Origin of the sequence: Rhodanobacter sp. MP7CTX1 (assembly GCF_014205795.1) — a bacterium.
Lineage (GTDB): Bacteria > Pseudomonadota > Gammaproteobacteria > Xanthomonadales > Rhodanobacteraceae > Rhodanobacter.
In genome coordinates this window covers 113,156-226,658 of the sequence record NZ_JACHCN010000003.1, presented here as the reverse complement: position 1 = coordinate 226,658, position 113,503 = coordinate 113,156, and the positions used below count along the sequence as shown (strand labels likewise).

The 113,503-nt window shown below is 62.0% G+C and carries 109 protein-coding genes, 4 tRNA genes and 1 other RNA gene (2 of these 114 cut by a window edge); 35 read left to right on the top strand and 79 right to left on the bottom strand.

All coding sequences use genetic code 11. The features are described 5' to 3' along the window. The 3 genes from HDE77_RS05880 to pilH all read left to right on the top strand — a co-directional run. Positions 1 to 294, top strand: the 3' end of a protein-coding gene (locus HDE77_RS05880) for a TIGR00730 family Rossman fold protein (protein ID WP_184416224.1). 303 nt of this gene lie to the left of the window's left edge; the window shows 294 of its 597 coding nt (coding positions 304–597); its start codon lies beyond the left edge, outside the window; it ends in the stop codon at positions 292 to 294. Between the two features lie 131 nt (positions 295 to 425). After that, positions 426 to 1,424: an acryloyl-CoA reductase gene (locus tag HDE77_RS05875; protein WP_184416223.1), complete on the top strand. Its 999-nt coding sequence runs from the start codon at positions 426 to 428 to the stop codon at positions 1,422 to 1,424. Between the two features lie 69 nt (positions 1,425 to 1,493). Further along, positions 1,494 to 1,859: a twitching motility response regulator PilH gene (gene pilH / locus HDE77_RS05870; RefSeq protein WP_184416222.1), complete on the top strand. Its 366-nt coding sequence runs from the start codon at positions 1,494 to 1,496 to the stop codon at positions 1,857 to 1,859. Positions 1,860 to 1,955: 96 nt separating this feature from the next. Here pilH and HDE77_RS05865 read toward each other — a convergent pair whose 3' ends face one another. Together HDE77_RS05865 and HDE77_RS05860 are read right to left on the bottom strand one after the other, a co-directional pair. Next, on the bottom strand, positions 1,956 to 2,858 hold the full coding sequence (locus tag HDE77_RS05865) for a DnaJ C-terminal domain-containing protein (protein WP_184416221.1): 903 nt from the start codon (positions 2,856 to 2,858) through the stop codon (positions 1,956 to 1,958). Positions 2,859 to 2,934: 76 nt separating this feature from the next. Continuing rightward, positions 2,935 to 3,387, bottom strand: a complete 453-nt coding sequence (locus HDE77_RS05860) for an Hsp20/alpha crystallin family protein (protein ID WP_184416220.1) — start codon at positions 3,385 to 3,387, stop codon at positions 2,935 to 2,937. A gap of 138 nt (positions 3,388 to 3,525) precedes the next feature. Here HDE77_RS05860 and HDE77_RS05855 point away from each other — a divergent pair, with 138 nt between their 5' ends. From HDE77_RS05855 to HDE77_RS05845, 3 genes are all read left to right on the top strand, one after another. Further along, on the top strand, positions 3,526 to 4,008 hold the full coding sequence (locus HDE77_RS05855) for a peroxiredoxin (protein ID WP_184416219.1): 483 nt from the start codon (positions 3,526 to 3,528) through the stop codon (positions 4,006 to 4,008). A 230-nt stretch (positions 4,009 to 4,238) separates the two neighbouring features. Beyond that, positions 4,239 to 5,045, top strand: a complete 807-nt coding sequence (locus HDE77_RS05850) for a hypothetical protein (RefSeq protein ID WP_184416218.1) — start codon at positions 4,239 to 4,241, stop codon at positions 5,043 to 5,045. A gap of 251 nt (positions 5,046 to 5,296) precedes the next feature. Then, positions 5,297 to 5,737 carry a hypothetical protein gene (locus HDE77_RS05845; protein ID WP_184416217.1) on the top strand — a complete coding sequence of 147 codons (441 nt, stop codon included), beginning with the start codon at positions 5,297 to 5,299 and terminating at the stop codon, positions 5,735 to 5,737. 210 nt (positions 5,738 to 5,947) lie between these two features. Here HDE77_RS05845 and HDE77_RS05840 read toward each other — a convergent pair whose 3' ends face one another. The 5 genes from HDE77_RS05840 to HDE77_RS05820 all read right to left on the bottom strand — a co-directional run bounded on the left by HDE77_RS05840 (position 5,948) and on the right by HDE77_RS05820 (position 9,580). Continuing rightward, positions 5,948 to 6,427 (bottom strand): VOC family protein, encoded by a 480-nt coding sequence (locus HDE77_RS05840; protein ID WP_184416216.1) that lies wholly within the window; start codon positions 6,425 to 6,427, stop codon positions 5,948 to 5,950. Between the two features lie 161 nt (positions 6,428 to 6,588). After that, positions 6,589 to 7,356 carry a class I SAM-dependent methyltransferase gene (locus HDE77_RS05835; protein WP_184416215.1) on the bottom strand — a complete coding sequence of 256 codons (768 nt, stop codon included), beginning with the start codon at positions 7,354 to 7,356 and terminating at the stop codon, positions 6,589 to 6,591. Between the two features lie 12 nt (positions 7,357 to 7,368). After that, positions 7,369 to 7,962: a hypothetical protein gene (locus tag HDE77_RS05830; protein WP_184416354.1), complete on the bottom strand. Its 594-nt coding sequence runs from the start codon at positions 7,960 to 7,962 to the stop codon at positions 7,369 to 7,371. Between the two features lie 14 nt (positions 7,963 to 7,976). Further along, complete coding sequence (locus tag HDE77_RS05825; protein ID WP_184416214.1) at positions 7,977 to 9,044, bottom strand: transporter; 1,068 nt, start codon at positions 9,042 to 9,044, stop codon at positions 7,977 to 7,979. Continuing rightward, a complete protein-coding gene (locus tag HDE77_RS05820; RefSeq protein WP_184416213.1) occupies positions 9,041 to 9,580 on the bottom strand; it encodes a hypothetical protein in 540 nt (179 codons plus the stop codon). The genes HDE77_RS05825 and HDE77_RS05820 overlap by 4 nt, the downstream gene beginning before the upstream one ends. 225 nt (positions 9,581 to 9,805) lie before the next feature. Here HDE77_RS05820 and HDE77_RS05815 point away from each other — a divergent pair, with 225 nt between their 5' ends. From HDE77_RS05815 to HDE77_RS05805, 3 genes are all read left to right on the top strand, one after another. Then, entirely contained in the window at positions 9,806 to 11,284 is a 1,479-nt protein-coding gene (locus HDE77_RS05815; protein WP_184416212.1) for a PLP-dependent aminotransferase family protein, read from the top strand. Positions 11,285 to 11,410: 126 nt separating this feature from the next. Next, positions 11,411 to 12,055 carry a hypothetical protein gene (locus tag HDE77_RS05810; protein ID WP_221444137.1) on the top strand — a complete coding sequence of 215 codons (645 nt, stop codon included), beginning with the start codon at positions 11,411 to 11,413 and terminating at the stop codon, positions 12,053 to 12,055. Positions 12,056 to 12,341: 286 nt separating this feature from the next. Continuing rightward, complete coding sequence (locus HDE77_RS05805; RefSeq protein ID WP_184416211.1) at positions 12,342 to 12,803, top strand: hypothetical protein; 462 nt, start codon at positions 12,342 to 12,344, stop codon at positions 12,801 to 12,803. Positions 12,804 to 12,919: 116 nt separating this feature from the next. Here HDE77_RS05805 and HDE77_RS05800 read toward each other — a convergent pair whose 3' ends face one another. Continuing rightward, positions 12,920 to 13,561: an HD domain-containing protein gene (locus tag HDE77_RS05800; RefSeq protein ID WP_184416210.1), complete on the bottom strand. Its 642-nt coding sequence runs from the start codon at positions 13,559 to 13,561 to the stop codon at positions 12,920 to 12,922. A 161-nt stretch (positions 13,562 to 13,722) separates the two neighbouring features. Here HDE77_RS05800 and HDE77_RS05795 point away from each other — a divergent pair, with 161 nt between their 5' ends. Continuing rightward, positions 13,723 to 14,694, top strand: coding sequence for a GlxA family transcriptional regulator (locus HDE77_RS05795; protein WP_184416209.1), 972 nt, complete (start codon positions 13,723 to 13,725; stop codon positions 14,692 to 14,694). Between the two features lie 127 nt (positions 14,695 to 14,821). Here HDE77_RS05795 and HDE77_RS05790 read toward each other — a convergent pair whose 3' ends face one another. From HDE77_RS05790 to HDE77_RS05580, 43 genes are all read right to left on the bottom strand, one after another. Then, positions 14,822 to 15,325, bottom strand: a complete 504-nt coding sequence (locus HDE77_RS05790; protein WP_184416208.1) for a PepSY domain-containing protein — start codon at positions 15,323 to 15,325, stop codon at positions 14,822 to 14,824. Positions 15,326 to 15,790: 465 nt separating this feature from the next. After that, positions 15,791 to 18,406 carry a DNA gyrase subunit A gene (gene gyrA / locus HDE77_RS05785; protein WP_184416207.1) on the bottom strand — a complete coding sequence of 872 codons (2,616 nt, stop codon included), beginning with the start codon at positions 18,404 to 18,406 and terminating at the stop codon, positions 15,791 to 15,793. 359 nt (positions 18,407 to 18,765) lie between these two features. Next, positions 18,766 to 19,779 carry an S-methyl-5-thioribose-1-phosphate isomerase gene (gene mtnA / locus HDE77_RS05780; protein ID WP_184416206.1) on the bottom strand — a complete coding sequence of 338 codons (1,014 nt, stop codon included), beginning with the start codon at positions 19,777 to 19,779 and terminating at the stop codon, positions 18,766 to 18,768. A 60-nt stretch (positions 19,780 to 19,839) separates the two neighbouring features. Further along, on the bottom strand, positions 19,840 to 20,025 hold the full coding sequence (locus HDE77_RS05775; protein ID WP_184416205.1) for a PspC domain-containing protein: 186 nt from the start codon (positions 20,023 to 20,025) through the stop codon (positions 19,840 to 19,842). A gap of 27 nt (positions 20,026 to 20,052) precedes the next feature. After that, entirely contained in the window at positions 20,053 to 21,120 is a 1,068-nt protein-coding gene (gene phaC, locus HDE77_RS05770) for a class III poly(R)-hydroxyalkanoic acid synthase subunit PhaC (RefSeq protein WP_184416204.1), read from the bottom strand. A 12-nt stretch (positions 21,121 to 21,132) separates the two neighbouring features. Continuing rightward, positions 21,133 to 22,302 (bottom strand): poly(R)-hydroxyalkanoic acid synthase subunit PhaE, encoded by a 1,170-nt coding sequence (locus tag HDE77_RS05765; RefSeq protein ID WP_255482560.1) that lies wholly within the window; start codon positions 22,300 to 22,302, stop codon positions 21,133 to 21,135. Positions 22,303 to 22,468: 166 nt separating this feature from the next. Beyond that, positions 22,469 to 24,574 carry a polyribonucleotide nucleotidyltransferase gene (gene pnp / locus HDE77_RS05760; protein WP_184416203.1) on the bottom strand — a complete coding sequence of 702 codons (2,106 nt, stop codon included), beginning with the start codon at positions 24,572 to 24,574 and terminating at the stop codon, positions 22,469 to 22,471. Positions 24,575 to 24,599: 25 nt separating this feature from the next. Beyond that, the gene (gene rpsO, locus HDE77_RS05755; protein ID WP_077518183.1) at positions 24,600 to 24,869 is read right to left on the bottom strand and encodes a 30S ribosomal protein S15; all 270 of its coding nucleotides are present in this window, start codon (positions 24,867 to 24,869) and stop codon (positions 24,600 to 24,602) included. Positions 24,870 to 25,031: 162 nt separating this feature from the next. After that, positions 25,032 to 25,958, bottom strand: coding sequence for a tRNA pseudouridine(55) synthase TruB (truB, locus tag HDE77_RS05750; RefSeq protein ID WP_184416202.1), 927 nt, complete (start codon positions 25,956 to 25,958; stop codon positions 25,032 to 25,034). 28 nt (positions 25,959 to 25,986) lie between these two features. Next, complete coding sequence (gene rbfA / locus HDE77_RS05745) at positions 25,987 to 26,394, bottom strand: 30S ribosome-binding factor RbfA (protein WP_184416201.1); 408 nt, start codon at positions 26,392 to 26,394, stop codon at positions 25,987 to 25,989. Between the two features lie 98 nt (positions 26,395 to 26,492). Next, on the bottom strand, positions 26,493 to 29,339 hold the full coding sequence (gene infB / locus HDE77_RS05740) for a translation initiation factor IF-2 (protein ID WP_184416200.1): 2,847 nt from the start codon (positions 29,337 to 29,339) through the stop codon (positions 26,493 to 26,495). A 134-nt stretch (positions 29,340 to 29,473) separates the two neighbouring features. Next, on the bottom strand, positions 29,474 to 30,979 hold the full coding sequence (gene nusA / locus HDE77_RS05735; RefSeq protein WP_184416199.1) for a transcription termination factor NusA: 1,506 nt from the start codon (positions 30,977 to 30,979) through the stop codon (positions 29,474 to 29,476). A 48-nt stretch (positions 30,980 to 31,027) separates the two neighbouring features. Next, on the bottom strand, positions 31,028 to 31,591 hold the full coding sequence (gene rimP, locus HDE77_RS05730; RefSeq protein WP_184416198.1) for a ribosome maturation factor RimP: 564 nt from the start codon (positions 31,589 to 31,591) through the stop codon (positions 31,028 to 31,030). A gap of 199 nt (positions 31,592 to 31,790) precedes the next feature. Then, a tRNA-Met gene (locus HDE77_RS05725) sits at positions 31,791 to 31,867 on the bottom strand. A 111-nt stretch (positions 31,868 to 31,978) separates the two neighbouring features. Further along, on the bottom strand, positions 31,979 to 33,433 hold the full coding sequence (gene nuoN / locus HDE77_RS05720; RefSeq protein WP_184416197.1) for an NADH-quinone oxidoreductase subunit NuoN: 1,455 nt from the start codon (positions 33,431 to 33,433) through the stop codon (positions 31,979 to 31,981). A gap of 12 nt (positions 33,434 to 33,445) precedes the next feature. Beyond that, positions 33,446 to 34,954 carry an NADH-quinone oxidoreductase subunit M gene (locus tag HDE77_RS05715; RefSeq protein ID WP_184416196.1) on the bottom strand — a complete coding sequence of 503 codons (1,509 nt, stop codon included), beginning with the start codon at positions 34,952 to 34,954 and terminating at the stop codon, positions 33,446 to 33,448. A gap of 15 nt (positions 34,955 to 34,969) precedes the next feature. Continuing rightward, a complete protein-coding gene (gene nuoL, locus HDE77_RS05710; protein ID WP_184416195.1) occupies positions 34,970 to 37,033 on the bottom strand; it encodes an NADH-quinone oxidoreductase subunit L in 2,064 nt (687 codons plus the stop codon). A 4-nt stretch (positions 37,034 to 37,037) separates the two neighbouring features. Further along, on the bottom strand, positions 37,038 to 37,343 hold the full coding sequence (gene nuoK / locus HDE77_RS05705) for an NADH-quinone oxidoreductase subunit NuoK (protein ID WP_158755285.1): 306 nt from the start codon (positions 37,341 to 37,343) through the stop codon (positions 37,038 to 37,040). After that, positions 37,340 to 37,990, bottom strand: a complete 651-nt coding sequence (locus HDE77_RS05700) for an NADH-quinone oxidoreductase subunit J (RefSeq protein ID WP_184416194.1) — start codon at positions 37,988 to 37,990, stop codon at positions 37,340 to 37,342. The genes nuoK and HDE77_RS05700 overlap by 4 nt, the downstream gene beginning before the upstream one ends. A gap of 7 nt (positions 37,991 to 37,997) precedes the next feature. Next, positions 37,998 to 38,489 carry an NADH-quinone oxidoreductase subunit NuoI gene (nuoI, locus tag HDE77_RS05695; RefSeq protein ID WP_184416193.1) on the bottom strand — a complete coding sequence of 164 codons (492 nt, stop codon included), beginning with the start codon at positions 38,487 to 38,489 and terminating at the stop codon, positions 37,998 to 38,000. A gap of 8 nt (positions 38,490 to 38,497) precedes the next feature. Continuing rightward, positions 38,498 to 39,550, bottom strand: a complete 1,053-nt coding sequence (gene nuoH / locus HDE77_RS05690) for an NADH-quinone oxidoreductase subunit NuoH (protein WP_184416192.1) — start codon at positions 39,548 to 39,550, stop codon at positions 38,498 to 38,500. 5 nt (positions 39,551 to 39,555) lie between these two features. Further along, on the bottom strand, positions 39,556 to 41,883 hold the full coding sequence (gene nuoG, locus HDE77_RS05685) for an NADH-quinone oxidoreductase subunit NuoG (RefSeq protein WP_184416191.1): 2,328 nt from the start codon (positions 41,881 to 41,883) through the stop codon (positions 39,556 to 39,558). Then, positions 41,880 to 43,205: an NADH-quinone oxidoreductase subunit NuoF gene (gene nuoF / locus HDE77_RS05680; protein WP_184416190.1), complete on the bottom strand. Its 1,326-nt coding sequence runs from the start codon at positions 43,203 to 43,205 to the stop codon at positions 41,880 to 41,882. The genes nuoG and nuoF overlap by 4 nt, the downstream gene beginning before the upstream one ends. 2 nt (positions 43,206 to 43,207) lie before the next feature. Further along, on the bottom strand, positions 43,208 to 43,735 hold the full coding sequence (gene nuoE / locus HDE77_RS05675; RefSeq protein WP_184416189.1) for an NADH-quinone oxidoreductase subunit NuoE: 528 nt from the start codon (positions 43,733 to 43,735) through the stop codon (positions 43,208 to 43,210). 19 nt (positions 43,736 to 43,754) lie between these two features. Then, positions 43,755 to 45,008 (bottom strand): NADH-quinone oxidoreductase subunit D, encoded by a 1,254-nt coding sequence (locus tag HDE77_RS05670; protein WP_184416188.1) that lies wholly within the window; start codon positions 45,006 to 45,008, stop codon positions 43,755 to 43,757. A gap of 2 nt (positions 45,009 to 45,010) precedes the next feature. Beyond that, positions 45,011 to 45,739 carry an NADH-quinone oxidoreductase subunit C gene (locus tag HDE77_RS05665; RefSeq protein ID WP_184416187.1) on the bottom strand — a complete coding sequence of 243 codons (729 nt, stop codon included), beginning with the start codon at positions 45,737 to 45,739 and terminating at the stop codon, positions 45,011 to 45,013. A gap of 9 nt (positions 45,740 to 45,748) precedes the next feature. Beyond that, the gene (locus HDE77_RS05660; protein ID WP_184416186.1) at positions 45,749 to 46,306 is read right to left on the bottom strand and encodes an NADH-quinone oxidoreductase subunit B; all 558 of its coding nucleotides are present in this window, start codon (positions 46,304 to 46,306) and stop codon (positions 45,749 to 45,751) included. Further along, entirely contained in the window at positions 46,297 to 46,653 is a 357-nt protein-coding gene (gene ndhC, locus HDE77_RS05655) for an NADH-quinone oxidoreductase subunit A (RefSeq protein ID WP_184416185.1), read from the bottom strand. Before ndhC ends, HDE77_RS05660 begins: the two co-directional genes overlap by 10 nt. Positions 46,654 to 46,930: 277 nt before the next feature. Continuing rightward, entirely contained in the window at positions 46,931 to 47,284 is a 354-nt protein-coding gene (locus HDE77_RS05650) for a PilZ domain-containing protein (protein WP_184416184.1), read from the bottom strand. Positions 47,285 to 47,466: 182 nt separating this feature from the next. After that, the gene (locus HDE77_RS05645) at positions 47,467 to 50,322 is read right to left on the bottom strand and encodes an EAL domain-containing protein (RefSeq protein ID WP_184416183.1); all 2,856 of its coding nucleotides are present in this window, start codon (positions 50,320 to 50,322) and stop codon (positions 47,467 to 47,469) included. Between the two features lie 230 nt (positions 50,323 to 50,552). After that, on the bottom strand, positions 50,553 to 51,506 hold the full coding sequence (locus HDE77_RS05640; protein ID WP_184416182.1) for a PIG-L family deacetylase: 954 nt from the start codon (positions 51,504 to 51,506) through the stop codon (positions 50,553 to 50,555). Then, entirely contained in the window at positions 51,506 to 52,441 is a 936-nt protein-coding gene (holB, locus tag HDE77_RS05635; protein WP_184416181.1) for a DNA polymerase III subunit delta', read from the bottom strand. The genes HDE77_RS05640 and holB overlap by 1 nt, the downstream gene beginning before the upstream one ends. Then, positions 52,438 to 53,094, bottom strand: a complete 657-nt coding sequence (gene tmk / locus HDE77_RS05630) for a dTMP kinase (protein ID WP_221444136.1) — start codon at positions 53,092 to 53,094, stop codon at positions 52,438 to 52,440. Before tmk ends, holB begins: the two co-directional genes overlap by 4 nt. Then, positions 53,091 to 54,125 (bottom strand): endolytic transglycosylase MltG, encoded by a 1,035-nt coding sequence (gene mltG, locus HDE77_RS05625; protein ID WP_184416180.1) that lies wholly within the window; start codon positions 54,123 to 54,125, stop codon positions 53,091 to 53,093. Before mltG ends, tmk begins: the two co-directional genes overlap by 4 nt. After that, positions 54,122 to 54,949 (bottom strand): aminodeoxychorismate lyase, encoded by an 828-nt coding sequence (gene pabC, locus HDE77_RS05620; protein ID WP_184416179.1) that lies wholly within the window; start codon positions 54,947 to 54,949, stop codon positions 54,122 to 54,124. The genes mltG and pabC overlap by 4 nt, the downstream gene beginning before the upstream one ends. Continuing rightward, positions 54,949 to 56,292: an aminodeoxychorismate synthase component I gene (locus tag HDE77_RS05615; RefSeq protein WP_343206065.1), complete on the bottom strand. Its 1,344-nt coding sequence runs from the start codon at positions 56,290 to 56,292 to the stop codon at positions 54,949 to 54,951. The genes pabC and HDE77_RS05615 overlap by 1 nt, the downstream gene beginning before the upstream one ends. Positions 56,293 to 56,315: 23 nt before the next feature. Next, positions 56,316 to 57,554 (bottom strand): beta-ketoacyl-ACP synthase II, encoded by a 1,239-nt coding sequence (fabF, locus tag HDE77_RS05610; protein WP_184416177.1) that lies wholly within the window; start codon positions 57,552 to 57,554, stop codon positions 56,316 to 56,318. Positions 57,555 to 57,799: 245 nt separating this feature from the next. Beyond that, positions 57,800 to 58,039 carry an acyl carrier protein gene (gene acpP, locus HDE77_RS05605; protein ID WP_007805185.1) on the bottom strand — a complete coding sequence of 80 codons (240 nt, stop codon included), beginning with the start codon at positions 58,037 to 58,039 and terminating at the stop codon, positions 57,800 to 57,802. A gap of 228 nt (positions 58,040 to 58,267) precedes the next feature. Beyond that, complete coding sequence (gene fabG, locus HDE77_RS05600; RefSeq protein ID WP_184416176.1) at positions 58,268 to 59,011, bottom strand: 3-oxoacyl-ACP reductase FabG; 744 nt, start codon at positions 59,009 to 59,011, stop codon at positions 58,268 to 58,270. Positions 59,012 to 59,062: 51 nt separating this feature from the next. Further along, entirely contained in the window at positions 59,063 to 60,010 is a 948-nt protein-coding gene (gene fabD / locus HDE77_RS05595) for an ACP S-malonyltransferase (RefSeq protein WP_184416175.1), read from the bottom strand. 154 nt (positions 60,011 to 60,164) lie between these two features. Next, entirely contained in the window at positions 60,165 to 61,139 is a 975-nt protein-coding gene (locus HDE77_RS05590) for a beta-ketoacyl-ACP synthase III (protein WP_184416174.1), read from the bottom strand. A gap of 170 nt (positions 61,140 to 61,309) precedes the next feature. Continuing rightward, positions 61,310 to 61,504 (bottom strand): 50S ribosomal protein L32, encoded by a 195-nt coding sequence (gene rpmF, locus HDE77_RS05585; protein ID WP_077441856.1) that lies wholly within the window; start codon positions 61,502 to 61,504, stop codon positions 61,310 to 61,312. Between the two features lie 70 nt (positions 61,505 to 61,574). Beyond that, positions 61,575 to 62,054, bottom strand: a complete 480-nt coding sequence (locus tag HDE77_RS05580) for a YceD family protein (protein ID WP_184416173.1) — start codon at positions 62,052 to 62,054, stop codon at positions 61,575 to 61,577. A gap of 184 nt (positions 62,055 to 62,238) precedes the next feature. Between HDE77_RS05580 and HDE77_RS05575 the strand changes: the two genes are divergently transcribed. The 6 genes from HDE77_RS05575 to HDE77_RS05550 all read left to right on the top strand — a co-directional run bounded on the left by HDE77_RS05575 (position 62,239) and on the right by HDE77_RS05550 (position 68,030). Beyond that, positions 62,239 to 62,694 (top strand): hypothetical protein, encoded by a 456-nt coding sequence (locus HDE77_RS05575; protein WP_184416172.1) that lies wholly within the window; start codon positions 62,239 to 62,241, stop codon positions 62,692 to 62,694. Then, positions 62,691 to 63,305: a Maf family nucleotide pyrophosphatase gene (locus tag HDE77_RS05570; RefSeq protein ID WP_184416171.1), complete on the top strand. Its 615-nt coding sequence runs from the start codon at positions 62,691 to 62,693 to the stop codon at positions 63,303 to 63,305. The genes HDE77_RS05575 and HDE77_RS05570 overlap by 4 nt, the downstream gene beginning before the upstream one ends. Positions 63,306 to 63,498: 193 nt before the next feature. After that, positions 63,499 to 64,440 carry a MoxR family ATPase gene (locus HDE77_RS05565; protein WP_184416170.1) on the top strand — a complete coding sequence of 314 codons (942 nt, stop codon included), beginning with the start codon at positions 63,499 to 63,501 and terminating at the stop codon, positions 64,438 to 64,440. After that, a complete protein-coding gene (locus HDE77_RS05560; protein WP_184416169.1) occupies positions 64,440 to 65,393 on the top strand; it encodes a DUF58 domain-containing protein in 954 nt (317 codons plus the stop codon). Before HDE77_RS05565 ends, HDE77_RS05560 begins: the two co-directional genes overlap by 1 nt. Beyond that, positions 65,390 to 67,369: a DUF3488 and transglutaminase-like domain-containing protein gene (locus HDE77_RS05555; protein ID WP_184416168.1), complete on the top strand. Its 1,980-nt coding sequence runs from the start codon at positions 65,390 to 65,392 to the stop codon at positions 67,367 to 67,369. Before HDE77_RS05560 ends, HDE77_RS05555 begins: the two co-directional genes overlap by 4 nt. Positions 67,370 to 67,418: 49 nt before the next feature. Then, a complete protein-coding gene (locus HDE77_RS05550) occupies positions 67,419 to 68,030 on the top strand; it encodes a Slp family lipoprotein (RefSeq protein ID WP_184416167.1) in 612 nt (203 codons plus the stop codon). Between the two features lie 72 nt (positions 68,031 to 68,102). On the opposite strand, the gene HDE77_RS05545 is transcribed toward HDE77_RS05550, so the two are convergent. The 9 genes from HDE77_RS05545 to HDE77_RS05505 all read right to left on the bottom strand — a co-directional run bounded on the left by HDE77_RS05545 (position 68,103) and on the right by HDE77_RS05505 (position 73,274). Continuing rightward, the gene (locus tag HDE77_RS05545; protein WP_184416166.1) at positions 68,103 to 68,447 is read right to left on the bottom strand and encodes a histidine triad nucleotide-binding protein; all 345 of its coding nucleotides are present in this window, start codon (positions 68,445 to 68,447) and stop codon (positions 68,103 to 68,105) included. 18 nt (positions 68,448 to 68,465) lie between these two features. Continuing rightward, positions 68,466 to 69,059, bottom strand: a complete 594-nt coding sequence (gene recR / locus HDE77_RS05540; protein ID WP_184416165.1) for a recombination mediator RecR — start codon at positions 69,057 to 69,059, stop codon at positions 68,466 to 68,468. A 15-nt stretch (positions 69,060 to 69,074) separates the two neighbouring features. After that, entirely contained in the window at positions 69,075 to 69,398 is a 324-nt protein-coding gene (locus HDE77_RS05535) for a YbaB/EbfC family nucleoid-associated protein (protein WP_184416164.1), read from the bottom strand. Further along, complete coding sequence (gene dnaX / locus HDE77_RS05530; protein ID WP_184416163.1) at positions 69,395 to 71,110, bottom strand: DNA polymerase III subunit gamma/tau; 1,716 nt, start codon at positions 71,108 to 71,110, stop codon at positions 69,395 to 69,397. The genes HDE77_RS05535 and dnaX overlap by 4 nt, the downstream gene beginning before the upstream one ends. Before the next feature lie 137 nt (positions 71,111 to 71,247). Beyond that, positions 71,248 to 71,344, bottom strand: an RNA gene (gene ffs / locus HDE77_RS05525) — signal recognition particle sRNA small type. Positions 71,345 to 71,413: 69 nt separating this feature from the next. Continuing rightward, positions 71,414 to 71,503 (bottom strand) — tRNA-Ser (locus tag HDE77_RS05520). A gap of 71 nt (positions 71,504 to 71,574) precedes the next feature. Then, positions 71,575 to 71,699: transfer RNA gene (locus tag HDE77_RS05515), tRNA-Ser, on the bottom strand. Positions 71,700 to 71,793: 94 nt separating this feature from the next. After that, entirely contained in the window at positions 71,794 to 72,552 is a 759-nt protein-coding gene (locus tag HDE77_RS05510) for an MBL fold metallo-hydrolase (RefSeq protein WP_184416162.1), read from the bottom strand. Beyond that, positions 72,549 to 73,274, bottom strand: coding sequence for a 3-deoxy-D-manno-octulosonic acid kinase (locus HDE77_RS05505; RefSeq protein WP_184416161.1), 726 nt, complete (start codon positions 73,272 to 73,274; stop codon positions 72,549 to 72,551). The genes HDE77_RS05510 and HDE77_RS05505 overlap by 4 nt, the downstream gene beginning before the upstream one ends. 64 nt (positions 73,275 to 73,338) lie before the next feature. Between HDE77_RS05505 and HDE77_RS05500 the strand changes: the two genes are divergently transcribed. Continuing rightward, positions 73,339 to 74,379 (top strand): glycosyltransferase family 9 protein, encoded by a 1,041-nt coding sequence (locus HDE77_RS05500; RefSeq protein WP_184416160.1) that lies wholly within the window; start codon positions 73,339 to 73,341, stop codon positions 74,377 to 74,379. Between the two features lie 111 nt (positions 74,380 to 74,490). Here HDE77_RS05500 and HDE77_RS05495 read toward each other — a convergent pair whose 3' ends face one another. The 3 genes from HDE77_RS05495 to hisS form a co-directional block, all read right to left on the bottom strand. Then, a complete protein-coding gene (locus HDE77_RS05495; protein WP_184416159.1) occupies positions 74,491 to 74,889 on the bottom strand; it encodes a DUF6165 family protein in 399 nt (132 codons plus the stop codon). Positions 74,890 to 74,919: 30 nt separating this feature from the next. Continuing rightward, positions 74,920 to 76,827: an aromatic amino acid ammonia-lyase gene (locus HDE77_RS05490; RefSeq protein WP_184416158.1), complete on the bottom strand. Its 1,908-nt coding sequence runs from the start codon at positions 76,825 to 76,827 to the stop codon at positions 74,920 to 74,922. A 150-nt stretch (positions 76,828 to 76,977) separates the two neighbouring features. After that, positions 76,978 to 78,351 (bottom strand): histidine--tRNA ligase, encoded by a 1,374-nt coding sequence (gene hisS / locus HDE77_RS05485; RefSeq protein WP_184416157.1) that lies wholly within the window; start codon positions 78,349 to 78,351, stop codon positions 76,978 to 76,980. Positions 78,352 to 78,516: 165 nt separating this feature from the next. Here hisS and HDE77_RS05480 point away from each other — a divergent pair. Continuing rightward, positions 78,517 to 78,593: transfer RNA gene (locus HDE77_RS05480), tRNA-Pro, on the top strand. A 110-nt stretch (positions 78,594 to 78,703) separates the two neighbouring features. Here HDE77_RS05480 and HDE77_RS05475 read toward each other — a convergent pair. From HDE77_RS05475 to HDE77_RS05440, 8 genes are all read right to left on the bottom strand, one after another. Then, on the bottom strand, positions 78,704 to 79,525 hold the full coding sequence (locus HDE77_RS05475; RefSeq protein ID WP_184416156.1) for a ferritin-like domain-containing protein: 822 nt from the start codon (positions 79,523 to 79,525) through the stop codon (positions 78,704 to 78,706). A gap of 111 nt (positions 79,526 to 79,636) precedes the next feature. Next, complete coding sequence (gene purF, locus HDE77_RS05470; protein WP_184416155.1) at positions 79,637 to 81,112, bottom strand: amidophosphoribosyltransferase; 1,476 nt, start codon at positions 81,110 to 81,112, stop codon at positions 79,637 to 79,639. A 61-nt stretch (positions 81,113 to 81,173) separates the two neighbouring features. After that, positions 81,174 to 81,794, bottom strand: a complete 621-nt coding sequence (locus HDE77_RS05465) for a CvpA family protein (protein WP_184416154.1) — start codon at positions 81,792 to 81,794, stop codon at positions 81,174 to 81,176. Positions 81,795 to 81,867: 73 nt separating this feature from the next. After that, on the bottom strand, positions 81,868 to 82,902 hold the full coding sequence (locus HDE77_RS05460; RefSeq protein ID WP_184416153.1) for an SPOR domain-containing protein: 1,035 nt from the start codon (positions 82,900 to 82,902) through the stop codon (positions 81,868 to 81,870). Positions 82,903 to 83,002: 100 nt separating this feature from the next. Next, positions 83,003 to 84,298, bottom strand: a complete 1,296-nt coding sequence (gene folC, locus HDE77_RS05455; RefSeq protein ID WP_184416152.1) for a bifunctional tetrahydrofolate synthase/dihydrofolate synthase — start codon at positions 84,296 to 84,298, stop codon at positions 83,003 to 83,005. Between the two features lie 118 nt (positions 84,299 to 84,416). Continuing rightward, entirely contained in the window at positions 84,417 to 84,581 is a 165-nt protein-coding gene (locus HDE77_RS05450; protein WP_184416151.1) for a hypothetical protein, read from the bottom strand. A 96-nt stretch (positions 84,582 to 84,677) separates the two neighbouring features. Further along, a complete protein-coding gene (locus tag HDE77_RS05445) occupies positions 84,678 to 86,999 on the bottom strand; it encodes a heavy metal translocating P-type ATPase (RefSeq protein ID WP_255482568.1) in 2,322 nt (773 codons plus the stop codon). A gap of 95 nt (positions 87,000 to 87,094) precedes the next feature. Then, entirely contained in the window at positions 87,095 to 87,520 is a 426-nt protein-coding gene (locus HDE77_RS05440) for a heavy metal-responsive transcriptional regulator (RefSeq protein WP_184416351.1), read from the bottom strand. Positions 87,521 to 88,002: 482 nt separating this feature from the next. Between HDE77_RS05440 and HDE77_RS20420 the strand changes: the two genes are divergently transcribed. After that, complete coding sequence (locus HDE77_RS20420; protein ID WP_255482559.1) at positions 88,003 to 88,896, top strand: transglycosylase SLT domain-containing protein; 894 nt, start codon at positions 88,003 to 88,005, stop codon at positions 88,894 to 88,896. 28 nt (positions 88,897 to 88,924) lie between these two features. Here the strand turns inward: HDE77_RS20420 and HDE77_RS05430 are convergent, their stop codons facing one another. Then, positions 88,925 to 89,374, bottom strand: a complete 450-nt coding sequence (locus tag HDE77_RS05430) for a DUF2501 domain-containing protein (RefSeq protein ID WP_221444135.1) — start codon at positions 89,372 to 89,374, stop codon at positions 88,925 to 88,927. Positions 89,375 to 89,442: 68 nt separating this feature from the next. Further along, positions 89,443 to 90,978 (bottom strand): MDR family MFS transporter, encoded by a 1,536-nt coding sequence (locus HDE77_RS05425; protein WP_184416148.1) that lies wholly within the window; start codon positions 90,976 to 90,978, stop codon positions 89,443 to 89,445. A 96-nt stretch (positions 90,979 to 91,074) separates the two neighbouring features. On the opposite strand from HDE77_RS05425, the gene HDE77_RS05420 reads away from it, so the two are divergent. The 6 genes from HDE77_RS05420 (at position 91,075) to HDE77_RS05395 (ending at position 95,512) form a co-directional block, all read left to right on the top strand. Beyond that, entirely contained in the window at positions 91,075 to 91,797 is a 723-nt protein-coding gene (locus HDE77_RS05420) for a TetR/AcrR family transcriptional regulator (protein ID WP_184416147.1), read from the top strand. A gap of 224 nt (positions 91,798 to 92,021) precedes the next feature. Continuing rightward, entirely contained in the window at positions 92,022 to 92,789 is a 768-nt protein-coding gene (locus HDE77_RS05415; protein ID WP_184416146.1) for a DoxX family membrane protein, read from the top strand. 71 nt (positions 92,790 to 92,860) lie between these two features. Continuing rightward, the gene (locus tag HDE77_RS05410; protein ID WP_221444134.1) at positions 92,861 to 93,430 is read left to right on the top strand and encodes a hypothetical protein; all 570 of its coding nucleotides are present in this window, start codon (positions 92,861 to 92,863) and stop codon (positions 93,428 to 93,430) included. Positions 93,431 to 93,582: 152 nt separating this feature from the next. Continuing rightward, the gene (locus HDE77_RS05405) at positions 93,583 to 94,155 is read left to right on the top strand and encodes a cytochrome b (RefSeq protein WP_184416145.1); all 573 of its coding nucleotides are present in this window, start codon (positions 93,583 to 93,585) and stop codon (positions 94,153 to 94,155) included. A 48-nt stretch (positions 94,156 to 94,203) separates the two neighbouring features. Next, on the top strand, positions 94,204 to 94,758 hold the full coding sequence (locus tag HDE77_RS05400) for a sigma-70 family RNA polymerase sigma factor (protein ID WP_184416144.1): 555 nt from the start codon (positions 94,204 to 94,206) through the stop codon (positions 94,756 to 94,758). Further along, positions 94,748 to 95,512: a zf-HC2 domain-containing protein gene (locus HDE77_RS05395; RefSeq protein WP_184416143.1), complete on the top strand. Its 765-nt coding sequence runs from the start codon at positions 94,748 to 94,750 to the stop codon at positions 95,510 to 95,512. Before HDE77_RS05400 ends, HDE77_RS05395 begins: the two co-directional genes overlap by 11 nt. A 26-nt stretch (positions 95,513 to 95,538) precedes the next feature. Here the strand turns inward: HDE77_RS05395 and HDE77_RS05390 are convergent, their stop codons facing one another. Beyond that, positions 95,539 to 97,380: an ABC transporter ATP-binding protein gene (locus HDE77_RS05390; RefSeq protein ID WP_184416348.1), complete on the bottom strand. Its 1,842-nt coding sequence runs from the start codon at positions 97,378 to 97,380 to the stop codon at positions 95,539 to 95,541. A 249-nt stretch (positions 97,381 to 97,629) separates the two neighbouring features. Here HDE77_RS05390 and HDE77_RS05385 point away from each other — a divergent pair, with 249 nt between their 5' ends. From HDE77_RS05385 to HDE77_RS05375, 3 genes are all read left to right on the top strand, one after another. Continuing rightward, a complete protein-coding gene (locus tag HDE77_RS05385; RefSeq protein ID WP_184416142.1) occupies positions 97,630 to 100,038 on the top strand; it encodes a DUF3772 domain-containing protein in 2,409 nt (802 codons plus the stop codon). A gap of 77 nt (positions 100,039 to 100,115) precedes the next feature. Then, positions 100,116 to 100,931 (top strand): helix-turn-helix domain-containing protein, encoded by an 816-nt coding sequence (locus HDE77_RS05380; protein ID WP_184416141.1) that lies wholly within the window; start codon positions 100,116 to 100,118, stop codon positions 100,929 to 100,931. Positions 100,932 to 101,021: 90 nt separating this feature from the next. Then, complete coding sequence (locus HDE77_RS05375; RefSeq protein ID WP_184416140.1) at positions 101,022 to 101,447, top strand: VOC family protein; 426 nt, start codon at positions 101,022 to 101,024, stop codon at positions 101,445 to 101,447. 92 nt (positions 101,448 to 101,539) lie between these two features. Here the strand turns inward: HDE77_RS05375 and HDE77_RS05370 are convergent, their stop codons facing one another. The 3 genes from HDE77_RS05370 to HDE77_RS05360 all read right to left on the bottom strand — a co-directional run bounded on the left by HDE77_RS05370 (position 101,540) and on the right by HDE77_RS05360 (position 105,746). Then, on the bottom strand, positions 101,540 to 102,046 hold the full coding sequence (locus HDE77_RS05370) for a DUF3761 domain-containing protein (protein WP_184416139.1): 507 nt from the start codon (positions 102,044 to 102,046) through the stop codon (positions 101,540 to 101,542). A gap of 295 nt (positions 102,047 to 102,341) precedes the next feature. After that, positions 102,342 to 103,991: an alpha/beta hydrolase-fold protein gene (locus HDE77_RS05365; RefSeq protein WP_184416138.1), complete on the bottom strand. Its 1,650-nt coding sequence runs from the start codon at positions 103,989 to 103,991 to the stop codon at positions 102,342 to 102,344. Between the two features lie 105 nt (positions 103,992 to 104,096). Then, positions 104,097 to 105,746, bottom strand: coding sequence for a serine hydrolase (locus HDE77_RS05360; RefSeq protein ID WP_184416137.1), 1,650 nt, complete (start codon positions 105,744 to 105,746; stop codon positions 104,097 to 104,099). A gap of 193 nt (positions 105,747 to 105,939) precedes the next feature. Between HDE77_RS05360 and HDE77_RS05355 the strand changes: the two genes are divergently transcribed. Further along, positions 105,940 to 106,791 (top strand): DUF72 domain-containing protein, encoded by an 852-nt coding sequence (locus HDE77_RS05355; RefSeq protein WP_184416347.1) that lies wholly within the window; start codon positions 105,940 to 105,942, stop codon positions 106,789 to 106,791. Positions 106,792 to 106,833: 42 nt separating this feature from the next. On the opposite strand, the gene HDE77_RS05350 is transcribed toward HDE77_RS05355, so the two are convergent. Beyond that, positions 106,834 to 107,202 carry a VOC family protein gene (locus HDE77_RS05350; RefSeq protein WP_184416136.1) on the bottom strand — a complete coding sequence of 123 codons (369 nt, stop codon included), beginning with the start codon at positions 107,200 to 107,202 and terminating at the stop codon, positions 106,834 to 106,836. Between the two features lie 128 nt (positions 107,203 to 107,330). Here HDE77_RS05350 and HDE77_RS05345 point away from each other — a divergent pair, with 128 nt between their 5' ends. Genes HDE77_RS05345 through HDE77_RS05335 form a run of 3 tightly spaced genes read left to right on the top strand, consistent with a single transcriptional unit; the run spans position 107,331 to position 108,449 of the window. Continuing rightward, positions 107,331 to 107,723 (top strand): ribonuclease domain-containing protein, encoded by a 393-nt coding sequence (locus HDE77_RS05345; protein ID WP_184416135.1) that lies wholly within the window; start codon positions 107,331 to 107,333, stop codon positions 107,721 to 107,723. Beyond that, positions 107,720 to 108,163 (top strand): barstar family protein, encoded by a 444-nt coding sequence (locus tag HDE77_RS05340; protein ID WP_184416134.1) that lies wholly within the window; start codon positions 107,720 to 107,722, stop codon positions 108,161 to 108,163. The genes HDE77_RS05345 and HDE77_RS05340 overlap by 4 nt, the downstream gene beginning before the upstream one ends. Positions 108,164 to 108,203: 40 nt before the next feature. After that, the gene (locus HDE77_RS05335; RefSeq protein WP_184416133.1) at positions 108,204 to 108,449 is read left to right on the top strand and encodes an RNA-binding S4 domain-containing protein; all 246 of its coding nucleotides are present in this window, start codon (positions 108,204 to 108,206) and stop codon (positions 108,447 to 108,449) included. A 29-nt stretch (positions 108,450 to 108,478) separates the two neighbouring features. Here HDE77_RS05335 and HDE77_RS05330 read toward each other — a convergent pair whose 3' ends face one another. Continuing rightward, entirely contained in the window at positions 108,479 to 109,315 is an 837-nt protein-coding gene (locus HDE77_RS05330) for an arylamine N-acetyltransferase (protein WP_184416132.1), read from the bottom strand. A gap of 237 nt (positions 109,316 to 109,552) precedes the next feature. On the opposite strand from HDE77_RS05330, the gene msrA reads away from it, so the two are divergent. The 3 genes from msrA to parE all read left to right on the top strand — a co-directional run. Continuing rightward, on the top strand, positions 109,553 to 110,260 hold the full coding sequence (gene msrA, locus HDE77_RS05325) for a peptide-methionine (S)-S-oxide reductase MsrA (RefSeq protein ID WP_184416131.1): 708 nt from the start codon (positions 109,553 to 109,555) through the stop codon (positions 110,258 to 110,260). A gap of 348 nt (positions 110,261 to 110,608) precedes the next feature. Next, a complete protein-coding gene (locus HDE77_RS05320; protein ID WP_184416130.1) occupies positions 110,609 to 112,486 on the top strand; it encodes an ABC transporter ATP-binding protein in 1,878 nt (625 codons plus the stop codon). Positions 112,487 to 112,562: 76 nt separating this feature from the next. Further along, positions 112,563 to 113,503: the 5' portion of a DNA topoisomerase IV subunit B gene (gene parE / locus HDE77_RS05315; protein ID WP_184416129.1), read on the top strand. Its footprint extends 949 nt past the window's final position; the window shows 941 of its 1,890 coding nt (coding positions 1–941); its start codon is at positions 112,563 to 112,565; the stop codon falls past the right edge of the window.

Genomic DNA, 113,503 nt, shown 5'->3' with positions numbered 1-113,503 from the left:
GACGCGTTCGTCGCCCTGCCCGGTGGCTTTGGCACCATGGACGAGATGTTCGAGATGCTGACCTGGGCGCAGCTGGGGCTGCATCGCTATCCCTGCGCCTTCCTCGATGTGCGCGGCTACTACAGTCAGCTGCGTGGCATGGTCGATCACATGGCGGGCGAAGGCTTCGTGCGCCAGACGCAGCGCGACAGCGTATGGTTTGGTGAAGACATGGCGCAGCTGTTCGAGTGGATGCGGGATTATCAGGGCGACAAGGTCGCGCACTGGATCGACGAGAGTAGCGTCCAGGCCTGAGAGGCTGTCAGGCAGTGCTCCCTCCCCTGGAACAGGGGAGGGTTGGGGTGGGGTCGCTCTTGACCACAACGTCAAAGGCCCCTCCCCAACAGGGTCCAAGCTGCAGCACGTTTCCATTCGGAGGATTCGACATGAACGAGTTTCAAGCGTTTCGCATTCACAACGACGACGCCGGTTACCGCAGCGGAATGGAGTCGATCAGTGTCGATGCGCTGTCGACCGGCGAAGTGCTGATCAAGACGGCGTATTCATCCGTCAACTTCAAGGACGCGCTTGCCGGTACCGGCAAGGGCAAGATCCTGCGAAAGTATCCGCTGAACGGCGGTATCGACGTGGCCGGTCATGTTGTTGCCTCCGCTGACCCGGCGTTCAAGGAAGGCGACGCCGTGCTGTGCACTGGCTCGGGCCTGTCCGAGACACGCGACGGCGGCTACGGCGAGTACGCGCGGCTGGAAGCGCGCTGGACCATACCCTTGCCATCCGGCCTGAGTCTGCGCGAGAGCATGATCCTCGGGACCGCCGGCTTCACCGCCGCGCTGGGCCTGTTGCGCATGCAGGACAACCGGCAGACCCCTGCCCTGGGTCCGCTCGCGGTAACCGGCGCCAGTGGCGGCGTGGGGATGCTGGCGATCGACATCTTCAGCCGCGCCGGTTACGAGGTGCATGCGATCAGCGGCAAGGCCGATCATTTCGATTTTCTGCGCGGTCTCGGCGCCAGCCAATGCATCGACCGCCACCAGCTCGCCTTCAGCGGCAAGCCGATGGACTCGACGCGTTTCGGCGGTGCGCTGGATAGCGTGGGCGGCGCGATGCTCGCCGGCCTGCTGCCGTTGATCGCGCCCTACGGCAATGTAGCGATCTGCGGCAATGCCGGCGGCATCGCGTTCGACAGTACCGTCATGCCGTTCATCATCCGCGGCGCCAGCCTGCTTGGCATTGCCACGGCCGGCACCGCCCGCGACATCCGCGATGAAGTCTGGCGGCGTTTGGCCAGCGACTGGAAACCGCAACATCTTGAGCGCATTGCCACGCGCGAAGTCACACTGGCTGAGCTGCCCGACGTATTCGTGCGTATGCTGGCCGGCGACTCGTTCGGCCGCACGATAGTACGCATCGATAGCACGCTTTGACAAAACCGTGCTTGGAAGTACCGCCGCCACCGCTTAGAATCAACAAAACTCGCTGGGGAATATCCACTTATGGCACGCATCCTGATCGTCGACGATTCGCCGTCCCAACTGCTGGGCATCAAGCGGATCGTCGAAAAACTCGGGCATGAGACCCTCTCTGCCGAAGATGGTGCCGCCGGTGTCGAGGTGGCGAAGCTGGAAAAGCCCGACCTGATCCTGATGGATGTCGTGATGCCGAACCTCAACGGGTTTCAGGCCACGCGCACGATCAGCAAGAATCCGGACACCGCACATATCCCGATCATCCTGGTGACCACCAAGGATCAGGAAACCGACAAGGTCTGGGGCATGCGCCAGGGTGCCAAGGCCTATGTGACGAAGCCGATCAAGGAAGAAGAACTGGTCAAGGCGTTGCAGGAGTTTCTGCCGGGCTGATCCCGCGGCAGTCCGCATTCACGAAGACGGCGCCCATGGGCGCCGTCTTCGTTTGTGGTGTTTCATACGCGGACGTCATTCACACGCCGGCATCGATCACCGGCGCGGATCATAGTCAGCGAATTCATCACGCAACGACTCGTAAGCGGCGCGCTGAGTGTCGCTCTCCGCCACCGGCGCGCGAATCGACAGCTCCACCAGCTGGTCACCCGGATGCGCGCCCGGCATGCCGCGGCCTTTCAGGCGCAGCTTGCGGCCCGATTGCGAACCGGCCGGTATGCGCAGATCCACCGTGCCAGCCAGTGTCGGCACCGGAACGGTAGCACCGAGCGCTGCCTCCCACGGCGAGATCGGCAGCACGTGCACCACGTTGCGGCCGTCCAGACGGAAGCGCGCATCGTCGCGAACGCCCACTTCCAGCAACAGGTCGCCATTCGGTCCACCGGACATGCCCGGATGCCCCTGCCCGGACAGACGAATCACCTGCCCGGGCTTGATGCCGGCCGGAATCTTTACCTGCAGCACACGTTCGGCGCTTGACGAGTCTTGCATTGAGAGACGGGTCTGGCCGCCATCGAACGCGGTCTGCAGGTCAATCTGTACCTGCGCCTGGATGTCGTGTCCACGTCGTGGACGCGGATGCCCGCCGCGCTGGCCACCACCCGCACCCCGGCCAAACAGACTCTCGAAGAAATCGCTGAAATCCCCGTCGCCGTCGCCACCGAAACCCTGCTCCTGCCCATGCCACCCCGGTGGTGGGCGGAACTGCTCACCCTGTCGATAGCCACCGGCGCGCACCTGATCGTAGGATCGGCGCTTCTCGGCGTCCTTGAGCACTTCGTTGGCCTCGTTGATGGCCTTGAATTTCTCTTCCGCACCCGAGTCTTTATTCTTATCAGGGTGGTACTTGCGCGCCAACTTGCGATAGGCCGATTTGATCTCGGCCTCGGTCGCATCAGGCTTTACGCCAAGAATGTCGTAATAGTCTTTGAATTCCACTGCCACCACTCCCCAACACACGCAAACCCGCGGCGGATGATTATCCGCCGCGGGGAGTCCTGCAACCTACCTCGGCTCAGTGGCCGCTGTTGATGGTAATGCGTCGCGGCGCTTCCAGCGCTTTCTTCGGTATCACGATTTCCAGCACACCGAGCTTGCCATGGGCCGTAATGCCTTCGGCATCAGCGCTGTCCGGCAATGTAAAGCGGCGGTGGAATGCACCACGTGAGCGTTCCACCCGGGTGAACTTGCCATCCTGGCCGCTGTGGCCGGCATCGCGTTCACCCTTGAGGGTAAGCACACCCTTGTCCATGCTTACCTCGATCTGCGCCGGATCCACGCCCGGGATATCGGCAAGGATCACGAAACGCTGCTCATCCTCACGGATGTCCACCCGCGGTGCCCATTGGCTGGTCACGGCGCCGGAGGCATCGCTCTCCTGCGGCTGCAGGAATCGATCGAATGCCTGCCGGACTTCCTCGGGCAAATGGTTGCTGCTGTTCCAGATGGAATGACGACCCATATGCATCTTGCTGTCTCCTAGAATGGATTGCGGTGCAATCACCGCCTGTGACAGAAAATAGGTGCGCCCGCGGACGATTCAAGGCGACAGACACGATCTGGCGGCTTAGCATGTTCAGATTCCCCCACCCGAGTGCCACTCTGAATGACCATCCAGCCCGGCAGCATGATTCCCGACACCTCCATTCAAGTCGTCGGCGGCGAAGCACAAGCCCGCCACACCGGTGAGCTGTTCGCCGGGAAAAAAGTGGTGCTGTTCGGCGTACCCGGCGCATTCACGCCGACCTGCTCGAACAAACATCTGCCCGGCTACGTTCAGCACAATGCCGAGTTCAATGAACGCGGCATCACGGTGATGTGCCTGGCCGTCAACGATGCCTACGTCATGCAAGCATGGGCCGCCTCCCAGCACGTCCCCGCCGACCTGCTCATGCTCGCCGACGGCAACGCAAGCTTCACCCGCGCACTGGGCCTGGAACTCGACGGCACTCCCTTCGGCATGGGTCAGCGCACACGTCGGTTCGCGCTATACGCCGAAGACGGCATCGTGCACCAACTGCACCTCGAAGCGCCCGGCGAGTTTCGCGTTTCGAGTGCGGAAGCCATGCTGGCATCGATCGGTCACTAAGGCTTCTCTGAGAACTGTCGTCATTCCTGCGGCCATCAACAGCCGCAGGGCTGGTTAAGCCGGGGGCTTTTCAACAGTGAAGCTGGGCATCCCGTGACTTCATTCTTTTGAAAGACACTGAATTCACCTCGCTGCCCATGCCCCGCACACGGGACGATTAGCCTTTCGCACAGTAGATTCTCGTCCGATGCGTCATGTGCAACACTCCTGCTGCTTAAGCAGTCGTCAGTGTGTTGCACCGATCGGCTGAAATCGCCACCCAAAGCGGAAGTTTCCAGCAATCGAATTTGTGGGGCCAGCATCAGGCTCTGGAAGTCGGGGGAGCAATGTTCGTTGCCGTGAGAACAAGAACAGCGATGAGCTCTTTATTACTTGCATGCTCGCTTATGGCGGTGTGTGAAGCGGCGGTTGCCGGTGATCCGGAACTATTCCGCGTGAAGAAATTTGACGCAGCTATGATTGCGGAAGCGGTGAATCACTATGTGGCTGTCGGCGAAGAAAGGACTAAAGCAGAGCTTGAGGCTTTGTCTCCCAACGATTTATTTAGCCCGGAGATGAAGGCTGGAATGTTGAGCAATGAGGAACTTGCTCACAGAGTAAGTTGGATGTGCATAATTCTTTGGCCGGCAAAAATTGGGTCTTCGCAGCGGCCTCCAGGTTACGGAGGGCTCGCGTACGTCGAGGATCGCTTTGATCGCAAACGAGACTGGCCATTGTTTCCCGTGGTCAATGCCGGCGCGTCGTATTTCGTCTTGAGTGACAGCTACATCCTTGGGGGAATGGCGGAATCCCCCCGTCACTATCTCCAAGCCTGCGAAGCAATGGGCACATTCCGAACGGGTACCGTGCAAGTTCCGACGCGCAAGCAAGCAGAACATGATCTGCTAGAGCTACGTAGTTCACCAACATGGACGGCCGCCTGGAGCAAGTCACTCGTTGGAGAAAAGGGCAACTCGGAGCTTGTAGTCTGGTACTTCTTGCGGCAACAGGCAGATCGAATTAGTGGCCAGAAGGTTAGTTCGGAGAAGTCATATTGACTTAGGGTGATGTTCGCTCCCGACCGAGGCTGTGTGAAAACGCAAATGCGCGCTTGAGGCCGATCAAGATTTGCTCAAATTAGGGCGCGCAGATTCAATTCTGAGGCTCTGACGTTCGGTAGGTTGTCCAGAATTCGCGTAGGAGGCACATGCTTCAGGGCAGCTCCGCGTTTTCACACAGCCAGGACCCGAAGCTAACGTTTCGTCGGCGCACACAATCCCTGGAATTCGTTAGATTGGGGGAGATTGAGATGCACGGTTTGTGGTTGTTTGTCTTTGCTTTTCAGGCGGCCGCCGCCGCGCCAATTCCACACGGAGGTGTGTCGAAGGTTGGTGCGGCTCCAGTGGAACTCACTTCTAGCGTCGAACAGCTCTCAGTCGATGCATCAATGGGCGATGCGGTAGCTGCTTCGCTACTAAGTGATTACTTTCGCTACGAGAAAAACTACGATGCAAGATGGAAATATTGGGCGTTAATTGCGGCTGAAAATGGGTACCCAGCATCGCAATTCGACGAATACAACATCTTACGTGTCAGCAATGATCCGACCTCTCAACGGCGAGCTTATTATTGGCTTAAGAGATCCGCGCTTGCGGGCTACGATGGCGCAGTTGTCGAGCTGAGGCGCTGCTTTCCACACGATAACTTTGAACATCATACCGACGGCTGCCTTGGCCCAGAGGCCGACTAAGTAGTCACCTTGCGCCGATGTTCGATGCCCCTTTGTCACTGCCTCGGGAACAGCAAGGGCATCTAACTTCGGCTTCTGGCCGCAAGCAGTCCTTGCGCGGCAGACGGTCAAGCGGCAACCTCGGGATATCCTCCACTACCGACCCTCAGCGGTCGTTACTGGGCACCACAGACAAGCGCTCGCGGCCACGAAGGCTAGCGTCCGGGGGCTCTAGCCTCGCCGAGCGGCCTCGATCGCAGCGATGTCGATCTTCTTCATTCCCATCATGGCTTCGAAGGCGCGCTTGGCTGCCGCTGGATCAGGATCGCTGATCGCGGCCACCAGGGCGCGTGGCGTGATCTGCCATGACAGCCCCCACTTGTCCTTGCACCAGCCGCATTGGCTTTCCTGGCCGCCGTTTCCAACGATCGCGTTCCACAAGCGGTCGGTTTCGGCCTGGTCGTCGGTCGCCACCTGAAACGAGAAAGCCTCGCTGTGTTTGAATGCAGAGCCCCCATTCAAGCCGAGACAAGGGATGCCCATCACGGTGAACTCGACCGTCAGGACATCGCCCTGCTTGCCTGCGGGATAGTCACCGGGCGCGCGATGGACGACTTTCACCGTGCTGTCAGGGAACGTTTCAGCGTAGAACGTTGCAGCGTCCGACGCGGTGCCGTCGTACCAGAGACAAATCGTGTTCTTGCTGATCATGTCGGCTCTCCCGAATCTGAGCGGATACACGCAAAGGCGGCCTGGGCAGCCGGACTAGTCTGGCTGCCATGCATACCATGGGGCGCGTGTATGCACGATCACGCCACGGTACTGATCGATTGAGGTCGCATCCAATGGCTATCTCAATCGGCTCATGCACGCTATTGCATCGGCTTGCGGAATTTCTCGATGAATTTGTCGGTTTTGCCTTTGATCGATTTATCGAAAATCGGCAGCGAGTGATTGTCATCCGGGTTGCGCAGGATGTCGCTGTCGCCGACAAGTTCGAAGCCGGCTGCGGTGACTTCCATCTTTGCTGCAGCGGGATCGATGCGATGCAGCGTATTGGTGTCCGAGATACCGCTACCTGGAGTGGCGGCATGGTCCAGCACAAGGAAGATACCGCCGGGCTTCAGCGCGTCAAAGATGGATTTGTCGATGCGCGCCATGTTCGCTGGATCCATGAAGGGATCGTGCAGGTCATGGTAGTTCTGGGACGTCCAAACCATGTCGACGCGCTCGGGAATGGCAATGGCTGCCACCGGCTGAACCAGGATCACGACGTTTGCATAGCCGCGCTTGCCAGCAAAGGTTTTCAGGCTCTGAAGCCGCTTCGGTGCAACCTTGTCCATCTCGGCGGGCTGGAGTGCATACACCACTCCCTTGGGACCAACGATCTTGCTGAAGATGCGTGTGTAGTATCCAGACCCCGGCATCAGGTCGACGACCTTGTCGCCCGGCTTGATGCCGGCGAAAGCCAGAACTTCGGCTGGCTTGCGATTTGCGTCCTGCGCCTTGTCTTCGGGCGGTCGACCGGCGTCGGCGACGGCTGCCGTGATGTATGCCGGTATCTCTGAGGCGGCTTGCACCGGCATGCTGGCCCCGGCGGCGAAAACAACGGCAACGACAAACAGACTGTTGAGCTTCATCAGGAAAACCTCCTATGGAACACGAGTATCTGTGGCTAGCCAGTTTACTTCCCAGGTCTTGCCCCCGTCGTCCGAGAATGCCTGTTCAAAATGACACGAATTCGAGGTGATATCCGAAATCACAAAGCGGACCAGGATGGCCCGGCCATTGAGTGTTTCCCGGTCGAAGAACTCACCGCGTCCGTTTTTGAACTCGCCGATCGTGGGTACGCCGATCGTACCACTGGCGCTACTGGTCACGTTGAGGCTCCATTGGCGGGCTTGCGGGTCATACAGGCGCAAGGATAGAAGTTCGAGGTGGCCGGCGCTGCCATCGACCTCAAGCTCCACCAGATTGGCGCGGCCATTCCACACCTTGCGCACGACGGTCGTGCCTTCGTACGTGACCCAGGTCGTGGAGCCGGTCAAGGGATGCACCAGACGCGAGACGTGCGTTTTCCAGGCACCTGTGTGGAAGTCGAAATCGTGCTGCCCGTCGCGCTGCGCGGGGCTACCCTGAGCACTTGTATTTGTCGCCTCCGAGCCCGGGTGTGCTAATCCCTGCCGTGCTTGCAGCACAAGCATCAGGCTGCAAATGAGGAGACAATTGGTAATAGGTCTGAGCATGTTGATCACCGTTCTCAATACACGATGTTGAGTGCCACGGCCGGAGTGACTGTGGTCACCGTGTTGTGTCCGCCCACGATCACGCGGGTGCCGAAAAGAACGCCCACGTTGGAATTCCAGTTGTATTCGATCGCCGGCGCGAAGCCGAACGCTACGCTGGAACCGGAGTTCAGCCGCACACTCGACGGATACGGCAGGCCGCTGGAATCCGACATGTCGATTCCGGTCACCGAAGTGTTGCGGTCGTGGCTATAGGTCAGATCGAGGGCCAGCACCCAGTTCTGCGTCACGCTGTACTCCCACGATGCATCAGCGGAAAACGCGCTGCCGGGCTTGGCATTCCCGCGAAACCCGGCATCGGTACCGTAGACACTGACGCCGTTCACGCTCGCATGGCTGGAAAACGCCTGCTCTATATCGAAGCGCATGCGCAGGATGCGGCCGTTCGACAGCCAGAAATATGTTTGGCTGTTGAGCTGCAACGTCGTGGTGTAGGCACCGCTGCCGAAGCCGTCGGTCGGCCGGTCGCCCAGCCGATCGTATCGCCCGGTGGGGAACGTTTCCTGGATCTCGAAGGAGGTCGTCGGAACCCAGCTGCCTTCGTGAAACTGGGTAAGTTGATACTGCGCCAGCAGGGTGAAATCGCCCAGCCCGATGCCTGAGCTGCTTTTGCCACCGCTCACCGTGTTGTAGCCCACGACGGGAATCATTCCAACGGTCAGCCGATTCGCGAGTCCGTAGAGTACGTAGGCGCGCGAACCGTAGCTGTTCGAATGCGCAGAGGCCACATCGTAGATATACGGCTCGATCAGAAAATGCCCGGGCGGCAATGTGCCAGCCGAGTTCGCCAGCATGGGCCCTGTCCACCAGGCATCGTCCTGCGACTGGCGCAAGGTCAGGGAGGCTGGCGTCTGTACCTCGGCGTCGCTGGAAATTCCGCCAGCCGGATCCGTTCCAGCCAGGACCTCTGAAGTTTGTGCCGCTGCCGAAAGAGGCTGCGCGAGATAGCCGAGCACGCACCACAGAAACAAGATCCCTGTGCGGCGAAGCGCAGACATCGCGCCGCGCCGATTCGCCTTCATTGACTCTCCCTTGTCAGCGTTGCAACGAAGTTGGGCTCCCAGGTCTTGCCGCCGTCATCGGAGAATGCCTGTTCAAAGCGGTGCGAGTTCGGCGTGATATCCGACCAGACGCCCCGAGCCAGGATGGTCCTGCCGTTGAAAGTTTCCTGATCGAAAAGCTCGCCCCTGCCCTGCTTGAATTCGCCGATCGAAGGTTGCTCCAGGGTGCCGTCGTCGCTGCTGGCAAAAGTCTGGCTCCACTGGTGCGACTGGGGGTTGTAGAGAAACAGGGTCATGCCTTCGAAGTGACCGGTTGGGCCATCGGCCTCGATCTCCTCCAGGTTGGCGCGACCGCCCCACACATTGCGAACGACAACGGTGCCATTGAGTTCGACCCACGTGTTGGAGCCCGTCAGCGGATGCAGCAGGCGCCGGATATGCGTCTTCCAGCTGCCGTGGGCGAAGTCGAAATCATGCTGGCCATCGCGCCCCCCGGCGACGGTGGCATTCCCGTTGCCCTGTGTTGTTTGCGCGGCCTGCGGACTTTGAGTCGGCATGACTTGGGTCGCTCCGCTGGGGCTTGTCTGTCCGGAAGCGTGGCCTGGCCAGAACACAAAGCCCATGGTGCAAAACGCGCAGTAAGCGCAGATTTTCCTGAACGCCGCCATTGGATGGTCCTCCCGCTGATGTAAGGTCAGTGCGGGAGAAAATAAGCCACGTAGTGGTTTACCAAAATAGCCACTTTGCTACGATGTGATATAGCCACTTCAGGGTTGACCGGCATGCAACGCATCTCCGCCAGCTTCCTGCCGCCGATCGCGCTGGACGTGAAAAGCGAGACGCCGATGTACCACCAGTTGTCCGACTGGTTTCGACGGGCAATCCTCGATGGGCAATTGCGGCCTGGGCAACGGGTACCGTCATCCAGGAACCTGGCTACCGAGCTGAAGATATCCCGCGTGCCGGTGCTGAGCGCCTACGAGCAGCTGTATGCCGAAGGCTACCTGGAGACCTTCGTTGGCGCCGGCACCTGCGTTGCCCGATCGATACCCGACGAGACATTGAAACCGGCAAACACGAAGTCGCGCAGTGCCCCGTCGGAAACCGCGGGTCAGCCGGCGCCGCGTCGAACCTCGCGGCGTGCGGCGTTGATGCACGCCCCCGCACAATCGTGGTTGAACAACCTGGGGGCATTTCGCGTCGGCGTTCCGGCGCTCGACCATTTTCCTGCCGGGGTGTGGTCGAAACTGGTGAATCGGCATTCGCGGCAGCCACGGGACACCATGGTCTATGGCGATCCGATGGGTTACCTGCCATTTCGCGAAGCCATCGCCGAATACCTGGGCGCGGTTCGCGCCGTCCGCTGCGACGCTTCGCAGATACTGGTGACGACGGGATCCCAACAGGGCCTGCAGATTGCCGCCCACGTTCTACTGGATCCCAAGGAACGGGTGTGGATGGAGGAGCCCGGCTATCCTGGAGCGCACCAGGCATTCACGACGGCCGGCGCGCAAATGATCCCGGTTCCGGTAGATCAGGAAGGCCTGGATGTGCCGTGGGGAATCCGCCGCGGCCGCGCCGCGCATGCGGTTTACGTCACACCGTCACACCAATTCCCACTGGGCACGACGCTGAGCGCCACGCGGCGCATGCAACTACTGAGCTGGGCCGTGCACAACGGCGCCTGGATCATCGAGGACGACTACGACAGCGAATACCGATTCGGTGGCCGACCGATTGCGTCCCTGCAGGGATTGGATACCGACGCGAGGGTCATCTATGTGGGGACCTTCAGCAAGGTCATGTTTCCCTCTTTGCGCCTGGGGTACGTGGTTGTTCCCAAAGACCTGGTGCCGGCCTTTTCCGCCGTCCGGGATGCGGCCGATACGTTTTCCTCCACGCTGTATCAGGTAGTCATGACTGACTTCATCCGCGAGGGACACTTTGCACGGCACATCCGTCGAATGCGTGTGCTGTACATGGAGCGGCGAGCGACGCTGGTGGAGGCCATCGCCAATCAGATGGGAGATCGGCTCGAGGTGATTGGCGCTGAAGCAGGCATGCAACTGGTGGCGCTTCTCCCTCATGGTGTTGACGATGAAGCGGTGGCGAGAAAGGCCGCCAAGGTGGGTGTGTCTGCCAGGCCCTTGTCCCGCTGCTATTTGAATCCGCCAGCCAGGGGCGGCCTGATTCTCGGCTACGGCGGGGCCAACACAGACGAAATTCGCGAGGGCATCCGCAAACTCAAGACCTGTTTCTGAGAAGCCGTGGCGATCGACCTGAAAGTGGCTATATCGCATCGCATCAAAGTGGCTATTTCGGTAAACCACTAGCTGGCTTAGCTTCTCCCGCACGTGACCTTCCATCCCACGATCGGAGACTGTTCAATGGCTCGTACATTGAAAGAGACGTCCAAATGGACTTTGCGCAAAGTCCTCGTGCTCTCGTTGGCAGCTTGCGCTGCGGGTAACGCGGTCGCGGCGCAAGCCGCGGACACGTCAGCAACGTCCTTGCCCCCGGGCTATACGACCATGCGCACAGGCACGGTGCACGACTTTGAATACTTCACCGGCGGATGGACGATAAAACAGCATCGCCTGAAGAAGCGTGGCGTGGGCAGCAACGAATGGGAGGATTTTCCCGCGACACTCTGCATGTCGCCCTATCTCGGCGGCATGATCACCGTGGACGAACTCTACGTGCCAACCAAAGGATGGGCCGGCCTGACCTTGCGTACATTCAATCTGGCGAAACACCAGTGGTCGATCTACTGGATAAGCAGTGACGATGGCGAGTTGGATACACCGGTGCTGGGCGGCTTCGACGGCAATCAGGGTGAGTTCTACGGTGAAGATCAGGACAATGGCCGCCCTGTGAAAGTCCGATTCAAGTGGAACAAGCTCGACCACGACCATGCTCGCTGGGAGCAGGCATTTTCGTACGACAACCACGCGTGGGAAACCAATTGGACGGCCGACTTCATACGCGCCGACACAACAGCGGTCTGCGTGGCTGGTCGTCCGAAACGTTGACCCCATAGGGAAAATCAATTTGCCCTGACCCGCTGCTGCTGCAGCGGCGGCTTGATTCATTCGTGGAATATCTCTCTCGTCGATAGCAGACATTGCGCTGCATCGCCCTGCTGACCGCTGCTGGCGTCCCCTGCCGGACCACGCGGACCTCCCGATCGCTTTTCAGCACTCTTCACCTACGCACAGGGCGATGTCGTGCGACACAAACCCGTGGGCGACGTGGTACCCCGCTTGCGAAGGCGTATCCTCCCTGTTCCCCCGTATCAGGTTCCCCATGCCAATGCAGATGTCCTTTCCCCAGGCAGGCTTCCTGAATTATCTGGAGCTCATCAGCGAATCCAATCAGCCGATCGCAAGCGCTTCACTGTCCCCGCTGCTTGCCCGCATTCTTCTGACTTCCGGGGGAACTGGGGAACCCACGAAAGCCACCGGCAACCTGATCCATCTGCTAAAAGCCCAGAAGGCCACGCTGCAGGCTGCATTCGACACGGCACTGGCCGCCGACGAGCTGCGTCGCTATCAGAAGTACGCCAAGCCCGGCCAACCCTCGCCTCATATTGTCCAGCTTCGACAAAAGCAGGCCGCCGCTCGACAGGCATCAAGCCAGTCGAAGCAAGCATTGATCAAGGCCGCTGCTGCGTTCGTTCGGGATGCCGGCATCGAGGTTCCGGAACGTGTGGCGCTTGAGCTGTACATCACCCGCTGGATCGATATCAACGTGCCGAAGGGCTTTGCTCCCGCGACATAGCAAGGGCCATCCCTGGCGTGCGTTTCACTGGACGAGTCGAGCAGAACCCGCTGGATCACGACAGCTTCTGCGATCACGCTCAACTGAAGCGGATACTTTGGCTTTCCCCAAGCTGCTCAGCCTGGCCACGCCGAGTTCTGGATGACGCTGCAGAAATTGGTTCGGTGGAAATGCGGATCCTTCAGCGCCATCACGTCCGACTTCACGTTGCCAAATGTCGTGTCTGGCTTGTGCTTGATGCCCTGGTAGAACGCCTCGACGATGTCCTCTTTGAACTGCGGGCTACGCGGATGAGCGTCCACCACGAGCTGCCGGTCTGCATCGGACACCGTTGCGAAACCGAGCCCTAGCACATCCATCTCGACACCAGCCGTGACCAGCGCAACCTCGGCCTTCTTGTGTTGGGGAATGCCGGGAGTCGTATGCAGTGCGATGGCATCCCAGACGATATCGATCGACGCTTCGGCGATTCCGTGACGCCGCAGAAAGTCGCGCGATGCGTTGGCTCCGTCGACTTCAAAACGCTCGGTGGCGCTGCTGTAGGCTGGCATCAGACCCATGTCGTGAAACATCGCGCCGATGTAGAGCAGCTCTGGATCGAACGCCAGCTCTCGCTTCTTTCCGCTAAGCGCACCAAATAGAAACACGCGCCGGGAATGGTGATACAGCAGTGCCGTTTCGGTATCACGAACCAGTTCAGTGGCTTGTCGTGCCAGCTGGCTATCAGGGATCTGGATGCCGGCAATAGTCGTGCTCATGTACGGATACCTCCAAGGGGTCGGGCGCTGGCGTTTGACGCAATGCCTCGCTCAGTGGGTTCATTGGAGTACGATTCGCAGATGGCAGTAATAAGACACTAGTATCAATTACTGCCAACTTGTCGCCAATCAAGACACCTTACGTGCAAACCCGAAATGTCATGACCAAGACCATTGCGCTATTGGCATGCCCCGGCGTGCAGATGCTGGATGTTTCCGGCCCACTGGACGTGTTCGCCGAAGGCAACCGACAGTGCGGCCGTGCTGACGCTTACCGGTGCAAGGTGATCGCGGCCTCGTCGCGCGCCATCGAGAGTTCGTCCGGCGTGCGCATTGTCCCGGATGGCACTATTCGCGACGAACTGGAGTCTTTCGATACGGTGCTGGTCGCTGGCGCGCCACACATCACCGATGCTCCCACCCAGGTGACCATGCTTGCATGGCTCTATCGCGCGGCACTTTCGGCACGACGTTACGGATCGATATGCAGTGGGGCGTGGATGCTTGCCGCAACCGGCCTGCTGGATGGCCGAAGAGTTACCACGCACTGGAACATAGCGGCGCAGCTGCAACAAAACTTCCCCGATGTGATTGTCGAGCCGGACGCGTTTTACGTCAGGGATGGACCTGTATGTACATCGGCCGGGGTCACTTCTGGCATGGACCTCGCGCTGGTCCTGGTCGAAGAAGATCTCGGACAAACAGTCGCAAAGGCCGTGGCGGATCAGTTAGTGATGTTCTTCAAGCGGCCCGGCGGGCAGCTTCAATTCAGTCGTCAAGGTAATACTCAACCGGGCGGTCGTCTGGTGCTGCAGGAACTACAACGCTGGGTAACGGCGCATCCAGAGGCAGATCATTCCGTCGCCGCGCTCGCCGCACGCACGGGACTCAGTCCGCGCCACTTCGCGCGCGTATTTCAAAAGGAGATTGGCATGACTCCCGCCGATTTCGTCGAGGTGGCGCGTGTGGAGTCGGCGCGTCGCATGCTTGAGCAAGGGCAAGATCCACCCAAGCGCGTGGCATCGTTGTCTGGCTACGCCGACGTGAACGGCCTGCGCCGCGCTTTCGTCCGCCGCATGGGCATGACGCCAGCGAGCTACCGCAAGCTTCATCGCAGTGGCAATGAAGGATAGAAGCGGAACGGCCGAACTTCAGCGTTGAGCGTCTGTTATCAGCGTTCACCGCTGATGCAAAAAAGCCCGATGCGATCATCGCATCGGGCTCCTCTTTGACCTTCGCGAACTCCGCGAACGTAATGAATCAATCGCGCGATTTGGCTACCACGCTGCCATCGTCGGGATCGACCAGCAGATCGACGTCATCGCCATGCGGAGTCTTGGCTTCGGCGGCCCACAGACCTTCGTCGAACTTCACGTCCTTGACGTTCTGGTAGCCCGCAGTAACCAGCTTGGCGCTGATCTCGTCCTTGCTGAGTTTGGAAGGTGCATCGGCTGCGTACACCTTTCCGTTGACCGGTCCGACTGCGAGTTTCACCCACTGTTTGTTGCCGCCGCGAGCCTTGCTGCGCCACACACCATCCTTGAACTCCAGGTCCTTCACTTCCTTGTAGCCGGCGTTGCCGATCGCGGTTTTGACGGCATCCTCGGTCGACCCGCCAGTCGGCGGTTGCGCCGCCCACGTGGTTACCGTGGTGGTGTGACGCGCGGTACTGGTCGTCGACTGCGAGGCCGCAGGCATGTCCTGCGCGAGGGCGGCGCCGCAAACAGACAGTCCAATCAACAGGGGAAGCATGCGCTTGATCATGGAGAACTCCTTGGGTGTTGAAACGAATCGGCGTCGCCGCTTGCGCAGGCGTCGTTCAAACCGGTGTGAATCGGCGCCTAAGATTGGGCGCCGATCCCTACACTCCGATAAAACCACTATGTTCAGGACGGCAACGTGAAAACGTTCGTAGCCTGTAGCCATCTGCATTGATTCCGGCAAAGCTGCGCGTGAAATCAGGAAGTTACTGATTGCGCTTGCGTGCACTTTCGCGTTGTCTTCACGCTATCGTTCTTGTTGCGGGAAATGAATGGCACGACAGTTGTTGAAGCACGCGGATTCAAATCTCCGCGACCATCCGCTCCATGTCGCGGGCATTCTTCATTTTTCAAAGTAGCCCTACGTTCCCGCACAGATATTCTGCGCGGTCGATTCGACGACACGTGCAACGCTGAAACGAAAAACCCCCGGCATGACCGGGGGTTTTCTTTCAGCACAACACCAAGCTTATTCTTCGGTAGCCGCTGGCTCGATCGTATCTGTGCCTTCGCCATCGGTTGGCATCGGCACATCGACGATGGCAGCCTCGTCGCCGTTGTCTTCTTCCGCATCCAGCCGCATCACGCTGACCAGCGTTTCGTCGGCAGGCAGACGGATCAGGGTGACGCCCTGGGTGTTGCGGCTGAGCTGCGAGACCTCGGCAACCCGGGTACGCACCAGCGTGCCCTGGTTGGAGATCAGCATCAGCTCGTGTGCCTCAGTGACCTGGGCCGCTGCCACCAGTGCGCCATTGCGCTCGGAGCACTGGATGCCGATCACGCCCTGGGTGCCACGTCCCTTCTTCGGGAACTCGGCCAGCTCGGTGCGTTTGCCGTAACCGCGCGCTGTGGCTGTCAGGATGTCACCTTCGGCCGCCACGATCAGCGATACCACGTTCACGCCTTCAGCAAGCCGCATGCCACGCACGCCGCCGGCGGTACGGCCCATCGAACGCACGGTGTTCTCGTCGAAGCGATTGACCTTGCCGTTGGACGCGAACAGCAGGATGTCGCTGTTGCCGTCGGTGAGTGCGACATTGACCAGCGCATCGCCCTCGTCCAGCTTGATGGCGATCTTGCCCTTCTGCAGCTGGAACGCGAATTCGGTCAGCGGGGTCTTCTTCACCGTACCCTGGCGGGTAGCGAAGAACACGAAGCGATCTTCGGTGTACTCGCGCACCGGCAATACCGCCTGCACTTTCTCGCCCTCACCCAGCGCGAGCAAGTTGACAATCGGCTTGCCACGCGCGCCAGGGCCCGCATCCGGCATCTGGTAGACCTTCAACCAATAGACGCGACCCGTGCTGGTGAACGTGAGCAAGGTGTCGTGCGTGTTGACGACCCACAGCTGCACGACGAAATCCTCGTCCTTCAGGGTCGATGCCGAACGGCCCTTGCCGCCGCGTTTCTGCGAACGATAGGTGCTGGCCGGCTGACGCTTGATGTAACCGGTGTGCGATAGCGTGACCACCACGTCTTCCGGCGCGATCAGGTCAAGCACGTTGAGATCTTCCTGCGAATGCTGGATCTCGGTGCGACGTGCATCGCCGAACTCGGCCTTGACTGCCTCGAGCTCGCCGCGGATCACTTCGAGCAGGCGCCCCGGATTTTCCAGGATATCGATCAGGCCACGGATCGTTTCCAGGATCTGCCGGTATTCGTCGGAAAGCTTTTCCTGCTCCAGCCCGGTCAGGCGTTGCAGACGCATCGCCAGGATTTCCAGCGCCTGCGCTTCGGACAACTGATAGCCGTCTTCTTTCAGGCCATCGCGCGGATCCATCTCCTCGGGCCGCGACGCATGCGCGCCGGTGGCCGAGAGCAACGAGCGCACCAAGCCTGCTTCCCAGCGCCGTGAAACCATGCGCTCGCGCGCTTCGGCCGGTGATGGCGAGGTCTTGATCAGCTCGATCATCTCGTCGATGTTGGCCAGCGCGACGGTCAAGCCTTCAAGGATATGCGCGCGGGCACGTGCCTTGCGCAGCTCGAAAATCGTGCGCCGGGTAACCACTTCGCGACGGTGGCGGATGAAAGCCTCGAGGATGTCCTTGAGGTTCAACAGGCGCGGCTGGCCGTCCAGCAATGCCACCATGTTGATGCCGAACGTGACCTGCAGCTGGGTCTGCTGGAACAGGTTGTTCAGCACCACGTCACCCATCGAGTCACGACGGATCTCGATGACGACGCGCATGCCGTCCTTGTCGGACTCATCGCGCAGCTCGCTGATGCCCTCGAGTTTCTTTTCCTTGACCAGCTCGGCGATCTTCTCGATCAGCCGCGCCTTGTTCACCTGGTACGGCAGCTCGTGAATGATGATCGTCTCGCGACCATTCGCCTCGGTCTCAACCTCGGCCTTCGCGCGCACCAGGATGCGACCACGACCGGTGCGATACGCCTCGATGATGCCGGACGAACCGTTGATGATGCCGTAGGTCGGGAAATCCGGACCCGGGATGTACTGCATCAAGTCGTCGATGCTGAGCGTCGGCTCGTCGATCAACGCGATCGTCGCGGCGATCACCTCGTTGAGATTGTGCGGCGGGATATTGGTGGCCATGCCGACCGCAATACCGGCCGAACCGTTGACCAGCAGATTCGGCACGCGCGCCGGCAACACCAGCGGCTCGTGCTCGCTCTCATCGTAGTTAGGACCGAAGTCGACGGTCTCCTTGTCGATGTCGGCGAGCAGTTCGTGGGTGAGGCGCGACATGCGCACCTCGGTGTATCGCATCGCGGCGGCGTTGTCGCCATCCACCGAGCCGAAGTTGCCCTGGCCATCGACCAGCAGATAGCGCAACGAGAACGGTTGCGCCATGCGCACGATCGCGTCGTATACCGACTGATCGCCATGCGGATGGTATTTACCGATCACGTCACCGACCACGCGGGCCGATTTCTTGTACGGTTTGTTCCAGACGTTGCCCAGTTCGTTCATCGCGAACAACACGCGACGATGCACGGGTTTCAGACCATCACGAACATCCGGGAGAGCGCGGCCCACGATCACGCTCATGGCGTAGTCGAGATAGCTCTGGCGCATCTCATCTTCGATGTTGACGCGAATGATTTCTTTGGCGAGTTCTGCCATGAATCGGCTTCCCTGATAACGAAAAAAAGGACGCTGGCGCCGCGCCTCCAGCGCATGCGCAAGCGACCCGAAATCAACCCGCTGAGTGTAACACGTATGACACCAAAGCGACAGGATTTAGTTGTTTTTAATCAGTAACTTACGGTGGCGTTTTGGAGTGACTGAAAAGCCCTCCGCGCACTGTCTAAAATTTGATCAGCTCGGGTATCGCCGAAGCGGCTGGCGCTGTCATCACCGGCCAGCGATGCAAAGCCGCAAGGTTCATCTGCGATAGCGCGCAACCCCCTCGCGAGCGCCGAGTCGAAGCTCAGCAGCCGCCGACGCCAGCCGTCGCAAGCAGCATCAATCGCGGGACAGCTTCACCATCCGAACATCGCCTGCATCGCGATACTATTTGGCCGTTCGATCACGCCACGTTCGGTCACGATCGCGTCGATCAGTTCGGCGGGCGTCACATCGAACACCGGGTTCCATGCCTGCGCCCCTTCAACCACTGTGCGCTGGCCAGCCGTGCTGAGCAGCTCGGTGGGATCCCGCAACTCGATCTCGATTTCCTCACCGGTGCCGGTGGCCATGTCGACGGTGGAGGACGGCGCTACCACCATGAATTTGACACCGTGGTATTTCGCGCTGATCGCCAGCTGGTACGTACCGATCTTGTTCGCCGTATCGCCATTCGCGGCGATGCGATCGGCGCCAACGATCACCCACTGCACGGCACCGGATTTCATCAGATGCGCGGCGGCAGAATCAGCAATCAGCTGTGCCGGAATGCCATCACGCACCAGCTCCCACATGGTCAGCCGTGCACCCTGTTGCCATGGTCGCGTTTCGCCGGCATAGACCCGGGCGATCTGGCCCATGGCCACGCCAGCACGTATCACGCCCAGCGCCGTGCCATAACCCGCGGTGGCCAGCGAACCGGTATTGCAGTGGGTGAGCACACCGGCATGCGCGGAAATCAGCGACGCACCCAGCTCACCCATCTTTCGGTTGGCCGCCAGATCTTCGTCCTGGATGGCTTGGGCTTCGCGTACCAGCGCGTCAGCATCAGCACCGGCTGCGATGCGTCGTTTCATGCGGTCCAGCGCCCACATCAGGTTCACCGCAGTGGGTCGCGCCGCACGCAGCGTGAGCAGCACCTCGTCGAGCGATTCGCCCTGCTTCGCCGCCAGCGCTACACCCCACGCCGCAGCGATGCCGATCGCCGGAGCGCCGCGCACGACCAGGTCCTTGATCGCCTGGGTAATCTGGTCTGCGTTGCGGCAATCGATCCAGCGTTCCTCTCGCGGCAGCAGGCGCTGATCGAGTAATCGCAGATGGTCGCCCTGCCATTGCACGGCGCGGATGCGGTCGTAACGGTCGTAATCCATGTATGTCTTTGCTACTCAGTTAAACGAATGCGATCTGATCGGCCCATGAAACAGGTTTGCTCACGGCGCTTCGGGCATGACCAGCCACATGATCAGATAAAGCAGGATGCCCGATCCACCCAGCAGGGTCAGCAAGACCCAGGCAACCCGCACCAGGGTCGGATCCCAGCCAAAATATTCAGCGATGCCTGCACAGACGCCAGCCAGCGTCCGGTCATTGCGCGAACGATACAGACGTTTTTCCATAAGCCAGTGATCTCCGCGGGAAGGATGTCAGTCTCTCGCACTCAGCCATTGATGGATAGCCGGGGGCACCTCGCGCTGTGCGCGGCCGGACACGTAGATGCCGATGTGGCCACCCTTGAATGCGAGCTGGGTGTAGTCGGTGGTGCCGACATGCCGGCCCAGTACGCGTGAGGCATCCGGCGGCACCAGATGATCCTGCTCGGCGAAGATGTTCAGCACCGGCTGCGTCACCATGCCCAGGTCCACCGGTTTGCCGCCGATCTCGAGCGTGCCCTTGATCAGCTTGTTGCCCTGGTAGAAATCCTTGATGAACTGGCGGAACGCCTCACCGGCCTGGTCCGGCGAATCGAAGATCCAGCGCTCCATGCGCAGAAAATTCTCCAGCTCGGTCGGGTTGTCGAGGATGTCGACCATGCCGATGTACTTCTGCTGGTTCAGTCGCATCGGCTTCAACGTGAGGTAGACATAGTTCATCAGGCCAGCGGGAATGTTGCCCATGACGTCGACAAACTGATCCACATTCAGATTTCGGCACCAGTGCGACAGCATGTTGTCCGGCGTGTGGAAATCCACCGGCGTGACCATGGTGATCAGGTTCCTGACCTTGTCCGCATGCAGCGCGGTGTAGCACAGCGAGAACGCGCCGCCCTGGCAGATACCCAGCAGGTTGATCGCGTCCAGCCCGTGGCGATTGCGCACGACGTCGACGCAGCGATCGAGATAGCCATTGATGTAGTCGTCCAGCGTCAGCCAGCGATCGGCACCATCGGGATAGCCCCAGTCGATCAGATAGACGTCCTCGCCTTGCTCCAGCAGATTGCGCACCATCGAGCGGTCCGCCTGCAGGTCGGTCATCCACACCGTGTTGACCAAGGCATAGACGATCAGCAGCGGGGTGTTTGAGGTCGGCTTGCCATTACCCTTGAAGTGCCAGACCTTCAGCTTGTCTTCGCTATAGACCAGTTCGCGCGGGGTATTCGCATACTCCGGCTCGCGCATGCTGCGCAGGTGGCTCATGCCGGCCGCGAGCTTGCGTTGGAACGTGGCGATGTCGCCCAGAGCCTTGGTCGGATCGATACGCAGTGGCGTGTACATGACGACGTCTCCTTACTTGCGCTTGCGCGAGCTGGCGTGCGTAACGGGCTTGCTGCGCGACCTGGATGCCGTAGCGCTGCTCTTCGCGATGACTTTCTTGGCGATGACTTTCTTGGCGATGACTTTCTTGGCGATGACTTTCTTGGCTGCGACTTTCTTCACGACAGGCTTCTTGGCAATGACCTTACGCGCCGCCGCCACCGGTGCTTTTGCAACGGACTTCTTTACGGCTGAACGCATTGATTTTTCCGCGGCCTTTTCGCCACCAACTTTCACACCATCGGTTGCCGGCGCATGGCTGGCGGCAAGCTGATGTTTGAGTGCAGCCATCTCGCGCCGCAATGCCTGCAATCGTTCACCGAGACTCGAAACCTCACTGCGCGTCGGCACACCCAGCTGCTGACAGAGCTGTTCGGTCTGCTGCAGCTGCAGCTGGCGCACGCGCATCTGCGTATTGACCATCTCGCCGTAGACTTCGCGGAATTCCTCCGACAGCGCGATCTCGGCATACGCCTCTTCGGCAGAGTCGATCCACAGGTCGTACAGGGCCTTGAGCGATTCGATCTGGCGACCGGGCTCGGCATGCTGCGCGAGCTTGTCCTGCAGGCGCTCCATGCCTTGCGAATTGGCGCGCTGGATCAGGGCCTGATAGCGTGCGGATGCCTGCAGCGACTCCATGATCGCCGCGCTCAGAGCCTGCTGCTGCATCTGCTGCTCGCGATTCAGGCCGAACGCGGGTGTCGGCCCGAGTACCTGCGCACGGGCACCCGACATGTCACCGAAACCGGGCTGTTGTGCAGCCTGCATCCAGGACTGCCACTGCCGGGCAAAACCTTCCGCACCGGCGCTGTCGATACCGCCGAACGCCTGCGCAAAAGGTTGGCTGGCACCACCGAACAGCTGTTGCAGCTGCTGGCGCCAATCTCCGGAAAAACCCGTCGTACCACCAGCGGCCGCGCCGCTCGCGGCAGCGCCCTGCATCCAGTCGAAATATCCCTTGAGGCCAGCCAAGGTGCGCTCGAGCGTGTCGTTGCCGGCGGCCGGTGTTGTCGGCGGCGTGAAAAACGGATTCGCCGCAGGCGGCTGTTGCTGCTGCAACTGCCGAGTCCAGGCGTCCCAGGACTGTTGTGCCAGGGCCTGGTAGTTCCTGATGAAATCATCCCTGATGAAATCGTCGGCCATCGGTGCATCCTCGTGCAAGGTTCTCTTCATCCTAGCAAAAGCATGTTGCGTGAATACACCAGCAGTAGAACATTCGCATCAACGCGCCTGCGAAACCGTCAACGGCGCCAGAACGCACAAGGCCCGGTATGAGCCGGGCCTTGTGGAATCACACTGACGCCAAAACTCAGGCGTTCGCGTTTTCGTCTTCCAGGACTGCCTTCATGGACAGGCGGATGCGGCCCTGCTTGTCAACTTCGAGCACCTTGACCTTGACGATATCGCCTTCCTTGAGCTTGTCGGAGACTTTCTCGACGCGCTCACTGGAGATCTGCGACACGTGCACCAGGCCGTCCTTGCCCGGCATGATGGTCACGAATGCGCCAAAGTCCATCAGCTTGGCAACCTTGCCTTCGTAGATGCGGCCCGGCTCGACGTCGGAAACGATCTGCTCGATGCGCTTCTTCGCCGCGTCGCCCGCTTCGCGGTTGACCGAGGCGATGATCACGGTGCCGTCGTCGTTGATGTCGATCGTTGCACCGGTCTCTTCGGTGATCGAACGGATGGTCGCGCCACCCTTGCCGATCACTTCACGGATCTTGTCCGGGTGGATCTTGATGGTGATCAGGCGCGGAGCGTACTCGCTCATTTCCGTACGTGCAGTGGTGAGCGCCTTGCTCATCTCGCCGAGGATGTGCAGACGACCGCGCTTGGCCTGCTCCAGCGCCACCTTCATGATCTCTTCGGTGATGCCGTCGATCTTGATGTCCATCTGCAGCGCGGAGATACCGTCGGCGCTACCGGCCACCTTGAAATCCATGTCGCCGAGATGATCTTCGTCGCCCAGGATGTCGGACAGCACGACGAAGTCGCCGCCTTCCTTGACCAGACCCATCGCAATACCAGCCACCGGCGCCTTGAGCGGCACGCCTGCGTCCATCATCGCGAGCGAGGAACCGCACACCGAGGCCATCGACGAGGAACCGTTCGACTCGGTGATTTCCGAGACGACGCGCACCACGTACGGGAACTCTTCGATGCTCGGCTTCACGGCCTGCACGCCGCGCTTGGCGAGGCGGCCGTGGCCGATTTCGCGACGCTTCGGCGCACCGAAACGACCCGCTTCGCCGACCGAGAACGGAGGGAAGTTGTAATGGAACAGGAACGGATCCTTCGACTCGCCTTCCGGCGCATCGATGATCTGTGCATCACGCGTGGTGCCGAGCGTGACAACGACCAGTGCCTGCGTCTCGCCGCGGGTGAACAGCGCCGAACCATGGGTACGGGGCAGCACACCAACGCGCACGTTGATCGCGCGGACGTCATCGAGCTGACGGCCGTCGATACGCACCTTGGTCTTCAGCACGCTGTCGCGCATGGTGTGATATTCGAGCTCGCCGAATTCCTTCGACAGCTCGGCGGGGTGCCAGGCATTCGATTCAGCCTGCGCCTTCAGCTCACCCAGCACGTCAGCCTTGATCGCGGAAATCGCGTCGCGGCGCTGCAGCTTGTCGCGAACCTGGAACGCTTCGTCCAGCTTGTTGCCGACGGCGCCCTTGATGGCGGCAACCAGCGACTCGTTACGGGCCGGCGGCTGCCAGTCCCATGACGGCTTGGCGGCTTCGGCGGCCAGCTCGGCGATCGCACGGATCGCGATCTGCATCTGCTGGTGGCCGAACATCACCGCACCCAGCATGACGTCTTCGGACAGCAGCTTGGCTTCGGATTCCACCATCAGCACGGCACCGGTGGTACCGGCGACGACCAGGTCCAGCTCGGAGGTCTTCAGCTCGGTGTGCGACGGGTTCAGCAGGTACTGACCATTCGCGTAACCAACGCGGGCGGCGCCGATCGGACCCTTGAACGGGATACCGGCCAGGCTCAGCGCAGCGGAGGCGCCGAGCAGCGCGACGATGTCGCCATCAACCTCGGGGTTGAGCGATACGACCTGCGCGATGACCTGCACTTCGTTCTTGAAGTCTTCCGGGAACAGCGGACGCACCGGACGATCGATCAGACGCGAAGTCAGCGTCTCCTTCTCGGTCGGACGGCCTTCACGCTTGAAGAATCCACCCGGGATGCGCCCGGCGGAGTAGAACTTTTCAACGTAATCGACGGTGAGCGGGAAGAAATCCTGCCCTTCCTTTTGCTTGGTCGCAGCCACAGCGGTGACGAGCACCACGGTGCCGCCCATGCTGGCCATGACCGCACCGGACGCCTGGCGGGCAATTTCGCCCGTCTCCAGTGTGACTTCGTGACTACCGTACTGGAATGACTTGGTTACTTTTGCCACGTTGTTCTACTCCTCGTCCGGTGAATTAACGGCGCAGGCCGAGGCGTTCGATCAGGGTCTGATAGCGCGCAAGATCGCGATCCTTCAGATAGCTGAGCAGACGCTTGCGCTGGTTGACCAGCTTCAGCAGGCCACGGCGGGAATGGTGATCCTGCTTGTGCTCTTTGAAATGGCCGGTGAGATGGTCGATGCGGGCGGACAGCAACGCCACCTGGACTTCCGACGAGCCGGTATCGTTCGGCACGCGGCCGAAATCAGCAATGATCTTGCCGGTTTGTTCTGCAGTGAGGGACATGGGTATCTCTTCCTTAAAAGGCGATGCGAAGCTTGCGCAACGTCACCGCGATGACGTTGCGCAAGCTTCGCTTAGATGAATGAATGCGTTGAAATAACCTGTCTATTCTACTGATGCAGGTGGTGTTTCAACAAGTGCGAAGCGCTTCACAGGTGCAAATAGTCAGTCTGGCGGCAGGTTAAAGCCGCGCAGAATGCGCGTACGTCCCTCGACATCGACTTCAAGCAGGGCCAACAGCGCTCCGTCGCTGGCAAACGCGGCGCAGCGACCGGCGGGCGGTGACGGGACCAGCTGGATCGGTTGCCCCCGGGAAATGGCCATGGTCTGCGCCTCATCGAGCTGAACAGCCGGCAGTTCGCACAAACCGGCCGATACCGGCAGCAGCCAGGCCAACAGCGCCTCGTCGCCTTGTTCAGCCGCTTGTTGCAGCTCGTCCAGCGTCACCATACGCGGCTCGCGGAACGGCTCGACCCACAATCGACGCAAGGCGGTCAGATGCGCGCCGCAGCCCAGATCCTCGCCCAGATCCACCGCCAGGGACCGCACATAGGTGCCGGAGCCGCATTCCACGTGCAGTCGCAGCGTGTCGCCGTCGCGCGATAACAGGTCGAGCCGGTGCACATCCACCTCACGCGGCGGCACATCGACGATTTCGCCACGCCGCGCCTTGGCATACAGCCGCTCGCCATCTACCTTCAGGGCCGAATACATCGGCGGCACCTGAAAGATACGGCCGCGCAACTTGGCCAGCGCCGCTTCAATGCGGGCGTCGTCCAGCGGCGGCACGTCGCGCTGCTGCACGATGTCGCCTTCAGAATCGGCGCTGTCGGTGGTGATGCCGAGCCGGCAGTCAGCGACATATGCCTTGCGCGCGCCCAGCAGGCTGCCGGCCAGCTTGGTCGCCTCGCCAAAACACAATGGCAACAGGCCGGTCGCCAATGGGTCGAGTGCGCCCGTATGGCCACCCTTGGCCGCACGCAGCAGCCGCCGCACGGTTTGCAGCGCCTGGTTGGAACTCAGACCAATTGGCTTATCGAGCAGCACGATGCCGTGCAGATCGCGATAGTGAATACTCGGGGGCTTACTCATCGATTCAGCGGCACCGGACGTCGAAGATTCAATCCTGCTTGTCGCCAGACCCGTCGTCCGCGGACTTGTCGGCGCGCGGCAACAAATCACGCGCCTGGTCGCGCAACAGCGACTCGATCCGCTCGCCCTTGTCGACCGAATCGTCGTACTTGAACTTCAATTCGGGCACCCGTCGCATACGCATGCCGCTGTGCGCCAGCGAATGACGGATTTCGTGACCCATCTCATTGAGTGCCTTTACCGTCGGCAGGCCCTGTTCGGGCAGCATGGCGGTCACCCACACGGTGGCCCAGTCCAGATCGCGGGTAATTTCCACGTCGGACACACTGACTGACGGCAGCCCGTGATCGCGCACAGCCGCATGCACCAGCATGCCCAGTTCGCGGCGCAACTCGGCACCGATGCGGTCGGTACGTTTGAAATCACGGGATGGCATAAGAAAACTCCTTTAAAAGAACGAGGGACGAGGGACGAGTAGTGAGGGCGTCGCAGTGGATATCTGCGCCCTCGCTACTCGCCCCTCGCCCCTGCTTGTTACAGCGTGCGTGCCACTTCGGTGCGTTCGAAGCACTCGATCTGGTCGCCCGGCTTGACGTCGTTGTACTGCTTGACCGCGATACCGCATTCCATGCCGTTGCGGACTTCGTCCACCAGCTCCTTGAAGCGGCGCAGCGATTCCAGTTCGCCTTCGAAGATCACCACGTTGTCGCGCAGCACGCGGATCGGCTTGCTGCGCTTGACGGAACCCTCGGTGACCATGCAACCGGCCACGGCACCGAACTTGGAGCTGCGGAACACATCGCGGACCTGCGCCGTACCGATGATTTCCTCGCGCACTTCCATGCCGAGCAAACCGGTGGCCGCCTGGGTCACCTGATCGATCACGTCATAGATGATCGAGAAGTAACGGACGTCCAGGCCGGACGTCTCGATCACCTTGCGAGCCGACGCATCGGCGCGCACGTTGAAGCCGATGATCAGCGCCTTCGAGGCCGCCGCCAGTGTGGCGTCGGATTCGTTGATGCCGCCCACGCCGGACGAAACCACGTTGACCCTGACCCGTTCGTTGCCGATCTGGGTCAGCGACTCGCGCAGTGCCTCGACCGAACCCTGTACATCGCCCTTGACGAGGATGTTGAGGGTCTGCTGTTCGACGCCCTGACCCATCTTCGCGATGATGTCTTCGAGCCGGTTGCTCTTGCTGACCATGCGCGTCTCGCGGCGCTTGAGCTCACGCTCCTGTGCCACTTCGCGGGCCAGCCGCTCATCTTCGACACAGACGAAGTCGTCGCCGGTTTCCGGCACGCCGGACAGACCCAGCACCTGCACCGGAATCGACGGGCCGGCTTCCAGCACCTGCTTGCCGGTTTCGTCGATCAGCGCACGCATGCGACCGTATTCGATGCCGCAGACGATGAAATCGCCCTTCTTCAAGGTGCCCTGCTGCACCAGCACGGTCGCCACCGGGCCACGGCCACGATCCAGGCTGGATTCGATCACCACGCCAGAGGCGCGGCCATCGGCAACGGCCTTGAGCTCCATCACTTCGGCCTGGATCGAGATCGCCTCAAGCAGATCCTCGATGCCGGCGCCGGTCTTGGCCGATACCGGGATGAACTGGACGTCGCCGCCCCAGTCTTCCGGCACCACTTCGTACTGCACCAGACCCTGCTTGACGTTGTCGGGATTGGCGCCGTCCTTGTCCATCTTGTTGACCGCGACGATCATCGGCACCTTGGCGGCACGCGCATGCTTCACCGCTTCAATGGTCTGCGGCATGACGCCGTCATCGGCAGCCACCACCAGCACCACGATGTCGGTCGACTGCGCGCCACGGGCACGCATCGAGGTGAACGCGGCATGGCCCGGGGTATCCAGGAAGGTGATCACGCCACGCGACGTCTGCACGTGATACGCACCGATGTGCTGGGTGATGCCGCCTGCTTCGCCGGATGCGACCTTGGTGGTACGGATGTAATCGAGCAGCGAGGTCTTGCCGTGATCGACGTGACCCATGATCGTCACTACCGGCGGACGCGTGGTCTTCTCGCCCTCCAGCTCGACGTTCTGGGTGTGCGCTGCCAGCGCTTCCTCGGCGTTGTTCTGGCTGTCGGCTACCGGTGTATGGCCGAGCTCTTCCACGACCAGCACGGCCGTATCGTGGTCGATGCTCTGGTTGATGGTCGCCATGACGCCCATCTTGAACAGCGCCTTGACTACCTCGGAACCCTTGACCGCCATCTTCTGCGCCAGCTCGGCGACGATATTGGTGTCGCCGACGACAACTTCACGCACCACAGGTGCTGTGGGACGGGAGAAGCCGTGCGGACCTGACGGCGCATTGCTGCTATTGCCGCGCGACATATCACGACCGCCGCTACGACCGGGCTTGCCGCGCTTGTTGCTGGACGAAGATCGGCGGGCCCGGTCGGCCTCGCTCAGATGCATCTGGCCGCCGGCAAAACGCTTGCCGCCGTCGCGCTCTTCCTTGCCACTGCCAGGCGTTTCACTGCGCTCGCGGGCATGCTTGGGTTTGTTGCGATTGGCATCGGTTGAGGGTGCCGCCGCAGCCGCACCGTTGGCGCTGGCCGCTGCCGGCCGGACCACAGGTGCCACCGGGGCAACCACCGCCACGGGCGCAGGTGCAGGCGGCGCCGGTACCGGCTTCACCAGCTTTTCGCGTTTGCGCGGCTCATGAATGCGCGGCAGGATCATGCCCAGATCGCGCTGATCCATCCGTTGGACCGCCTGCACGTCGTCGACAACATCCGGCGCCACGGCACTGACCACCGGTTCCGGCGCCGCCTCGGGCTCGGCGCTGTCCTTCACCGATTCAGCGGCTGTAGCCGCAGCGGCGGCGAGGTGCTGTGCCTTCTCGTGCGCCCGCTGCTGCTCATCCAGGGCGCGCTGCTGCGCTTCTTCCTGACGGCGCTGCTCGGCTTCGAGCTGTTCCTGTTCTTCCTGCTCGCGCTGCTGCTGGGATGCCTGCAGCTTGCGCACGGCATCTTCGCGCTCGACGTCGACGCTGGCTTCCTCAGCGATCACGCTGCGCTTGACGTAGGTTCGCTTGGCGCGCACTTCGACGTTGACCGTCTTGGCTGAACCAGCTGTCCCGCGGGCACCCGGCGTCGCCACTTTCAGCTCGCCGACGGTCCGTCGCTTGAGCGTGATCTGACGTGGCGCGCTGTCATCGGCTTCCGCAATGGCTTCATTCTTTCCATGCGTGCGACGCAGGAATCCCAGCAGCTTCACCTTTTCGGTGCTGCTGATGATTTGCTCCTGATCGGAGAATTTCATGCCTGCCTCGCCAAGCTGCGTCAGCAGCTTGTCGACCGGCATACCCAGTACCTGGGCTAGTTGTTTGATCGTGACGTCCGACATCGTTTTGTTGCTCCGCCGTTCCCGCGCTTATCATCTGTGCGGCATTATCTGCGCCGCCACCTCCATCCATGGTGAAAGACTCCAGGGAGCCTTTCCCGGCGCACCCATCCAGGGTGCTGCCTCCCGCCCCGCGGTTAGCCGCCTTTCTCCAGCCGCGCGATCATCGGCGCACGAGCGGCCATGATCAGTGCTGCAGCGCGTTCTTCGTTCATGCCTTCGATATCGATCAGGTCATCTACCGCCAGATCCGCCAGATCATCGACCGTGCTCACTTCGCGGGCAGCCAGTGCATAGGCCGTCGCTTCGTCCATGCCTTCCAGCGCCAGCAGCTCGTCGGACGGCTGATGTTCGTCGACGCCCTCCTCCACGGCCAGTGCCTCGGTCAGCAACGCGTCGCGTGCACGGGCGCGCAGCTCCTCGACGATATCTTCGTCGAAACCCTCCACCGCAAGCAGCTCGGCGCTGGGCACATAGGCGATTTCCTCGACGCTGGAGAAGCCTTCCTGAACCAGGATAACGGCAATCTCCTGATCCACTTCGAGCTTCTCCATGAACAGCTGGCGCGCGGCCTCCTGCTCGGACTCACTCTTGGCGGTGACCTGGTCCTGGGTCATCACGTTGAGCTGCCAGCCGGTGAGCTTGCTCGCCAGACGCACGTTCTGGCCACCGCGGCCGATGGCCTGGGACAACTTGTCCTCGGCCACCGCGATATCCATCGAATGCTTTTCCTCGTCCATGATGATGGACTGCACTTCCGCCGGCGCCATCGCATTGATGACGTACTGCGCCTGGTTTTCGTGCCACAGGATGATGTCGACGCGCTCGCCGTTCAGATCATTGGAGACGGCCTGCACGCGCGAACCGCGCATGCCGATGCAGGCACCGATCGGATCGGTGCGGCTGTCGTGCGCGAGCACGGCGATCTTTGCGCGATCGCCCGGGTCGCGGGCACAGCCCTTGATCTCGACCAGGCCCTGGCCGACTTCCGGCACCTCGAGCTTGAACAGCTCGATCATGAATTCCGGTGCGGCACGTGACACGAACAGCTGTGGACCGCGCGCTTCGGACTTCACTTCGTAAAGATAGCCACGCACGCGATCACCAACGCGGGCCGATTCGCGAGGAATCGTCTTGTCGCGGGGAATGAACGCCTCGGCATTGCTGCCCAGGTCGAGGTAGATATTGCCGCGCTCGACGCGCTTGACGATGCCGGTCACCAGCTCACCGACGCGATCAGCGAAGGCATCGACTACCTGCTGGCGTTCGGCCTCGCGCACGCGCTGCACGATCACCTGTTTGGCGGCCTGCGCGGCAATGCGTCCGAATTCGGCGTTCTCGACCTGCTGCTCGACATATTCGCCAACTTCGGCGTCCGCGCGCTCATCCAGCGCATCCATCAGGCGCAGCTGGTAAGACGGCGATTCCATCTCGCCATCATCGGCAATGACTTCCCAGCGACGGAACGTCTCGTACTCGCCGGTATCCTGGTTGATGGATACGCGAATGTCAGGCTCCTCTTCCGGGTAGCGCTTTTTCGCAGCCGAAGCCAACGCAGCTTCCATCGCTTCGAAAATGACTTCGCGCGGCACGCCCTTTTCATTGGCGACCGCATCAACGACCAGCAAAAGCTCTTTGCTCATTGCAGCAACTCCATAGACGCCAGTGACGTCCTATCGCTCAAGATTGATTTATTTCGTGGCCTTGGGGGCCGCTGTCTTGCCACCGCGCTTGGGCTGCGGGGCATAACCCAGTGCAACCCAGTCCGGCACCACACGCGCACTTTCCACCAGCGCATGCTCGAATTCGAATGTCTTGCCTTCGGCTTCCAGCGTAATCCGCTCGCCTTCCACCATTAGTACTTTGCCGCGCAGGCGACGACGTCCTTCCAACGGCGCCTTCAGCAGCAATTTCACTTCCTGCCCGCTGACTTTCGCGAAATGCGCGGCCGTGAACAGCGGTCGATCGAGGCCGGGCGATGAAACCTCCAGCACGTAATGGCCGGGAATCGGATCCTCGACATCGAGCAGCGCGGACAACTCGCGGCTGGCCGTTTCGCAATCCTCGACGCCGACTTCGCGACGTACGCCGTCTTCGTCCTGCGCGCTCTTATCGGCCCCGTCCTTGTCAAGCAAGTCCAGGTAAACCCGCAGGGTACTCTGCCCGTGCGACGGGGTGAACTCCACGCCAAGGCATTCCAGGCCCAGATCGGCCAAGACCCCGGTGAAGCGTTGTGTCAGTGCGTATGTATCCATGGGCTCGTTCTCCCAGACCACTCTTTATCCGAGCGGCAGAAACAAAAAATGGGCTCCAACGGCCCATTTCCTTATCTCGCCGATGTCCCTCCTCGTGTAGCTCCTTCCAACGCGGGATTGCCGGAGCAACCACTCGCGACGCATCCGTGCGCCCAACAAAAAAGCCTCACGAGGAGGCTTTCTTGCACCAAGAAAGATCTGGTAGCGGGGGCAGGATTCGAACCTGCGACCTTCGGGTTATGAGCCCGACGAGCTGCCAGACTGCTCCACCCCGCATCAGAGTCCGAAGAGTCTAACGGGGTGGCCAGTTTCTTGCAAGCCTCAACGTCAACTATTCAACAATTAATCACTACGCAGTGTCATATCACCACTGCCGTACACAAGACATCAAAGACCGAACGCGTGCCTGCACCAGGCAAACAACGGACCCCAGTACAAACCCAGCACCAGCAGCGACAGTGCATTCAACGAAAGCACCACGCGCAATGGCACATCAGGCTTGGACTGCAACACGCTGCCTTCGGCCGGCTTGTCGAAGTACATCACCTTGATGACATACAGGTAGTAATACAGGCCGATGATTGCAAACACGATACCAACGATGCCAAGCCACATCATGTGCGAATGGATCGCGGCCTCCAGCACCAGCGCCTTGGCCCAGAAACCGAACAGCGGTGGCACGCCGGCCAGCGACAACATAATCAGCAGCATCAGGAACGCCATCCACGGCGACTTCTGATTGAGTCCCTTAAGGTCGGCGATCTCTTCGCATTCAAAACCCGCACGCGCCAGCGCCAGGATCACACCGAACGCGGCCACACTCATCACTGCATAACTGAGCGCGTAGAACATTGCCGCGGCATAACCTTCCGGCCCGGCGGCGGCCAGACCCAGCAGCAGGTAACCCATGTGCGAGATGGTCGAATAGGCCAGCATGCGCTTGAGGTTGGTCTGCACGATGGCAACCAGGTTGCCGATCGCCAGCGACAGTACGGCCAGCACCGCCAGCATCAGTTGCCAATGCTGCGACAGGTCGCCCATGCCCGAACTGAGCAGACGGTAAGCCATGCCGAACGCGGCCAGCTTCGAGCCCGACGCAATGAACGTGGTGACCGGAGTCGGCGCGCCCTGATAGACGTCCGGAATCCACATGTGGAACGGCGCGGCACCGAGCTTGAAACCGATGCCGACGATCATGAAGATCAGCCCGAACAGCAGCAGGTTCGGCGCCGTGGTGTACGCCATCACGTGGTGCAATTGCGCCAGATCCAGACTTGGTGTGCCGCCCATGCCGGAGGCGCCATAAACCATCGACATACCGTACAACAGCATGCCCGAGGCCAGTGCGCCCAACACGAAGTACTTGATCGCGGCCTCGGATGGCAATTTCGAATCGCGGTTCAACGCCACCAGCGCATACGAGGACAGCGACATCAGCTCCAGCCCCAGGTACAGGGTGACGAAGTTGCCTGCCGAAACGAGCAGCATCACGCCGAGTACAGCGAAGATCAGCAGCGTGTAGAACTCGCCAATGAACAGTTTGCGATCGATCAGATACGGTCGGGCGTAGACACATATCATCGCGGTGGTACCCAGCGCGAAGACCTTGAGTATCTCGGACACCTGATCGCGCACAAACATGCCGCCGAACGCCGTCACGCTTTGCTCAGGCTGACCAGCAATCACCAGATAGATAGTTACCAGCAACACGGCGATCGCAAGCCAGTGCAGCAGCGGTCGCTGCGCGGGCTTCATGAAGGCGTCCAGCAACAACAGCAGGCACGCCGCCGCCACCAGATAGAACTCTGGCAGCAGGATCAGGATGTCATTCAGGGTGGGCATGTTGGATCCCGATCAAATCTTGTGGATGGCGAGCTGCTGCACCAGCTGCGACACCGAGGTGCCCATCAGGTGAACCAGCGGCTGCGGCCAGACGCCGAGCGCGAGTACCGCCGCGGCGAACGCGGCCAGCACGAACGTCTCGCGGCCGTTGATTTCCTTCATCTCGGCCACGTGCGGATTGGTGATGTCGCCCCACAGCACGCGCTTGACGAGCCACAGCGTGTATCCCGCGCCGATAACCAGGGTGAATGCGGCAAACAGCGCGATCCACGGGCTCGCACTGAAGCTGGCCAGGATCACCATGAACTCGCCGACAAACCCGCTGGTGCCCGGCAGACCACAATTGGCCATGGCAAACAGCACATAGAAGAAGCCGAACCACGGCATCACGTTGATGACGCCGCCGTAATCCTTGATCTGGCGTGTGTGCAAGCGGTCGTACATGACGCCGATGCAGGTAAACATCGCGCCCGAGACGAAGCCGTGCGAAATCATCTGCACCATCGCGCCCTGCATGCCCAGCAGCGCCATGTCGCCATAACCCGGCTGACGCACCAGCATGAACGCGATGAAGATGCCCAGCGTGACGAAGCCCATGTGGGCTACCGAGGAATACGCGACCAGCTTCTTCATGTCCTCCTGTACGAGCGCGACATAGCCGATATAGACGATCGCGATCAGGCTCAACAAGATCACCAGCCACGCGTAATGCGCACCCGCGTCAGGCGTGATCGGCAGGATGAAGCGCAGGATTCCGTACGTGCCGACTTTCAGCATCACCGCCGCCAGCACCACCGAGCCGCCCGTCGGCGCCTCCACGTGGGCATCCGGCAACCACGTGTGCACCGGCACCATCGGCACCTTGATGGCAAACGCGATCAGGAACGCGAAGAAGATCCAGGTTTGCTCCTGCATCGTCAGCGGCAACGCCGCCAGCGTGGCCATGTCGAACGTGTGCGCCTGCTGATACAGATACAGCAGCGCGATCAACATGAAGACCGAGCCGAAGAATGTGTAGATGAAGAACTTCAGCGTCGCATACACGCGACGCGGGCCACCCCAGATGCCGATCAGGATGAACATCGGAATCAGGATCGCCTCGAACAACGCGTAGAACAGCAGCGCATCCGTGGCGCAGAACACGCCGATCAGCAAGCCTTCAAGAATCAGCATCGCGGCCATGTACTGGTGCGGCTTGTCCTGGATGACTTGCCATGCACCGACGATCACCAGGATGCCGACGAAGGTGCTCATCAGGATCAGCGCCACCGAAATGCCGTCGACCGCCAGGCTGTAGTGGACGCCCCATGAGGCTATCCACAGATAGCTTTCATTGAGCTGCATGCCGCCCGCATCGGGGTGGTATTGCACCAGTAGAAACAGGCTGACGACGAAGGTCAGCACGGCCACCAGCAGTGACAGCCAGCGTGCCAGGTTGGGCCGGCTGGCGCCGGCAAGCAGCACCGGAATGCCGCCGGCGATGGGGAGCCAGATCAGCAGGCTGAGCAAGTGATTGAACATGTGTGCTTGCTTCCCTTATTGCCCGACGAGGCCGGAACCGACCAGCCCGGAACCAAACAGCCAGTACCCACCGAGCAGCAGGATCAGGCCAAGAATCATCGCGAATGCGTAGTGATAGAGATAACCCGATTGCAGACGACGCATCAGGGCGGCGATGCGGTGAACCATGCTCACCGAACCGTTCACCATGGTGTCGTCGATAACCGCCGTGTCACCCGCCTTCCAGAACAGCCGACCAAGCATGACCCCGCCACGCGCAAACACCGCAAAGTAGACATCGTCGACCCAGTACTTGCGGTCAAGAATCGTCCAGAACGGCTTCAGCGCGGACTTGATCTTGCCGGCCATCGCCGGATTGAACAGGTAGATATAAGTGGTAATCGCGAACGCGAGGGCAACCAGCCCAAACGGCAACTGCCCGAACCCTTTCAACGCCATCGTCAGCGAACCGTCGAACTCGTGCCCCAGTTCGGCCAGCACGTTGTTCGCCTCATTCACATGGATCGCGCTGCCGAACCAGTTGCCGAACAGCATCGGCCCGACCGTGACATAGCCGACCAGCAGCGACGGAATCGCCAGCAGCACCAGCGGCAGCGTCACCACCCACGGCGATTCCTTCGGCGCATGATCCAGCACGCCCGGCTCATGATGATCATGGTCGTCATGATGCTCGTTGTGATGCACGTGCTCGTGGTGCTCGAGAACCGTGAAGCGCTCCTTGCCATGGAACGTCAGGTACATCTGGCGGAACGTGTACAACCCGGTCACCAGCGCGCCGGCCATCACGCAGAAATACGCGTAGCCCGCACCCCAGCGGTGCGACAGGCCGACTGCCTCGATGATCGAATCCTTCGAGTAGAAACCTGCAAAGAACGGCACGCCGCACAGTGCCAGCGAACCGATCCACATCGTGATCCAGGTGATCGGCATGTATTTTCGCAGGCCGCCCATGTAGCGCATGTCCTGCTCGTGATGCATCGCGATGATCACCGAGCCGGCACCGAGGAACAGCAGCGCCTTGAAGAACGCATGGGTCATCAGGTGATACACCGCACCGCTATACGCGGACACGCCCAGCGCGACTGTCATGTAACCGAGCTGCGACAGCGTCGAATACGCGATCACCCGCTTGATGTCGTTCTGCACGATGCCGATCAGGCCAGTGAACAGCGCCGTGGTGGCACCGATGACCAGCACGAAGCTGAGAGCACCCTCCGACAGCTCGAACAGCGGCGACATGCGCGCCACCATGAAGATGCCGGCAGTCACCATCGTGGCCGCGTGGATCAGCGCGGAGATCGGCGTCGGACCTTCCATCGAGTCCGGCAACCACACATGTAGCGGCACTTGCGCGGACTTGCCCATCGCACCGATGAACAACAGGATGCAGATCACCGTTGCCGCATCCCAATGCGTGTTCGCCGTGATCTGCAGCGTCTTGCCGACCAGGCTGGGAGCTGCTCCGAACGCCGTGGCGTAATCGAACGTGCCCAGGAAATACAGGACCGCCGCGATGCCGAGCAGGAAGCCGAAGTCGCCCACGCGGTTGATCAGGAACGCCTTCAGGCTGGCGAAAATCGCCGTCGGCCGCTTGTACCAGAAGCCAATCAGCAGGTACGACACCAGGCCCACACCTTCCCAGCCGAAGAACAGCTGCATGAAGTTGTTGCTCATGACCAGCATGAACATCGAGAACGTGAACAGCGAGATGTAGCTGAAGAAGCGCTGATAGCCGTCGTCGTCAGCCATGTAGCCAATCGTGTAAACGTGCACCAGCAGCGATACGAAGCTCACCACCACTAGCATCATCGCGGTCAACCGGTCGACCAGGAAGCCGACGCTGGCATTGAAGTGACCGATCTGGAACCAGGTGTAGATGTTCTGGTTGTACTCGGCAGCCCCGCCGTAGGTGAGCTGGTAAAGCACATAGAACGACAGTGCGCAGGACAGCGCGACACCGAGGATAGTGACGGTATGCGAGCCGGCGCGACCGATGAACCGGCCAAGGAACCCGGCCAGCACACAGCCGACCAGCGGGGCCAGCGCGATGATCAGCAGAATGGATGTCGAAAGCTGCATCGGGTCAACCCTTCATACTGTCGATGTCGGCGATATTGATGGTGCTGCGATTGCGGAACAGCAGCACCAGGATCGCCAGGCCGATGGCGGCTTCCGCCGCGGCCACGGTAAGGATGAAGAACACGAACACCTGCCCTGACACGTCGCCGAGAAAACGCGAGAACGCCACGAAGTTCGTATTCACCGCCAGCAGCATCAGCTCGATCGACATCAACAGCACGATGACGTTCTTGCGATTGATGAACAGGCCGGCGACGGCAATGCAGAACAGCACGGCGCCGAGCACGATGTAGTGCGAGAGCGTGATCATGGTTTGGACTCCTGCGGCGTGGCCGGCGATTCCCCTGCGGGGCGCTCGCTGGCCATCTTCACGATACGGATGCGATCACGCGGATTGACCGCGACCTGCTGACTGGCCGATTCGTGGCGCATATCACCGCGTTGGCGCAAGGTCAGCGCCACCGCCGCCACCACACCCACGGTGAGGATCAGCGCAGCGATCTCGAACGGCAGCAGGTATTGCGTGTAGAGCGCACGGCCCAGCCACGCGGTGTTGGACATGCCGGCGACGGTCGCCGGATTGGCGCCCATGATCTGCACATGCATCGCCCGCACGCCGATCAAGCCGAGCATCTCCGCAAGCATCGCCAGCGCCACGATCAAGCCGACCGGAAGGAACTTCACGAAGCCCTCGCGCATCTTTTCCTGGTCGATGTCTAGCATCATCACCACGAACAGGAACAGCACCATCACGGCGCCCACATAGACCACGATCAGCGCCAGCGCGAGAAACTCCGCTTCAGCGAGCATCCACAGGCAGGCCGTACTGAAGAAAGTGAGCACCAGCGCCAGCACCGCATGCACGGTGTTGCGCAAGGTGATCACCGACAATGCGGCGGCCACGGTGACGAAGCTGAAAGCGTAGAAGCAGATGAGTTGGAACAGTTGGGGATTCATCTTGGCCTCAGCGGTACGCTGCGTCTTGTGCACGATCGGCGGCGATCTGGTGTTCAAAGCGATCGCCGATGGCGAGCAACTTCGTCTTGTCCACAATGTTTTCGCCGCGATGCTCGAAGTGGTATTCGTGGATGCTGGTCTCGACGATCGAATCGACCGGGCAGCTCTCTTCGCAGAAGCCGCAGAAGATGCACTTGAACAGATCGATGTCGTAGCGCGTGGTGCGGCGCTGGCCGTCGCTTTCGCGGGGCGCCGAATCGATCGTGATCGCCAGTGCCGGGCACACCGCTTCGCACAGCTTGCAGGCGATGCAGCGCTCTTCACCGTTCGCATAGCGACGCAGCGCATGCAGACCGCGGAAACGGTTCGACTTGGGGATGTGCTCCATCGGATAGCGCACGGTGTACTTCGGCTTGAACATGTAACCGAGCGTCAGTCCCATGCCCTGGAACAGCTCGATCAGCAGCAGACTCTTGAAATAAGCGGATATGCGATTCATTGGATTCTTTATGCCCCCATGCCCACGCCGACCCAGCCGTAGTACTTCATGCAGCCGGCGACCAGCACCCAGACGATGGCGATCGGGATAAGCACCTTCCAGCCGAGCCGCATGATCTGGTCATAGCGATAGCGCGGAAAGGTAGCGCGGAACCACAGGAACATGAACGCGAAAAGGAAGGCCTTGATGAACAGCCAGATGAAGCCGCCTGTCCAGATCCAGTTGACCCACGGCGACACGTCGGCGGTGATCACGCCCTGCAGCGGGCTGAGCCAGCCGCCCATGAACAGGATCGAGGCGAGGAAGCTGATCAGGATCATGTTGGCGTATTCGGCCAGGAAAAAGATCGCAAACGCCGAGCCGGAATATTCCACATGGAAGCCCGCGACGATTTCCGACTCGCCCTCGGCCACGTCGAACGGCGCGCGATTCGTCTCGGCCACGCCGGAGATGAAATAGATCACGAACACCGGCAGCAGTGGCAGCCAATACCAGTTGAACAGTCCCTTGTGGCCAGCCTGCGCGTTGACGATGTCGGTGAGGTTCAAGCTGCCGGCGAGCACCAGCACGCAGACCAGGCACAGACCCATCGCCAGCTCATAGGAAATCACCTGCGCGGCCGAACGCATCGCACCGAGCAGCGCATAACGAGAGTTGGACGCCCAGCCGGCGAGGATGATGCCGTAGACACCCAGCGACGTCATCGCCAGCAGATACAGCACGCCCGCGTTCGCGTTCGACAGCACCATCTTGCTGCTGAACGGAACCACCGCCCACGCCGCCAGTGCCGGAATCAGCGCCAGCAACGGCGCCAGGTAGTACAGGAACTTGTTCGCATTGGTCGGCAGGATCACTTCCTTGATCAGCAGCTTGACCACGTCCGCGAACGCCTGCAGCAAACCGAACGGTCCGATCTTGTTCGGTCCCAGGCGCACATGCATCCAGCCGATGACCTTGCGCTCCCAGTACACGAACATCGCCACGGCAATGATCAGCGGCACCGTGATGCACAGGATGAAGATGATCGGCCACAGGAGCTGTTGGATAAGTTGATCAACCATGATGCTTATGCCTTGCTCAAGTTGATGGCTGCGCCATACGGCGGCAGCGTGGCGGTGAGATCCTGGGCAGCTTCGATCCATGCCGTACCATCCGGCACGGCCCGGTCGATCACCAGCGGCAATACCACATCGCCGACAAGCACTTCGCCGTTCTCGGACAAGCCCAGTCGCTTCGCTTCTTCTGCATTGAGGCGGACCGCCGGTGCGCGATTCAACGGATGCGCGTTCAGTGCCGTAGCACGACGAAGCACGGCGTCGCCGCGATAGATCGGCCAGGTAGCCAGACGAGTCAGACCGCTGACAGACGGGCGCGTGGTCAGTCCGTTGCGCAGTGGCACTGCATGCTTGCTGATGCCATCGCGCAAGCCAGCGAGGTCGTCGAATTCGAAACCGGCCAGCTGCAATGCACCGCCCAGCGCACGCAGCACGCGCCAGCCCGGGCGGGCCTGACCGGGCGCCTTCGCACCGGCAGTCACGCCCTGCGCCAGGCCATCGACGTTGACCAGGGTGGCATCGATCTCCGGCAGCAGCGCGATCGGCAGCAGCACGTCCGCCACTTCGCGCAATGCCGGACTCGCGTAGGCGCTGAACGCGATGACCTGCTCTGCCGCACGCAATGCCTTCAGCGCCGCGGCGCCATCGGCGAAATCGTGCGGCGGCTCGACGCCGTACAACACATAACCCTTGCGCGACTGCGTCAGCATCGCCTGCGCGTCCAGCCCGCCGTTACCCGGTACCACGCCAAGCGCGGCCAGACCCATCGCGTTCGCGCCGACCGGCAATTCGTTGTAGCCAGCACCGGTAGCCTTGGCGATGAAATGGGCGATCGTACGCAGCCACGAAGCCTGCGGATGGGTCACCGCTGCCTCGCCGAGTATCACCACGGCCTTGCCCGACTTCAGCGCAGCAATCGCGTCGTCATCGCCTTGATCGCTTTGCGCACCATTGATGGCATCGCCCAAGGCAACCGGCGCGTCAGCACCCGCTGTCACGGCGGCCTTGGCCAGCGACAGCAGCGCATCCACCAGTGCCTGCGGCGCGACGATCGCCTCGCCTGCAAGCTTGTAATTGAAATCGAAATGCGCCGGGTTGACGGTATAGACCTTGGCGCCCTTCTTCACCGCTTGATGCAGGCGATGGTTCAACAGCGGCATCTCGTGCCGCAGGTCGGAACCCACCAGCAGTGCTGTCCTGACCTGGCTGACTTCGGACACCGGCAGCGCGAACGGCTGCGCCACGGCGTTGTCGGCAAAATCGAGCTGACGCAGACGATGATCGATGTGAGCGCTGCCCAGTCCGCGGGCAAGCCGCATCAGCAGGTCAGCTTCCTCGTTCGAGGTGGCGGGATGCACCAGCAGGCCCAGATCATTGCCCGGCGCCTTTTTCAGTGCCTCACCGGCAAACTGCAACGCATCTTCCCAGGTCGTTACCTGCCACTGGCCATTGCGCTTCACTTCCGGCGCACTCAGACGATCGGCGGCGTACAGGCCCTGATGGCTGTAGCGATCGCGATCGGACAACCAGCATTCGTTGATCGCTTCGTTGTCGCGCGGCACGGTGCGCAGCACTTCGCCGCGGCGGGTGTGCAGCCACAGGTTGGAACCCAGCGCATCGTGGTAACCGATCGACGGTTTGGCGATCAGTTCCCAGGCGCGCGCCTGGAACTGGAAAGGCTTGTTGGTCAGCGCACCGACCGGACAGACGTCGACAATGTTGCCCGACAGCTCGGTCTCGATCGTCTTGCCGATGTAGGTGCCGATCTGCAGATTCTCGCCGCGACCCATGCCGCCCAGTTCATAGGTGCCGGCAATCTCGCTGGTGAAACGCACGCAGCGGGTGCACTGGATGCAGCGGGTCATCTCGGTGGCAACCAGCGGACCGATATTCTCGTCGGCGATGACACGCTTGCGCTCGTTGTAGCGCGATACGCTGCGACCGTAACCGAGCGCGACGTCCTGCAATTCGCACTCGCCGCCCTGATCGCAGATCGGACAATCGAGCGGATGGTTGATCAGCAGGAACTCCATCACGTCGCGCTGGAATTTCAGCGCCTTGTCCGAACGTGTGGTCACCTTCATGCCTTCCGCCACCGGCGTGGCGCAGGCTGGCTGCGGCTTGGGCATCAGCTTGCCGCCCATCTCCACATCGACCAGGCACATGCGGCAGTTCGCGGCGATCGGCAGTTTGCGGTGGTAGCAGAAACGCGGAATCGCGACGCCAAGCGCATCGGCTGCCTCGATGATCATGGCGCCCTTGCGGATCTGCGTGGGCTTGCCATCGACCTCGATATTCAGCAGGTCGGGGGCCACGTTGTTGACGGGCTGCGCGCTCATGCAGCAACTCCACGGTTAGCTTCGGCAAGCCGGTCTTCGGTCATCGACCGACCATGCTGCACGTAATATTCAAACTCATCCCAGTAGCGCGCCAGGAAACCCTGTACCGGCCACGCAGCGGCCTCACCGAACGCACAGATGGTGTGCCCCTCGATCTGGCCCGCAACCGCCTTGAGGCGATGCAGATCGTCCTGTGTGCCCTGCCCTTCGACGATGCGCGTGAGCACCCGGTACATCCAGCCGGTGCCTTCGCGGCACGGCGTGCACTGACCGCACGACTCAGCGAAGTAGAAGCGCGAGATGCGATGGCAGACCTTGACCATACAGGTGGTTTCGTCCATCACCACCACAGCACCCGAACCAAGACCGGAGCCCGCCTTCTGCAGACAGTCGTAGTCCATCGTGCTTTCCATCATCACGTCGGCCGGCAGCACCTTCATCGAGGAACCACCGGGGATCACGGCCTTGAGCTTGTGACCGTTGCGCACCCCTCCGGCCATCTCCAGCAGATCCTTGAACGAGGTGCCCAGACGGATCTCGAAGTTGCCTGGATTGTTGACGTGACCGGAGACCGAGAAAATCTTCGGGCCGCCATTATTCGGCTTGCCAAGGTTGAGGAACCAGTCGGCGCCGTTGCGCAGGATCGCCGGTACCGAGGCATAGGTCTCGGTGTTGTTGATCGTGGTCGGCTTGCCGTACAGGCCAAAGTTGGCCGGGAAAGGCGGCTTGAAGCGCGGCTGGCCCTTCTTGCCTTCCAGCGACTCCATCAGCGCCGTCTCTTCACCACAGATGTAGGCACCCGCGCCAAGAGCGGTATAGATGTCCACGTCCAGCCCGGTGCCCTGGATATTCTTGCCGAGCAGGCCGGCAGCGTACGCTTCCTTCAGCGCCTCTTCGAGATGCTCGTACGGCTCGTGGTGAAACTCGCCGCGCAAATAGTTGTAGGCCACCGTGGAACCGGTGCAGTAGCACGCGATCGCCATGCCCTCGATCACCGAGTGCGGGTTGTAGCGCAGGATGTCGCGATCCTTCGCCGTGCCCGGCTCGGACTCGTCCGAGTTGCACAGGATGTACTTCTGCATCGTGCCTTTCGGCATGAACGACCACTTCAGGCCGGTCGGGAAACCCGCACCGCCACGGCCGCGCAGGCTGCTTTTCTTGACTTCCTCGATCAGCGACGCCGGATCGGGCTTCTCGGCGAGGATCTTTTTCCACGCCTTGTAGCCATCGACCTGGAGATAGCTGTCCAATGCCCACGGCTTGTCAAAATGCAGCGTGGTGTAGACGACTTGATGTTCCTGGGGTGCGGGTCCGACGGCCATGATTATTCCAACCCGTCCAGAATTTCGTCGAGCTTCTCGGGCGTGAGATGCTCGTGGTAGTGCCCATTGACGGTCATCGCCGGCGCATACACGCAGGCAGCGATGCATTCTTCTTCGCGCTTCAGATACACGCGGCCGTCCGGCGTGCTCTCGCCGGTCTTGATGCCGAGCTTCTTCTCGCAATGGCGCACCAGGTCATCGGCGCCGTTGAGCCAGCACGAGATGTTGGTGCAGATCGCCACGTTGTTGCGGCCGACCGGCTTGGTCTCCAGCATCGAGTAGAAACTGGCCACCTCGTAAGCCCACACCGCAGGCAGGTCGAGATATTTCGCGACCGCCGTGATCAGCTCATCGGTGAGGAAACCCTGGTTCTGCTCCTGTGCTGCGAACAGCGCCTGGATCACCGCCGAGCGCTTGCGGTCGGGCGGAAACTTGGCGACCCATTCGTCGATGTGATGACGGGTGTGGTCGTTGAGAACGGCAAGCGGATCGATGTTCCTGACCTGCTCGAAATGTCCGGTGGCTTTCATGTGTGCTCTTCCTCCGGGCTCAGCGATCGACTTCGCCGAACACGAGGTCATAGGTACCGATCATGGCGACCACGTCGGCGAGCATGTGGCCGCGCACGATGGTGTCCATGGACGACAGATGGGCAAAACCCGGCGCACGCAGGTGCACACGGAACGGCTTGTTCGCACCGTCGGAAACCAGGAAGCAACCGAACTCGCCCTTTGGCGCCTCGACCGCGGCATAGGTTTCGCCGGCCGGCACGCAGTAGCCTTCGGTGAACAATTTGAAGTGATGGATCAACGCTTCCATGTCCTCCTTCATCTCGACCCGTGACGGCGGTGCGACCTTGAAGTTTTTCAGCATCACCGGACCGGGATTCGCCTTCAGCCACTTCACGCACTGCTGGATGATCCGGTTCGACTGGCGCATCTCTTCCACGCGACACAGGTAACGGTCGTAGCAGTCGCCGCCGACGCCAACCGGAATGTCGAAATCCATCTCGGCGTATTTCGCGTACGGCTGCTTCTTGCGCAGATCCCACTCGACGCCGGAGCCGCGCAGCATCACGCCGGTCATGCCCCACTGCTGGGCAAGCTCCGGACTGATCACGCCGATACCGACGGTGCGCTGTTTCCAGATGCGGTTGTTGGTGAGTAGGTCCTCGTACTCGTCCACCTTGCTCGGGAAATCAGCAGTGAACGCTTCCAGGTAATCCAGCATCGAACCTTCGCGCCAGCTGTTGATGCGCTTCAGGTCCTTGCCCTTGTGCCACGGCGACTCGCGATACTGCGACATGTGGTCCGGCAGATCGCGATAGACGCCGCCGGGACGGTAATACGTCGCGTGCATGCGCGCGCCGGACACTGCCTCATAGACGTCCATCAGCTCTTCGCGTTCGCGGAAGGCGTACAGGAATACCGCCATCGCACCAAGATCGAGCGCGTTCGAACCGATCCACATCAAGTGGTTCAGGATGCGCGTGATCTCGTCGAACATGGTGCGGATGTACTGCGCACGCTCCGGCGCCTCGATTCCCAGCAGGGTCTCGATCGCCTTTACGTAGGCGTGTTCGTTGCACATCATCGAGACGTAATCGAGCCGGTCCATGTAACCGATCGACTGATTGAACGGCTTGGACTCGGCCAGCTTCTCGGTGCCACGATGCAGCAGGCCCACATGCGGATCGGCGCGAACGATGGTCTCGCCGTCCATCTCCATGATCAGGCGCAGCACGCCGTGCGCGGCCGGATGCTGGGGGCCGAAGTTCATCGTGTAGTTGCGAATTTCCTGCATGCTCAATTCTCCCGCCAGTGATCGGCGGCTTCGGCCTTGGCCTGCATCAGATCGGCATCGTCGCGGATGGTGCGCGGCACCAGGATGCGCGGCTCGATCGATACGGGTTCGTAGATCACCCGCTTTTGCTCGGGGTCGTAACGCACCTCGACGTTGCCGATCAGCGGGAAGTCCTTGCGGAATGGATGGCCGACAAAACCGTAGTCGGTGAGGATGCGACGCAGATCCGGGTGACCATCGAAGATGATGCCGTACAGATCGAATGTCTCGCGCTCGAACCAGTTCACGCCCGGCCATACCAGAGTCAGCGAGGGCACCACCGGCAGCGTGTCGTCTTCACAGAAAACGCGCAGGCGCAGGCGATGGTTGTGCTCGATCGACAGCAGATGAACTACCGAGGCGAACCGGCGGGGCTCGTTGTTGCCACGCGGGCGTCCGGCCCAGTCGAAACGGCCCATGGCCTGGCCTTCAACGCCGCGCGAGAAGCCATCACCGCCAGCGGTGTTGGTTTCCCATTCGGTCTGGCCATAGCCGAGATAATCGACACCGCACAGGTCGATGAGCTCGCCGAAGCGAAAGGCCGGCTCGTCGCGCAGCGCCGTGGCCACCGCGATCAGATCGGCGGCAGCCAGCTCGGCGACGGTTTCGTTACGAACCGTGCTGACGCTGAGTGTCTCGCCAAATCGCGCGGCAAGGAGCTCGGCCAGCGAGGTCGCAGGTGTATCAGACATATCAGAGCCTCACGAACGCGCGATGGTGCTGGTGCGGCGGATTTTCTTCTGCAACTGCAAGATGCCGTGGATCAGTGCTTCGGCCGTCGGTGGGCAGCCCGGCACGTAGATGTCCACCGGCACGATGCGGTCGCAGCCGCGCACCACGGAATAGGAATAGTGGTAATAACCACCGCCGTTCGCGCAGCTGCCCATCGAGATGACCCACTTCGGCTCGGGCATCTGGTCATAGACCTTGCGCAGCGCCGGGGCCATCTTGTTGACCAGGGTACCGGCCACGATCATGACGTCGGACTGACGCGGGCTGGGACGGAAGATCACGCCGTAGCGGTCAAGATCCAGTCGCGCCGCGCCAGCATGCATCATCTCTACCGCGCAGCAGGCCAGACCGAAGGTCATCGGCCACATCGAGCCGGTGCGCGCCCAGTTCATCAGTGCGTCGACACTGGTTGTGGCAAAGCCGCGCTGCACGATCGGGTTGTCGCCGGCCGGCCGCAGGATATCGTCGACCAGGTTCAGCGGCTGCGGGTTATGCATCACCCGGTCAAGTGAGGAGATCACTCCCATTCCAGTGCTCCCTTCTTCCACACGTAGGCGAAACCGATAATCAGCAGCAGCAGGAACAGCGCCATTTCGATCAGCGCGACGATGCCGATCTGCTGGAACACCACCGCCCACGGAAACAGGAAGGCGATTTCCAGATCGAAAATGATGAAAAGAATGGCTAGCAGGTAATAGCGCACGTCGAAACGCATGCGGGCATCTTCGAATGCCTCGAAGCCGCACTCGTAGGGTGCGAGCTTTTCCGCCCCGGGCCGGCTAGGCCCCGCCAGCAGACCGACGGCCAGCAGCACCAGGCCAAGGCCGGTAGCAACGCCGATGAACAACAGAACAGGCCAGTATTCGGCAAGCACGATGCAACGTACCTCCGCGCCAACAGGCGCATCAGTGACCGCGGGGACGAATCCAGTAACTCACGGTCCGGCGACTTCGGTTCGGCAGGCCGAAAGGCCCTGGCTACTCAGCCACGCCTGCGGGCGTTGAAGCCGCGAGCGTCCGATGTTTCGCGAGATGGGTTCGCGAATCTCGCCATTGTATCAGCGGGCATGGGTACAACGACAAGCCTTGACGGCCGTCAACATGCAGCGCACGTCACCTCGACGACATGACGATGCCCATATGGTCCTGCCGTCACATCGTATGGGTCGAACGCTCGGACGTAAGCGTGCCGGCAAGGATGTTCTCGATGCGGCTGCGGGCCGCCTCGGCATCGCCCGATTCATTGAAGTGGATGCCAATACCTGCGGCGCGGTTGCCTTGCGCACCCAGCGGACTGATCCAGACCACTTTGCCGACCACCGACAGCCGTTCAGTCTCTTCGGCCAGGGTCACCAGCAGCACCACTTCGTCACCCAGCGAATAATGCTGGGCGGTTGGTGCAAACAGCCCGCCATGCTTGAGGAACGGCATGTACGCGTTGTACAGCGACGCCGCATCCTTGATTTTCAGTGAAATGATGCCCTGTCGGGCAGTCACGGATTTCATGCTTGGCTCCTGCCGGGCGATCTTGTACCCGGTCTCTGATGACGCTGATGCCGTCAATGGCGATCTTGAAATGGCCGATCTTGTAGGTCGGATCTTATAGGTCGGATCTTATAGGTTTGTAATCCAGCGAAACTACTCTCGCGCTGGTCATACATGGATAGAGGTTACCCGCCCGGCAGACTTCAAGGAGTCTCCGGCTGGCGTGCCAGCAGCGATTGACGCTCGTTGACGAGGCGCGCCCACGAAGTGGGCGGTACCCAACGGGTCACCCACTCGGAAACCGCCTCGGCGGCCATCGGTCGCGAAATCCAGAAGCCCTGCAGTTGGTGGCAGCCCAGGGAAGCGAGCAGATCCCCTTGTGCCGACGTCTCGACGCCCTCGGCAATCACTGTCTTGGCAAGCATGCGGGCCGTGGTGATCACTCCCGCGGCAATCGCCATGTTGCGCTCCTCACTGAGGATGTCCCGCACGAAACTCTGATCGAGCTTGATGTGCTCGATATCCAGCTGCTGGATGTGGCTCAGCGATGCACTGCCGGTGCCGAAATCGTCAAGGCCGACGCGGATGCCCCGTCGACGGCACTCCTCGATCACGATCTTCGCGCGGGCATGATCCATCGAGGGGCCGGTCTCAGTCACTTCGATGCCGAAACCCACGTCCATGACACCCGGGTAGGATTCGAGCGCCGTATCGATGTCGCTGAAAAACGCCGGGTGCAACAAATGGCGGGTACTGATATTCACTGAAACGGGAACCGGGATACCGATTTCTACCCACGCCTGGCATTGCTTCAGGGCCTCGTCCAGCACGTAACGACCGATCGGCCGCGCGAGCTGTGGGTCGTCCAGCACATGCATGAAATTGGAGGGCTCGATCAGCCCCTGGTCGGTATCTTGCAGGCGCAGCAAAGCCTCCATGCCGGCAACACCGTGCAGGCCGGGCAACCCGTCGATATACACAATCGGTTGAAACAGGAGCCGCAAGCGCGACTGCACGAGCGCTTGCGCCATCCGGTCACGCATCGCCTGCAGTCGATGCTGTTCCAGCTCCATCGTCGGTTCGTACAGCGCCCCTCGATCCTTGCCCTCCTCTTTCGCCTCATACATCGCGAGATCGGCGTGCCGGATCAGCCCTTCGGCATCGGATCCGTCGAGCGGAAAAAGGGTCCAGCCCACACTGGCTGATAGATAAAGCTGCTCACCCATCAGGTTGAACGGCGCCCGCAGCGCTTGCAGGATGCATCGGCTGATCGCGTCGAGCTGCTCTTTGCTGTCGAGACCGGAAATCACCAGCGCAAATTCATCACCACCGAACCGGGCCAGGACGTCCGCCTCGCGCAGCAGGCCCAGGATTCGCGCTGAAGCTTCGGCCAGCACCCGGTCGCCACCGCCGTGCCCGATCGTGTCGTTGACGCTTTTGAAGCGGTCGAGGTCGAGCACACCCACGGCCAGCAGCGATTGCTGCTGGCCGGCCCGGGTTCGCGCCTGCTCCAGCAATTCGAACAGCAGGCGTCGGTTCGGCAGGCCCGTGACCACATCGTAAAAGGCCAGTCGTTCGACCCTGGCCTCATGCTTTTTCTGTTCGGTGATATCCCGCTGATGCCAGATCCGGCCCTGCGCGACGCCATCGATCTCGATCGGGGTGAAATCGCGCAGAAAGATGCGCCCGTCACTCATGGAGACTTCATCACCCTTGACCGGGGCGCCCTTGGCCAGGATGTCCCGAATCCGGCGCAATTCCCGGTCCGGGTCCTCATAGGCATGCTTCAGCTGGGCATAGATCGACGCCGAAGGCCGACTTTCAAGCGCGGCCGGCGTTTCATCGATGCCGAACAGCTTGCAGAACGCCTCGTTGGCAAACTTCACGAATCCGTCTTCCGTGACCACCAGGATGCCGGCGTGCTGGTTCGACAGAATGGTGCGGAAATGTTGCAGGTTGAAGCGCAGATCATGCTCCGCCGCGAGCCGTGCCGCTTGGGCGCGCTGGATCTGGATACCGAGCCCGAGCTCGGTCGCCATTTCCGAGAAAACCTGAACCTCGATGGGGGTGAAGGCGTCGGTCTCAGTCGCGCCGATGGCGAAGGCACCGATGACGGCCCCATCCGCCCGCAAGGGCAGCGTCAGCCACGTCTGCAGGCTCGACATACCGGCGCCAGGTAGCCAATCCGAACGACCGGAGGACAACGGATGCCGGATCATCGGTTGGCCAGTCAACATCGCCAGTACCACCGCATCGTCCGCGTGTTCGGCAGCCGTCAGGTGGAACCTGGCATCCTCGTCGACGCCGTCGGCAAGACCCTCGTGGGCACGCAATCGCAGCGTTTGTGCGGAGCCTTCTTCCAGCAAGCCGATCCAGGCGACCTGATAACCGCCAATGGACCTTGCCACGCGGCAGGCATCGGTCAGCAGAAGCTGTTCATCCGGGCTGCGCGTGACGACCTTGATCATCTCGCTGAGCAGGCGCAACGCACGTCGCTGACGACCTTCCTCCTGCACCGATTGCAGCAGGCGCGTGCGTTGCTCGTGTGCCTCCAGCCCCAGTCCAATGCTCGCCGCGGCCTGCTGCAACAGCTCGATCATCCGCGGCGAAAAGAAGCTGACGTTGGACGACCGTATCACCAGGGTCGCCCGCACCTCGCCGAACTTCAGTACCGGTACGGCAACTGCGGAGCTGACGCCATGTCGCACGTAAGCAGCGCGGATCATCTCCAGGCCGGGCGTGCGGCGGATGTCCGCCTCCAATTGCGGCTCGCCCTGCCAGAACCGCGGGTGCGCAATGGAAAACGGCAGGCGCTCCGGATAGATATCCTCCATGCCGGCCGCGATATGAGCAGGTGCGATGCGTCGAAACCATCCGGTGGTGTGATCCACCTCGCCGACCATCACCAGGCGAGCTCCGATCCGGCGCTCCAGCACCTCGATGACGGCCTCGTAGAGCACCGACGGTTCGAGCGAACGCACCAGCAACTGGCCAATATCTGAAAGCGCCGCGTAGAAGCTCTCGCTGGACGCGACCACCGATCTAGGCTTGAGCTGCATCGAGTTCTGATCCGGATTTTGCATTCACGTGGCCAGCCAAGTGGATGGAATCAGTAACTTTTACCTCGCCATGAGGCCCCTGGTCGGTTGGAATCGTTGCCCGCTTCAATCACGCAAAAAGCGAGGCGCAACCCTGAGATTGCACCAGCAACATGTGTTCCCCCCGGGACAAAAGCTAGCCCTGTCCAGCAACCGATGCAAGACACCTCATCACAACCTTGGAAAGAGCCTCAGAGCTCGCACCAACCCCAATAGTCGAAAATCCACGGCGAAGGCAGATCCCAGGCCAGTTTCGCGAAGCGCGGGGTGGCGTCCCCGGCTGCCAGCGTTGGCAGGTGATAGATGCCGAGGCCGTCGCGCTGCAGCCGGGCATCCTTCCAGCGCCAGCTTTGAACTCCCGCTGCGCTGGCCACGCTCAGCCGCAACCATGGGTGCAACCATGCGGAAGGCTGCCATGGCAGCGCTGAAGAGGGCTCTTTCGGGATGCTCGACACCTCGACATACCGTTCAGGCCGTGCAGCAAGGTGACGCATGCGGTTGCCGCTCAACGCCATCTGGCTGTGATGCGCGGCCAATGCGGTCAGTTTTATCGCCTGTTCGTGCGACGACCCGCGGACTTCGATGAATCCGCCGTCGGGCGCGTGCCCATGGATCAGATAGGCCAGCAGTTGCGGCGGCGCTGCCTGCCCTGCCAGCGCCAATCGAACCAGCACGTGCGCCGCACCATGATCAGGATGTCGATCGTCGAGCGAAGGCATCGCGATCAGGCTGGGACGAAACTGCCTGATCGCTGCGGCCAATGTGGACACGCCCGTATTTTCCGGCTGCAGCAAGCACTCGGTGACGCCCATATCCGGCCAACCCAGCGCCTGCAGTGCGGATCGCGGCAGCTCGAGCAATTGCAGCGCCTGCAGTATTTCGGCATGACGACGGCGCCCCCAGCGCTGCCGATCGGTGCCGCGAATCCACACGCGACGCTCCATCCAGCGTTGCGGCCACGGATTGTTGTCGCCGGCGGTCAGCAGCAGGATCTGCACCTCACCGCCGGCCGCCTGAACTTGCTGGATCAGCAGGCCTGTGGCGATGGTCTCATCGTCCGGATGGGGTGCGACTACCAGCAGTCGGGTCTGCGTGGAGAAAATGGGCAATTCACGCTCTCGTGTTTGGACGGCGGCTGCGCTCATCAGCGCCACTGTGCCAGCAACTCGAGTAGCAACAAGTCTCCACGCAACGGTCCACGCAGGCTCTCGCGGGTGCGGTTGGCCGCGTTGTACCAATGCCCCAGGGCCTCGACGTCCAGCGCGCTGGCGAGTGGGCCGCTACCTGCCGTTGCCCTGGTCTTGATCTCGTCGGCGGCTGCCTGGGCGGCAAACCACAGTCGCTGCGCCGGCTCGCTGTCCAGCCAGCGCTTGACCACCTCCAACGGCTGGCCACGGCCGGCGGCGAGCGCGGTCAGGTCCTTGCGCACTTCCATCCGTCGATCCAGCGCCCCCTCCTGCGTCCAGACGCGGGCCAGACCGGGATTGCCACCAGCAGCGTTGAGTGCGGCCGCCGCATCGCGCACGCCCTCGGCCTGCAACCAGGCCAGTGCGTCAGCCTCGGCAGGCAAATGAAACTCGATCCGCTGACAGCGGCTGCGGATGGTTGGCGGCATCCGCCACGGCGCATCGGCAAGCAGGATCAGCATGGTTTGCGCAGAAGGTTCCTCCAGCGTTTTCAACAACGCGTTGGCGGCCGCCGCATTCATCGCGTCGGCCGGATCGATGAGCGCGACCTGCCAGCCACCAAACTGGCTGCTCATGGCCAGTCGTGCCGACAGTTCGCGGATCTGGTCGACCACGATCTCGCTGCGCTGCACGCCATCCTTGCGCAGACCGAAACTCAACGAAACCAGATCCGGGTGCGTACCCGCCGCGAACAACAGGCAACTACGGCAGTGCCTGCAGGCATCGCCATCGACCGACTGCTGGCATAACAGGCCTTGCACAAAACGCTGTGCGAACTCGCGCTTGCCCAGCCCAGCCATCCCGCAGATCAACAGCGCATGCGGCAGCGCATCGCGCTGGCGACGCGCCTGCAATCGAGCCCAATGTTCGGCGTGCCAGGGCAACTGATTCATGGTCTCGAATTCCCGATCAACTCGGCGATGGCGATGGTGGCCGCCTGAACTACAGCAAGCGCTGGCTGGCTGGCGTCTATCACGCGAAAGCGGTCTGGCTCAGCGGCGGCTCGTGCGCGGTAGCTTGTCCGCACACGCTCGAAAAAGGCATCGGTTTCGACTTCGATACGGTCAGCGTCGCCACGACCAGCCGCCCGAGCACGACCGGTCGCTACAGGCAGGTCGAGCAGCAGGGTCAGGTCGGGTTTCACGCCGGCGCATGCCCAACGCTCCAGCTCGGCGATGCGTTCAACCGGTTGGCCGCGACCGCCGCCCTGGTAGGCGTAGCTGGCATCCGCAAAGCGATCGCATAGCACCCATTGCCCAGCATTTAGCGCGGGCTCGATCACCTCGCGTACCAGTTGCGCGCGCGACGCAAACATCAGCAGCAACTCAGTCTCGGCAGCCAACTCGCTGCTTGCCGGATCGAGCACGATGGCCCGCACGGCTTCGCCGAGCGATGTACCGCCGGGCTCACGTGTCTGCACCAGCTTGATATCTTGTTTTTCTATGTACTTGCGCAGAGACGCCAGCAGAGTACTTTTGCCGGCGCCCTCACCGCCTTCGAGACTGATGAACCTTCCACGGGGCGCATTCACATGTGTTGGACTCATTGGCAATGCTTCCGCTGATAACAGTCGACGTTGCGATTGTGTTCCTCCAGCGTGCTGGCAAATACATGCCCGCCATCGCCACGGGCGACAAAATAAAGCTCGCTGCCCGGCGCCGGATGCAAGGCTGCCAGCAGCGCCGGTTTGCCCGGTAGCGCAATCGGCGTCGGCGGCAGGCCTGGCCGGGTATAGGTGTTGTAAGGCGTATCGGTGGCAAGGTCGACCTTGTGGATGCTGCCGTTGTAGGCGGCGCCCATACCGTAAATCACGCTGGGATCGGTCTGCAGCAGCATATGGTCCTGCAGGCGTCGTACGAATACGCCAGCGATCCGTGGTCGCTCATCGGCACGGCCGGTTTCCTTCTCCACGATCGAGGCCAGGATCAACGCATCGTAAGGTGTTGCCAGCGGCAGGTCCTGGTCGCGCGTCGGCCACATGGCGTCGAGTGTCTTTGCCATCGCAAGGTGCGCACGCTTGAGCACGTCCAGGTCGGTGTCACCTTTCACGTAAGCATAGGTCTCCGGCAAGAAGCGGCCTTCAGGTGCTTCGCCTGCGGCACCGATTTTCTGCATGATCGCCGCGTCGTCCAGCGTTGCGCTGTCGTGTCCCAGTTTCTCGGCCTTGGCGAGCGCCTCGCGCAACTGGGCGAATGTCCAGCCATCGACGATGGTCAAATTGCGTTGAAGCACCTTGTCGGTTGCCATGTTGGCGAGCAGCTGGCGCGGCGTGATGCCGGCCTCAAGCGCGTACTCGCCCGCGTGCAGCTTGCCGGCTACGCGCATCTGTTCGGCCAGCAGCCACCAGTACAACGGATCAGCCGAAGTCAGCCCGCGTTGGCGCAGTTCGCCGACGATATTCCGCAAACCGGTACCGCGAGCGATGTCGATGCTGTCGCCCTGTGTAGTCACGTGCAACGGCGTGCGACTGAAACGACTGAAGTCGTACCAGCCGTACAGCAGCGCACCCGCCGCAACCAGCACTATGGCCAGCAACACGCGCAGCACTGCACGTCCTTGCATCGATTTGCGCCTCATCCACCCTGCTCCATCGAAAATCCCAGATTGTGCCAGTGCTGCTGCAGCTGACGGGTCACGGCGCCCGTCGCATAGACGCGCTCACCCAGCGAATGTACCGGCAGGATGCCGCGCACGCTTGAGCTGAGAAAAACCTCGCTGGCTTCCAGAACCGCATCCAGCGTCAATGTATCGACTTGCGCTAGCGGGCACGTAGCCAGGACCTCGGCGCGGGCGACCCCGGCAACGCCACAGCGATCCACCGCGGGCGTCAGAAGCACGCCATCGACCAACGCGAACAGGTTCGCCATGGTCGCCGAAATGACGCGATCATGGCTATCGCACAACAGGCCCTCGGCGATCGCCGGATCGTTCCATTCGGCGCGCGCCAGCACTTGTTCAAGCCGGTTCAGATGTTTCATGCCGGCAAGCAATGGTTGTTCAGCCAGCCGGATATCGCACAGCCGCACTCGCACACCGTTGGAATAGACCTCTTCACTCAGCTGGGGTGGCGCGAAGGCAGCCACGATGCGCGTGGGTTGCGGCAACAGCGGCAGCGCGTAACCACGCTCGCCGATACCGCGGGTCAAGGTGATGCGCACCACGGATTGCGTCATACCGCGACTGACGTCCAGTGCCTCGCGCCACAGTTGCGCCGGATCCGGAACAGGCAGGCGCAGGCGTTCGCAGCTCAGAGCAAGCCGCTGCATGTGGCGCGACCACAAGGGTGCGACGGCGCCGACAAAACGGATGCTTTCAAACAGGCCGTCGCCATAAGCCAGACCGCGGTCCAAGGCTGGCACGACCTCGATCGGCGCACCATTGATCAGGGTGCGCACAGCCATCAGTCCGGCACTCCCAGTGCACGCAGCATGCCGCGGGCCTTGGCCCGGGTTTCATCGAGCTCCAGTGCCGCGACCGAATCGGCGACGATGCCGGCGCCAGCGCGCAGGCTTACCTCATGGCCAGTCAGGGTCAGCGTGCGGATCAGGATGTTCAAGTCGAGATCACCGTTGCGGTCGAGATAGCCCAGAGCACCGGTATAGGCACCGCGGGGTGCGTCTTCCAGCGCCGCAATGATTTCCATGCAACGCACCTTGGGACACCCGGTGATGGTGCCACCGGGAAACGTGGCTGCAATCACTTCACCGGGAGTCACCTCAGTACGCAAGCGGCCTCGTACATTGGACACAATGTGGTGAACGTGGGCGTAACTCTCCACCACCATCAACTCATCGACCTCGACCGTCCCCGGCACGCAAACGCGACCCAGGTCGTTGCGCTCCAGATCGATCAGCATCACATGCTCGGCGCGTTCTTTCGGATGCGCGCTCAACTCGCGGATGCGTGCCAGTTCGTCGTCGCCCGGCAGTCGCGCGCGGGTACCGGCAATGGGTCGGGTTTGCGCGATACCCCGGCGCACTTCGACCAAGCGCTCCGGTGAAGAGCTCGCCAGCGCCCATAGCGGCTGTTGCAGCATGCCGGCAAACGGAGCCGGATTGGCTTGGCGCAGTGCGGCATACAACGATGACGGCAGCGGCAATGACTCGTAGCGTGCGCGCCACGCGCGCGACAGGTTCACCTGAAAGATGTCGCCCGCCTGGAGGTGCTCGTGTATGCGTGCCACGCCGTCGATAAACAGCTCCGGCACATCCTCTTCCCAGGCTGTTGGCGCGGGCATCGGGAGGATTTCTGGCAACGCGGCGAAATCGGCTTCCAGTTCATCCAGCAGGTTTTCATGGCCGCTCTCGGCAACCAGGATCGTGCAATCGCGGGCATGATCGACGATCACCGCGGCGGGACAACGCAACGCCAGCGCCACCGGCAATACCGACGGCGGTCGCAGCCGCAGCGTGGGCTCGACTTCGCCGGCCAGCTCGTAAGCCAGCATCAATACCCAGCCGCCATGAAACGGCAGGCCGTCGTCATCGCCTGGCGGCAATCTTTCGGCCTGCCAGGCGGTGTCCAGCGCATCGAGAAAGCGTCCGCTCAGCAGCTGTTCCGCCGCTTCGTATGGACGGCCAGCGCAAAGACGGCCGTCCGCATGCAGCGTCAGATGCTCACGCGGAAACGCAAACAGAATGTCATAGCGTGATTGCGCGGTGCCACGCACCACGCTTTCGAGCAGGCACGGATAGCGTTGCGGAAAGGCAGCGGCCGGCGCGAGCAAGTCGCGCCGGCCGCCTATGACACGGCTATGGTGGGTCACGCTCAGACGCGACGGAACGCCAGCGTGCCGTTGGTGCCGCCGAAACCGAACGAGTTAGAAAGCGCCACGTCGAGCTTCGCTTCGCGTGCGGTGTGCGGTACGAAATCCAGATCGCAGCCTTCGCCCGGCTCGTCCAGGTTGATGGTTGCCGGCAGTACCTGGTCGCGCAGCGCCAGGATCGAGAAGATCGCCTCGACGCCGCCGGCCGCACCCAGCAAATGGCCAGTGACCGATTTCGTCGAGCTCATCGCCAGCTTGTACGCGTGATCGCCAAACACTGCCTTCGCCGCCATCACTTCGCCCAGATCGCCGAGCGGAGTGGACGTGCCGTGGGCATTCACGTACTGCACGTCGGACGGATTGAGCTTGGCATCGTTGAGCGTGTTCTGCATGCAGCGCGCGGCACCTTCGCCACCCTCGCTGGGTGCAGTCATGTGGAACGCATCGCCGCTCATGCCGAAGCCGACCAGCTCGGCGTAGATCCTGGCGCCACGTGCCTTGGCGTGTTCGTACTCTTCCAGCATCAGCACACCGGCGCCATCGGAAAGCACGAAGCCATCGCGGTCCTTGTCCCACGGACGGCTCGCCTTGGTCGGGTCGTCGTTGCGGGTGGACATTGCCTTGGCCGAGCAGAAACCGGCCATCGCGGTACCGGTGGTCGCGAACTCCGAACCGCCGGCGATCATCGCGTCGGCGTCACCGTACTGGATCATCCGCGCGGCCAGACCGATGTTGTGGGTAGCCGTGGTGCAGGCGGTGACGCAGGCAATGTTCGGTCCCTTCAGGCCAAACATGATCGACAGCTGGCCCGACACCATGTTGATGATCGAGCTGGGCACGTAGAACGGCGAGACGCGACGCGGTCCCTTCGCAGCGAGTTCGAGCGTGGTGGCTTCGATCGTATACAGGCCACCGATGCCGGCACCGACGGCCACGCCGATGCGGGGCGCATTCTCCTCAGTCACTTCCAGCCCGGAGTCACGCAACGCCTGGGTACCTGCAGCGACGCCGTAATGGATGAACGGATCCATCTTCTTGACGTCTTTCAGCGGCATCCACTGCGCCGGATCGAAGCCGCTGACTTGGCCCGCGATGCGTGTGGAATAAGCGGAGGTATCGAAATGGGTGACCGGACCGATCCCGCTGCCGCCTTTGAGGACACGCTCCCAGGCGGTGGCGATGTCGTTGCCAACCGGCGAAATGATGCCCATGCCGGTCACTACTACTCGACGCTTGCTCATGCTGTGTTCCTTCGTGATTCCGTAAATCCGCCGCGGACAGCCGCTTCGCGATACGGATCGTAGATACGCCATCCACTTCGACTGGGACGCATCTCGCGCACCATACGGGGTCGGACGTTACAAATTGCAGAAACGAAAACTGCGCCAGGTCGGCGCAGCGTTCGATATAGGCTCGTGACGGAACAGGCGACGTGGAACACGCCGATCCTCACGGATCAATCATCAGATCGACTGGTGGCGATCGATCAGTCCTTGGAATGGGCCTTGATGTAATCGACAGCCTGCTGCACGGTGGTGATCTTCTCGGCGTCTTCATCCGGAATTTCGGTCTCGAACTCTTCTTCGAGTGCCATGACCAGTTCTACCGTGTCCAGCGAATCTGCGCCCAGATCGTCCACGAACGAAGCGTTCGCCGTGACTTCATCTTCTTTCACGCCCAACTGCTCGATGACGATTTTCTTGACGCGCTCTTCGATGGTGCTCATGTTGCCCATACCTCTCAAGGAGAAATTGTTTGTCTGGTGCTGGTTTATCTGGTGCCAGATTTGTCTGTGCCGGCATGCTGCTGGCAAAAGGCCGGCCGCATTGTAGTGGCTAAGCGGTAGAGCCGCCACGATCCGCCGGTGATATCCAAGCGCTGGCCATGACGACCGGCGCGAAAGGGTAATTGTCTCCTAAAACGAGCCCGCTGGCGACAACTACCCTCACCGCCCTTACGGCATATACATGCCGCCATTGACGTGAAGGGTCTCGCCGGTGATGTAGGCAGCGGCAGGAGAGGCCAGGAATCCCACCGCCTTGGCGATATCCGACACCTCGCCAAGCCGGCCCAGGGCGATCTGGCCAAGCAGCGCCTCTTTGGATGCCTCGGGCAGCGCACGGGTCATGTCGGTGTCGATGAAGCCCGGCGCCACTACGTTGACGGTGATGCCGCGGGTACCGATCTCGCGTGCCAGCGACTTGGAGAACGCAATGATGCCGGCCTTGGCGGCGGCATAGTTGGCCTGCCCGGGGTTGCCGGTAAGCCCGATCACCGAGGCGATCGAGATGATGCGTCCCTTGCGTGCCTTCATCATGCCGCGCAGCACTGCCTTGGAGGTGCGAAAGACCGAGCTCAGGTTGGTGTCGAGGATGACGTTCCAATCCTCCTCGCGCATCCGCAGCAGCAGCTGGTCGCGGGTGATGCCGGCGTTGTTGACCAGGATCGACACCGCGCCGAACTCCTTCGCGATGCCGTCGATCAGGGCGTCCACCGCGGCGCTGTCGGTAACGTTCAGCATCCGACCGTGACCACCATGCGCCACCAGCCGCTCGCCGATGGCCGCGGCGCCGCTCTCGCTGGTCGCCGTGCCGATCACCGTGGCGCCCATCGCCGCCAGCTCGTCGGCAATCGCCGCGCCGATGCCGCGGCTGGCGCCTGTGACCAGCGCGATTTCACCTTGCAGTGGATTGCTCATCTGAATGGATTCCTGAGTTCAATTAGAGGGGTCATGCACTAAAGAGACTGATCAGATCCACTCAGCGCGTGCGGTGTCCAGCTCTGCCGGCGTACCGATGGCACGCGTCTCGATCGTCTTGTCGATGCGCTTGATCAGGCCAGTCAGCACTTTGCCCGGTCCGCACTCGGCGATGCGGGTGGCGCCACCGGCTGCCAGCGCCTGCACGCATTCGGTCCAGCGCACTGGCAGATACAGCTGGCGCTGCAGCGCGCCGCGGATCTCTTCGACTGACCCGTAGCTGCGCGCTTCGGCGTTCTGCACCACCGGAACCGATGGCAACTGCCAGCTGATGGAGGCCATCCGTTCACCCAGCCGGTTGGCGGCCTCACGCATCAGTGCGCAGTGCGACGGCACCGACACGGCGAGCTTGATCGCCTTCTTTACGCCCAGTTCGGCCAGTCGCGCCAGCGCGCGATCCACCGCCTCGGCGTTGCCGGCAATCACCAACTGGCCGGGTGAGTTGAAGTTGGCCGGCGATACCACCTGCCCTTGCGCAACCTCTTCGCATACCGCGGCAATCTGCGCGTCGTCGCCGCCGAGGATCGCCGCCATCGCGCCGACGCCGGCAGGCACCGCCGCCTGCATCAAACGACCACGCTCGGCCACCAGCGCCGCCGCATCATGCAACGACAACGCGCCAGCGCATACCAGCGCGCTGTATTCGCCAAGGCTGTGACCGGACAGCTGCGCCGGCTGCGCGCCACCCAGCTTGTGCCACACGCGCCACACCGCCACGCTGGCGGCCAGCAACGCCGGCTGTGTGTTCTCGGTGCGATTGAGCTGATCTTCCGGGCCGTGCGAGCTCAAGTTCCACAGATCGAGACCTGCACCCTGCGAAGCCTCTTCAAAAGTCGCCTGCACTTCGGCATGCGCGGCGGCCAGCTCGGTCAGCATGCCGACCGACTGCGAACCCTGACCGGGGAAAACAAAAGCGAGCGAAGCGGAGGTTGAACTCATGAATGCGTGAATTCCGTCGACGAAAACCGCCATGGTGCCAGCATCGACGCCCATACGCAGCTGTATTCATACCGTTCCAGCCCGAATCCCGGGGCCGGGAAAGCACGATGCCGCCCAATGGGCGGCATCGTTGAAACCATCGGAGCGTGGCGACTCAGTAGCGCAGCAACGCCGAGGCCCAGGTGAAACCACCACCAAATGCTTCCAGCAGCAGGTTCTGGCCGCGCTGCACCTTGCCCGAACGCACCGCGTAATCGAGCGCCAGCGGCACCGAACCGGCCGAGGTATTGGCATGCTTGTCGACCGTCACGATGACCCGCTCCATCGACATGTTCAGTCGCTTGGCGGTCGCTTCGATGATGCGCAGATTGGCCTGATGCGGAATCAGCCAGTCGATCTGCGACTCGACCATGCCCGCGGCCTGCAGGGTTTCCTCGACCAGCGAGTCGAGCGTCTTCACGGCGACCTTGAACACTTCACGACCGGCCATCTTGATGCGCACGCCGTGATTGGGCTCATCATTGAAACCGACCGACACGCCGACCGGGTTGTACAGCAGATGCTTGAAGCCACCGTCGGCATGCAGGCAGGTGGCGTAAATGCCCGGCTCGCTGGAGGCCTCCAGCACGACGGCACCAGCACCATCACCAAACAGCACGCAGCTCTCGCGTTCGGTCCAGTCGACCATCCGGGTCAGCGTCTCCGCACCGATCACCAGCACTTTCTTGGACTGGCCGCTACGGATGAACTTGTCGGCGATGCCCAGCGCATAGACGAAACCGGAACAAGCGGCGTTGACGTCGAACGCAGCACAACCATTGGCACCCAGACGGTGCTGCACGAGACAGGCAGTGGACGGAAAAATGATGTCGGGCGTCGTGGTACCGAGCACGATCAGATCGAGTTCGGATGCCTTGACGCCTGCTGCCTCCAGCGCGTTCTTCGCTGCCTCGTAGGCCAGGTCGCCGGTGGTCTGGCCATCAGCCGCGATATGACGCTGGCGGATACCGGTGCGGCTGTGGATCCATTCGTCACTGGTGTCGACGATCTTTTCAAGATCGGCATTGGTTACCACGCGCTCCGGCAACGCGCTGCCGGTAGCAATGATGCGGGCATAGATCTGGGACATTCAGCTATCCATCAACGAAAACAGAGGATCGAACGCCGCGGGCGACGGCTGTACACATCGGGCAACACATATCGCCACGTTACGTTCCGGAGCACATAAACGCAAAACGGCGCGTCGCCGCGCCGTCCCGCTTGATCACATTCCGGGGAATCCGAAGGATTCCGACGGAATCAATCCTCGACCGACACCGCACCCTTGGTTTCGATCACTTTCTTGCCGCGGTAGTAGCCATCCTTGGTGACGTGATGGCGCAAATGCACTTCGCCACTGGTCGGATCGGTGGACAGCTGCACGGTCTTCAGCGCGTCGTGCGAACGACGCATGCCGCGGGTGGAAGGGGTACGGCGGCTCTTGGCAACTGCCATGGTAGTTCTCCAGCTAAAACTTGATGATCTGTTACGACATGACCTGGAGCAGGATGATCCGGGCCGGTGGTTACTTCTTCAGTTCGCGCAACACCGCGAACGGATTTTCGGAGCGCTCATGACCGGCAGATTCTTCATCCAGGTCGTGGCCTGTCACTTCGTCGGGCAGGCTGCTGTCCGGATTAATCGGGACCAGCGGCAGCACCAACAGCAATTCGTCTTCAATCACATCGGCCGGATTCAACCGACCATCCTCGGGCACCAAAAGCGGCTCGCAGTCAGGCGGCAGCCCGGCTTCGTCGCGCTCGTGCTTGATCAGGCCAAGCCGCGTATCCACCACGACCGGGAGCACAAACGGCTCCAGCGTGCGTTGGCAGATCAGCGTGAGCGAAGCCTGCGCGCGAACATCGACATAGTCTGAGCCAAAGCTGTCGCGGCCGAAATCCAGCTCGAACCGCACCACCCCATCGGCGCTCGCCAGCACCTCGCACAGGCGTGACATCGACGCGATGGGCAGCGTTCCCTCGAATGAACGCCGCGCCGAGACCATGCGCCAAGCGTCCACGGACTCTGGCAGTGTCACGGACATAATCGGGAAATATTAGGTTTGAAGTCGCCCAAAGTCAACTAGCACGGCCGCTGGACGACGGAAGGCGGCCACCGAAGGAGGTTATTTTGCCTGATCCTGTCCCAATACGGCAGACTAAATCACTCCGTCCCCTGAGCCGCTACCCGTGAATGCCTATTTAACGTTCGGCGTAGCTGCCTTGGTGGTGCTGCTGATCATTGTGCTGGTCTGGTCGCTACGACAGCGCCGGCGCCAGACACAACGTAACGCCAGCCTGCAGAACCTGCTCGACCTGGCCGATCGCCTGGAGGCCGACCTCAAGACCTGTCGTGCCGGCCTGCAGCAGGCGCACGCAGTGATGTCGCTCAACCCCGACCTGCCCGCCGCCAGCGAACAGGATGCCCAGCATGCGATCGACGCCGGCCTGCGAGCCTTGCTGCAGCAACGGCTGTGGATACGCGACCGATCACCGCGCGCCAGCCAGCACGAACTGGACGACGCGGCCCGTTCGATGCAAGCCACCCGGGACCGCCTGCAGCCTTTGCTGCAGGCCCTCACCCAGGCCCAGATCGACCTGAACAGCGCCATGCGCGAACATCTCCGCCGCGAAGCCGATACATGACCCCAGCGCCATCGACCCCATCTCGCTCGGTGCCGACCCGATTGGTGCTGGGCTCCACTTCGCGCTACCGCGCCGAACTGCTGCGCCGGCTGTGCGCGGAATTCGAGCAGCGCGCACCCGGCACCGACGAAACCGCGCTCGCGGACGAGACACCCTCTGGACGGGCACTGCGCCTCGCCATTGCCAAGGCCGAGGCGGCAGCCAGTGGGCTGCATGATGCGCTGGTCATTGGTTCTGATCAGGTCGCCGAACTCGACGGGCTGATGCTCGACAAACCCGGAACATCCGAACGCGCCCTCGCCCAACTCACCACCAGCTCTGGTCGTGAAGTGCAATTTCATACCGCGCTGTGCCTGCTGGATACCCGTGACGGCCAGCGGCTTACCCATGTCGATCACACCCGCGTGCGTTTTCGTCAGCTGAGTGCGCAGGAAATCGCCCGCTACGTCGAGCGCGAGCAACCACTCGATTGCGCCGGCAGCTTCAAATGCGAAGGCCTCGGTATCAGCCTGTTTGAATCCATCGACAACCAGGACCCCAGCGCGCTGATCGGACTGCCGTTGATCGCCCTGGCGAAGATGCTGAGGGAATGTGGCATGCCGCTGCCTTGAAGAGCAGGCATGTGAATCGCATCGACACACAGTGAGCGCCCACGAGGAATGAGCCAAGGAACGTGGCGCTGCGAGCAAGCTGCCTCACGATATAGAGTGGTAACGCGGCGCTACACTGCGCCAGTCGCTACCGAGAAAAGCGGCACGCAGCTTCTACCCACACCCCGTCCATCTCTGAATTCACCGAGAAACCATGTCTGTCATCACTCCAATCCGCGATGAACATCTGCATCAACGACTGGAGGCTGCGATGGCCCAGGTCAACCGGGTGCTGCTGGGCAAGCCGCGGCAGGTGAAACTGGCATTTACCTGCCTGATTGCCGGCGGACATTTGCTGCTGGAAGACGTGCCGGGCGTGGGCAAGACCACCCTCGCTCACGCGCTTGCGGCAACTTTTGCGCTGGAGTTTCAGCGGGTGCAGTTCACCAGCGACCTGCTGCCGTCGGACATCATCGGCGTCAGCGTATTCGAGCGCGAGACCGGTCTGTTTCGCTTCCATCCGGGCCCGATCTTCACCGGCCTGCTGCTGGCCGACGAAATCAACCGCGCCAGCCCGAAGACGCAGAGCGCACTGCTGGAAGCGATGGCCGAGGATCAAGTGACGATAGACGGCCAGACGCATGCCTTGGCGCAGCCGTTTTTTGTCGTTGCCACACAGAACCCGCTCGACCTCAACGGCACGTTCCCCCTGCCCGACTCGCAGCTTGATCGTTTCATGTTGCGTCTCTCGCTGGACTATCCGGACGCCGCAGCCGAACGCGCGTTGCTGACCGGCAGCGACCGGCGCGAGTTGCTGGCCCAGCTGGCCCCGCAACTCGACGGCGCTTCGCTGACCGCGCTATTCCGGCAAGCACAAACGATCACCGCCAGCACCGCCCTGCTCGACTATCTGCAGGCGCTGCTCACCGCCAGCCGTCGGCACGCCGAGATCCGGGTAGGCCTGTCGCCGCGTGCCGGCCTGGCCCTGCTCGGTGCGGCGCGTGCGTGGGCTCTGCTCAGCGGTCGCTCGCATGTTCTGCCAGAGGACATCCAGGCGCTGTTTGTACCACTGGCCGCCCATCGCCTGCTGCCGACGCGTGGCGCCAGCGGCGACACGCTGGCGCGCAAGCTGCTGGCCGAGGTCGCGGTGGATTGATGCGCGAAGTGCTGCAGCGCCTGCAATCCTGGGCCGAACGAAGGCTGCCCGCGCTCACGCGCTATCGCCGCCCCGAGAGCCTGCCGATCGAGATGCATCGTCGCCGAATCTATATCGTGCCGACCGGCTTCGGCATCGGTTTTTCCGTGCTGCTGATGGTCATGCTGGCCGGCGCGCTGAACTACGCCAACAACGCCGCTCTGCTGCTCACCTGCCTGCTCGGGGCAGCCAGTTCCACCAGCATGCTGGTGGCGTTTCGCAGCCTCAATGGTTTGCGCCTGAGTCATATCCACGCAGGCCACGCAATCGCTGGACAACCGATCGAACTCACGCTGTCGTTCGACTCCACCCGCGCACGCAACGCAATCCGCCTGGACCTGGGGCGCACTTCCGTGGCATTCGCGCTCGATGCAAACGTGGCGGCCCGCGTGAAACTGGCACTCCCGACCGCCCGGCGAGGCTGGCAGCCGGTGCCACGCCTGCGCTTGTGGAGCAGCTGGCCACTGGGCATGTTCCGGGCGTGGAGCTGGTTGAATCCGGATCAATCGGTACTGGTGTGGCCGCAACCGGAAGTTGCCGGGCCACCGCCTCATGCGCTCGCTGACGACTCCCGCAACATGCGTCTGCATCAGGGCGACGAACTGGCCACGCTGCGCGACTACCGGGTCGGCGATCCGCGGCGGCACATCGCCTGGAAAGCCAGCGCCCATCATCACAGTTTGCTGGTAAAGGATTTCGAGCAACCGCAAAGCCGTCCACAGTGGCAGCTGGATTGGCGTCAATTACCCGGACTGGGCGACGAAGCACGCATTGCCCGACTGGCACGCTGGCTGAACGAGGCACAGGCGCAACGCCGCCATTACAGCCTGTGGCTACCGGGTACCGATATCCCTGCCGGCGGCGGCCCGCTGCATTACGCGCACTGCATGAGCGCACTGGCGCAATTGCCATGACGCTATGGCTACTGCGCAAAAAGCCTGCGCTGCCGGTCGACAACCGCGCGTTCGACCTGCTGAGCCTGACCGCAGCGTTGGTGCTGGGCCTGCACGCGCCACACCTGCCATGGTGGCTGACCATCGCGCTGGCACTAACCCTCCTGGGGCGCTGCTGGCAGCGACGCCAGCATGTTGGCCGCGTACCGCGCTGGCTCAAGCTGCCGCTGCTGGTGCTGCTAACCCTGGCCGTAGTTACCCATTACGGCAACATCTTCGGCCGGGAACCTGGTACGGCGCTGGCCGTAGGCCTGCTGATCCTGAAACTGCTGGAGAGCGAGACCGCACGCGACGTCCGTGTCGGCGTCAGTTTTGCCTGTTTCGCGCTGATGACGGCGCTGTTGTTCGATCAGGGCCTGCTCGCTACTTTCGTGGTCGCCCTGGGCCTGCTGCCGGCACTTGCGACCCTGCGCGCGCTGGAACCGGCGCAGCCGCAAATCAGCCTGCCGCGCACCTTGCTGCCCGGCCTGACCTTGCTGGCAACAACGCTGCCGTTGGCCCTGCTTGTATTCTTGCTGGTGCCACGGCTGAACACGCCACTGTGGGGCGCACCGTCGCCCGGTGACGCACAAACCGGCCTGAGCGACAGCATGTCACCGGGTAATTTCACCGACCTGCTGACCGACGATCGCCCTGCGCTGCGCGTCAGTTTCGATGGGGCGCCGCCGGCACCGGATCAGCGTTACTTCCGCGCCTATGTCATGTGGAATTACGACGGTCGAAGCTGGCGTTTCATCGAAAGCCGGCATGCCGCAACGCAGGCACCGGTGCCGATCGAGGCGAGCGCTGCGATCAGCTATCGAATCAACCTGGAACCGACCCGTCAACGCGTGCTGCCCACGCTGGACGTGCCGCTGGCTGCCCCCGAACAAGCGAGCTTGTTGCCCGACCGTGAAGTGCTTGCCGACAAGCCAGTAAACACCCAGCTCAACTATCAGCTGCAGTCGGCCCTGCACTATCGGTTGCAGCCTGCGCTGGACGAACGCTCGCGAAACCTCGGCCTGCGTTTGCCAGTTGGCTTCAATCCACGTGCTCTCGCCTTGGCCGGCCAATGGCGACAACGTTATGGCAGTGATGACGCCGCGATCGTGCAGGCCGCGTTGTCGTTGTTTCACGACGGCGGCTTTCGCTACACGCTGGCCCCGGCACCCCTGGGCCGCGATGCCGTGGATGATTTCCTGTTCGACACCCACGAAGGCTTCTGCGAACACTATTCGTCGGCGTTCACCGTGCTGATGCGTGGTGCCGGTATCCCGGCACGGGTAGTGACCGGGTACCTGGGTGGCTACTGGAGCAACTTGGGGGACTACCTGCTGGTGCGCAATTCCGACGCCCATGCGTGGAGCGAAGTATGGCTGGCCGGGCGTGGCTGGGTGCGCGTCGACCCGACCGGTGCCGTGCGTCCGGGCCGGGTGGAGCTGGGCGCGGCGGCGGCCGCAGGTGATCAACTGGCGTGGTATCGCGATGACTGGATGCAGGGTCTGCGCAATCACTGGGACATCGTCAACCGCTGGTGGGATCAAGGCGTTATCGGCTTTAGCGCACTGCGCCAGCGCGGCCTGCTGACCCCGTTTGGTATTCGCGATACCGACACGGCGACGTTGAGTGTGTTGCTGGCGATCGGCAGCGTGCTGTTCGTCGCGATCGGGCTGGCCTGGGCCTTGTTGCGGCGGCAACCGCGAGACGCACTGCGCGGGACCCTGCGTGAGCTGGAACGGAAGTTGGCACGCAAGGGTGTCGTGCGCCGGTCCGGCGAAGGCCCACAGCACTATCTGGGTCGTGCTGCGCGGGCATTTCCCGGACACCGAAATGAACTGGCCACCTTGATGCAAAGTTACCTGGAACTACGCTACGCCCATGACGATCCGCCAGCTGAACCGTTGCGCGTATTTCAGCGCGCGGTGAAGGATTTCCGTATCGTCAACGTGGTCAAATAGAGTCGATGCGATGGCAGGCATGCCATCGCCCATGTATGGAGAAGACGCCATGTCCATGTACCGCCCGCTCACAGTCGCCACCGCCATCGCCTTGCTTGGTGGATGCGCGACGATTCCCCCGCCGCTGCAGGGCACTTACACCAATGTCACGACCGCCAGCGCGCAGCAGGGAGGCGCCGGCGGCAACCGCGTACGCTGGGGTGGCGAGATCATCAAGACCGAACCGGGGCCGCAGGAAACCTGCTTTTATCTGATGTCACATCCGCTGGATAGTGAAGCTCGCCCCGAACTCGGTAACGGCAGCGAAGGCCAGGGCCGCTTCGTCGCCTGCCGCAGTGGTTTTTACGATCCGGAAGTATTTACCCGGGGTCGCGAACTGACAGTTACCGGCACCATCAATGGCACGCTTTCGCAGAAAGTGGGTGGCTTCGACTACGCGTATCCGCGCGTGCAGGCGGACGTGGTCTACCTGTGGCCCAGGCAACAATATGTCAATAATGCCGATCCATGGGGTTACTACGACGGGTTCTGCGGTCCGTGGGGTGGCGGCTTCTATGGATATGGCGCGTGGGGCGGCGGCTCGTGCTGGGGTGGAGGACCGTACTGGGGTGGCCCGCGAGGAGTGATCGTGGTGCGACCGCCACCGCCGCATCACATGTAATTGCTTCTGAAATCACACATAAGAACGCCGGCCTGAGGCCGGCGTTCTTATGTGTGGACATGCCTGTTGCACTTAACCCGGTGGCCAGCTCGATCGACGCCCCGCCAGCAGGTGTACGTGCAGATGAAACACGGTCTGCCCGCCGTCTTGATTGCAGTTGATCACCGCGCGATAACCCTGCTCCGCAAAGCCTTCTTGTTTGGCGTAATCGGCGACGGCCAGCAGCAGCTTGCCGAGCAACGCCGCGTCCGCCTCGGTGGCGTCGTTGAGCGTCGCCAAGGGCTTCTTCGGAATGAACAGCACATGCACCGGCGCCTGCGGATTCAAGTCGCGAAAGGCCAGCACATCATCGTTTTCATAAACGATATCGGCCGGAATTTCGCGGCGAATGATCTTGCTGAAGATGGTGTCGCTCATGGCCAGTCCTGTCGTGATTCAGTCAAGGAGTTGCCGGCTGCCAAAGGCATGCGCCAGCGTGCTGCGATCGACATATTCCAGCTCACCGCCGAGCGGCACGCCGTGCGCGAGTCGGGTCGGTCGCACACCGCCGGCGCGGGCCAGTTGCGCCAGATAGTGCGCGGTGGCCTCGCCTTCCACAGTGGGGTTGGTGGCAATGATCAGCTCCTCGACCTCGCCTTCGCCCAGACGCTGCGTGAGCTGGGCCAGCCCGAGCTCTTCCGGCCCCAGCCCATCCAGCGGCGACAGCCGCCCCATCAGCACGAAATACTGTCCGCGAAATCCAGTGGCCTGTTCGATCGCCGCCAGATCGGTCGGCGATTCGACCACGCACAGCACCTGCCGATCGCGAGTGTCGCTGGAGCAGAGTGCGCATAGCGGCTGCTCACTGAAGTTACGGCATTGGCTGCAATGACCGATGCGCGTCATCGCCTGCTCGAGCACGGCGGCCAGTTTCAAGCCACGTTCGCGCTCGCGTTCCAGCAGATGGAAGGCCATACGCTGGGCACTCTTGCCGCCCACGCCAGGCAGGCAGCGCAGCGCTTCGATCAGATCGCTCAACAGCTTGCTCATGCCGTCAGTGTGCCGTCAAAACGGCATCTTGAAGCCGGCCGGCAGGTTCATCCCGGCGGTGACGCCGCCAAGCTTGTTCTTGCTGTGCTCGGCAACCTTGTTCACGGCATCGTTGATCGCGGCGGCGACCAGATCCTCGGCCATCTCCGGGTCGTCGGCAAACGTCTGCCGGTCGATCTGCACCCGACGCACCTCATGCGCGCCGGTCATCACCACGCTGACCAGACCACCACCGGCGCTGCCGGTGACCTCCAGCTTGGCGATCTCTTCCTGCGCACGCTTCATGTCTTCCTGCATGCGCTGGGCCTGCTGCATCAGCTGACCGATTTGTCCTCTCATGACACTGCTCCAGGTTCATTGCCAAAGGGTTTGATGGATTGCGGCACCACGCGTGCGCCAAATTCTCGCTTCAGCGACTGCACCAGCGGGTCGCCTTCGATCGACAGCTCGGCAGCGGACTGCGCCGCATCGCGCGCCTGTGCCGCACGGGCTGCCGGGGTTTCCGGTACCGAGCCCTGACTGTGGCCGACAAAACGCAAGCGGATGCGCTCACCCAGCGCGTTCCCGATGCGCTCTTCCATCTGGCTGACCATCGGCTCGACCGCCAGGCTCATATGTGCCGGCTGCAGCGCGAGCACCAGGGTCTGGCCCTCGCGTCCGCGCAGCACGGCATTCTGTGCCAGCAGTCCAAACGGGCCGCGCAAACCCGCCCGTTCGATCAATGCTTCCCAATTCGGCAGGCCGTCGGCATCCCGCGCCACGGGAACCGGTGGTGTTGGGGCTGCGGCGGGAGGCGCCGCCGATGGTGTCGGCTCGCTGCGCGGGGGCGACGATGCGGCGAAGCTGGTCGGGCGCTCCGCGACGGCAGCAGGACGGGCCGGCGCCGAGGCCACGTGACGTGGCGACGCGGGTGGCGATGCCGGACTGCTCGCGACCGGACGCTCAGGCCGCGCAGGCGAACCATCGCCCGGCCGGAACGCCAACATGCGCAGCAACGCCATTTCAAAACCGGTGCGCGCATCTGGCGCCAGCGCCAGATCACGCCGGCCCGAGGTGGCAATCTGGTAGTACAGCTGCACGTCTTCCGGCGTCATCCGTCCGGCCAGGGCAACCAGGGCGCCGTCATCGTCGCTGCCTTCGTCCGGTTGGTAGCCGGGTATCAACTGAATCAACTGCAGCCGGTGCAGCACGCTGGCCAGATCGTCCAGCACGCCACCAAAATCCGGTGAATACGAGGCAATTTGCGTGCACTCCGCCAACATGCGTTCGCCATCGCCGGCCGCCAGCGCATCCAGTACGCCCAGCACCTGCCCGCGTGCCACGCTGCCGAGCATGGTGCGCACGTCGTCGGCATGCAGCGCGCCACCGCCGTAGGCAATCGCCTGGTCAAGCAGCGACAGGCCATCGCGCAGCGAACCGTCGGCCGCGCGCGCCAGTTCGCCGATCGCGCTGTCTTCGTAAGCGATGTTTTCCGCCGCCAGGATGTGCCGCATCTGGCCGGAGATCTGCTCCGGCAACAGCCGCTTCAAATTGAATTTCAGGCAGCGCGACAGCACCGTGACCGGCAGCTTCTGCGGATCGGTGGTGGCCAGCAGAAACTTCACATGCGGCGGCGGCTCTTCCAGCGTCTTGAGCAACGCGTTGAACGCGTTCTTGGACAACATGTGCACCTCATCGACCAGGTACACCTTGAAGCGGCCGCGTGAGGGCGCGTACTGCGCGTTCTCGATCACCTCGCGCACGTCATCCACGCCGGTATTGCTGGCGGCGTCGATTTCCAGCAGGTCGACAAAGCGGCCTTCGTCCACCGCCGTGCACACCGAGCACTCGCCGCACGGATCAGACGACTGTCCGCGCTCGCAGTTCAGCGACTTGGCGAAAATGCGCGCAATCGTGGTCTTGCCCACACCACGCGTGCCGGTGAACAGGTAGGCGTGATGCATGCGGCCAGTCTCAAGCGCATTGGTGAGCGCACGAACGACATGCTCCTGCCCAACCAGCTCGGCGAATTTGCGCGGCCGCCACTTGCGTGCGAGTACCTGATAAGACATGCCTGACTACCTTGGGGCGAAGGGTGATTGTGCCAAGTCAGGGGCGGCAAGTCAGTAACATAAAGCCGCGTGACCCGCAGGCATAGTGACGGTTGTCTGTCGCATCAACTGCGAGGCAACCGCCGAAAAGGCGGCGGCCCCGCCAGCCACACCCCGGCACCCGAATCATTCGCTACCGTTGCTTCCTTCCGGACCTGGCGGAGTTTGCGAACTATCGTCGCGGGGGGACCGACGGGGCCACCATAGACGTGGGCTGTTGAGCCCTGAAACTGACGGGCTAGACCCGCTTGGAACCTTGCAAGTTGGCGGAGAGAGCGGGATTCGAACCCGCGATACGTATTACCGTATACACACTTTCCAGGCGTGCTCCTTCAACCACTCGGACACCTCTCCACTTGCAACAAACAACAACACGGACGGCTGGATGCGGGATTGTTCGGCTCATCCTGAGCCTCACCCCTCGCTGGCGCGAGGGGCCAGCCTGCGGCTGTCCAAATTTGTTCCAGACAAATTTGTCGAACCCGCGATACGTATTACCGTATACACACTTTCCAGGCGTGCTCCTTCAACCACTCGGACACCTCTCCGCATGGGTGAAACCGCCTCTGCTGGTCAAGCAACTCCAGCAAAGAAGCGGAAGGATAGCGTCAGGCTCCGATACAGGCAAGCGAGCATGCACTGATTCAACCGGCATCCGGCCGTGGCGCTCCCGGTTCAGGCAGCGCCACGCGCCCATCGGTCTCAGCGATGCGATAGCCGCGGGCGGCCAGGGCCGCGCCATCAGCAGCACTTCCGTAGTGGTACAGCAGCAATCGCGAACGCAGTGACTGGTCATATTCGCGCTCGATATCGTCGATGCCGGTATGCGATGGATTACCCATCAGGCTGCAATCGTGGGCGATCAGCTCCTGCCCGCCGGCGTACTGACCGAGTATTTCGGGAATCGGCCGGGTATCGCCGGTGTAGGCGAAGCAGCCCGCCAACGCGATGCCGTACGACGTACCAGGCACGTGGTGGCGCGTGGCGACCACGTCGAACCACAGCCCGTCCAGCCAGAAGCCCCGCGTGCACGGAAGCAGCCGAAACGCTTCCCAATAGTTGACGCCGCCTTCGGCCAGCGCGCCGGGATAGTCGGCCACACGCATCTGCAGCCACGGCAGTAGCGCGGCATGCACGAAGAACTTGGTGGTGCCGCGCAGGCGTTCGTCGAACCACAGTTTGAAGAACAACCGCTCCAGCCCAGCTACGTGATCCATGTGGGTATGCGTGATGAACACAGCGCGCGGCGGCGCACCGTAGGCGGCCATGTAGCGATCGAGCGTGTCCGGCCCGCAATCGATCAGCAACAGGGGTTCGCCATCGCGCTCCAGCACCACGGCCGAGGAACCAAGCTCCACGGCGTGCGCCGCTCCGACGCCAAGAAAATGCAGATGCCAGTTCATGCGTCCAATGTACGCCCGTAGCGATAAAGGAGGGGCTGCCAGATATTCTGCTCGAATACGGCTTCACCTTGCGCCGCGGCACCCAGCTTCAACAGCGAGCGGCGAAGTCGTCGCAGGTTCGCCAGCTGCCATGCTCGCGCCGGCGGCCGTAACTGACCACGGTCAAAGTCGATCAGATAGAGCTGGCCCGTTGTCACCAACACATTGTGCGCATTCAGGTCGGCATGCCAGATACCCGCGCGATGAAAGCGCGCCACCAGTGCACCGACTTCTTCGGCCAACTCACCGTCAAGCCGCCCTGCCGCCAGACACTCGGCGAGCGTCGGAGCATCTTCGATGAAGCGCGTAATCAGATCCGCGGTGTAGAACAGGCCATGCCGGCAGTAGCGCGCGGCCACTATCGACGGCCCCGGCAGTCCGAGCCGTGCGATCGTACCGAGCAGGCGGAACTCCGCGAAACCACGGCTGCGATCCGCACCGGTCCATAGATAGCGATCGCCCATAAGTCTGGCCACCAGGCCGCCGCGATGGTAATGCCGCAATACACACTCGCCGGCCGGGCTGCTGATGATCGCCACGCCACCGCGACCGCCTGATTGCATGCGCAAGGCATCTCGTCCGCGCCAGTAATCCGGTGCAAACCAGTCATGATCGACTTGTGGCGACACGGTGGCGTCGAACAGAATCGCACCCGCTGCGTCTTTGTGTGCTCGTTCCTGCATCATCCCGCCCAATGGTGCCGGACTGTCGTCACCGTCCACTCCCTGAAGATTCTAACCCAAGCCCATGACCGCACCCGCCTCGATCTGCCTGCTGCGAACTTCCGCCATCGGCGATGTCACCCACGTGGTACCGCTGCTACGGACTTTTCAGCAGGCGTGGCCGGCCACCTCACTGACGTGGATCATCGGCAAGCTTGAACGCAAACTGGTCGGTGACCTGCCCGGCGTGGAATTCGTCACGTTCGACAAGGCGGCTGGCTGGGCTGGCATGCGTGCCGTGCATTCCGTGGTGCGCGGACGCAGGTTCGATGCGTTGCTGCAGATGCAGGTCGCGCTGCGCTCGAATCTGTTGAGCCTGGGCATCAAGGCCGATCGACGCGTGGGTTACGACCACGCACGCTCGAAAGATCTGCATGGCCTGGTCATTAACGAGCGCATACCGGCGCGCACCGGCGAACATGTGCTGGATGCGATCGGCAGTTTCTGCGAGCCGCTCGGCCTCAGGCAGACGCAGGTGCGCTGGGACATCCCGATCCCCGATGAGGCGCATGCCTGGGCTGCTGAACAGCTATCCGGCGACACACCGACCCTGCTGGTCAGCCCCACATCCAGCCACGCACTGCGCAACTGGCACCCGGAACGCTATGCCGCCGTGATCGATCACGCCACTGTCCGCGGCTGGCGCGTGGCGTTGGTCGGTGGTCCTTCGTCGGGCGAACGCGCCATGGCCGACGCCGTGCTGGCCGCATGCAAATGCGCGCCGCTCGACCTTACCGGCAAGGACACCCTGAAACGACTGCTGGCCATGCTCAGCCGCGCTCAACTATTGCTGGCGCCCGATTCGGGCCCGATGCACATGGCCAACGCCGTCGGCACCCGGGTGCTGGGCCTGCATGCAGCAAGCAATCCAGACCGCTCCGGCCCTTACTCCGACCGCCGCTGGTGCGTGAACAAGTATGACGAGGCCGCACGCAAATACCTGGGCAAGCCGGCCAGCGAGCTGGCGTGGGGCAGCAAGATCGAGCGCCCCGGCGTAATGGACCTGATCAGCGTCGATGAGGTGATCGAACGCTATGAAGCGGCCGCACAGGACCTCGGCCTGTAGGAGCGAAGATTTTGTGGGAGCGACTTCAGTCGCGATGCTCTTGATCTCGTCGAGCGAAAAGCATCGCGACTGAAGTCGCTCCCACAGAAAAGCCACAGAGAAGCGGAAGCGTTAGACCGCGCGGTAATCCTGGTACGACTTTTCTTCAATCAGCTGCGAGCCGAGCTTGAGGTTGATCTCGCGCTTGAATGCCGCGCGTTCGTCGTTTCGAAAATACACCGCACGCGCCAGTTCGATGAATTCCTGATCGAACTGCTGTGCGCGTTCCTTCAGCCGAATCTTGTCTTCGATATCCCACAGCGTTTCGTTCACCGTCAGCAGACGCTGGCGTTCGTCGGCGATGTCGGTGTGCGAGGCTGCGTCGTTGGCCCAGGTCGCGTTGAGCAGGTCCAGCTCGTTGCGCACATTGGCCAGCTTGGCGTCATCGGTGATGCGACGAGACTTGATTTCGAGGATGGTGATCTTGTCGATCAATTCACCGTACGACACGGGCGTTTCAATCAGGCTCATGGTCTGGGTTCCAATGAAAGGGATAGGGGTTCAGGCCGTGCGCGGCTGACGAAACGCATCCTGCTGCACCAGCGTGCAGACGGTTTGCACCTCGCCATCCATCGCGCGATCACGATGCATGAAGCTGATGTGCTGGCGCAGGATTACATGCGCGTCGCGCACGGCGGCACCCGCATGGAAATCGCCGGCGCTGGCCAGCGCAGCGGTGAGTTGCTTCACTTCGGCAACGAACTGGGCGTAATGCGCGTGATCCTCGCGTGGTGCGTTCGAGATCTTCGCCGCGAGCGCCTGCCAGCCGCCACGATTGGCGAGCCGGCGCGCGGCATTCAACATGGCCTGACGGAAGTCCAGTGCCTGCGCGGCGGTATACAGCTCAAGAGCCAGCACATGCCCGAGGTCTTCGGTCATCTCCAACACATGACGCGCCTCGTTCGCACCCATCGACACATGATCTTCGGCATTCGCACTCGTCGGCACCGAATACACGCTGGCCGGATGCGCCCGTGTAGCAAGGTCGTTGACCAGCGCGGCGGCGGTGTACTGCACGATCATGAAACCGGAATCAGTGCCGTCCTCATTGCCGGTGAGAAACGCCGGAAGGCCGTCATTGGTAGCCGCGTCGACCAGCTTGTTCAAGCGCCGCTCGGAGATCGAGGCGAGTACCGGAATCGCGGCCTTCACGTAGCTCATTGCCAGCGCGAGCGGCATGCCGTGGAAGTGGCCGGCGGAGATCACCTGATCCTCGATGAATAGCGCATCTTCCGCATCCGGGAAGATCAGCGGATTGTCGGTAACCGAATTCAATTCGATGTCGATCACCCGGCACGCTTGCGCCCATGCATCGCGCACCGCGCCGTGAACCTGTGGCATGCAGCGCAGGCTGTAGGCATCCTGTGGCTGATGTTTCTTGCCGCCCTTGAATGGCAGGAAGCGGCTGTAGAAAGCTTCCCTACCGTGCCGCTGATTCGCCGGCACCCAATCCCAGCCGATGTCGAAACTGAGCGCCTGAGCTTCGGGCTCGCTCCACGCTTCGACGCTCCACGGTTTGAAGCGCGGAACCAGGTGATAGGGAATGTCGATCAGGGTCGAACCTGCCAACAGTTCACGAACCTGCGCTGCGGTTTCCACCTGTCCAGGATGTGGACGCAACGCGTGGACCTCGGGGCGCAACGCACCACTACGGCCGGCAAACGCATCCAGTGTCATCGCAGCGGCCAGGTCGGCGTTATCCAGCAGCCGCTCCAATACATCCAGCGCCAACGCGGCGGTCGCGAGCATCTGCGCGGTGCCGTTGTTGAGCGCGAGGCCTTCTTTGAACGACAGGCGGATCGCGGTCAGACCGGCACGCTTGAGCGCCTCGGCACCCGACATGCGCTCGCCCTGATAGAACGCTTCGCCACCACCAAGCAGCACGATCGCCAGATGCGACAGCGGCGCCAAGTCACCGCTGGCGCCTACCGAGCCTTTTTCCGGCACGACCGGAACAACGCCAGCGTTGAGCATCGCCGTGAGCGCTTCGAGCGTGCTCACCCGGATACCGGAATGGCCGCGCATCAGCGTATTGATGCGGATCAACAGCATCGCCCGCACCACGTCTTCGCCGAACGGCTTGCCCACGCACACGGCGTGCGTGGTGATCAGGTTGTGCTGCAATTCCTCCAGCAACGTGCCTTCGGGTTTGTGTGCCCGACTGTCCGGCAACTCGTCACGCAATCGATGGGCGCCGAGCAGCTTGTCGGCATTGCTGCCGAAACCGGTCGTAACGCCATAGGTCGGCTCGCCGCAACTGACTTTATCGGCGAGAAAATCCGCCGCGCGCTGCACGCGCTTGAGCCCTGCGGGGTCCAGCGAAACCTTGTTGCTGTTTCGCGCCACCGCCACCAGCTGGGCGCGGGTGAGGCTGTTGCCGTCGAGAACGATGGTGTCGGATTTGCTCACTGCTGCCTCGTTGAAATGTCTATATCGTTGGATACCGCGCGTAGGTTGGGGTAAGCGGAGCGAAGCCCAACAGTTACCTCAAGCATCCGGCAAAGCGTTGACACTGCTGTTGCGAAGCCACCCTCTCTTCTCGGGAGGGTGGAGGCAAACTCAGCCCATCGCCGCTGCTTGCTCCAGCTCCACTCGCAAGGTCTTGATCAATTCGGTACGCGCCACCTCGAACTGGTCTCCGCGACGCAAGTCCTTCACCGTCACGACGCCCTTGGCGATCTCGTCCTCACCCAGCACGATCACGAAGCGGACACCTGCGCGATCGGCATACTTGAATTGCTTGGCGAGCTTGCCACCGTCCAGCACCACCTCGGTGGCGATGCCGGCACCGCGCAGCTCGCTGGCCAGCGCGAGGTACGCGGGCAATTGCGCCGCATCCATCTGCGTCACCAGCACGTCGACCGTGCTCTTCGCGGTGCCGACCAAACCGGCGTCGCGCAGTTGCCAGTACAGACGAGTGAGACCGATCGAAATGCCGACCCCGGGCAACTGCGACTTGGTGTACTGGCTGGCCAGATTCTCATAGCGGCCGCCGGAACAGATCGAACCGATCTCCGGGTGATCGTTCAACGTCGCCTCATACACCGTGCCGGTGTAGTAGTCGAGGCCGCGAGCGATCGACAGATTCAGTACGTAGTGCGAATCCGGCACGCCGAACGCGTGGATCAGGCCGAACACTTCCTTCAGCTCGGCACGGCCCTGCTCCATCGCTTCCGGGCCGGCGCCCAATGCGTCGAGCTTGTCGTACGCGTCCTGCAGCGAAGTTGAACGCACTCGCACGACAGCGAGGATCTTCTCAGCCACCTCGGCACTCAAGCCAAACGTCGCGCCCGTGAGCGTGTCGCGCACATAGTCGGCGCCGCGCTTGTCCAGCTTGTCCACCTCGCGCAGCACCATGGTCTGCTGCTCGCCGTCAACAATGCCCAGACTTTCGAAATAGCCGCGCATCAGCTTGCGGTTGTTGATCTGGATGGTGAACGCACCGATGTTCAGCTCGCGGAACACGCTGTAGATCACCGCCGGAATCTCGGCGTCGTAGCGCACCGACAGTGAGTCCTTGCCGATCACGTCGATGTCGCACTGATAGAACTCGCGGAAACGACCGCGCTGGGCGCGCTCGCCGCGATACACCTTCTGCATCTGGTAACGACGGAACGGGAAGCTGAGATCGTACTCATGCTCAGCCACATAGCGCGCCAGCGGCACCGTGAGATCGAAGCGAAGCGCGAGCTCGGGCATGCCCTCTTTCTCGAGCGCACCGGTCGATTGCACGAAATACACCTGGCGCTCGGTCTCGCCGCCGGTCTTGGTCAGCAGGATGTCGGAGTATTCGATCACCGGCGTCTCCACCGGCAGGAAGCCGAAGAGTTCGTAATTACGGCGGATCACGTCGAGCATGCGCTGGAACGCGATCTGGTCGAGCGGCAACAGCTCGAGCACGCCGGGCATGGTACGGGCCGGGGTAAGCGCCATGAAATCCTCTGCTAACGATGGGGAGAACACGCCTCACGGCTGACCGCGTGACGGCAGCCGTAAAGATTAGCAGAAGGCCGGGCCGCTTCCTCGCCGTTTTAGTCGATCATTGCATCCCGCCTGTTGCCAAGCCTTCACGCTACGATTAAGATACGCGGCTTCCCACGGGGTGTAGCTCAGCCTGGTAGAGCGCTACGTTCGGGACGTAGAAGTCGCAGGTTCGAATCCTGTCTCCCCGACCAAAATTCGATGAAGAAGCCGGCCTCGCGCCGGCTTTTTCATGTCTGCGGAACCCGTTATGGGAGCGGCTTCAGCCGCGATGCTCTCGAAGCCGCCGCAACCAAGGCCACTCCTAGAGCGCAGCGCGGCTCTCCATCGCCATCGTGGTCAACCGGTCGAGTTCTTCCTCGACAAACCCTGCTTCACGGCGGGCTGGCAGGTTGAACGGACCGCGCAGGCTGACGCCCATGTAATCACGCAGCAGGTCGAAGAAGGTGGCGACGGGCTCGAGCCCGTCGCGCTGGCAGCAATCGTGATACCAGCGGGTGCCGGCGGCGACGTGGGCGACTTCCTCGCGCAGGATCACTTCGAGAATTGCTACCGTGCGGGTGTCGCCAAGATGGCGCAGGCGATCGATCATGCCTGGAGTGACGTCGAGTCCGCGCGCTTCCAGCACCCGCGGCACCAACGCCATGCGGGCGGTGTCGTGGCTGGCGGTTTTTTCCGCCATTTGCCACAGGCCGTCATGCGCATCAAAGTCGCCATAGGCGTGACCGAGTTCGGCCAAGCGCTTGGAAAGCATGGCAAAGTGCCGCGCCTCGTCGTTCGCGCAACTGGCCCAGTCGCGGTAGTACGCATCGGGCTTGCCGCGAAAGCGATATACCGCATCCCACGCCAGGTTGATCGCGTTGAATTCGATATGCGCCACCGCGTGCACCAGGGCGGCGCGGCCTTCCTCGCTGCCGAGTCCGCGCTGGGGAACTTGGCGCGCGTTGACCAGCCGTGGCCTGACGGGACGTCCGGGTGCGGCGATCGGTTCGGGTGGTGGTGAGGTGGGGTCGGCGCGCAGCTCGCCCGCCTGCAGGGCTTGCCAGGTTGCGTGGCTCAGTTGCAGTTTCTCGGCGGGATCGGTGGCGTCGAGGCAGCGTTTGGCGGCGGCGTGGAGGTCGTTCATTGATGAGAGATGAGGGGCGAGTAGCGAAGGGCGAAGGGCGAAGGGCAACTTGCCTCACCTGGACGAAGACTCCAGGTGGCGCCCTCGCTACTCGCCCCTCGCCCTGCTCCGTTACACCGCGCGGCGTGCCGCCTTGGCGTCATCCGAGCGCAGCATCTGGATCTGTTCCAGATAGCGCTGGTCGAGGCCGGTGACGTATTCGCCGGAGAAGCACGAAGTGTCGAAGTGCTTCAGCTTTTCGTTGCCATCCTGCACCGCGCGGATCAGGTCTTCGAGATCCTGGTAGATCAGCCAGTCAGCACCGAGCATCTTTTCCACTTCATGCTCGGAACGGCCAGCAGCGACCAGCTCCGAAGTCGACGGCATGTCGATGCCGTAGACGTTCGGATAGCGCACCGGCGGCGCGGCTGAGGCAAAGTAGACGTTCTTGGCGCCCGCATCGCGTGCCATCTGGATGATCTGCTTCGAGGTGGTGCCGCGCACGATCGAGTCGTCGACCAGCAGCACGTTCTTGTTGCGGAACTCCAGATCGATCGCATTGAGCTTGCGACGCACCGATTTCACCCGCTCACCCTGCCCCGGCATGATGAACGTGCGGCCGATATAGCGATTCTTGACGAAGCCCTCGCGGAACGGCACGCCGAGTGCGCCAGCCAGCGCGCTGGCCGCAGTACGCGCGGTATCGGGGATGGGAATCACCGCATCGATATGATGCTCGGGGCGTTCGCGCAGGATTTTTTCGGCGAGCTTTTCACCCATGCGCAGGCGCGCCTTGTAGACCGAGACGTCCTCGATCATCGAGTCGGGGCGCGCCAGGTAGACGTATTCGAAAATGCACGGCGAGTGCACCGCGCCCTCGGCGCAGCGGCGGCTGTGCAGCTGGCCGTCATCGGTGATGATCACCGCCTCGCCCGGCGCTATGTCACGCACGCGCTTGAAGCCAAGCACGTCGAACGCAACCGACTCGGATGCCACCGCGTACTCGCGACCTTCCGCGGTGACGCGCTCACCCAGCACCAGCGGGCGGATGCCATGCGGATCGCGGAACGCGACCAGCCCATAGCCCAGCACCAGCGCGACGCAGGCATAGCCGCCGCGCGCACGCGCGTGCACGCCGGCGACCGCCTTGAAGATATGGTCTGGGGTCAACGCCATCCGGTCCTGGATCTGCAGCTCGTGCGCCAACACGTTGAGCAACACTTCGGAATCCGAATCGGTGTTGATGTGGCGGCGGTCGTCCTGGAACATCTCGCGGCGCAGCGATTCGGTGTTCACCAGGTTGCCGTTGTGCGCAAACGCAATGCCGTAGGGCGAGTTGACGTAGAACGGCTGCGCCTCGGCCGAACCTTCGGAGCCGGCCGTGGGATAGCGGCAGTGGCCGATGCCGATGCGTCCGCGCAGACCGCTCATCGCGGCCTGGCCGAACACGTCACGCACCAGCCCGTTGCCCTTGTGCAGGCGCAGCCGCGAGCCATCCACCGTCGCGATGCCGGCCGCGTCCTGGCCACGATGCTGCAGCACCGTCAGCCCGTCATAGAGCGCTGATGCCACCTCGGTGGTACCGACAATGCCGATGATTCCGCACATGATTTGTTGCCTGCTTCAGTAAAGTCGTGTTTCAGAAAGTCGCGCTTCGGAAAGTCCTGTTTCAGAAGCTCGCGGGATGACGGGTCGCACTTGTTGCAGCCGCCGGTGAGACGGTGCTTGCCGAGGTGGACGGCGCGGCCGATATGGGGGCATGTGTCGCGGGCGGCAAGCTCGGAAGGTGATCGAGTACCTCACCTGGATGGATATGCTCACGAATATCGGCGGGCACGCGCTGTTCCAGCCATGAGGCCACACGCTGGAACTGCGGCAGCAACACCGACTCTTTCCACCACGGATCGCGGGTGAATGCGGTAAAGCCGACCAGAAACACCAGCAGCGCGACCAGCAGTACGCCGCGAAGGAAACCGAACACTGTGCCGAGCAGACGATCGGTGCCGGACAGGCCGGTGCTGTCGACCAGTCGGCCAATCGCGAAGCGCAACAGTGCACCAAGAATAAGTACGGCCACGAAGCACAGGCCATAACCGACAATGATACGTACCGACGGCAGCTTGATCATCGGGTCGAAATGCGCGGCCACCGTCGGGCCGAAGGTCCATGCCACCCAGAACGCGACGATCCAGATCGCCAGCGCCAGCACCTCGGAAATCAGCCCCCGCCACAGCCCGATCAGGACCGACAGGGCAATAATGCCGATGATGATGTAGTCGGTCCAATTCATCCGTTCACCCACTTGATCCGCGCTACCGATGCAGAAGGTCCACACCGGCTTGTAGGCATTGAGACGTGCATGCTCATGGCATCGGAACGATGTTGCCGTCGATGCTTAGTTTGGACTTGATCTGATCACGAACGCGTACTGCATCGTCACGCTGCGTCTGTGGGCCTGCGCGCACACGCCACAATTGCTTGCCGCCGGACTGGACGGTATCCACGAAGCCATCGAAACCGTTGGCGCGCAATTTGTCGCGCAGTGCATTGGCGTCGCCCTGGCTGCTCATCGCCGCCAGCTGCACCGCCCAACCGCCTGCCCGGGCAACTGTCGCTGGCGCGGGCTGGCTGGCAGACGTGCTGGCGCTTTCATGACTGGTGTCCTGCTCAAGCCGCGCCGGCACGCCGGGAATCGACTGGATGATCTTCAGACGGGCGGCCTCGGCCGCGGTACGTGTCGCAAACGGCCCGGCGATCACCAACGTCCGCTGCTGGCCAGCCTGGGTGAGCGGATGGCTGCTCACCGGATAGCCGAGGGCCCGCACGCGATGTTCCAGACTCGCGGCACCCGCGGCATTGGCATACGCACTGAGGTTGAGTCTGTAGCTGCCCTGCCCGACGGCCGCATCTGAGACCGGGACGGCCGTGGTGGCCGCAGCTACCGGCGGCGGCTTGACCGCGGACGCGCTCGCTGACGGCTTGGTCTGCATTGGAATCACCGGCTGGGTCGACGATGCGCCCGAACCGGTTGTGACCGTCGTCGGCACCGGGGCCTTGCCAGCTTCAGGATCGGTTTCCACGTCGCGCGGACGATTCGACCCAATGTTGACCGTCGCCAGCTGGTTGCCTGGTGCGGGCGCGACGGCAGTTACAGCGGGATGGCCGGTCGACGCAGCCGCTGCCGCAGTCGGGGTCGACGCATTATTCGGCGTGCCGACGGCCGCATCCGGCGTCAGGTTCATGGTCTTGGTTTGCAGGTCGCGATCCGGTGCCGGGGGAATCGCCAGGCTCACCGACTGATCACCACCGGGTGCCGGTGGCTTGCTGGAAAAGAACATCGGTACAAACAGAACCACCAAGGCAAACAGGATGGCGGCACCCAGCAGGCGTGTTTTCAAGACTTCGCTCCAAGGCGGCAAACGCGACATGTACCGGCGTGATTATACCTGCCTGGGTCAAACGCCATGCCAAACCGGCCATTCAGCTCAGTCGATGGGTTCAGATGCCCCGTTCGGCGACGACCGCGCTGGCCACGAAAAACGAGCCGAACGCCAGGATGCGCTCGCCCGGCCTTGCCGCGACCTGTGCCGCCGCCAGTGCACTGGCCACGTCGACATGCGCATCGAACGAAGCCTGCGGCAGGGTCTGCTGAAGTATTGCTGCGAGTTCTGTCACCGGGAGACCGCGCGGAGTTGCCTGTTCCAGCCCGGCCAGATGCCAGTGGTCGATCCGATGGCCGAGAGCACTGATTACCCCGGCCACGTCCTTGTCGGCCAGCGCACCGTAGACCGCGTGCACGTGGCCGGCAGGCTGCGCATCCAGCCATTCGGCCAATGCGCGCGCGGCCTGCGGGTTGTGGCCTACATCCACGATCAATGCCGGATCACCGCCGAGCGATTGCAGTCGCGCCGGTACCCGGACGGTCTTCAGACCCGCAGTGACCGCCGCGTAGAAATCCTTCGGCGTCATCGATGCGTCGCCGACAAACAATGCACGCAGCGCCGCAATCGCCGCCGCCGCATTGGCGAACTGCACCGGCGCCGCCAGTGCGGGATCGGGAAGCTCCATCGCACTGCCATCGCGGTGCCACCAGTACCAGCCGCCGACATGACGTTCGATGTGAAAATCGATCCCGGCGCGCTCGACCTGCGCAGCGCGTGCCGCCAACGCATCGAGCAACCCGGCGGGTGGATCGATCTCGCCGACGATCACTGGCCGGCCGGCGCGTGCGATGCCGGCTTTCTCGCGTCCGATGCTGTCGCGATCCGGACCAAGCCAGTCCATGTGATCCAGGTCGACCGTGGTGACGATCGCGACATCGGCATCAATGATGTTCACTGCGTCCAGCCGACCGCCCAGCCCAACTTCCAGTATCGCCACGTCCAGCCCGGCGCGGGCAAACAGATCCAGTGCAGCCAGAGTGCCGAACTCGAAATAGGTCAATGAAACGGCATCGCCCTGCCCAGCGCCACGTGCCGCCTCGATCCGTTCGAACGAGGCGACCAACGCAGCATCGTCGGCATTCGCGCCATCGATGCGCACCCGCTCGTTGTAGTCCAGCAAATGCGGCGAGGTGAAACTACCTACCCGCAACCCCGCTGCCGCCAGCATCGCTTCAAGCAAGGCCACGGTGGAGCCCTTGCCATTGGTGCCACCGACCGTAATCACACTGGGTGCCGGCGGCGGCGCGCCCATCCGCCGCCATACCTCACGCACGCGATCGAGGCCCAGCTCGACGCTGTGCGGATTGACGTGTTCCTGATATGCCAGCCATTCGGCGAGAGTGCGGGCCATGCGATAACTTTGTGCTGTGTGTGGAGCGGCGTCCGGCGACCCAGGTCATCGCACCGCGGACGAACAGACACAAAGCTTAAAGCATTGCCTCGATCAATCGGATGAAGGCGGCAAGCCTTCAACCAAACGGATGCAGGCCGCTGGCGCGCAACGCCCAGTACATACCGAATGCCGTCCAGAACATCTTCTTCAGCGCCTTGCCGGCCAGCAAGGCCACCAGCAGGCCAAGCAGCAACGGCATGTGCCTTTCGAGCGTGCTACGGGTGTCGTTGACGACGTTCATGTGTGCTCTCCCCCACCGTGATGGTGTGGAAGGGATGATCCGCAGATGGCCAAGCTGGCGGCAGGATCAAGCGTCAGTCATCGCCAGTGACAGCCGTCATGAGGATGCATGGCTCTGCCGCAGCCGCAACGCATTGCTCACCACCGACACCGACGACAGGCTCATCGCCAGTGCCGCAATCATCGGTGACAGCGTGATGCCGAACCATGGATACAGCACGCCGGCGGCCAGCGGCACACCGACCGCGTTGTAAATGAAGGCGAAAAACAGGTTCTGCCTGATATTCCGTACCGTTGCCTGCGACAACGTGCGGGCCCGCACGATCGCACCCAGATCACTTTTCACCAGCGTGATTTGCGCGCTCCCGATGGCCACATCGGTACCGCTGCCCATGGCGATGCCGATGTCGGCTGCCGCCAGCGCCGGCGCGTCGTTGATGCCGTCACCGACCATCGCCACGCGGCGACCTTCGGAACGCAGCGCGTTCACCACGGCAGCCTTGTCCGCCGGCGAAACATCGGCATGGACGGTGTCGATGCCCAGTTCGCGCGCCACCACGTGCGCCGTGGTGGCGTTGTCGCCAGTCAGCATCACGATGTGCAGGCCGGTTGCCCGCAAAGCTTTGATCGCCGCTGGTGTATCAGGCTTGATGGGGTCGGCCACCGCCAGAATCGCGGCAAGCGCGCCATCGATGCCGAGAAACATCACTGTTGCCCCATGACCGCGCAGATCTTCGGCACGAGCGATCGCATCGTTGCCGATAGGGATATGGAGTTCGCCCATCAACCGGGCATTGCCCAGCGAAACCTCGCGCCCATCAACGCGAGCGCAGACACCGCGACCGGTCAACGCACGGAAATCCGTCGCTGCCAGTATCGCCACGCCTTGCGCTTCCGCAGCGACGACGATGGCACGCGCAAGCGGATGCTCACTCGGCCTTTCCAGCGCCGCAGCAAAGGCCAGCACGCGTTCGCGCGAGTGTCCGTCGAAACTCACCAGCTCAGTCAACGTCGGTTTGCCCGCGGTCAGCGTGCCCGTCTTGTCCAGCACCAGCGTATCGATATCACGCAATGTCTCGATCGCGGCGGCGTCCCGAAACAGCACGCCGCTGTGTGCGCCGCGACCACTGGCCACCATGATCGAGATCGGCGTAGCCAACCCCAACGCGCAGGGACAGGCGATGATCAGCACCGACACGGCAGCGATCAGCGCGTGTGCAAACTGCGGCGACGGCCCCAGCCACGCCCACAATGCAAACGCGAGCAACGCGACGATCACCACCACCGGCACGAACCACACCGCCACCCGATCGGCAACGCGCTGCAACGGGGCCTTGCTGCGCTGCGCCTGCGCCACCAACGCCACGATCTGCGCCAGCATGGTTTGCGCGCCCACCCTTTGCGCGCGCATGGTCAGCCCGCCGTCCTGGTTCTGCGTGCCACCGGTGACCAGGTCACCTTTCGTTTTCATCACCGGCATCGGCTCGCCAGTGAGCATTGATTCATCGATGTAGCTTTCGCCTTTCAGTACCGCGCCATCCACCGGCACCTTCTCGCCGGGACGCACGCGCAACACGTCACCGACAAGCACCTCATCCAGCGGCACATCGGTCTCGCTATCATCGGCGGCGATCCGTCGCGCGGTTTTCGGTACCAACCCCAGCAACGATTTCAGTGCCTCGCCGGTACGCCGGCGTGCGCGCAACTCCAGGAAATCGCCCAGGGTGACCAGGGTGACGATGACCGCCGCCGATTCAAAATACACACCGACCCGACCGTGCATGTCACGAAAACCCGGCGGGAAAATGCCCGGCAGCAAAAATGCCACGGCGCTGTACGCCCATGCCACGCCGGTGCCCAACGCGATCAGCGTGTACATGTTGGGGTACCAGGGGTGCAGTGAGCGCCAGCCGCGCGCGAAGAACGGTGCGCCGCCCCACAGCACCACGACGGTCGCCAGTACGGCTTCGATCCATCCCGCCGCAAGACTCAAGGGCGCGGCCAACTGCCAGCCGAACAGATGCGGTCCCATCGCCAACGCAAACACCGGTACGGTGAGCGCTGCCAGCAGCCAGAAGCGTCGAGTCATCGCCGACAACTCGTCACTGTCATCGTGGTCAGCGCTCGGCAGGATCGGTTCCAGCGCCATGCCGCATTTGGGACAATGGCCGGGGCCAACCTGCTGCACTTCCGGATGCATCGGACAGGTGTAGATAGCGCCGGGTACCACGGGTTCGGCCACACGCTCGCTCAGGTAGCGCGCCGGTTCGGCGATGAATTTCCCCCGACATCCGCTGGCGCAGAAGTAGTACGTCTTTCCCGCATGTTCAACGCGATGATTTGCGGTTTGAGGATCCACCGTCATGCCACAGACCGGATCCTTCACGACGGGTGCGCCATGCCCATCGTGCGGCGGCATTTGCGCGTGGTCATGCATGGCTGATGTGCCGGCAGGCGGGGTTTCGCTGCAGCAGCTTCCGTGGGACTTCTTCGTGGTCGGTACTTGCTCGCCGCTCATGGCAGCGGCTCCACGTCGACCAGCGCACGCAGGATCGGGCAGTGCTCCGGCGCGCCATGGCCCGGACAGGCATCGATCAGTTGCTCCAGCCCGTCGCGCACGCGCTGCAATTCGGCGATGCGCATCTCGATCGCCGCCAGCCGTTGCTGTGCGCGCTGCTTCACCGCCTTCACCCCACGCTGGCGATCGGCCGACAGCGCCAGCAAATCGCGAATCTCCTCCAGCGTGAAGCCCAGCAACTTGGCGCGACGGATGAAATTCAGCTGCGCGATGGCGCTCTCGTCGTAACTGCGATAGCCCGAGGCGCGCCGGACCGGCTCCGGCAACAGTCCTTCGCGCTCGTAATAGCGGATGGTGTCGATCGCCACGCCGACGCGCTTGGCGACGGCACCGATGGTCAATGAGGGGTTCTGTGTGGTCATGCGTCCAAGTCTAGAGCCTTGATCCAGATCCAGAGTCAAGGGCATGCACGACCGTGGCTCCTACCCCAGGCGCGGCCCACCCAAGCAAAACCTTGCACCGGGATCTACACTTGGGGTCTGTGAAACCGGCAATAGTCCAATCTATGAACGATCGCCAGCCACGGAATACACCCCCTCGTGTTAGCTCGAGCGAGTCGTTGACGGCACTTCATACCGGTTCGACAACCGCCCCGCGCAAGTCGCGGCGCGACCCCCGGCGCGTATACCTGATGGCACCTGCCAGCTGGAAATCTGCTCGATCGGCTGTGCATCCCGAGGCGATGGACTGGTCGACGGTAGTCGCGGCTCCCACGCAATGGGTGGGTAAATGCTCGCTGCCTACCCCCTCTCCGACCGTTGCCCTTCCCAGCAGGCGCCTGGGTGCGCTTCGGCTCTCCGCGGCATCCCGTGTTGATGGCTTGCGTGCGACTACGCTCGCCGCCTTGAGTCAGCTGAACCTGGCGACGGCTCGCCCCACGGCTCTGGCGGCGCAATGGCTTACGTGGGAGCAGCCGAATCGGCGACGCGCGGTCACTGCGGTCTCTGTCTGCGCAGTATTCGGCGCCGCGGCGGTCCTGCTGGGAATGGGTGTAGCGCATTCCCAGCCGAAGCCGGCAAATTTTGGTGTCCCGGCTGCCCCGGTGGTATGGCAACAGCCCGTCGAGAGCTTTCCGAAGCCAGTGATCGTGCCCGCGCCGAGTGCTGAGGTCGTCGCATCGGCTCCGATAGAGCCAAGTTCATCTGCCGATGCACCCGTCGAAACGAGCACCCCCAGCACGCTGCTGTCCGATGTCAGCACGATGGACCTGATGATGCCGATCGCCGAGCCGGATCTGGACATCGCATCGCAACAGAGTCTGTGGGCACAGGTGGGCAAGGAGTCGGGCGTCGATCCACTGCTTCTCTACAGCGTCGCGCTGGTTGAATCACGATCGCTGCTACCCGGTGGAGAGGTTGCGCCGACGCCCTGGTTGTTCAGGGTCAACGATCACCTGATTCTCGGCGAACGCCATCATGTGCAGATCGAGATGGCTGTTGCGAGCCAGCTTGGGTCCGTCGTCCAGGACGTCGGCATCATGCAGGTGTATTACCCGATGCACCGGGATGCCGTTCGAGATCCGCTGACCCTGCTCGACCCGAGAACCAACATCTCCGTTGCAGCGAAGATCCTGCGCGACGGCATGCACGAGACGCATGATCCCGTACTGGGAGTCGGCTACTACCACAGCCACACACCGGACCTGGCCAGGAACTACGGCGAGGCCGTGATGACCGTCTATCAGCGGCTTAAAACCATCTACCGCCCTGGACGAGCCACTCGGGTCGTTGCACGCTAGTTCCTGCGACTGAACGCGCCACGTCCGATCACATTCCCTGCCCCAGGTAGGACTTGCCCTGTTTCAACACGGTGTCGCAGACCTTCGTGGTGATCTTCGACTTCATGTCGCTCGAGCCGCCGCCGACGCTGGACAGGTCCATGCTCTTGCCGTTGCCGGCCTGCAGGATGCCGTTGGCACCGCTCTTGTAGTCCCCGCCACTGGTGGCCGCCGGATTGGACGCACCGCCCATTTTTCCCAGCAGCTGGTTCTGGATACCCGACGCGCCCGACGCACCGCCGAGGTAGTTGTTCTTGACGCAATATTGCAAGAGTCCCGCCACGTTGCCCATGCTGCCTGAGGTCATGGAGCTGACCGGAACCATGGCGCCGAGCTTGCCGCCTAGCGCGCCCATGTCCTGCGCGCCAGTTGCGCCACAGGCAAGGCTCAGGGCGATGACTGCACAGGTTGTTCCCAAGCCGCCGATGCGATTCTTCATGAGCGTCCCTCCGTCTGGTCCGCGCATTCAACACCCACGCTTGTTACGGTTGCGTCAGGGCATCCGATTCACTTCTTTCTCAGCGGCACATCTTCAAGCAGCCACGCCAGCACGAATGCCATCACGATGACGCATGCGGCAATCAGATAGACCATGTGCAACGCCCCGCCAAAAGCCTGCAGATAGTCATCGCGCAGTTCGGGCGGGAGCTGATGAACGGTTTTCGGTCCCAGCGAATGGGGCAATTCGGTACCTGGCGGGATGATCGCCGCAAGCCTTGCATGCAGTCCGTTGGTAAATATCGCACCGAAGGCGGCAACACCGATCGAGCCGCCGATCGAGCGAAACAGCGTTACGCCGGATGTCGCCACGCCCATGTGCTTGAAGTGCACGCTGTTCTGCACAGCGAGGATGAGCACCTGCATCACCATGCCCAATCCAAGCCCGAGCAGAGTGACGTATACATACATGATTTCGACCGGCGTCGAGTTCTGCACCGTACCCATCAGCAGCATGGCGACACCGGCGAGCAACGTGCCCGCAATCGGGAAAAAGCGGTATTTCCCGATCTTGCTGATGATACGGCCACTGACAATCGAACTGACAACGAGGCCGCCCATCAGCGGCAGCAACTGGATGCCGGCTTGCGAAGGCGTCGAGCCCTTGACCACTTGTAGATAGAGCGGAAGGAAGGTCACCGAACCAAACAACGACATGCCGATAACGAACCCGATCAGGCAGCACAGCAGAAACGTTCGTTGCCGGAAAAGCCCGAGCGGAATAATCGGCTCAGCCGCGATGCTCTCTTCGTAGACGAAGCCAACGACCGATATCAGGCCGAAGACGAGGGTGAACCATAGTTGCGATGACGACCACGGAAGGATCGTGCCGCCCTGACTCGTAAACAGGATGATGCAGGTCAGCGCCATCGCGAGGTACCCGGCACCCAGGTAGTCGATCTTGTGCTTCACGTGCGCAACGTGCGGCCGGAAGACCGCCCCGATCACCATCAACGCAGCCACACCCAACGGCAGGTTGATGTAAAAAATCCAGCGCCACGAAAAATGTTCGACGAGAAAGCCGCCGATGAGTGGGCCGATCACCGTCGCAAGCCCGTATATGCCACCGAACATGCCTTGATAGCGGCCACGCTCCGCCGGTGGAATGACATCGCCGACCGCCGCCATGGTCACCACCAGCAATCCTCCGCCACCCAGGCCCTGCAACGCGCGCATCAGGATGAGCTGCGTCATGTCTTGCGCCAGCCCGCACAGGATCGATCCGAGCAGGAAGATGACGATCGCCGCCTGCAGCACGATCTTCCGGCCAAAAAGGTCGCCGAATTTTCCATAAAGCGGCACGACGATGGTCGATGCCAGCAGGTAGGCGGTAACCACCCACGACAAGCTCTCAAGGCCACCCAGCTCACCGACGATCGTCGGCAACGCCGTGGACACGATTGTCTGGTCGAGCGCCGCCAACAGCATCACCAGCATCAAGGCCGAAAACAGCAGACGCACCGGTGGGTGCTCCTGTGTTCGGGCATGCGATGCGTCGGGAGCCAGGTTGATGGCCTCGACGTCTGCGGAAGAATCAGCATTCATGGGTGGAGTTCACGTGTTTGGTCGATCTTGAAATTAATTAATTGATTGATTAATATATACGCTGATACTCCGCCCGGTCAATGACCCAGGTTGAAGATGGCGTCGCGAAACTCGGACAAGCCTGCAGCACGCGAGCCCAACGCTGCAAAGAAGCGAGGCTCCGCGCCACGCCGCCCCGGACGGCCAACGGGCGGCGCTGGCGGCATCGATCAACGCAGCCGGCTACTCGACATCGCACTGACGCTGTTCGCACGACAAGGCATTGCCGATACAACACTTGCGGCTATTGCGCGCGAGGCAGGCGTGACGCCGGCGATGGTGCACTACTACTTCAAGACGCGTGATCAGTTGCTCGATCTGCTAATTGAAGAACGCTTCCTCCCCGTCAGGGTGTCCGTCGAAAGCGTATTCAAGGCCCATGCGGACGATCCAGTTGCCGCCATCACGCAGCTGGTGCAGCGGTTCATGGACATTGCCGCCGAACATCCCTGGTTCGCACCGCTGTGGATCCGCGAAGTGATCAGCGAGAATGGCTTGCTCAAGCAGCAGATTCGAAAACGCCTGGGCGACGCGAACCAACATTCCATGCTTGAATCCATCGCGCGCTGGCAGACCGAAGGACGGCTGAATGCAGACCTCGAACCATCACTGGTGTTTCTGTCGTTGCTCGGCCTGACGATCTTGCCGCTGACGGCAGCCAGGACATGGCGCAAAGATCCGGTGCTGGGCCAACTCGGCGCGAAGGAAATCACCCGGCATGCGCTCGCCTTGCTTGGGTATGGCATCGGCCCGCAGAGGCCGACAAGCAAGAAGCACTGATGTACCCTCAGTCACGCGGGCGATGCAAGCTGAGTAATGGCCATGCCGGTCGAACCGGCGTCGACAAAACCCTTAGTGTCCAAGTGCGACGAGCACGACAAAGCGATGGGGAACGCCATGGGGAAGAGTCCATATATGGATGCTCCAAAGGACGGATTTGATCCGGACGGGTTACCGCTCCCTGCAGCACACGGGTCGCGCCCCCCATTGAAGGCGGAAAAGCCATGACCACTGACAAAGCGACGATGGCGTTTGGCTGGCGCATCTACGGCTTGGGCGTGATCGCGTTGGGCATGGTCAGCCTGGCGTGGAAAGACTTCGACCTGGGGCAGCCCGTATCCAGCAACTTTCCCGACCGCACCGCGCTGGCCTATGCCGCCGCGGCGTTCATGCTCATTGCGGGCGCGGCCGTCGAGTGGCGCCGGACCGCGGCTTGGGGCGCAGCGGCGCTCACCGCCTATTACGCGCTCATTGTCGTCATCCTGATGAATGGCCGCCTGGTGCTCGCCCATTACGCCGAGTTCGGCAGCTACAGCGGCGCCGCCGAGCAGCTGGCTATCGCGGCGGGCGGGCTGATCATCTACGCCGCCAACGCCAGGATCGATGCAGCCCTGGCAACGCGCCTCACGCGTCTGGGCCAACTGGTGTTCGGGGTTTGTGCGCTTTTATTCGGCGGAGCGCATTTTTTCTATATGAACTTGACCGCCCCGCTGGTTCCGCAATGGCTGCCGCCTTCACAAGTGTTCTGGGGTTATGCCACCGGGGTTGGCCACATCGCAGCGGGCCTTGCGATCCTGACAGGCGTGCAGGCCCGCCTCGGAGCAATCCTGCTCACCGTCATGTATGCGTCGTTCACCCCGCTGGTGCACCTGCCGATGCTCCTGACCCATCCCTCCAGCCATGTGAACTGGTCAGAGAATGCATTGAACCTCGCCCTGACCGGCGTCGCCTGGGTCGTGGCGGATTCGCTGGCGCGGCCAAAGCGCCAGTAGATCGACCATTCCAAAAGCATTGTCAGCGTCAACCACCGCAGAAGGATCGTTATATGAAACGTTTCCGCGTTGTGTTCACCATCGTCATGGCCGTCGCCATGCTGGGCTTGGGGTTTTCTGCATTCGCGTCGCAGGACACTCCCAAGTCCCCGCAGGGGATTGCCAATCTTTCAGGTCTGCACGATTTCGATTTCCTCGTGGGCAACTGGCAGGTCCATCATCGCAAGCTCAAGGGGCGGCTTACCCATAGCCATGCGTGGGATGAGTTCGAAGGTACCCTCAGCATGCGCAAGTTGATGGATGGCTACGCCAACGTTGACGACAACGTGTTCAACACCCCTGAAGGCGCCTATCGAGGCGTGGGCCTTCGCTCATACGACCCGAAAACCGCGCAATGGGCGATCTGGTGGCTGGATGGTCGCAGCCCCTTCGGCGATCTCGATCCGCCGGTCAAAGGTCACTTCGTGAACGGTGTCGGCACCTTCTATGCCGACGATACGCTGAAGGGGAAGCCGGTCCGCGTGCGCTTCGTCTGGTCAAACATCACATCGACAACAGCACGTTGGGAACAGGCCTATTCTGCCGATGGTGGAAAGACCTGGGAAATCAACTGGACCATGGATTTCAGACGGGCCCCCTAGTTCACGCGGCAGACCCGTTCCAGGCGACTCCTTTCGGTAGTGGTACGCAGGGAGTCGGATGTCGTCACCGCTGTTCGGGAATAAATCTCGACGCTGATTGATCTTGTCTGTCGTAGGCACCCTTCCCGTGCTGCACCCGACAGGTTTCCGCCATGGCCATCTCCATTCAAGCGTCTTACTCGATATCCCCCTCCTCACCGACGTCGTATACGAAAGTAGCCATTGCCATGCACTGGCTTATCGCGCTGCTGATTTTTCTCAATGTCAGCATCGGCATTTATATGGAGAGCTTTCCCAAGAGCGCTCCTGGGCACGATGCGGTGTTGTTCTATCACGCCTCCATCGGCAGCCTGATTTTCATGCTTGCCGTGTTTCGTCTGATCTGGAGATCCACGCACAAGCCACCCGCGCTGCCTGCCAACATGGCGTCGTGGCAGCAAACGGCGGCACATACGCTGCATTGGGTGTTGTACTCGTTGATGTTGCTCGTTCCGCTTACCGGCTATATGCATCGTATGGCGGGAGGACATCCGGTCAGCTTCTTCGGACTTGGCTACCTGCCGATTCTCATCGGCAAGAACGAGCCGCTGCGCCTGCTTACCGATAGCTTGCACGTATGTCTTGTATGGGTTCTTTGTATTCTCGTCATTGGCCATATCGGCGCTGCCCTGAAGCATCGGCTTATCGATCGCGACGGTGTTATCCAGCGCATGTTGCGCGTATAACCGACACACGGTTCAAAGGTAAGAGCCCGACATGAGAGTGCGCCGCACGTGAGCCCGGCAACTAACCAGGCCTTTGTCGACGATCTGGCCTTGCGTCATCTTGACGCTGCATACAACCTCGGCCGCTGGTTGCTCGGCAATGAGCAGGACGCGGCCGATGCCGTACATGATGCCTACCTGCGCGCCGCGCGAGCTTCCGACACCTACGCCGGTGGCAATGCGCGCGCATGGTGGCTTGCCATCGTGCGCAATTGTTGTCTTGCCCGACTTGCCATACGCAACAAGGAAAAGCGCAATGTCCCCATCGACAAGAACCCGGACGCTGCGGAACACTGGATGCCGCGTACCGACGCCGACGACGTTGAGGATCGTGTCGACAGCGCAAAACGCCAGCAGCTGATCACTCAGCACTTGCAAAACCTGCCAGAGAATTTCCGCGAAGTGCTGATCCTGCGGGAGATTGAAGAGTTGTCCTATCGGGAGATCGCCGACGTGCTGCAGACCCCCATCGGTACCGTGATGTCGCGCCTGGCTCGCGGACGCGCACTGCTGCAAAAGGCATTGGCCGAGAACGTCAACATGCAGGCTCCGTATGGACTGTAAGACCGCTCAGGCCCTGATGCCGCTCTATTTCGACGGCGAGCTCGACCGTGCCACCAGTCGCGAGTTCGAAGCGCATCTCGATGAATGCGGCGATTGCCGCGCCGCCCTGATCGAGCTGGACGCACTGCGCCGGACACTGCGCGAGGATGCGCCGCGTTACAAAGCGCCAGACACTTTACGTTCACGCATCCAAAAACATGCCTCGCTCCCGGCTACATCCGTACCCATGCGACGAACACCGTCCCGCTGGCTCACGCTGGCCGCTTCGTGGGTACTCGCCTTCGTTGCGGGCGGCGCCGTCATGACCACATGGCACCACGCATCGAATACCTCCTTTGCGGAGTCTCAGGTCACGCGTGACCTGTTTGCCAGTCACTGGCGTGCACTTGCCGCGACATCACCGATCGACGTGGTCTCCACCGACCAGCACACGGTGAAGCCATGGTTCGCCGGCAAAATCGCCATCGCACCCGTCGTGCAGGATTTTTCCGACCAGGGCTATGCGCTCATCGGTGGTCGCATCGACTATGTTGGTAGCGAACGGGTGCCGGTACTCGTCTATCGCCACGGCAAGCATCTGATCGACGTATTCGTATTGACTCAGAGCATCGCACCGACTCTCGACAAGCCGATCCAATCGCAAGGCTATGTGCTGGAAATGGTGAGCCTCGGTGGGCAGCCAGCTGCAATCGTGTCAGACATGGGAATGGCGGAGCTTGAGCGATTCGGGGACTTGCTGGCTACCTCAAGATGATGCACCCCTCACCACTGGCGGATCCTTTACGCCAGCGCATCCTCCGCCGCCACAAAGCCGCCGGTCTGCCGCCGCCATAGCCTCGCGTAAAGGCCGCCATGTGCAATGAGCTCGGCATGCGTGCCGCTCTCGACGATGTGGCCCTTGTCGAGTACCACCAGTCTGTCCATCCGCGCGATGGTGGACAGGCGGTGCGCAATCGCGATCACCGTCTTGCCCTGCATCAGGATGTCGAGGCTGTCCTGGATGGCTGCCTCGGCTTCGGAGTCGAGCGCCGAAGTCGCTTCGTCCAGCACCAGGATCGGTGCGTCCTTCAGCAGCACGCGCGCAATCGCGATGCGCTGGCGCTGGCCACCGCTGAGTTTCACGCCACGCTCGCCGACCAGCGCGTCATAGCCTCGACGACCTTCGCCATCACTCAGCTGAGGAATGAACTCGTCGGCGCGCGCCTTGCGAACAGCCTGCAAAATTTGCGCCTCGCTGGCATCCGGACGGCCATACAGCAGGTTGTCGCGAATCGAGCGATGCAGAAGTGAGGTGTCCTGCGTCACGACACCAATTTGCGAGCGCAGGCTTTCCTGTGCCACCTGGGCGATGTCGTGGCCGTCGATCAGGATGCGGCCGCCTTCGAGGTCGTACAGTCGCAACAGCACGTTGACCAGTGTCGACTTGCCGGCACCGGATGGACCAACCACGCCGATCTTTTCGCCTGCGCGAACGGCCAGATCAAGCCCGGCGATCACGCCACCCTGCTTGCCGTAGTGGAAGTGGATGTGCTCGAAACGCACGGCGCCGTTGGTCACTTCCAGCGGCATCGCGCCCTCGTGGTCCTGCACGGTGCGCGGTTGCGAGACCGTCGTGATGCCGTCCTGCACGGTGCCGACATTTTCGAAGATGCCGTTGACCACCCACATGATCCACCCGGACATGTTGTTGATGCGGATCACCAGCCCGGTCGACAGCGCGATCGCGCCCACTGTCACTTTGCCCTGGCTCCACAGCCAGATCGCCAGAGCGGAAGTGCCTACGATAAGAAACCCATTGAGCGTGGTGACGCTGAGATCCATGGCCGTGGTCAGCCGGGTCATCTGGCGCATGCGCTGGATCTGCTCGTTCATGGCATCCGCCACGTAAGCTTCTTCGCGACGCGTGTGTGCGAACAGCTTGAGCGTGAGGATGTTGCTGTAGCCATCGACAATGCGGCCCATCAGCTTGGATCGCGCCTCCGACTGCCGCCACGAACGTTCCTTGATGCGCGGCACGAAATACCTCAGGGTGCCCACATAAGCGAACAGCCATAGCACCAGCGGCGCAGCCAGCCAGAAATCCGCCTTGGCGAACAACACAATCGCGCTACCGGTATAGATCGTCACGTACCAGAGCGCATCGATGATCTGCACAGCCGACTCGCGCAGCGCACCGGAGGTCTGCATGATGCGGTTCGCGATGCGACCGGCATAGTCGTTCTGGAAGAAGCTCAAACTTTGACGCATCACATAGCGATGGTTCTGCCAACGGATGCGGTTGGTCAGGTTCGGCGTGATCGCCTGGTTCACCAGCAGATCATGCAGACCGATCAGCACTGGCCGCGCCACCAGCGCAACAAGGCCCATCCACAGCAATTCACGACCATGCTGCTGAAAGAAGCTCGTCGCCGGCACGCCCTTGGTCATGTCGACGATGCTGCCGATGAAGCCGAACAGCGAGACCTCGACGATGGCCACGCCAAAACCCACCACGATCGCGGCCGCAAACACCGGCCACACCTGGCGCAGGTAGAACACATAGAAGTGCCATACCGACTGCGGCGGCATGCCATCCGCCGGCTCTTTGAATGCGTCGATAAGGGATTCGAACCAGCGGAAGATCATGCAGCATTCCGATCGTATCCAGACGGGCATTGTGCTTGAAGCGCGCCGACCAGGATGTGAATACAGCAGCACGAGGCAAGCCAGTCCGCCTGTCGTATCGGCCCAGGCAGTTGCTAACTCACGTCCCTCATCAGCAGGGCGCGCCTTCCTTGAAGCAGGCCTCCAGCCTGAACGGCGCGTCAAAGCCGGAGCGATCCACACGTCATTTCGATTGACCCACCGCGGCGAGGCCGGGATCATCGCCCGATGCCTATCCTGCTCCGCTATCTCCTCATCCTGTTGCTGACCGTGTCCAGCGGCAGTGTCCTGGCGCAAGACAACGCAGATGCCACCGCGGCGGCCGCGACTGCGGCGCTGACTCCTGCGCAAAAGCTGACCCAACTAAGGACGCAGCTGGATGACATCAAGGCCGCGGTGGATACCAAAAAGACCGATGTACCGGCCGACCTGCGCAATAGCGCGCTCGCCGTGCAGCAACAGGCCGACCAGCTGGCCTCCACGCTGTCACCCCAAGCGGCCAGCCTGCAAGCGCGACTGGATGTGCTCGGCCCTGCCCCGGTTAAAGGTGCGCCACCTGAGCCGCCGGAGCTGAGCGCGCAGCGCAAGCAGCTGGGGAAGGACCTGAGCGACCTCGGCGGCCAGGTCAAGCAGGCCAACTCGCTGAGCACCGAAGCAGCCCAGCTTGCCGCCCACGTCGCCGACCTGCGCCGCGACCAGTTGCAGACCCAGCTCGCTTCGCGCAACGCGACGCCCTTCAGCGGCGCATTCTGGACGGATGCGGCCAAGGCGTTTCCCGACGACATGGCGCACGCAGGGCTATTGGGCAAGGATGCGCTGGACGCCGTACGGCAGGCCTGGCAGCCACCCAATCGCACACCGCTTGTGCTGTGTCTGATCATTGCTGTCCTGCTAGTCAGCGTGGGGCGCTGGCTGATCGAACGCACGCTCGTCTGGGTAAGTACCGCTCACATGCCCGAGGGTCCGCTGCGGCGAAGTGCGCTGGCGGTGGCGGTGACGCTGGCGTACACGCTGGCAGTTGGATTGGCCGCACATTTCGTCTACCTGGCGCTGAACTGGAACGACCTGCTGAGCCAGGACCTGGACGAACTGGCGCAAAAGCTCGTCCGGGTGGTGACCTTTACTGCCTTCATGGCGGGGCTCGGACGGGCGATGCTGTCCACCAAACGCCCATCATGGCGACTGCCGGCCCTGTCCGACGATGCAGCGCAGCGGCTACACCCATTCCCATGGCTGTTCGGCGGAGCCGTCCTGCTGGAGAATCTGGTCGAAAGCGTCAATAACGCGATTGGCGCCAGCGTGGCGATCACGGTGGCGACGCGTGCGTTTCTCGCCGTGCTGATCGGCCTGCTGGTGGGCAGCGCACTGATGCGCCTGGGTCAGTCGCGACGCGACGCGCTGGCCGCCGGGGAAACACCTGCACAGCGCCCGGTGTGGGTGGGCTTGGTGATCGGCGCGGCGTTTGTCGGCGTCGCAGTCGTCCTGCTCAGCGTTGCGACGGGCTACATCGCGTTTGCCTTCTTCGTCGCGCGACAGATGCTTTGGGTCGGCGTGATCCTGACGGCGCTCTACTTGTTGATGTATCTGGTCGACGACATCTTCAACGCGGTGTTTTCACCCAAGGGCCGCACCGGCATGCGGATGCAGGCCAGTTTCGGGCTGAAGCCCCTGGCACTGGAACAAACCGGCACCCTGTTGTCCGGCATCACCCGCACCATGTTGCTGATCCTGGCGGTGGCGATCGTGCTGGCACCGTTTGGTGCCGGGCCGCAGGAACTGGGCGGACGCGTGGGCGGCCTGCTGTCGGGCGGATCGCTGGGCAAGCTCAATATCGTGCCCAACGATATCTTCGATGCCGTGCTGGTGTTCGCGCTCGGTCTGATCATATTGCGCGTGATCAAGCGCTGGTTGAGTGAGCAGCTATTGCCGAAAACCACGCTTGATCTCGGCATGCAGAACTCGGTGATCACCCTGCTCGGCTATGTGGGCGGCGTGCTGGTATTCGTGCTGTCGCTGGCCGCGCTGAAAGTGGATCTGCAGGGCATCACCTGGATGGCCAGCGCGCTCTCGGTCGGCATTGGTTTTGGCCTGCAGGCGATCGTGCAGAACTTCATTTCCGGCCTGATCCTGCTGGCCGAGCGGCCGGTGAAGGTGGGCGACTGGGTCAGCATCGGTGGTGTCGAGGGAGACATCCGCAAGATCAACGTGCGCGCCACGGAAATCCAGATGGGCGACCGCTCCACCATGATCGTGCCGAACTCGCAGTTCATCACCCAGAATGTCCGCAACGTGACCCTGGACAATGCCAAGGGGCGCGTAAGCATCAAGCTGTCGATGCCCGTGGATACCGACGCGAGCAAGGCACGCGAACTGCTCCTGGAAGTACTGAGCGCCCACCAGGGAACCTTGAGCATGCCGGCACCGAGCGTGCAGCTGGAAAATCTCGACGCCGGATCGATGACGTTCAGCTGCATCGCCTACGTCGTCAGCCCGCGTGACGTCAGCAACGTCAAAAGCGATGTGCTGTTCGAGATGCTCGACCGCCTGCGCGCTGCGAAGATGCCGATGACGAGCCCGCAAAGCATGATTGTGCGCAACCTGCCGGCGGTTTCCGAAAACAGTGACGACCGAGATTGAGTTCGCCTGTGCTGGGTATGCTTGCGACAACGTGACAGAGTAGTTCTACACTCAGGCCGATCGTCAGGAGCCTGCCGATGGGATTTCACTGCAGCATTCCCGCACCACCGCTTGATGCGCTGATCGAGAAGATCTGGGACTGGGACATGCCGGCACCCGCGCATCACTATGAACGCGTGCTGCCGCTGCCTGGCGCAGCCCTGATCATCAACCTGCACGAAGACGAAACTCGCGTGTATGCCGATGACGCCACGCGCCGCTGCACGCGTTCAGCGGCGGCGGTGCTCGGCGGCCCGATGTTGCGTAGCCAGATCATCGACACCGCCGAACAGATACGCGTGATGGGCGTGGTGTTTCGCCCCGGTGGCGTACACGCTTTCACGGCCGAAGACCTGGCCGGTATGGCTGGACGTGACGTCGATCTGCACGACCTGTTTGGCGTGACTGCAGACCGGTTGCGCCAGCGCCTGCTCGAAACCCAGGAACCCGCGCGACGGCTGGAGTTATTGGAAGGCTGGTTGCGTCGGCGATTGCGCATCCCGGCAATCAACCCGGCGATCAGTCATGCGATCGAGGCCTTGAATCGGGTGCCACAGGTAACCTGCATTCCGTTGATAGCTCGTGCCATCGGCATGTCCGATCGTCGTTTCACCATGCAGTTCAGTCATCAGGTCGGGATGAAACCGAAGCACTATGCGCGGTTGATGCGCTTTCGCGTGGTCATCAGTCACGCGCACTATCAGCCTGCAGTGAACTGGAGCGCCGTGGCTGCGGACTGCGGGTACGCAGACCAGGCCCACCTGAGCCACGAATTCCGCAGCTTCGCCGGGGTGACCCCGTCAGCCTTCATGGCCAGCCGCGGCCCGCATATCAATCATCTGCCGCTTGATTGAGCCCACGTAACCACAGACGCGAAAATCTACAAGACGCAGGCATCCCACGACGCTAGCCTGACCCTCTGTCCTCCGCTTGGAGTCCTCATCATGTCCTCAGCACAACGCGGTAGCACGATCATCCCTTGCCTGCGCTATCACGACGCCCAAGCCGCCATCGAATGGTTGTGCAAGGCCTTCGGCTTTACGAAGCACGTCGTGTATGAAAACGAACATGGCGGTGTGGACCATGCCCAGTTGATCTTCGGCGACGGCATGATCATGCTCGGTGAAGTACGCGACACGGAAGTCGGCCGCCACATCGTTCAACCCGACCAGGTCGGCGACCGCGAAACACAGTGTCCGTACGTGGTTGTCATCAATTGCAAATCACACTATCAGCAAGCCAAAGACGCCGGCGCAGTCATCGTCGACGAATACGCCGAGAAGGACTACGGCGGTGCCGGCTACAGCTGCCGCGATCCGCAGGGCCACCTGTGGCATTTCGGCAGCTACGACCCGTGGCAACCCGAATAGGTTGCAGCGAAAGGCCGGCGCTGGGCCGGCCTTTCGTACTGCGACAAGCGTTCTACTGCAGGCGTTGTTTTAGCGACAACGCGGCACAGCGGTCAGGACGAGCAGCTCTTGCCGCCCTCGGGGCGGTTGCCCTTGGCCTTCGCATCGGCTTCGCTCATGTACGCGCCTTGCTTGGTCTTGCCGTACCACTTGTCGCTCGGGCAGTGATAGACCTTGCTGCTGGAGTTGACCCAGACCATGCCCGGGCCACCGCCCGGCGCGGCTGCACCGGTGGGTGCTGACGACGCCTTGCTGGAGCTCTTCATCGACGTTGCCGGCGTAGCTGCTGCTGGTGCGGCCGCTGCCGCCGCAGGTGCCGCCGCCGCTGCCGCCGCTGCTGGAGCGGCCTTGGTGGCCGACATACTGGTACTGGACGCCGAGTACCATTCCTTCACACCTTTGTGGCCGTTGCAGGCGCCCTTCTTGGTGGCATTAGTGGAATACGTGCCGTCCTTGCACTGACCGGTGGAACCGGCCGGCGCAGCGGACTGCTGTGCGTAAACGGTGGAACCGGCCAGCAAACAGGCCAACGCTACTGCGATCAAAGCTGACGATTTCATCTTAGATTCCCTCCAACGTGAATTCGCATGACGATTCAGGAAGCGTCATTCGCCTCTCAACGAGCTACGGCTTCCACCCCGGCCCCACACCATCGATACAACCATCAACCCCTCATCGAACCCTTTGTATATCGGCACAAAGCGACAGTCTGTGAAGATACTCCAATCACCCCTGACTGCCGCCTGCGCGGCAACTATGCCGCAAAATCATGACGATGAAATGCGACCGGTGCATGGCATTCATGCGGCAGACGGGGATCTGGGCTGAACCGGCGAAGTCTTCATCTATCCGTGTTCACGGTGCCACCGCCGGGGCTGGCTTGAGGGCCGAAGTCGGTCGTGCGATCGCGTACATTTCCCAGCTGATCTGCTTGAGGAGAGCCTGCCGATCACTGCCCTCCACATACAGGTCGAAATGGGTGCGGTTCGGCAGGAAGTGGAAGGCTGACTTCGCATGCAGACCATCCAGCACCGCCTGTAGTTTGTGAGCCGCGCCGTCCAGGTAGAACGTATCAGCGGTGCCGACGTACAGGTGGATCTTGCCGTCCAGGTCGGCCTTCAGCTGTGGCCACTGCTGCTGCAACCGATAGGCAATGTCGTAGTGGTCGCGCCAGTAGGTAACCACGGCAGGGTCGATGACTCCGGTATCCCGATTGAACATCGGCATCGGCTGGCCATCTTTGCCGCGCGGCGAGAACACCCAGTCGAACGAGGCGAGCTGGCCGCCGTAAGCACCGAGTACCCGTTCAAGCTTGGAGAACTGCTCGAAGGTGCCGAGCACCTTTTCGTGATCGCGCACCAGCGGGTACGCCGAACCATCCGGTTTGCGGTAGATATTGGCGTTCGCCGCGTACAGATCCACCCCGGTGAAATCGTGGAAGTCGCTGGGATCGGGCGAGGTGGACCAGGTGCCACCGAACACTTTCGGATAGCGCGTCTGCAGCCACAACGTGGCCCAGCCGCCGGAGGAGTGACCGTTGAGGAAACGCCCTTTCGCACGGCCGTCCATCCGGTAGTGCGATTCCAGCTCGGGGATCAGCTCGGTGGTCAGCGCCTGGCCCCAGGGCCCGTTGTTGACCGAGTCGGCAAACTCATGCGTGCCGGTCGCACTCGACTCGTCCAGGAATACCCAGATCATCGGCGGCATTTCACGCTTGGCCGTTGCCGCGTAGACATTGATCAACGTTCCCGTCACACGATCGTTGTTGCCGCCGAAACCCTGCGTGTAATACACCGTGGGATAGCGCGTGGCGGCCTTGGGGTCGTAGCCCGGCGGCGTCAGTACCCAGCCACGCATGGTGATCGGGCGCCCCCAGAAGGCGCTCAGCGAAGGGCTGACAAATTCGATCAGCGTTGCGTGCTGGTGCGCGGCAGGAGCCGCCTCGCGGGCGGCCGCCGACGCCGACGCGGGTAGCACCCAGGGATCGCGCGCCGGCAGCGCCTTGGCCAGGGTCAGCGTCGGCATGCTGTTGGTCGGCAAGTGAACCTTCACCACGTCGCTGACCAGATCACCCGCACCGCGGCCGGTGTAGTTGTAGCTGTGATCCACGTCGAGCACGGCCTGCACCAGGTAATCCCCCGGTGGCAGTTGCGAGTAGCCACCCGGAAACGCCAGCTGGTCAGTATCGATCTCGACGCCCTGCCCCGGCTCCCACCGGCTCACCTCGCGCGCGGCCACGGTGGTCTGCGTGGCACGAAACGGATTGGCGTCGACTTCCTCGACCGCGCTGGTCTTGCCTGCGGATTCCTCTTTGGCCTGCGCCTCGGCGGTTTTCGCGTCGATCGCGAACAGCAGCAGTCGACCTGATGTGGGTTGCGCCGAAGCGGCTCCCAACTGCACATGGAAAAACTGGTGGGCTGCGGCGCTATCGGCACGCGCCTGGGCAACGTTGAACAGCAATCCCAGACACAGCGAAACAGCAACAGCGTGACGACGGTAACGCATGGTGGACCTCCCCCGAGAGACATTGGAGCCGATAATCATTGATGGCGCCGCTCCTTGCACCGTCAGCCGCCCGACCGGAAGCTCTTCCGGCGAGCTGGCACTAGATCAATCTTTCTGTAGTTCGGACTTGTCGCCAGCCAGTGGCGCCAGGCGCAGATCCTGAAAATCGAAACTGAAATCGGTGAGCGGCGATACCGGCTGCATGCGCACCTCGCGGATGACGCCATCGGGATCGAGCACGAAGTTGACGAATGCATCGGCATTCAACGCACGGTCGTCCCAGTGTACGATGAAGCTGTCGTGCTGCCATGGCGTCATGCTGCCGATCAGCTGTGCGGTCTTGGAGAAGCGCAGGCGCAGCTTGCCGTTCTCGTGGCTGACGATGACATCGCCATACCAGGGATCGCGGTAGGTGCCGGCGTACTTCGCCAGCGGCAGCGAGGGCTTGCTGTTCGCGTCACGTGCCGCCGTATGCTTGGCGAAGCTGTCGTCGGCGTTGGTTTTGGCCTTCTTTACGGCCTTGTCATACACGGCAACCCAATCGGTCTTGTGCGCAGGATTCAGGTACGCATCGAGCACGCGATAGGTCACGGCGTTGAACGCGGCACCGGACTCCTGGTTGGTCAGCACCACCACGCCCAGGTGCAGCTCCGGCACCAGGGTTACCCGCGAAACCATGCCCGGCCAGCCACCGGTATGCCAGACCAGCCGCTGACCACGATAGTCGGACAGGAACCAGCCTTCCCCGTAACCGTAGAAATGAGGTTCCAGCGGCGCCAGTTCCGAAATGGGCGGTTTGGCGATGGCAATCGGGGTCAGCATCGACCACATCTGCTGCTGACTGTCTTCAGAGAACAGCCGCGCCGGCTTGCCATCCGTGCCGTTGGTTGGCAGCACGCCGCCGGCCAGCTGCACGTTCATCCACTTCGACAGATCGTGCACGCTGGCGTAGATACCGCCGGCTCCCGGATCGTTGAGCCAGGCCATCGGTGGTACCGGTTTGAGATCCTTGAAATTGAATTCGGCGTGCCCCATCGCCACGTCCATGCCCGGCTTCAGCCCAGTCTTGTCGATCAGCGACTCGTCCATGCCGACCGGCTTGAAAATATGCTCGCGCACATAGTCGGCGTAGCTTTGTCCGGAGGCCTGCTCGATCACCAGTGTGGCCACCGCGAACAAGATGTTGTCGTAGGCGTAGTTGCTGCGGAAGCTGTTCTTGATCGGCACGTTGCGCAGCCGTTCGACCACGTCCCTGGTGCTGTACGAAGTCGGCGGCCAGTACAACAGGTCGCCGGCGCCGAGACTCAGGCCACTGCGATGCGCCAGCAGATCGCGGATACGCATCTCGTTGGTGACGTACGGATCGGACATGCGAAACCACGGCAAGTGATCGATCACCCTATCGTCCATCTTCAGCTTGCCCTGCTCGGCCAGCTGCTGCAGCGCCGCGGCGGTGAACGCCTTGGTATTCGAAGCAATCGCGAACAGCGTGTGCGCATCGACCTGATCCGGCTTGCCGATTTCGCGCAGGCCGAATCCCTGCTCCATCACCACCTTGCCGTCCTTCACGATCGCCACCGCGATGCCCGGCACATCGAACGTCTTGCGTGCGCTGTCGACATAGCTACCGAAGTCCTGCAACTGCGCTGGCAGCGTCGAAGGGTCGGTGACTGGCGCCTGTGCCCATGCGCTGGAAGCCACGACAAGCAACGCACAACAACCCGCCAGACGCGGGGACAAGAATCGCTGGGACATCTGGAGCTCCGTGGATGAAAATCGCGTAACCGCTCCGCGGAGACTATCGCGGCTTGCGGGCGCCAGACCAGCGCCACAGGTCACGGGCCGCCCACGGATTGCCCGCCCGGGCCGCCTCACATTCAACCCAGATCACTGCAACTACACGGCGCACAGCTAACATGAGACAACATTTATGCGATACACCATGCCCATGAATCCTGCCGCTACCGACTTGTTTTCCATCCCGGCCCAAGCCGATGAAAGCACACAGATTCGCGTCGGCATCGGCGGCTGGAACTACGCCCCCTGGCGCAGAAACTTCTATCCGGTGGGCCTGGTCCAGCGACGCGAGCTGGAATATGCCAGTCGCGAGCTGCGCACCATCGAAATCAACGGCACGTACTACGGCGCCCAGAAAGCAGCGACCTATGCGCGCTGGGCAGCCGAGACTCCGCCCGGCTTCATCTTTTCGCTGAAGGCGCCGCGCTATGTCACCGAGAGCAAACGTCTGGCCGACACCGAAAAAGGCGTCAGCGGATTCGTGCATGGCGGTCTGGCCGAAATGGGCGATCGGCTGGGACCGATCCTGTGGCAATTGCCGCCATCACGGCCGTTCGATGCAGACGATCTGGCGGCGTTTCTTGAACACCTGCCGCGAGAACTGAATGGGCATCGCTTGCGGCATGTACTGGAGGTTCGCCATCCCAGTTTCATGTGCGAGGACTATGTGAAGCTCGCGCGCCGCCATGCCGTGCCGACCGTATTCACCGATTCGCCCGACTACCCATCGCTGGCCGATCTCACCGGTGATTTCACCTATGCACGGCTCATGCGCAGTGCGGATGACATACCGACCGGCTATGCACCGGCCGAATTGAATCGCTGGGCCAAACATGCTGAAAGCTGGGCCGCCGGGAATGACCCTGGTGAACTGCCGCACGCTGCCGCGCTACAGCCAGAGAGTCAGCCACGCGACGTCTTCGTGTTCTTCATCAGCAGCGCCAAGCATCGCAATCCAGCCGCGGCGATCGCGCTGCAGTCACGTATCGACGGCACCCGCTGATCCTGCGCACAGACATCGTGCAGTTATCGGGAGCCAAACGTCTCAGCCGGTGCAGAACACGTTGAACTTGTGACCTTCGAGATCGCGGAAATAACCCGCATAAAACCCGCCGCCCCGGTCACCCGGCGCGCCCTCGTCCGTGCCGCCCAGCAAGAGCGCCTTCGCGTGCAGGCGATCGACCTTGTCACGCCCATCCACCACCAGCGCCACCATGTCGCCATTGCCGATCGTGGCCGGCAAGCCATCGAATGGCTTGACCAGGGCAAGGCTGGGCAGTTGCATCGAGACGCCCCAAAAAATGTAGCGTTCGGTTTCCATCAGTCGCTTGGCCCCAATGCCCTCCAGCAAGGCATCGTAAAACGTCGCCGCGCGCGGCATGTCGTTGGTGCCCAGGGTCACGTAGCCGATCATGGCAAGCTCCTGCGATGGGTGGATGGGGTCTGCCCAGCTTCCCGCAATCAAACCAGCATGTCACGCAGCATCAATCGACACCTGCGGCCGTACTAAACTCACCGCTCATTCTCCCGCCGGCACTCCGCATGCGCTCGCTCAAGCCGTTGATCCTCCTTGCCGCGCTGGTGTGTGCTGTAGTCCTCTGGCAACGGCAGGCGCCGACGGCCAGCCAAGCTCCCCAAACGGCGGCAGCCACCCGCTCGCTGCCCGCATTCCTACCGCCGCAAGCCCACACGACACTGGACTTGATCGCTCGTGGTGGCCCGTTTCCGCATAACCAGGACGGCGTAGTGTTTGGCAACTACGAACATCGGCTACCCGTGCAGCCGCGTAGCTACTATCACGAGTACACGGTGGAGACGCCGGGCGCCGACAACCGCGGCACACGGCGCATCATCACCGGTGGCACGCCGCCGGAAATCTATTACTACACCGATGATCACTACCGCAGTTTTCGCAGCTTCAAGGTAACCCAGTGAGCGCACACCGCTTCGATCCGGATCTGACCCGGCCAACACAGAGCGGCGTGTATTTCGTCGCTGCCGCCGATCTTGATCGCCTGGCCGCGTCCGCCCGACGCGACGAACTGCGCGTGTGCCGCACGGACCTGAGTGGATGCCAAGACAAGGACGAGCTGCTGCAACGGCTAGCCGTGTCGTTTGAGCTGCCCGCCTCGTTTGGCCACAACTGGGATGCCTTGGCCGACTGCCTTCGCGATCTCCGCTGGATGCCTGCATGGGGTTACGTGATGCTGTTCGAGCACGTCGACGAACTGCGCCGCGCCGCCGAGGCGGACTTCGACATTCTGATTGGCATACTCGACGACGCGGCAACGTTCGGCTGCGACCATGAAGTCCCCTGGTTCGCATTTCTTGCGCTGCCCGATGTCACGCTCGAAAACAGCGACGCCTCCACCTGAAACCGTGTCACCCTGTGCAACCCCAAAATCCCGGACTGCCATGCAAACCATCGAATTTGAACTGGAAGGCGACTACGTCGAACTCAACATGCTGATCAAGCTCACCGGCTTGTGCGACAGCGGCGGCGCTGGCAAGGCCATCGTCGCCACTGGAGCAGTGGCTGTCGACGGCGTCATCGAGTTGCGCAAGACATGCAAGATCCACGCTGGCCAGGTAGTCACCCTCGATGACGTGGAAATCCATGTCCTGGCCGACTCCGGTTCAGCCGATTCCGATTCCGATTGAGGCAGTTGCGCTCGTCAGGCCGCCTCTCGTCAAAGCGTTGCATCGGCTTCTACAGCCGGCAGGCTGTCTAGTCGCCGGTCAAGTTCCGGATGCGGCGGCAGCCGGATCAGGAAATCGTTTTCCAGCACCTCGCGAATCTCGGTCGCGCTACGCAGCATGCGCCGCGTGGTTTCGCCGTTGGCTGTGTGCAACGCAAATTCACGATTGCGCAGTGCCAGCCGGCGACCCGGCTCCGCACGGGCTGCCGTCAGGCCAGTGACGAAGTGTGAATCGGGATGGGTCGAGAGAAAATAGTTGCTTGCCAGGTAATCGATCGGATACTGCTGCTGCAGATCGAAACGGTATAGCGTCTTCCATCCCGCCGGCAGCCGAGCTTGCATATACCAGTCACCGTCACATTCGAGCAGGCGGAATGGCTCATGCGGTGTGACCTGTTCCAACCGCTGCTCAAGTTGCAGTACACCGGTCAAGGTCATGCCGCCAAACCCGACATCGACCAACCAGCTGCGATCTTCCAGCTCCACCCGCAGCAACATGTGGCTGCGCGCGGTGATCGCATCCGCCGGTTGGTTCCATAGCACCCGGGCCGCCAGATTCGTCACCTCGAAGCCGATCGCGCGCAACGCCTCGCCCAGCAGCAGATTCTGCTCGAAGCAATAGCCACCACGCCCATCCTGAACGAGTTTGCGTTCCACGGCAGCAAGCTCCAGATCCACTGGAAGGCCGAGAAAGGGATTCAGGTTCTCGAATGGAATAGTCGCCGCGTGGGCGGCGACCAGCGCCCGCAAGGTCTGCAGATCGGGCGACTCGGCGGATAGCAAGCCGATGCGCCGGAGATATCCGCCAAGATCGATCGAATCGCGCATGCTGGAGACCCCTGGAAACCCGCGCCGATGATAATACCCGGCCTGTTTTTCCATCGACGACTCCCGCAGGTAACCGACACGGCCCGTCCAGCGAAACATCAGTATCCGGCGCATACCCCCGCCCAGGACGCAAGCTCATCCGGATCTCACCGCTCTTGCATCCACGGTGGGCGCTCCAACGTAGTTATACGGGCCTGATGTCGATCTGAAGCAACACTATTGCTAGCGAGGCAACCCATGATTCGTCGCACTGCTTTTCATGCCATTTCCCTGGCTTCCCTGCTGATGCTGGCCGGGCTGACCGCGTGTCAACCGGTCTCTGCCGCCAGCAATGCGGCGCTTCCCGCGCCGACCGTGGACGCGTCGAAGACTGCCCAGGGCGAGCAAGTCGCCGTGCTGGCAGGAGGTTGTTTCTGGGGCGTCGCCTCGGTGTTCGAGCACGTCAAGGGCGTGAAGAACGTGGTCGCCGGCTACTCCGGCGGCGGCGCCAGCACAGCTCACTACGACCAGGTCAGTGACGGCGACACCGGCCATGCGGAGTCGGTTAAGGTGCAGTTCGATCCCGCGCAGATCAGCTACGGCCAGTTGCTGCAGGTATTTTTCTCCGTCGCGCTCGACCCGACCGAACTCAACCGGCAAGGTCCGGACAGCGGCACGCAATATCGCTCGGTGATCTTCTACGGCAGCGACGAACAGAAAAAGATCGCGACCGCCTACATCGCGCAACTGACGGCGGCCAAGTCTTTCTCCGCGCCGATCGTGACCCAGCTGGTGCCGCTGCAGGCGTTCTATCCGGCCGAGGCTTACCACCAGCACTACGCGAGCCTGCATCCGGACGACCTCTACATCCTCTACAACGATGCGCCCAAGGTCACCCACCTAAAGCAGCAGTTTCCTGCGCTGTACCAGGACGAGCAGCACGTCGTCGACGTGCAACTGCACTAGTCGGGCGGAGAGTTTCGGCAGAGTGCTCGCGGGAAATTGCTGTTGCTCTTGTGGGAGCGACTTCAGTCGCGATGCTCTAGCCCTGTTGTTTTCGTCCTGCTTCAAAGCTCAAGAGCCAAGCAGCAAAGCAGCAAGGCAGCAAAGCAGCAAAGCAGCAAAGCCAGAGCATCGCGACTGAAGTCGCTCCCACAAGAGCAGAAAAATCCAACGCGGCAGTGTCCCGCGAGCACCCGCCCCTCACCCCACCCCTCTCCCCAAAAGGGAGAGGGAGCAGAGCGTCGCCTCACCAGGCAACCCACGTAACGGCTTGCGCGGCGCGCCATAGGCCCCATCTCGGGACTTCCGCGCATGCCGCGTCTCCACGCCGATACCTTCCAAGTGTCACCCAATCCCAGCCCATCACCCACCGAATCCACCGACCTCACACGCAGCTTTCTCGGTGTGTTCCGGTACAGCGGGCGGGCGCTGGAGTTGGTCTGGAGCACCAGTCGGCGGCTGACGGTCGCGCTGGCGCTGTTGACCCTCGTTGCGGGTCTGTTGCCGGCCGGGGTGGCGTACATCGGTGCGCATATCGTCGATGCGGTGGTGACGGCGAGTCGCCTGTGGGCAGCCAGCGGGCATGCCCCGCTGGCGCCAGTGTTCAAGTGGGTGGCGCTGGAAGGCATCCTGCTGGCGGCGCTGGCCGGCGCGCAGCGTGGGCTGTCGTTGTGCCAGTCGCTGCTGCGTGCGCAGCTGGGTCAACGCGTCAACGTGATGATCCTGGAGAAGGCGTTGACGCTGGAGCTGGCGCACTTCGAGGACTCGGAGTTCTACGACAAGCTCACCCGCGCCCGGCGCGAGGCGTCGACCCGGCCGTTGTCACTGGTCACACGCACGTTCGGCTTGGGCCAGAACGCGATTTCGCTGATCAGCTACGGCACGTTGCTGTTTCATTTTTCGCCTTGGGCCGTGGCCGTGTTGTTGCTGGCCGGGTTGCCGTCGTTCCTGTCCGAAACGAAGTTTTCCGGCGACGCGTTCCGGCTGTTCCGCTGGCGTTCGCCGGAAACACGCATGCAGCTGTACCTGGAAACCGTGCTGGCGCGGGAAGACCATGCCAAAGAGGTCAAGCTGTTCGGGCTCGGACCGCTGCTGCTGGATCGCTACCGCGATATTTTCGACAAGCTCTACAGCGAAGACCGCGACCTGACAGTCCGTCGCGAAAGCTGGGGCTTCGGGCTCGGCCTGCTGGGCACAATCACGCTTTACGCCGCCTATGCGTGGATCGCCATGACCACGGTGATCGGCCGCATCACGCTCGGTCAGATGACCATGTACCTGGCGCTGTTCCGGCAAGGTCAATCGGCGGTATCGGCAATGCTGTCGGCGATCGGCGGCATGTACGAGGACAACCTCTATCTGTCGACCCTGTACGAATATCTGGAAACGCCGGTGCCACCGTCGCCAGGCACTTCCCAGCGCGGCGCGAAGCCCAACGACGGCATTCGTTTCGAGCAGGTCAGCTTCACCTATCCCGGTGCCAGCGAACCGGCGCTGCACGACATCAACCTGCACATCCGCCCCGGCGAATCGCTGGCATTGGTCGGCCAGAATGGCTCAGGCAAAACCACGCTGATCAAGCTGCTGACGCGCCTGTACTCGCCGGACTCCGGCCGCATCCTGCTCGATGGCACCGACTTGCGCGACTGGGACGAAAGCACCCTGCTGCAACGCATCGGCGTGATCTTCCAGGATTTTGCGCGTTACCAGATGCGTGTCGGCGAAAACGTGGGCGCCGGCGATGTGCGCCATTTCGAGGATGAGGCGCGCTGGCGCGAAGCGAGCGACAAGGGCATGGCCAGCGATTTCATCGAAGGCCTGCCGTCCGGCTTCAACACGCAGCTCGGCAAGTGGTTCCGCGAAGGACGCGAGTTGTCTGGCGGGCAATGGCAGAAGATCGCGCTGGCGCGTGCCTTCATGCGTTCGCAGGCAGATATCCTGGTGCTGGATGAGCCTACGGCGGCGATGGATGCCGAAGCGGAGGCAAATATCTTCGAGCATTTTCGCGATCTGGCCGGCAACCGCATCGCGATCCTCATTTCGCACCGGTTTTCCACCGTGCGCATGGCTGACCAGATCATCGTCATCCAGGACGGGCGCATCGTAGAGCGCGGCAGCCACGAGCAGCTGATGACCCTCGATGGCCACTATGCGCACCTGTTCTCACTGCAAGCGCAGGGTTATCGCTAGGCCAGCCGGGGTTCGCTTGACCATCGCCGCCCGCGCGCCCCATGCTTCGCTGTCTTGACCCACCCGAAACACACGCATGAGCAGTCGCTACAACGCCGCCGACATTGAAGTCCTCTCTGGCCTGGACCCGGTCAAACGCCGCCCCGGCATGTATACCGACACCTCCCGCCCGAATCATCTGGTGCAGGAAGTGGTCGACAACTCGGTGGATGAGGCGCTGGCCGGCCACGCCAAGTCCATCGACGTGGTTTTGCACGCCGACGGTTCGGTGGAAGTTACCGACGACGGTCGCGGCATGCCGGTGGACATTCACCCGGAGGAAGGCGTTTCCGGCGTCGAGCTGATCATGACGCGGCTGCATGCCGGCGGAAAATTCAGCGGCAAGAACTACAACTTCTCCGGCGGCCTGCATGGTGTCGGCGTCTCGGTGGTCAATGCCTTGTCCGACCGGGTTGAAGTGACCATTCGTCGCGACGGCTCCGAATACCGCATGGCGTTCGAACACGGCGACAAGGTCAGCCCGCTGGAGATCATCGGTACGGCACCGAAAAGGCGCACTGGCACCACTCTGCGTTTCTGGCCGGAAGCGAAGTATTTCGATTCGCCGAAAATCTCGCTGTCCAAGCTCAAGCACCTGCTGCGCGCCAAAGCGGTGCTATGCGCTAGCCTGAGCGTAAAGCTCACCGACGCTGCCACCGGCGAAGTCAGCGAGTGGTACTACGAGGATGGCCTGCGCGATTACCTGCGCGACGAACTCGACGGCGCCGAAGCCTTGCCGAACGAATTGTTCGTGCATCACATGGCGCGCGATGTCGAAGGTATGGAAGTGGCGCTGGCGTGGTTGCCGGAAGGCGAGCTGGTGCAGGAAAGCTACGTCAACCTGATCCCCACCGCGCAGGGCGGCACCCACGTCAATGGCCTGCGCACCGGCCTGACCACAGCGGTGCGCGAGTTCTGCGACATTCGCAACCTGCTGCCGCGCGGCGTGAAGCTCGCACCGGAAGATGTGTGGGAGCG

Excerpts from the sequence above, each read along its gene's own strand:
- HDE77_RS05360 (WP_184416137.1), bottom strand. The coding sequence starts at position 105,746 with ATGTCCCAGCGATTCTTGTCCCCGCGTCTGGCGGGTTGTTGTGCGTTG.
- HDE77_RS05370 (WP_184416139.1), bottom strand. The coding sequence starts at position 102,046 with ATGAAATCGTCAGCTTTGATCGCAGTAGCGTTGGCCTGTTTGCTGGCC.
- HDE77_RS05570 (WP_184416171.1), top strand. The coding sequence starts at position 62,691 with ATGACCCCAGCGCCATCGACCCCATCTCGCTCGGTGCCGACCCGATTG.
- rbfA (WP_184416201.1), bottom strand. The coding sequence starts at position 26,394 with ATGCCATCCCGTGATTTCAAACGTACCGACCGCATCGGTGCCGAGTTG.
- HDE77_RS05560 (WP_184416169.1), top strand. The coding sequence starts at position 64,440 with ATGCGCGAAGTGCTGCAGCGCCTGCAATCCTGGGCCGAACGAAGGCTG.
- mtnA (WP_184416206.1), bottom strand. The coding sequence starts at position 19,779 with ATGGATTACGACCGTTACGACCGCATCCGCGCCGTGCAATGGCAGGGC.
- HDE77_RS05330 (WP_184416132.1), bottom strand. The coding sequence starts at position 109,315 with ATGCGCGATTCGATCGATCTTGGCGGATATCTCCGGCGCATCGGCTTG.
- HDE77_RS05795 (WP_184416209.1), top strand. The coding sequence starts at position 13,723 with ATGACCAAGACCATTGCGCTATTGGCATGCCCCGGCGTGCAGATGCTG.
- HDE77_RS05645 (WP_184416183.1), bottom strand. The coding sequence starts at position 50,322 with ATGCAGCTCAAGCCTAGATCGGTGGTCGCGTCCAGCGAGAGCTTCTAC.
- HDE77_RS05500 (WP_184416160.1), top strand. The coding sequence starts at position 73,339 with ATGACCGCACCCGCCTCGATCTGCCTGCTGCGAACTTCCGCCATCGGC.
- HDE77_RS05335 (WP_184416133.1), top strand. The coding sequence starts at position 108,204 with ATGCAAACCATCGAATTTGAACTGGAAGGCGACTACGTCGAACTCAAC.
- pilH (WP_184416222.1), top strand. The coding sequence starts at position 1,494 with ATGGCACGCATCCTGATCGTCGACGATTCGCCGTCCCAACTGCTGGGC.
- HDE77_RS05790 (WP_184416208.1), bottom strand. The coding sequence starts at position 15,325 with ATGATCAAGCGCATGCTTCCCCTGTTGATTGGACTGTCTGTTTGCGGC.
- HDE77_RS05425 (WP_184416148.1), bottom strand. The coding sequence starts at position 90,978 with ATGAATGCTGATTCTTCCGCAGACGTCGAGGCCATCAACCTGGCTCCC.
- fabG (WP_184416176.1), bottom strand. The coding sequence starts at position 59,011 with ATGAGCAATCCACTGCAAGGTGAAATCGCGCTGGTCACAGGCGCCAGC.
- nuoI (WP_184416193.1), bottom strand. The coding sequence starts at position 38,489 with ATGAATCGCATATCCGCTTATTTCAAGAGTCTGCTGCTGATCGAGCTG.
- HDE77_RS05580 (WP_184416173.1), bottom strand. The coding sequence starts at position 62,054 with ATGGTCTCGGCGCGGCGTTCATTCGAGGGAACGCTGCCCATCGCGTCG.
- HDE77_RS05765 (WP_255482560.1), bottom strand. The coding sequence starts at position 22,302 with ATGGCCGACGATTTCATCAGGGATGATTTCATCAGGAACTACCAGGCC.
- HDE77_RS05650 (WP_184416184.1), bottom strand. The coding sequence starts at position 47,284 with ATGAAATCCGTGACTGCCCGACAGGGCATCATTTCACTGAAAATCAAG.
- HDE77_RS05475 (WP_184416156.1), bottom strand. The coding sequence starts at position 79,525 with ATGAACGACCTCCACGCCGCCGCCAAACGCTGCCTCGACGCCACCGAT.
- HDE77_RS05450 (WP_184416151.1), bottom strand. The coding sequence starts at position 84,581 with ATGAACGTCGTCAACGACACCCGTAGCACGCTCGAAAGGCACATGCCG.
- HDE77_RS05775 (WP_184416205.1), bottom strand. The coding sequence starts at position 20,025 with ATGGAAAAACGTCTGTATCGTTCGCGCAATGACCGGACGCTGGCTGGC.
- HDE77_RS05810 (WP_221444137.1), top strand. The coding sequence starts at position 11,411 with ATGGCTCGTACATTGAAAGAGACGTCCAAATGGACTTTGCGCAAAGTC.
- holB (WP_184416181.1), bottom strand. The coding sequence starts at position 52,441 with ATGAATCAGTTGCCCTGGCACGCCGAACATTGGGCTCGATTGCAGGCG.
- HDE77_RS05505 (WP_184416161.1), bottom strand. The coding sequence starts at position 73,274 with ATGCAGGAACGAGCACACAAAGACGCAGCGGGTGCGATTCTGTTCGAC.
- hisS (WP_184416157.1), bottom strand. The coding sequence starts at position 78,351 with ATGGCGCTTACCCCGGCCCGTACCATGCCCGGCGTGCTCGAGCTGTTG.
- nuoK (WP_158755285.1), bottom strand. The coding sequence starts at position 37,343 with ATGATCACGCTCTCGCACTACATCGTGCTCGGCGCCGTGCTGTTCTGC.
- HDE77_RS05660 (WP_184416186.1), bottom strand. The coding sequence starts at position 46,306 with ATGGGAGTGATCTCCTCACTTGACCGGGTGATGCATAACCCGCAGCCG.
- rpmF (WP_077441856.1), bottom strand. The coding sequence starts at position 61,504 with ATGGCAGTTGCCAAGAGCCGCCGTACCCCTTCCACCCGCGGCATGCGT.
- HDE77_RS05420 (WP_184416147.1), top strand. The coding sequence starts at position 91,075 with ATGGCGTCGCGAAACTCGGACAAGCCTGCAGCACGCGAGCCCAACGCT.
- HDE77_RS05640 (WP_184416182.1), bottom strand. The coding sequence starts at position 51,506 with ATGAGCGCAGCCGCCGTCCAAACACGAGAGCGTGAATTGCCCATTTTC.
- purF (WP_184416155.1), bottom strand. The coding sequence starts at position 81,112 with ATGTGCGGAATCATCGGCATTGTCGGTACCACCGAGGTGGCATCAGCG.
- fabD (WP_184416175.1), bottom strand. The coding sequence starts at position 60,010 with ATGAGTTCAACCTCCGCTTCGCTCGCTTTTGTTTTCCCCGGTCAGGGT.
- HDE77_RS05535 (WP_184416164.1), bottom strand. The coding sequence starts at position 69,398 with ATGAGAGGACAAATCGGTCAGCTGATGCAGCAGGCCCAGCGCATGCAG.
- acpP (WP_007805185.1), bottom strand. The coding sequence starts at position 58,039 with ATGAGCACCATCGAAGAGCGCGTCAAGAAAATCGTCATCGAGCAGTTG.
- rpsO (WP_077518183.1), bottom strand. The coding sequence starts at position 24,869 with ATGTCCCTCACTGCAGAACAAACCGGCAAGATCATTGCTGATTTCGGC.
- nuoN (WP_184416197.1), bottom strand. The coding sequence starts at position 33,433 with ATGCCCACCCTGAATGACATCCTGATCCTGCTGCCAGAGTTCTATCTG.
- HDE77_RS05800 (WP_184416210.1), bottom strand. The coding sequence starts at position 13,561 with ATGAGCACGACTATTGCCGGCATCCAGATCCCTGATAGCCAGCTGGCA.
- HDE77_RS05430 (WP_221444135.1), bottom strand. The coding sequence starts at position 89,374 with ATGAAGAATCGCATCGGCGGCTTGGGAACAACCTGTGCAGTCATCGCC.
- phaC (WP_184416204.1), bottom strand. The coding sequence starts at position 21,120 with ATGTACACGCCACTGCGTATCGATCCGACCAAGGCTCTGGGCGACATC.
- HDE77_RS05415 (WP_184416146.1), top strand. The coding sequence starts at position 92,022 with ATGACCACTGACAAAGCGACGATGGCGTTTGGCTGGCGCATCTACGGC.
- HDE77_RS05510 (WP_184416162.1), bottom strand. The coding sequence starts at position 72,552 with ATGAACTGGCATCTGCATTTTCTTGGCGTCGGAGCGGCGCACGCCGTG.
- nuoH (WP_184416192.1), bottom strand. The coding sequence starts at position 39,550 with ATGGTTGATCAACTTATCCAACAGCTCCTGTGGCCGATCATCTTCATC.
- HDE77_RS05495 (WP_184416159.1), bottom strand. The coding sequence starts at position 74,889 with ATGAGCCTGATTGAAACGCCCGTGTCGTACGGTGAATTGATCGACAAG.
- HDE77_RS05855 (WP_184416219.1), top strand. The coding sequence starts at position 3,526 with ATGACCATCCAGCCCGGCAGCATGATTCCCGACACCTCCATTCAAGTC.
- tmk (WP_221444136.1), bottom strand. The coding sequence starts at position 53,094 with ATGAGTCCAACACATGTGAATGCGCCCCGTGGAAGGTTCATCAGTCTC.
- HDE77_RS05590 (WP_184416174.1), bottom strand. The coding sequence starts at position 61,139 with ATGTCCCAGATCTATGCCCGCATCATTGCTACCGGCAGCGCGTTGCCG.
- nuoE (WP_184416189.1), bottom strand. The coding sequence starts at position 43,735 with ATGAAAGCCACCGGACATTTCGAGCAGGTCAGGAACATCGATCCGCTT.
- HDE77_RS05665 (WP_184416187.1), bottom strand. The coding sequence starts at position 45,739 with ATGTCTGATACACCTGCGACCTCGCTGGCCGAGCTCCTTGCCGCGCGA.
- HDE77_RS05550 (WP_184416167.1), top strand. The coding sequence starts at position 67,419 with ATGTCCATGTACCGCCCGCTCACAGTCGCCACCGCCATCGCCTTGCTT.
- HDE77_RS05825 (WP_184416214.1), bottom strand. The coding sequence starts at position 9,044 with ATGAAGGCGAATCGGCGCGGCGCGATGTCTGCGCTTCGCCGCACAGGG.
- mltG (WP_184416180.1), bottom strand. The coding sequence starts at position 54,125 with ATGAGGCGCAAATCGATGCAAGGACGTGCAGTGCTGCGCGTGTTGCTG.
- HDE77_RS05700 (WP_184416194.1), bottom strand. The coding sequence starts at position 37,990 with ATGAATCCCCAACTGTTCCAACTCATCTGCTTCTACGCTTTCAGCTTC.
- HDE77_RS05815 (WP_184416212.1), top strand. The coding sequence starts at position 9,806 with ATGCAACGCATCTCCGCCAGCTTCCTGCCGCCGATCGCGCTGGACGTG.
- nuoF (WP_184416190.1), bottom strand. The coding sequence starts at position 43,205 with ATGGCCGTCGGACCCGCACCCCAGGAACATCAAGTCGTCTACACCACG.
- HDE77_RS05365 (WP_184416138.1), bottom strand. The coding sequence starts at position 103,991 with ATGCGTTACCGTCGTCACGCTGTTGCTGTTTCGCTGTGTCTGGGATTG.
- HDE77_RS05375 (WP_184416140.1), top strand. The coding sequence starts at position 101,022 with ATGTCCTCAGCACAACGCGGTAGCACGATCATCCCTTGCCTGCGCTAT.
- gyrA (WP_184416207.1), bottom strand. The coding sequence starts at position 18,406 with ATGGCAGAACTCGCCAAAGAAATCATTCGCGTCAACATCGAAGATGAG.
- HDE77_RS05860 (WP_184416220.1), bottom strand. The coding sequence starts at position 3,387 with ATGCATATGGGTCGTCATTCCATCTGGAACAGCAGCAACCATTTGCCC.
- HDE77_RS05440 (WP_184416351.1), bottom strand. The coding sequence starts at position 87,520 with ATGACCACACAGAACCCCTCATTGACCATCGGTGCCGTCGCCAAGCGC.
- HDE77_RS05845 (WP_184416217.1), top strand. The coding sequence starts at position 5,297 with ATGCACGGTTTGTGGTTGTTTGTCTTTGCTTTTCAGGCGGCCGCCGCC.
- pabC (WP_184416179.1), bottom strand. The coding sequence starts at position 54,949 with ATGGCTGTGCGCACCCTGATCAATGGTGCGCCGATCGAGGTCGTGCCA.
- infB (WP_184416200.1), bottom strand. The coding sequence starts at position 29,339 with ATGTCGGACGTCACGATCAAACAACTAGCCCAGGTACTGGGTATGCCG.
- HDE77_RS05840 (WP_184416216.1), bottom strand. The coding sequence starts at position 6,427 with ATGATCAGCAAGAACACGATTTGTCTCTGGTACGACGGCACCGCGTCG.
- HDE77_RS05350 (WP_184416136.1), bottom strand. The coding sequence starts at position 107,202 with ATGATCGGCTACGTGACCCTGGGCACCAACGACATGCCGCGCGCGGCG.
- HDE77_RS05820 (WP_184416213.1), bottom strand. The coding sequence starts at position 9,580 with ATGCCGACTCAAAGTCCGCAGGCCGCGCAAACAACACAGGGCAACGGG.
- HDE77_RS05405 (WP_184416145.1), top strand. The coding sequence starts at position 93,583 with ATGGCCATCTCCATTCAAGCGTCTTACTCGATATCCCCCTCCTCACCG.
- HDE77_RS05465 (WP_184416154.1), bottom strand. The coding sequence starts at position 81,794 with ATGAATTGGACCGACTACATCATCATCGGCATTATTGCCCTGTCGGTC.
- HDE77_RS05670 (WP_184416188.1), bottom strand. The coding sequence starts at position 45,008 with ATGCAGGAAATTCGCAACTACACGATGAACTTCGGCCCCCAGCATCCG.
- HDE77_RS05395 (WP_184416143.1), top strand. The coding sequence starts at position 94,748 with ATGGACTGTAAGACCGCTCAGGCCCTGATGCCGCTCTATTTCGACGGC.
- folC (WP_184416152.1), bottom strand. The coding sequence starts at position 84,298 with ATGGCCCGCACTCTCGCCGAATGGCTGGCATATCAGGAACACGTCAAT.
- HDE77_RS05345 (WP_184416135.1), top strand. The coding sequence starts at position 107,331 with ATGCGCTCGCTCAAGCCGTTGATCCTCCTTGCCGCGCTGGTGTGTGCT.
- dnaX (WP_184416163.1), bottom strand. The coding sequence starts at position 71,110 with ATGTCTTATCAGGTACTCGCACGCAAGTGGCGGCCGCGCAAATTCGCC.
- recR (WP_184416165.1), bottom strand. The coding sequence starts at position 69,059 with ATGAGCAAGCTGTTGAGCGATCTGATCGAAGCGCTGCGCTGCCTGCCT.
- HDE77_RS05545 (WP_184416166.1), bottom strand. The coding sequence starts at position 68,447 with ATGAGCGACACCATCTTCAGCAAGATCATTCGCCGCGAAATTCCGGCC.
- HDE77_RS05565 (WP_184416170.1), top strand. The coding sequence starts at position 63,499 with ATGTCTGTCATCACTCCAATCCGCGATGAACATCTGCATCAACGACTG.
- HDE77_RS05355 (WP_184416347.1), top strand. The coding sequence starts at position 105,940 with ATGAATCCTGCCGCTACCGACTTGTTTTCCATCCCGGCCCAAGCCGAT.
- HDE77_RS05555 (WP_184416168.1), top strand. The coding sequence starts at position 65,390 with ATGACGCTATGGCTACTGCGCAAAAAGCCTGCGCTGCCGGTCGACAAC.
- rimP (WP_184416198.1), bottom strand. The coding sequence starts at position 31,591 with ATGGATACATACGCACTGACACAACGCTTCACCGGGGTCTTGGCCGAT.
- msrA (WP_184416131.1), top strand. The coding sequence starts at position 109,553 with ATGATTCGTCGCACTGCTTTTCATGCCATTTCCCTGGCTTCCCTGCTG.
- HDE77_RS05805 (WP_184416211.1), top strand. The coding sequence starts at position 12,342 with ATGTCCTTTCCCCAGGCAGGCTTCCTGAATTATCTGGAGCTCATCAGC.
- HDE77_RS05445 (WP_255482568.1), bottom strand. The coding sequence starts at position 86,999 with ATGCCGCCGCACGATGGGCATGGCGCACCCGTCGTGAAGGATCCGGTC.
- nuoL (WP_184416195.1), bottom strand. The coding sequence starts at position 37,033 with ATGCAGCTTTCGACATCCATTCTGCTGATCATCGCGCTGGCCCCGCTG.
- nusA (WP_184416199.1), bottom strand. The coding sequence starts at position 30,979 with ATGAGCAAAGAGCTTTTGCTGGTCGTTGATGCGGTCGCCAATGAAAAG.
- HDE77_RS05380 (WP_184416141.1), top strand. The coding sequence starts at position 100,116 with ATGGGATTTCACTGCAGCATTCCCGCACCACCGCTTGATGCGCTGATC.
- HDE77_RS05715 (WP_184416196.1), bottom strand. The coding sequence starts at position 34,954 with ATGTTCAATCACTTGCTCAGCCTGCTGATCTGGCTCCCCATCGCCGGC.
- truB (WP_184416202.1), bottom strand. The coding sequence starts at position 25,958 with ATGAGTAAGCCCCCGAGTATTCACTATCGCGATCTGCACGGCATCGTG.
- HDE77_RS05835 (WP_184416215.1), bottom strand. The coding sequence starts at position 7,356 with ATGAAGCTCAACAGTCTGTTTGTCGTTGCCGTTGTTTTCGCCGCCGGG.
- HDE77_RS05875 (WP_184416223.1), top strand. The coding sequence starts at position 426 with ATGAACGAGTTTCAAGCGTTTCGCATTCACAACGACGACGCCGGTTAC.
- HDE77_RS05385 (WP_184416142.1), top strand. The coding sequence starts at position 97,630 with ATGCCTATCCTGCTCCGCTATCTCCTCATCCTGTTGCTGACCGTGTCC.
- HDE77_RS05320 (WP_184416130.1), top strand. The coding sequence starts at position 110,609 with ATGCCGCGTCTCCACGCCGATACCTTCCAAGTGTCACCCAATCCCAGC.
- fabF (WP_184416177.1), bottom strand. The coding sequence starts at position 57,554 with ATGAGCAAGCGTCGAGTAGTAGTGACCGGCATGGGCATCATTTCGCCG.
- nuoG (WP_184416191.1), bottom strand. The coding sequence starts at position 41,883 with ATGAGCGCGCAGCCCGTCAACAACGTGGCCCCCGACCTGCTGAATATC.
- HDE77_RS05830 (WP_184416354.1), bottom strand. The coding sequence starts at position 7,962 with ATGCTCAGACCTATTACCAATTGTCTCCTCATTTGCAGCCTGATGCTT.